General features: G+C 70.3%; 100 protein-coding genes and 1 riboswitch. Of the genes, 40 read left to right on the top strand and 60 right to left on the bottom strand.

Annotation, left to right across the window (positions count from 1 at the left end):
* Window positions 1-132: 132 nt before the first annotated feature.
* Both AC5YDV_RS12205 and istA read right to left on the bottom strand, forming a co-directional pair.
* On the bottom strand, window positions 133-876 hold the full coding sequence (locus AC5YDV_RS12205; RefSeq protein ID WP_496181551.1) for an ATP-binding protein: 744 nt from the start codon (window positions 874-876) through the stop codon (window positions 133-135).
* Entirely contained in the window at window positions 873-2,411 is a 1,539-nt protein-coding gene (istA, locus tag AC5YDV_RS12200) for an IS21 family transposase (protein WP_496181550.1), read from the bottom strand. The genes AC5YDV_RS12205 and istA overlap by 4 nt, the downstream gene beginning before the upstream one ends.
* A 221-nt stretch (window positions 2,412-2,632) precedes the next feature.
* On the opposite strand from istA, the gene AC5YDV_RS12195 reads away from it, so the two are divergent.
* Together AC5YDV_RS12195 and AC5YDV_RS12190 are read left to right on the top strand one after the other, a co-directional pair.
* The gene (locus AC5YDV_RS12195) at window positions 2,633-3,115 is read left to right on the top strand and encodes an RNA polymerase sigma factor (RefSeq protein WP_496183605.1); all 483 of its coding nucleotides are present in this window, start codon (window positions 2,633-2,635) and stop codon (window positions 3,113-3,115) included.
* 260 nt (window positions 3,116-3,375) lie between these two features.
* Entirely contained in the window at window positions 3,376-4,263 is an 888-nt protein-coding gene (locus AC5YDV_RS12190) for a hypothetical protein (protein WP_496183603.1), read from the top strand.
* Between the two features lie 15 nt (window positions 4,264-4,278).
* Here the strand turns inward: AC5YDV_RS12190 and AC5YDV_RS12185 are convergent, their stop codons facing one another.
* Together AC5YDV_RS12185 and AC5YDV_RS12180 are read right to left on the bottom strand one after the other, a co-directional pair.
* On the bottom strand, window positions 4,279-7,377 hold the full coding sequence (locus AC5YDV_RS12185; RefSeq protein ID WP_496183602.1) for a DEAD/DEAH box helicase: 3,099 nt from the start codon (window positions 7,375-7,377) through the stop codon (window positions 4,279-4,281).
* 117 nt (window positions 7,378-7,494) lie between these two features.
* Window positions 7,495-8,073, bottom strand: coding sequence for a nuclease-related domain-containing protein (locus tag AC5YDV_RS12180; RefSeq protein ID WP_496192496.1), 579 nt, complete (start codon window positions 8,071-8,073; stop codon window positions 7,495-7,497).
* Window positions 8,074-8,538: 465 nt separating this feature from the next.
* On the opposite strand from AC5YDV_RS12180, the gene AC5YDV_RS12175 reads away from it, so the two are divergent.
* Complete coding sequence (locus AC5YDV_RS12175) at window positions 8,539-9,486, top strand: GNAT family N-acetyltransferase (protein ID WP_496183600.1); 948 nt, start codon at window positions 8,539-8,541, stop codon at window positions 9,484-9,486.
* A 71-nt stretch (window positions 9,487-9,557) separates the two neighbouring features.
* On the opposite strand, the gene AC5YDV_RS12170 is transcribed toward AC5YDV_RS12175, so the two are convergent.
* The 4 genes from AC5YDV_RS12170 to AC5YDV_RS12155 all read right to left on the bottom strand — a co-directional run bounded on the left by AC5YDV_RS12170 (window position 9,558) and on the right by AC5YDV_RS12155 (window position 14,411).
* Complete coding sequence (locus AC5YDV_RS12170) at window positions 9,558-11,636, bottom strand: ATP-binding cassette domain-containing protein (RefSeq protein ID WP_496183599.1); 2,079 nt, start codon at window positions 11,634-11,636, stop codon at window positions 9,558-9,560.
* Entirely contained in the window at window positions 11,629-12,255 is a 627-nt protein-coding gene (locus AC5YDV_RS12165; protein WP_496183598.1) for an ECF transporter S component, read from the bottom strand. The genes AC5YDV_RS12170 and AC5YDV_RS12165 overlap by 8 nt, the downstream gene beginning before the upstream one ends.
* Window positions 12,252-12,872: a YkoF family thiamine/hydroxymethylpyrimidine-binding protein gene (locus AC5YDV_RS12160; RefSeq protein ID WP_496183597.1), complete on the bottom strand. Its 621-nt coding sequence runs from the start codon at window positions 12,870-12,872 to the stop codon at window positions 12,252-12,254. The genes AC5YDV_RS12165 and AC5YDV_RS12160 overlap by 4 nt, the downstream gene beginning before the upstream one ends.
* 84 nt (window positions 12,873-12,956) lie before the next feature.
* A riboswitch (TPP riboswitch) is annotated at window positions 12,957-13,060 on the bottom strand.
* Between the two features lie 88 nt (window positions 13,061-13,148).
* The gene (locus tag AC5YDV_RS12155) at window positions 13,149-14,411 is read right to left on the bottom strand and encodes an alpha/beta fold hydrolase (protein WP_496183596.1); all 1,263 of its coding nucleotides are present in this window, start codon (window positions 14,409-14,411) and stop codon (window positions 13,149-13,151) included.
* A gap of 97 nt (window positions 14,412-14,508) precedes the next feature.
* Here AC5YDV_RS12155 and AC5YDV_RS12150 point away from each other — a divergent pair, with 97 nt between their 5' ends.
* Entirely contained in the window at window positions 14,509-14,967 is a 459-nt protein-coding gene (locus tag AC5YDV_RS12150) for an SRPBCC family protein (RefSeq protein WP_496183595.1), read from the top strand.
* A 1-nt stretch (window position 14,968) separates the two neighbouring features.
* Complete coding sequence (locus tag AC5YDV_RS12145; RefSeq protein WP_496183594.1) at window positions 14,969-15,874, top strand: NAD(P)-dependent oxidoreductase; 906 nt, start codon at window positions 14,969-14,971, stop codon at window positions 15,872-15,874.
* A 9-nt stretch (window positions 15,875-15,883) separates the two neighbouring features.
* Here the strand turns inward: AC5YDV_RS12145 and AC5YDV_RS12140 are convergent, their stop codons facing one another.
* Genes AC5YDV_RS12140 through AC5YDV_RS12130 form a run of 3 tightly spaced genes read right to left on the bottom strand, consistent with a single transcriptional unit; the run spans window position 15,884 to window position 17,705 of the window.
* A complete protein-coding gene (locus tag AC5YDV_RS12140) occupies window positions 15,884-16,381 on the bottom strand; it encodes a phage tail protein (RefSeq protein WP_496183593.1) in 498 nt (165 codons plus the stop codon).
* A 9-nt stretch (window positions 16,382-16,390) separates the two neighbouring features.
* Window positions 16,391-16,801: a DUF6916 family protein gene (locus tag AC5YDV_RS12135; RefSeq protein ID WP_496183592.1), complete on the bottom strand. Its 411-nt coding sequence runs from the start codon at window positions 16,799-16,801 to the stop codon at window positions 16,391-16,393.
* 1 nt (window position 16,802) lies between these two features.
* The gene (locus AC5YDV_RS12130; protein WP_496183591.1) at window positions 16,803-17,705 is read right to left on the bottom strand and encodes a hypothetical protein; all 903 of its coding nucleotides are present in this window, start codon (window positions 17,703-17,705) and stop codon (window positions 16,803-16,805) included.
* Window positions 17,706-17,941: 236 nt separating this feature from the next.
* Between AC5YDV_RS12130 and AC5YDV_RS12125 the strand changes: the two genes are divergently transcribed.
* Together AC5YDV_RS12125 and AC5YDV_RS12120 are read left to right on the top strand one after the other, a co-directional pair.
* Window positions 17,942-18,313, top strand: coding sequence for a PadR family transcriptional regulator (locus AC5YDV_RS12125; protein ID WP_496183590.1), 372 nt, complete (start codon window positions 17,942-17,944; stop codon window positions 18,311-18,313).
* A 1-nt stretch (window position 18,314) separates the two neighbouring features.
* On the top strand, window positions 18,315-19,685 hold the full coding sequence (locus AC5YDV_RS12120; protein ID WP_496183589.1) for a permease prefix domain 1-containing protein: 1,371 nt from the start codon (window positions 18,315-18,317) through the stop codon (window positions 19,683-19,685).
* A gap of 49 nt (window positions 19,686-19,734) precedes the next feature.
* On the opposite strand, the gene AC5YDV_RS12115 is transcribed toward AC5YDV_RS12120, so the two are convergent.
* Genes AC5YDV_RS12115 through AC5YDV_RS12105 form a run of 3 tightly spaced genes read right to left on the bottom strand, consistent with a single transcriptional unit; the run spans window position 19,735 to window position 22,053 of the window.
* A complete protein-coding gene (locus AC5YDV_RS12115) occupies window positions 19,735-20,763 on the bottom strand; it encodes an NAD(P)H-dependent flavin oxidoreductase (protein WP_496183588.1) in 1,029 nt (342 codons plus the stop codon).
* A 1-nt stretch (window position 20,764) separates the two neighbouring features.
* On the bottom strand, window positions 20,765-21,862 hold the full coding sequence (gene ald / locus AC5YDV_RS12110; protein WP_496183587.1) for an alanine dehydrogenase: 1,098 nt from the start codon (window positions 21,860-21,862) through the stop codon (window positions 20,765-20,767).
* A gap of 5 nt (window positions 21,863-21,867) precedes the next feature.
* Window positions 21,868-22,053 carry a DUF5302 domain-containing protein gene (locus AC5YDV_RS12105; protein ID WP_496183586.1) on the bottom strand — a complete coding sequence of 62 codons (186 nt, stop codon included), beginning with the start codon at window positions 22,051-22,053 and terminating at the stop codon, window positions 21,868-21,870.
* Window positions 22,054-22,170: 117 nt separating this feature from the next.
* On the opposite strand from AC5YDV_RS12105, the gene AC5YDV_RS12100 reads away from it, so the two are divergent.
* From AC5YDV_RS12100 to AC5YDV_RS12085, 4 genes are all read left to right on the top strand, one after another.
* Window positions 22,171-22,635: an NUDIX hydrolase gene (locus tag AC5YDV_RS12100; RefSeq protein ID WP_496183585.1), complete on the top strand. Its 465-nt coding sequence runs from the start codon at window positions 22,171-22,173 to the stop codon at window positions 22,633-22,635.
* Between the two features lie 127 nt (window positions 22,636-22,762).
* Entirely contained in the window at window positions 22,763-24,535 is a 1,773-nt protein-coding gene (locus tag AC5YDV_RS12095) for a DEAD/DEAH box helicase (RefSeq protein WP_496183584.1), read from the top strand.
* Between the two features lie 132 nt (window positions 24,536-24,667).
* Window positions 24,668-25,090: an SRPBCC domain-containing protein gene (locus AC5YDV_RS12090; protein WP_496183583.1), complete on the top strand. Its 423-nt coding sequence runs from the start codon at window positions 24,668-24,670 to the stop codon at window positions 25,088-25,090.
* A 151-nt stretch (window positions 25,091-25,241) separates the two neighbouring features.
* Window positions 25,242-25,847: a hypothetical protein gene (locus tag AC5YDV_RS12085; protein ID WP_496183582.1), complete on the top strand. Its 606-nt coding sequence runs from the start codon at window positions 25,242-25,244 to the stop codon at window positions 25,845-25,847.
* Window positions 25,848-25,913: 66 nt separating this feature from the next.
* Here AC5YDV_RS12085 and AC5YDV_RS12080 read toward each other — a convergent pair whose 3' ends face one another.
* The 3 genes from AC5YDV_RS12080 to AC5YDV_RS12070 all read right to left on the bottom strand — a co-directional run bounded on the left by AC5YDV_RS12080 (window position 25,914) and on the right by AC5YDV_RS12070 (window position 32,184).
* Window positions 25,914-30,227 (bottom strand): multicopper oxidase domain-containing protein, encoded by a 4,314-nt coding sequence (locus AC5YDV_RS12080; RefSeq protein WP_496183581.1) that lies wholly within the window; start codon window positions 30,225-30,227, stop codon window positions 25,914-25,916.
* Window positions 30,228-30,466: 239 nt separating this feature from the next.
* Complete coding sequence (locus AC5YDV_RS12075; protein ID WP_496183580.1) at window positions 30,467-31,759, bottom strand: MFS transporter; 1,293 nt, start codon at window positions 31,757-31,759, stop codon at window positions 30,467-30,469.
* Window positions 31,756-32,184, bottom strand: coding sequence for a MarR family winged helix-turn-helix transcriptional regulator (locus AC5YDV_RS12070; protein WP_496183579.1), 429 nt, complete (start codon window positions 32,182-32,184; stop codon window positions 31,756-31,758). The genes AC5YDV_RS12075 and AC5YDV_RS12070 overlap by 4 nt, the downstream gene beginning before the upstream one ends.
* 169 nt (window positions 32,185-32,353) lie before the next feature.
* On the opposite strand from AC5YDV_RS12070, the gene AC5YDV_RS12065 reads away from it, so the two are divergent.
* From AC5YDV_RS12065 to AC5YDV_RS12055, 3 genes are all read left to right on the top strand, one after another.
* Window positions 32,354-33,763, top strand: coding sequence for a TIGR01777 family oxidoreductase (locus AC5YDV_RS12065; RefSeq protein WP_496183578.1), 1,410 nt, complete (start codon window positions 32,354-32,356; stop codon window positions 33,761-33,763).
* A 7-nt stretch (window positions 33,764-33,770) separates the two neighbouring features.
* Window positions 33,771-34,574, top strand: coding sequence for an IclR family transcriptional regulator (locus AC5YDV_RS12060; protein ID WP_496183577.1), 804 nt, complete (start codon window positions 33,771-33,773; stop codon window positions 34,572-34,574).
* Between the two features lie 187 nt (window positions 34,575-34,761).
* The gene (locus AC5YDV_RS12055) at window positions 34,762-35,718 is read left to right on the top strand and encodes a type IV toxin-antitoxin system AbiEi family antitoxin domain-containing protein (protein ID WP_496183576.1); all 957 of its coding nucleotides are present in this window, start codon (window positions 34,762-34,764) and stop codon (window positions 35,716-35,718) included.
* Between the two features lie 23 nt (window positions 35,719-35,741).
* On the opposite strand, the gene hutH is transcribed toward AC5YDV_RS12055, so the two are convergent.
* The gene (gene hutH / locus AC5YDV_RS12050; RefSeq protein ID WP_496183575.1) at window positions 35,742-37,283 is read right to left on the bottom strand and encodes a histidine ammonia-lyase; all 1,542 of its coding nucleotides are present in this window, start codon (window positions 37,281-37,283) and stop codon (window positions 35,742-35,744) included.
* Window positions 37,284-37,403: 120 nt separating this feature from the next.
* Between hutH and hutU the strand changes: the two genes are divergently transcribed.
* From hutU to hutG, 3 genes are all read left to right on the top strand, one after another.
* Complete coding sequence (hutU, locus tag AC5YDV_RS12045) at window positions 37,404-39,083, top strand: urocanate hydratase (RefSeq protein WP_496183574.1); 1,680 nt, start codon at window positions 37,404-37,406, stop codon at window positions 39,081-39,083.
* 70 nt (window positions 39,084-39,153) lie between these two features.
* Window positions 39,154-40,320, top strand: a complete 1,167-nt coding sequence (gene hutI / locus AC5YDV_RS12040; protein ID WP_496183573.1) for an imidazolonepropionase — start codon at window positions 39,154-39,156, stop codon at window positions 40,318-40,320.
* Window positions 40,313-41,239, top strand: coding sequence for a formimidoylglutamase (gene hutG / locus AC5YDV_RS12035; protein WP_496183572.1), 927 nt, complete (start codon window positions 40,313-40,315; stop codon window positions 41,237-41,239). Before hutI ends, hutG begins: the two co-directional genes overlap by 8 nt.
* A 31-nt stretch (window positions 41,240-41,270) precedes the next feature.
* Here hutG and AC5YDV_RS12030 read toward each other — a convergent pair whose 3' ends face one another.
* Window positions 41,271-41,666 carry a VOC family protein gene (locus AC5YDV_RS12030; RefSeq protein ID WP_496183571.1) on the bottom strand — a complete coding sequence of 132 codons (396 nt, stop codon included), beginning with the start codon at window positions 41,664-41,666 and terminating at the stop codon, window positions 41,271-41,273.
* A 175-nt stretch (window positions 41,667-41,841) separates the two neighbouring features.
* Window positions 41,842-42,765, bottom strand: coding sequence for a citrulline utilization hydrolase CtlX (ctlX, locus tag AC5YDV_RS12025; protein ID WP_496183570.1), 924 nt, complete (start codon window positions 42,763-42,765; stop codon window positions 41,842-41,844).
* Between the two features lie 72 nt (window positions 42,766-42,837).
* On the opposite strand from ctlX, the gene AC5YDV_RS12020 reads away from it, so the two are divergent.
* Window positions 42,838-44,820 carry an ABC1 kinase family protein gene (locus AC5YDV_RS12020; protein WP_496183569.1) on the top strand — a complete coding sequence of 661 codons (1,983 nt, stop codon included), beginning with the start codon at window positions 42,838-42,840 and terminating at the stop codon, window positions 44,818-44,820.
* Between the two features lie 54 nt (window positions 44,821-44,874).
* Complete coding sequence (locus tag AC5YDV_RS12015; protein WP_496183568.1) at window positions 44,875-45,330, top strand: cupin domain-containing protein; 456 nt, start codon at window positions 44,875-44,877, stop codon at window positions 45,328-45,330.
* A gap of 37 nt (window positions 45,331-45,367) precedes the next feature.
* Here the strand turns inward: AC5YDV_RS12015 and AC5YDV_RS12010 are convergent, their stop codons facing one another.
* The 5 genes from AC5YDV_RS12010 to AC5YDV_RS11990 all read right to left on the bottom strand — a co-directional run bounded on the left by AC5YDV_RS12010 (window position 45,368) and on the right by AC5YDV_RS11990 (window position 49,105).
* A complete protein-coding gene (locus AC5YDV_RS12010; protein WP_496183567.1) occupies window positions 45,368-46,153 on the bottom strand; it encodes an IclR family transcriptional regulator domain-containing protein in 786 nt (261 codons plus the stop codon).
* On the bottom strand, window positions 46,150-46,428 hold the full coding sequence (gene catC / locus AC5YDV_RS12005; RefSeq protein ID WP_496183566.1) for a muconolactone Delta-isomerase: 279 nt from the start codon (window positions 46,426-46,428) through the stop codon (window positions 46,150-46,152). Before catC ends, AC5YDV_RS12010 begins: the two co-directional genes overlap by 4 nt.
* A 54-nt stretch (window positions 46,429-46,482) precedes the next feature.
* A complete protein-coding gene (pcaD, locus tag AC5YDV_RS12000; RefSeq protein ID WP_496183565.1) occupies window positions 46,483-47,262 on the bottom strand; it encodes a 3-oxoadipate enol-lactonase in 780 nt (259 codons plus the stop codon).
* Window positions 47,263-47,290: 28 nt separating this feature from the next.
* On the bottom strand, window positions 47,291-48,682 hold the full coding sequence (locus AC5YDV_RS11995; RefSeq protein ID WP_496183564.1) for a short-chain fatty acid transporter: 1,392 nt from the start codon (window positions 48,680-48,682) through the stop codon (window positions 47,291-47,293).
* A gap of 126 nt (window positions 48,683-48,808) precedes the next feature.
* A complete protein-coding gene (locus AC5YDV_RS11990) occupies window positions 48,809-49,105 on the bottom strand; it encodes a YciI family protein (RefSeq protein ID WP_496183563.1) in 297 nt (98 codons plus the stop codon).
* Between the two features lie 67 nt (window positions 49,106-49,172).
* On the opposite strand from AC5YDV_RS11990, the gene AC5YDV_RS11985 reads away from it, so the two are divergent.
* The 4 genes from AC5YDV_RS11985 (at window position 49,173) to AC5YDV_RS11970 (ending at window position 51,201) form a co-directional block, all read left to right on the top strand.
* Complete coding sequence (locus AC5YDV_RS11985) at window positions 49,173-49,832, top strand: cation efflux transmembrane domain-containing protein (RefSeq protein ID WP_496183562.1); 660 nt, start codon at window positions 49,173-49,175, stop codon at window positions 49,830-49,832.
* Window positions 49,833-49,898: 66 nt separating this feature from the next.
* A complete protein-coding gene (locus AC5YDV_RS11980) occupies window positions 49,899-50,450 on the top strand; it encodes a hypothetical protein (protein ID WP_496183561.1) in 552 nt (183 codons plus the stop codon).
* A gap of 5 nt (window positions 50,451-50,455) precedes the next feature.
* Window positions 50,456-50,776: a type II toxin-antitoxin system Phd/YefM family antitoxin gene (locus tag AC5YDV_RS11975; protein WP_496183560.1), complete on the top strand. Its 321-nt coding sequence runs from the start codon at window positions 50,456-50,458 to the stop codon at window positions 50,774-50,776.
* On the top strand, window positions 50,773-51,201 hold the full coding sequence (locus tag AC5YDV_RS11970; protein ID WP_496183559.1) for a type II toxin-antitoxin system VapC family toxin: 429 nt from the start codon (window positions 50,773-50,775) through the stop codon (window positions 51,199-51,201). The genes AC5YDV_RS11975 and AC5YDV_RS11970 overlap by 4 nt, the downstream gene beginning before the upstream one ends.
* Before the next feature lie 24 nt (window positions 51,202-51,225).
* Here the strand turns inward: AC5YDV_RS11970 and AC5YDV_RS11965 are convergent, their stop codons facing one another.
* The 6 genes from AC5YDV_RS11965 to AC5YDV_RS11940 form a co-directional block, all read right to left on the bottom strand.
* On the bottom strand, window positions 51,226-53,829 hold the full coding sequence (locus AC5YDV_RS11965; protein ID WP_496183558.1) for an ABC transporter permease: 2,604 nt from the start codon (window positions 53,827-53,829) through the stop codon (window positions 51,226-51,228).
* Entirely contained in the window at window positions 53,829-54,575 is a 747-nt protein-coding gene (locus AC5YDV_RS11960) for an ABC transporter ATP-binding protein (RefSeq protein WP_496183557.1), read from the bottom strand. The genes AC5YDV_RS11965 and AC5YDV_RS11960 overlap by 1 nt, the downstream gene beginning before the upstream one ends.
* Window positions 54,562-55,602, bottom strand: coding sequence for an efflux RND transporter periplasmic adaptor subunit (locus tag AC5YDV_RS11955; protein ID WP_496183556.1), 1,041 nt, complete (start codon window positions 55,600-55,602; stop codon window positions 54,562-54,564). Before AC5YDV_RS11955 ends, AC5YDV_RS11960 begins: the two co-directional genes overlap by 14 nt.
* Window positions 55,599-56,342: a TetR/AcrR family transcriptional regulator gene (locus AC5YDV_RS11950; RefSeq protein ID WP_496183555.1), complete on the bottom strand. Its 744-nt coding sequence runs from the start codon at window positions 56,340-56,342 to the stop codon at window positions 55,599-55,601. The genes AC5YDV_RS11955 and AC5YDV_RS11950 overlap by 4 nt, the downstream gene beginning before the upstream one ends.
* 62 nt (window positions 56,343-56,404) lie before the next feature.
* Window positions 56,405-57,217, bottom strand: coding sequence for a pyrroline-5-carboxylate reductase family protein (locus AC5YDV_RS11945; protein WP_496183554.1), 813 nt, complete (start codon window positions 57,215-57,217; stop codon window positions 56,405-56,407).
* Window positions 57,218-57,316: 99 nt separating this feature from the next.
* Window positions 57,317-57,826, bottom strand: a complete 510-nt coding sequence (locus tag AC5YDV_RS11940) for a GNAT family N-acetyltransferase (protein ID WP_496183553.1) — start codon at window positions 57,824-57,826, stop codon at window positions 57,317-57,319.
* A 101-nt stretch (window positions 57,827-57,927) separates the two neighbouring features.
* Between AC5YDV_RS11940 and AC5YDV_RS11935 the strand changes: the two genes are divergently transcribed.
* Window positions 57,928-58,458 carry a hypothetical protein gene (locus AC5YDV_RS11935; RefSeq protein WP_496183552.1) on the top strand — a complete coding sequence of 177 codons (531 nt, stop codon included), beginning with the start codon at window positions 57,928-57,930 and terminating at the stop codon, window positions 58,456-58,458.
* A gap of 46 nt (window positions 58,459-58,504) precedes the next feature.
* Here AC5YDV_RS11935 and AC5YDV_RS11930 read toward each other — a convergent pair whose 3' ends face one another.
* From AC5YDV_RS11930 to AC5YDV_RS11920, 3 genes are all read right to left on the bottom strand, one after another.
* The gene (locus tag AC5YDV_RS11930) at window positions 58,505-59,683 is read right to left on the bottom strand and encodes an aminotransferase-like domain-containing protein (protein ID WP_496183551.1); all 1,179 of its coding nucleotides are present in this window, start codon (window positions 59,681-59,683) and stop codon (window positions 58,505-58,507) included.
* 146 nt (window positions 59,684-59,829) lie between these two features.
* Window positions 59,830-60,621 (bottom strand): sugar phosphate isomerase/epimerase family protein, encoded by a 792-nt coding sequence (locus AC5YDV_RS11925; protein ID WP_496183550.1) that lies wholly within the window; start codon window positions 60,619-60,621, stop codon window positions 59,830-59,832.
* 47 nt (window positions 60,622-60,668) lie between these two features.
* Window positions 60,669-60,884 (bottom strand): hypothetical protein, encoded by a 216-nt coding sequence (locus tag AC5YDV_RS11920; RefSeq protein ID WP_496183549.1) that lies wholly within the window; start codon window positions 60,882-60,884, stop codon window positions 60,669-60,671.
* Between the two features lie 92 nt (window positions 60,885-60,976).
* On the opposite strand from AC5YDV_RS11920, the gene AC5YDV_RS11915 reads away from it, so the two are divergent.
* Window positions 60,977-61,411 carry a winged helix DNA-binding protein gene (locus AC5YDV_RS11915; RefSeq protein ID WP_496183548.1) on the top strand — a complete coding sequence of 145 codons (435 nt, stop codon included), beginning with the start codon at window positions 60,977-60,979 and terminating at the stop codon, window positions 61,409-61,411.
* Here the strand turns inward: AC5YDV_RS11915 and AC5YDV_RS11910 are convergent.
* Genes AC5YDV_RS11910 through AC5YDV_RS11900 form a run of 3 tightly spaced genes read right to left on the bottom strand, consistent with a single transcriptional unit; the run spans window position 61,394 to window position 64,924 of the window.
* Window positions 61,394-62,614 carry a glycerophosphoryl diester phosphodiesterase membrane domain-containing protein gene (locus AC5YDV_RS11910; RefSeq protein ID WP_496183547.1) on the bottom strand — a complete coding sequence of 407 codons (1,221 nt, stop codon included), beginning with the start codon at window positions 62,612-62,614 and terminating at the stop codon, window positions 61,394-61,396. The genes AC5YDV_RS11915 and AC5YDV_RS11910 overlap by 18 nt on opposite strands.
* Window positions 62,611-64,479: an MBL fold metallo-hydrolase RNA specificity domain-containing protein gene (locus AC5YDV_RS11905; protein ID WP_496183546.1), complete on the bottom strand. Its 1,869-nt coding sequence runs from the start codon at window positions 64,477-64,479 to the stop codon at window positions 62,611-62,613. Before AC5YDV_RS11905 ends, AC5YDV_RS11910 begins: the two co-directional genes overlap by 4 nt.
* Window positions 64,480-64,525: 46 nt before the next feature.
* Window positions 64,526-64,924 (bottom strand): MmcQ/YjbR family DNA-binding protein, encoded by a 399-nt coding sequence (locus AC5YDV_RS11900; RefSeq protein WP_496183545.1) that lies wholly within the window; start codon window positions 64,922-64,924, stop codon window positions 64,526-64,528.
* A gap of 48 nt (window positions 64,925-64,972) precedes the next feature.
* Here AC5YDV_RS11900 and AC5YDV_RS11895 point away from each other — a divergent pair, with 48 nt between their 5' ends.
* Together AC5YDV_RS11895 and AC5YDV_RS11890 are read left to right on the top strand one after the other, a co-directional pair.
* Window positions 64,973-65,440, top strand: coding sequence for an aminoacyl-tRNA deacylase (locus tag AC5YDV_RS11895; RefSeq protein ID WP_496183544.1), 468 nt, complete (start codon window positions 64,973-64,975; stop codon window positions 65,438-65,440).
* Window positions 65,437-65,814, top strand: a complete 378-nt coding sequence (locus AC5YDV_RS11890; RefSeq protein WP_496183543.1) for a DUF8738 domain-containing protein — start codon at window positions 65,437-65,439, stop codon at window positions 65,812-65,814. The genes AC5YDV_RS11895 and AC5YDV_RS11890 overlap by 4 nt, the downstream gene beginning before the upstream one ends.
* Window positions 65,815-65,871: 57 nt before the next feature.
* Here AC5YDV_RS11890 and AC5YDV_RS11885 read toward each other — a convergent pair whose 3' ends face one another.
* From AC5YDV_RS11885 to AC5YDV_RS11865, 5 genes are all read right to left on the bottom strand, one after another.
* Window positions 65,872-69,063, bottom strand: a complete 3,192-nt coding sequence (locus AC5YDV_RS11885; protein ID WP_496183542.1) for a S8 family peptidase — start codon at window positions 69,061-69,063, stop codon at window positions 65,872-65,874.
* 161 nt (window positions 69,064-69,224) lie between these two features.
* The gene (locus AC5YDV_RS11880) at window positions 69,225-70,406 is read right to left on the bottom strand and encodes an MFS transporter (protein ID WP_496183541.1); all 1,182 of its coding nucleotides are present in this window, start codon (window positions 70,404-70,406) and stop codon (window positions 69,225-69,227) included.
* A gap of 146 nt (window positions 70,407-70,552) precedes the next feature.
* Window positions 70,553-72,232 (bottom strand): glutamine--tRNA ligase/YqeY domain fusion protein, encoded by a 1,680-nt coding sequence (locus AC5YDV_RS11875; RefSeq protein ID WP_496183540.1) that lies wholly within the window; start codon window positions 72,230-72,232, stop codon window positions 70,553-70,555.
* 221 nt (window positions 72,233-72,453) lie between these two features.
* Window positions 72,454-73,179: a cytochrome b5 domain-containing protein gene (locus AC5YDV_RS11870; RefSeq protein WP_496183539.1), complete on the bottom strand. Its 726-nt coding sequence runs from the start codon at window positions 73,177-73,179 to the stop codon at window positions 72,454-72,456.
* Between the two features lie 21 nt (window positions 73,180-73,200).
* Complete coding sequence (locus tag AC5YDV_RS11865) at window positions 73,201-74,112, bottom strand: DUF4097 family beta strand repeat-containing protein (RefSeq protein ID WP_496183538.1); 912 nt, start codon at window positions 74,110-74,112, stop codon at window positions 73,201-73,203.
* Window positions 74,113-74,231: 119 nt separating this feature from the next.
* Here AC5YDV_RS11865 and AC5YDV_RS11860 point away from each other — a divergent pair, with 119 nt between their 5' ends.
* Both AC5YDV_RS11860 and AC5YDV_RS11855 read left to right on the top strand, forming a co-directional pair.
* Entirely contained in the window at window positions 74,232-74,606 is a 375-nt protein-coding gene (locus AC5YDV_RS11860; RefSeq protein ID WP_496183537.1) for a CidA/LrgA family protein, read from the top strand.
* On the top strand, window positions 74,603-75,307 hold the full coding sequence (locus tag AC5YDV_RS11855; RefSeq protein WP_496183536.1) for an LrgB family protein: 705 nt from the start codon (window positions 74,603-74,605) through the stop codon (window positions 75,305-75,307). The genes AC5YDV_RS11860 and AC5YDV_RS11855 overlap by 4 nt, the downstream gene beginning before the upstream one ends.
* 57 nt (window positions 75,308-75,364) lie before the next feature.
* On the opposite strand, the gene AC5YDV_RS11850 is transcribed toward AC5YDV_RS11855, so the two are convergent.
* On the bottom strand, window positions 75,365-76,213 hold the full coding sequence (locus AC5YDV_RS11850; protein WP_496183535.1) for an SDR family oxidoreductase: 849 nt from the start codon (window positions 76,211-76,213) through the stop codon (window positions 75,365-75,367).
* A gap of 112 nt (window positions 76,214-76,325) precedes the next feature.
* The gene (locus tag AC5YDV_RS11845) at window positions 76,326-76,706 is read right to left on the bottom strand and encodes an ankyrin repeat domain-containing protein (RefSeq protein WP_496183534.1); all 381 of its coding nucleotides are present in this window, start codon (window positions 76,704-76,706) and stop codon (window positions 76,326-76,328) included.
* Window positions 76,707-76,736: 30 nt separating this feature from the next.
* Here AC5YDV_RS11845 and AC5YDV_RS11840 point away from each other — a divergent pair, with 30 nt between their 5' ends.
* On the top strand, window positions 76,737-77,759 hold the full coding sequence (locus AC5YDV_RS11840) for a Gfo/Idh/MocA family protein (protein WP_496183533.1): 1,023 nt from the start codon (window positions 76,737-76,739) through the stop codon (window positions 77,757-77,759).
* On the opposite strand, the gene AC5YDV_RS11835 is transcribed toward AC5YDV_RS11840, so the two are convergent.
* Complete coding sequence (locus AC5YDV_RS11835) at window positions 77,760-78,785, bottom strand: ketopantoate reductase family protein (RefSeq protein ID WP_496183532.1); 1,026 nt, start codon at window positions 78,783-78,785, stop codon at window positions 77,760-77,762.
* Window positions 78,786-78,927: 142 nt separating this feature from the next.
* Between AC5YDV_RS11835 and AC5YDV_RS11830 the strand changes: the two genes are divergently transcribed.
* Both AC5YDV_RS11830 and yaaA read left to right on the top strand, forming a co-directional pair.
* Complete coding sequence (locus tag AC5YDV_RS11830) at window positions 78,928-79,686, top strand: DUF3152 domain-containing protein (RefSeq protein WP_496183531.1); 759 nt, start codon at window positions 78,928-78,930, stop codon at window positions 79,684-79,686.
* A 218-nt stretch (window positions 79,687-79,904) separates the two neighbouring features.
* Window positions 79,905-80,717 (top strand): peroxide stress protein YaaA, encoded by an 813-nt coding sequence (gene yaaA, locus AC5YDV_RS11825; RefSeq protein WP_496183530.1) that lies wholly within the window; start codon window positions 79,905-79,907, stop codon window positions 80,715-80,717.
* Here yaaA and AC5YDV_RS11820 read toward each other — a convergent pair.
* Window positions 80,624-81,274: a histidine phosphatase family protein gene (locus AC5YDV_RS11820; RefSeq protein ID WP_496183529.1), complete on the bottom strand. Its 651-nt coding sequence runs from the start codon at window positions 81,272-81,274 to the stop codon at window positions 80,624-80,626. The genes yaaA and AC5YDV_RS11820 overlap by 94 nt on opposite strands.
* A gap of 47 nt (window positions 81,275-81,321) precedes the next feature.
* On the opposite strand from AC5YDV_RS11820, the gene AC5YDV_RS11815 reads away from it, so the two are divergent.
* Complete coding sequence (locus tag AC5YDV_RS11815; protein ID WP_496183528.1) at window positions 81,322-81,858, top strand: bifunctional adenosylcobinamide kinase/adenosylcobinamide-phosphate guanylyltransferase; 537 nt, start codon at window positions 81,322-81,324, stop codon at window positions 81,856-81,858.
* A 137-nt stretch (window positions 81,859-81,995) separates the two neighbouring features.
* On the opposite strand, the gene AC5YDV_RS11810 is transcribed toward AC5YDV_RS11815, so the two are convergent.
* The 3 genes from AC5YDV_RS11810 to cobT form a co-directional block, all read right to left on the bottom strand.
* A complete protein-coding gene (locus AC5YDV_RS11810) occupies window positions 81,996-82,349 on the bottom strand; it encodes an iron chaperone (protein ID WP_496183527.1) in 354 nt (117 codons plus the stop codon).
* A gap of 264 nt (window positions 82,350-82,613) precedes the next feature.
* Window positions 82,614-83,402: an adenosylcobinamide-GDP ribazoletransferase gene (locus AC5YDV_RS11805; RefSeq protein ID WP_496183526.1), complete on the bottom strand. Its 789-nt coding sequence runs from the start codon at window positions 83,400-83,402 to the stop codon at window positions 82,614-82,616.
* Window positions 83,402-84,418 carry a nicotinate-nucleotide--dimethylbenzimidazole phosphoribosyltransferase gene (cobT, locus tag AC5YDV_RS11800; protein WP_496183525.1) on the bottom strand — a complete coding sequence of 339 codons (1,017 nt, stop codon included), beginning with the start codon at window positions 84,416-84,418 and terminating at the stop codon, window positions 83,402-83,404. Before cobT ends, AC5YDV_RS11805 begins: the two co-directional genes overlap by 1 nt.
* A gap of 44 nt (window positions 84,419-84,462) precedes the next feature.
* Between cobT and AC5YDV_RS11795 the strand changes: the two genes are divergently transcribed.
* Window positions 84,463-85,092, top strand: a complete 630-nt coding sequence (locus tag AC5YDV_RS11795; RefSeq protein WP_496183524.1) for an IMPACT family protein — start codon at window positions 84,463-84,465, stop codon at window positions 85,090-85,092.
* A gap of 33 nt (window positions 85,093-85,125) precedes the next feature.
* Here AC5YDV_RS11795 and AC5YDV_RS11790 read toward each other — a convergent pair whose 3' ends face one another.
* From AC5YDV_RS11790 to AC5YDV_RS11775, 4 genes are all read right to left on the bottom strand, one after another.
* Window positions 85,126-85,503: a VOC family protein gene (locus AC5YDV_RS11790; protein ID WP_496183523.1), complete on the bottom strand. Its 378-nt coding sequence runs from the start codon at window positions 85,501-85,503 to the stop codon at window positions 85,126-85,128.
* A 115-nt stretch (window positions 85,504-85,618) separates the two neighbouring features.
* On the bottom strand, window positions 85,619-87,130 hold the full coding sequence (locus AC5YDV_RS11785; RefSeq protein WP_496183522.1) for an MDR family MFS transporter: 1,512 nt from the start codon (window positions 87,128-87,130) through the stop codon (window positions 85,619-85,621).
* 128 nt (window positions 87,131-87,258) lie between these two features.
* Window positions 87,259-88,050: a VOC family protein gene (locus AC5YDV_RS11780; protein WP_496183521.1), complete on the bottom strand. Its 792-nt coding sequence runs from the start codon at window positions 88,048-88,050 to the stop codon at window positions 87,259-87,261.
* Between the two features lie 160 nt (window positions 88,051-88,210).
* Window positions 88,211-88,960 (bottom strand): helix-turn-helix domain-containing protein, encoded by a 750-nt coding sequence (locus tag AC5YDV_RS11775; RefSeq protein ID WP_496183520.1) that lies wholly within the window; start codon window positions 88,958-88,960, stop codon window positions 88,211-88,213.
* 108 nt (window positions 88,961-89,068) lie between these two features.
* Between AC5YDV_RS11775 and AC5YDV_RS11770 the strand changes: the two genes are divergently transcribed.
* Window positions 89,069-90,142 (top strand): hypothetical protein, encoded by a 1,074-nt coding sequence (locus AC5YDV_RS11770; protein ID WP_496183519.1) that lies wholly within the window; start codon window positions 89,069-89,071, stop codon window positions 90,140-90,142.
* A 3-nt stretch (window positions 90,143-90,145) separates the two neighbouring features.
* On the opposite strand, the gene AC5YDV_RS11765 is transcribed toward AC5YDV_RS11770, so the two are convergent.
* The 3 genes from AC5YDV_RS11765 to AC5YDV_RS11755 all read right to left on the bottom strand — a co-directional run bounded on the left by AC5YDV_RS11765 (window position 90,146) and on the right by AC5YDV_RS11755 (window position 94,665).
* Window positions 90,146-91,864 (bottom strand): glycoside hydrolase family 13 protein, encoded by a 1,719-nt coding sequence (locus AC5YDV_RS11765; protein WP_496183518.1) that lies wholly within the window; start codon window positions 91,862-91,864, stop codon window positions 90,146-90,148.
* A gap of 75 nt (window positions 91,865-91,939) precedes the next feature.
* Window positions 91,940-93,709, bottom strand: coding sequence for a glycoside hydrolase family 2 protein (locus AC5YDV_RS11760; protein ID WP_496183517.1), 1,770 nt, complete (start codon window positions 93,707-93,709; stop codon window positions 91,940-91,942).
* A 29-nt stretch (window positions 93,710-93,738) separates the two neighbouring features.
* Window positions 93,739-94,665 carry a DMT family transporter gene (locus AC5YDV_RS11755; protein ID WP_496183516.1) on the bottom strand — a complete coding sequence of 309 codons (927 nt, stop codon included), beginning with the start codon at window positions 94,663-94,665 and terminating at the stop codon, window positions 93,739-93,741.
* A 65-nt stretch (window positions 94,666-94,730) separates the two neighbouring features.
* Here AC5YDV_RS11755 and AC5YDV_RS11750 point away from each other — a divergent pair, with 65 nt between their 5' ends.
* From AC5YDV_RS11750 to AC5YDV_RS11730, 5 genes are all read left to right on the top strand, one after another.
* Window positions 94,731-95,072, top strand: coding sequence for a DUF2218 domain-containing protein (locus AC5YDV_RS11750; protein WP_496183515.1), 342 nt, complete (start codon window positions 94,731-94,733; stop codon window positions 95,070-95,072).
* 1 nt (window position 95,073) lies between these two features.
* The gene (locus AC5YDV_RS11745) at window positions 95,074-95,478 is read left to right on the top strand and encodes a VOC family protein (RefSeq protein ID WP_496183514.1); all 405 of its coding nucleotides are present in this window, start codon (window positions 95,074-95,076) and stop codon (window positions 95,476-95,478) included.
* A gap of 89 nt (window positions 95,479-95,567) precedes the next feature.
* Window positions 95,568-95,894 carry a 4a-hydroxytetrahydrobiopterin dehydratase gene (locus AC5YDV_RS11740; RefSeq protein WP_496183513.1) on the top strand — a complete coding sequence of 109 codons (327 nt, stop codon included), beginning with the start codon at window positions 95,568-95,570 and terminating at the stop codon, window positions 95,892-95,894.
* Window positions 95,894-97,288: a class II fumarate hydratase gene (gene fumC, locus AC5YDV_RS11735; protein ID WP_496183512.1), complete on the top strand. Its 1,395-nt coding sequence runs from the start codon at window positions 95,894-95,896 to the stop codon at window positions 97,286-97,288. Before AC5YDV_RS11740 ends, fumC begins: the two co-directional genes overlap by 1 nt.
* Window positions 97,289-97,369: 81 nt before the next feature.
* Window positions 97,370-97,750 carry an antitoxin gene (locus tag AC5YDV_RS11730; RefSeq protein ID WP_496183511.1) on the top strand — a complete coding sequence of 127 codons (381 nt, stop codon included), beginning with the start codon at window positions 97,370-97,372 and terminating at the stop codon, window positions 97,748-97,750.
* Between the two features lie 120 nt (window positions 97,751-97,870).
* Here the strand turns inward: AC5YDV_RS11730 and AC5YDV_RS11725 are convergent, their stop codons facing one another.
* The 4 genes from AC5YDV_RS11725 to AC5YDV_RS11710 form a co-directional block, all read right to left on the bottom strand.
* Entirely contained in the window at window positions 97,871-97,996 is a 126-nt protein-coding gene (locus AC5YDV_RS11725) for a hypothetical protein (protein WP_496183510.1), read from the bottom strand.
* An 879-nt stretch (window positions 97,997-98,875) separates the two neighbouring features.
* Entirely contained in the window at window positions 98,876-99,760 is an 885-nt protein-coding gene (locus tag AC5YDV_RS11720) for an IS3 family transposase (protein ID WP_496183509.1), read from the bottom strand.
* Window positions 99,757-100,137, bottom strand: coding sequence for a transposase (locus AC5YDV_RS11715; RefSeq protein WP_496192495.1), 381 nt, complete (start codon window positions 100,135-100,137; stop codon window positions 99,757-99,759). Before AC5YDV_RS11715 ends, AC5YDV_RS11720 begins: the two co-directional genes overlap by 4 nt.
* 49 nt (window positions 100,138-100,186) lie before the next feature.
* Window positions 100,187-101,842 carry an HNH endonuclease signature motif containing protein gene (locus AC5YDV_RS11710; protein WP_496192494.1) on the bottom strand — a complete coding sequence of 552 codons (1,656 nt, stop codon included), beginning with the start codon at window positions 101,840-101,842 and terminating at the stop codon, window positions 100,187-100,189.
* Window positions 101,843-101,924 lie beyond the last annotated feature (82 nt).

The following is a 101,924-nucleotide window of genomic DNA, read 5'->3' as shown; positions in this document are numbered from 1 at the left end:
TGGATATTGCGCTTGCTGAGGGCCGGTGTTCCGCTGGGGGGTGAGCCAGTGTTCCGGGGATCGGTGGGCCACGTCGACGGGATGGGTTGCCATGGTGCTGGGGCGGCCGCTTGGGCCGCCCCAGCGCTGTGGTTACTGCAGGTGAGTGAAGTGTTTGCGCAGGGAGTCGTCACAGTCCAGGACGGTGGCGTGCGCGTTGGTGGTGATCCGGTCGACGATGGCGTCGGCGAGGATCTTCTCTTCCATCCGGTCGTGCCACTGGCCCGGTGGTAGCTGGGAGCAGTAGATCGTGGAGGCGGTCTTGTGTCGTCGGTCGATCAGGGTGTGCAACTGCTGGACCTGGACCCGGGTGGGCGGGGTGAGGAACCAGTCATCGATGATCAACAACTCGACGTTGACCAGGGTGTCGAGGCAGCGCTTCTTGTCCCCGGTCCGTTCGGCGATGGTGATCCGGTCGAACAGTTCCCCGGCGGGCAGGTAGAGCACCTTGCGGTACTGCTGGCAGGCCTTGTTCCCCAGCGCGCAGGCGACGTAGGTCTTCCCCGCGCCGGTGGGTCCTTGCAGGATGACGTCTTGGTGCTTGACCAGGTAGGCGCCGACCGCGAGCCGGTGGATCAGCTCGAGGTCCATGCTGCGGCCGGGCATGGCTTTCAGGTCGGTCAGGTCGGCGGCGGGTTGGGCGAGGCAGGCTTGGCGGCGGAGCCGGTGCAGCTTGCTGTCGCGGCGTCTCTCGTATTCCCAGTCGACGGCCTGTTTGACCAACTCTGGACCGGTCAGGGTGGCGGCGGTCGTGGTGTCGGCGAGGTTCTCGAAGTACTCGGCCATCCCGGACAATCGCATCGTCTTCAAGCGGGTGAGGGTTTCCACATCGATCATGCTCGGCTCCCGTAGTAGTCGCTGCCGCGGACATAGCCGGCGTCGCCCAGGGAGGGGGCCGGCGGGGCTTGGGTGGGTGGGGTCCAGCCGGTCCACAGCTTCTTGATGAGCGTGTAGGAGGGGGCGGGGGTGGCCGCCAACGCCCGCGTGCAGGTGTCCTCCAGGCGGGCCATGCCGCCGGGCTTGGTGGCCAGCGACATCACCCCCAGACAGGACCGGTAGGACTGCTCGACGATCTGGCGGGACGCCAGGATCGCCCCGATCGCCGCTTGGGTGTTCGGGCCCACCGTGGCGGCCCACTGCTCGAATCGTTCCGGCGTCCAGTCGACCAGTCGGCTGCGGTGGGTGGCGGGCATGTGGGCCGGCAGGGTCGCATACCGGCCCGACACCCCTTGGAAGCGGGGGTGGGACGCGACCCGCTCGATCCCGTCGAAGACCTCCACGATGCTCGTGGTGAGGCGCACATCCAGGGATTGGCCGATCAACCGGGAAGGGACGGAGTAGAAGTTCTTGTCGACCTGGACGTGGTAGTTCGGGCCGACCTTGGCCTTGCGGAGCTCGGCCAACTCGAACCGGACCGGCGGCAGCGGTTGCAACAGTGGCTTCTCGTCGCGTTCGAACACGATCTGCCGGGAGTCCTCCCGCTTCTGGAACGGACGCGCGTTGATGGCAGCGACTTCGGCGAAGATGGCCTCGTTCAACTCGGCCAACCCGACGAACTGCCGATTGCGGAGCACCGCCGCGACCTGCCCCGCGACGAACCGGACGCTCCCTTCGACCACTGCCTTGTCGCGGGGACGTTTCACCCTGGCCGGGATGACCGCGGTGCCGTAATGCTCGGCCAACCGGGCATAGGCGGGGTTCAACGCCGGCTCGTAGCGGTCCGACCGGGACACCCCGGTCCGCAGGTTGTCCGGCACCAGGAGCCGGGCAGCACCCCCGAAATCCTCCAGGGCGTGCACGTGCGCGTCGATCCACGACCCGAGCGTCATGTCCGGGAACGCCTCCACATACGTGTAGGCCGAATACGACAGTGCGGCCACGAACACCCACCCCTGTCGTGGTTCGCCGGTCAGCGGGTCGGCGTAGGCCATCGGGTCCCCGGCCCAGTCGACCTCGATCGACTCGCCCGGGTTGCGCTGGATCCGCATCGACGCGCCGGTGGCCTTCGCCCACCGCCGGTACTGTTCGTTGAAGAACGAGTACTGGTAGGGCACCTCGCCGGTGGCGCGGCAGTTGGCCACGTACTCGTTCCACAACACCAGCAGCGTCACCGACGGCCGTCCCAGCTCCCGGTGCACGTGCTCGAAGTCTGGTGTGGCCCGGTCCGAGTCCGGCTTGGCCGGTTCGGGCAGCAACAGCCGGCGGACCTCGTCAGCCCCGAGGTCCGTCACCTGCTCGAACCCGACCCCCGCCGAGTCCGCCGCAGTGAACACCGCCGCCACCGTGTTACGGGAACACCCCAACACGTCCGCGATCCCACGCTGACTGACCCCCTCAGCTCGCAGCCGAAGGATCTGTTTGTAGTCGACCATGAAGGCGACTTCCTCTCGTCACGCCGTACCCCAACGGCACGGCGCGACGAACGTCCCACACGAAAACCCGAGCGCCGCCACGGTCCACCGCGCCCCGTCGCCGTGGCTCACCGCCCACCGGACCACTGGCTCACCCCACAACGGAACACCGGCCCTCACCGAGCGCAATATGCATCGGCATCACGGGACGTTGGGTGGGGGACGACCGACGAGAGGACCCCATGGACGCCGACGCATTCGACGAGTACTTCTCAACGAAGTACCGCGTCCTCGTCGGCCACGTGACGGCCATGTGGGGCAACCGAGACGAGGGGTCGGACGCCGTGCAGGAGGCGTTCGTCCGGGCGTGGTCGAGGCGACGTGAGTTCGGACGCCACCCCCACCCGGACGCCTGGATCCGCACGGTCGCCCGCAACTTGCTGACCGACGGCTGGCGCAAGAAGCGTCGTCACACGACGCTGGAGTTCGAGCCGGCCGCCAAGGCCATCGACTCGGACGCCCGGGTCAGCCTGCAGCGCGCCATCCGCGAGCTGCCGCCCAACCAGCGGGACGCCATCGTCCTCCACTACCTCGCCGACCTGCCGGTCGACCGCGTGGCCGAGGAGCTGGGTGCCCAGCCGGGCACCGTGCGCGTGTGGCTCTCCCGCGGACGCGTCCGCCTCGGCGTCCTGCTCGAAGACGACAAGGAGCACCACCATGCGTGAAGAGGAACTCCGCGATCTGCTCACCGGCTACACCGCAGAACCGCTCCCCATCCCGTCGCCCAGCCAGATCCGCGGACGCGCTACGCGCCGGCGGCCACTCCAGCTGCCGCACCCACCCCCTCGTTGACGCCTCCACCCACCCCCGCGCTGTCCTGCCAGGAGATCCGGACGGCTTGGCGTGACGCCTTGACCACCCGGGTCACGCTGCCGAAGATTCTGGGCTCCGACCCGTCTGTGATGCGCCTGCGGACGACGGGACGGTGGCCCGGGGGACCGTCGACGGACGCGTGGTGCTGCGGGTCTTCCCGGACGGTCTGGGTGGCGACTCCTATGCCCTGCCGAAGCTCAGCCAGGGGGCGAACCCCATCGTCTTCGACCTGACAGGCGAGAGGGTCATCTACGGCGAGTACTCGCACTCGAAGGGCAAACTCGGCTCGGTCAAGGTGTTCGTCAAGGACGGTCGCAAGGCCCAACCACGGACGGTGCTGGACTGGTCCTACGCGGGGGACGGCGACTACATGCGGTTGCCGATCTGGTTCCAGGGCGACACGTTGCGGTGGCCGCAGGCTCAAGGCGCCCACGACGCACCACCCCAACATCAGCGCGTCTCGATCATGGAGCTTCCCTTGGACGCGCCCGGCGCCAAGCCGCGTCAGGTGTTGGATGCAGGGACCGGAGCCTTCGTCGCGGGACCGTCCAACGACCAGGTGCACATCTTCCACAGGCCGGGCGAATACGAGACCTACGACTCCCGGACGAAGGAGCCGGAACCCATTCCCGACGCGGTGCGGGACCTTGACCGACTTGATCGCAGTGGTCAGTGGGTCCTCTACAGGCCGAAGCCGGATTCTGAGGAGGTCGGGGTGTACGACCTGGAGACCAATGAGTCCCGCGCTCTCTTGAAGGGCGACTACCAAGCGATTTCCTTCAGTGGGAACCTCGCGCTCGTCACCCAGGCGCGGCGCGTGTTGTTGGCCGACCTCCGAACGGGCAACACAGTCGAGCTCATGGACGACAACCCCGTGGGCGTGCCGGGGTACGCGATCGCAGGTCCGTTCGCTTCGCGGGTGCGAGGCCATATCCCAGGCGATCCCGGCGTTGTGGTTCGCGCGGACGCGCTGCCTAGGTCGATTCCGGATGGGTGCTGAGTCTCGCTGTTCTGATCATCCGGCCTCGACGGTGGCCTGGATGAACTGATCTTCCGGCATGGGCCGATCGAGTCGCCATACGAACTCGATGGGCTTCTCGTTGCGGTGAGAGAGGTACTCGGCGGTTCCCAAGAGCAGGTATGGGGCTCCCTTACCAAAGGCGTTCGTCCCGCTGTTACGAACGCAGAGCAGGATCTGTGTTCCGGCCTCGCGGTGGTTGATGTAGCGGCGACCCGTGGGCGAGTCTGCGCTCGTCGTTGACTGGCTCTCCCAGTGGAACTGGGTCGGACTGAGCGCATAGTCGCGGTACATCGTGGTCGGGCTGAAGGAGCTGGCGTCCTTGTTGAGCGTGACCAAGAAGGCATCCGTGGCGCGACTCCGTGAGTAGAGGACGCCTTCTCGCATCGCGGAAGGCCTACGCGTCAGGGTTGCCTCTCCGAGGGCAGCCATGAGCTCCTCACGGTTGTAATGAGCATGACTTCGCAACGGGGTGAGCGCGAGGCTTCCCTTCAGAGGGCGCGCGATATGTCGCGCTTGGGCGAAGGCAATGGCCAGGACCTGAACGAGTTCGTCGCGGACAGCTGGCTCCTGCCGCAAAGCCGATGCCGCCCCGGACAGGGACTCGAACGGCATCGACGGCCAGAGCGAGAAGAGCAACATGTCGGCGTACTGCCGCACCGGCGCGTCGAGATCTTCATAGCGCGGTGCGTCATCATCCAGGAGTGTCAGGTACGCCTCATACCGGTCACGGTCATCAACGTGCGCCAGCACTTTGGCCCGCTTGAGCAGCGAAGTCTCGTTCGGGCCGCCGACCCGTGTGGGAAGGCCAGCACCCCTGCGGGCTTCGGTCCAACTGTGGCCTTTCAAGATGTCACTCAAGTCAAGGCCCTCGGCCTCGAGGAACGTAGCGAGCGTGACATCCCCCGTGTCGCGCAGTCGGGTGGTGAGGGTCCTCCAGTTCGAGAACACCTGGCGCGCAATGTTCTCCAGCACCAGTTCCTCAGACTGTCGATCCAAGATGATCTGAGTGCCGGCAGGGAGGAAGGGGAACTTCTGCTGAATCGCAGTCTTCAAGTGACCGCGGGGGATGCCCGTCATGGCGGTGAAGCGCTGGTCGAACCGGTAGTTGACGTTGTGGTTCCCCACGAAGTCGAGCGCTGTGAGCACGGCCTTGTCCTTGGCTCGGCGGAGACCGCGCCCGAGTTGCTGCAAGAAGATGGTGGGGCTCTCCGTCGGGCGGAGGAAGAGCACGGTGTCGACGTCAGGGAGGTCCACTCCCTCGTTGTAGAGGTCGGCAGTGAAGATGATGTTGATCTCCCGACGGGCGAGTTGGCCTAGGGCTTCTTTTCGCACGTTCTTGGGGGAGCTGCCGCTGAGTGCCAGTGCCGGAATGCCTGCATCCCTGAACGCCCGGGCCATGTACTCTGCGTGTCCGACCCCGACGCAAAAGCCCAGCGCGCGCATCCGGTGCACGTCGGTGAGCTTGTCGTCCAGTTCTCTGAGGACGATTCTCGTCCGTGCATCATTCCCTGTGAAGATCCCCTCCAGGGTGCTGGGGTCGTACCTGCCACGGGTCCAGGCCACGTGTGAAAGATCCGTACCATCGGCGATGGCGAAGTAGTGAAACGGCACGAGAAGGTCGGCAGCAAGTGCATCCCAGAGTCGCAACTCGGAGGCGACGTGGTAGTCGAAGAACTTGCGCACATCCACGCCGTCCGCCCGTTCGGGCGTTGCTGTCAGTCCCAGCAGCTCCAACGGTTCGAAATGTTCCATGATCCGCTGATAGCTCGCCGCTTCCGCGTGGTGGAACTCGTCGATGACGACGACCTCGAACTGCTGTGGAGCGAACTGTCCGAGCGCCTGCGGCGAGAAGGACTGCACCGACGAGAAGATGTGTCGCCACTGACTGGGTTGTTCGCCGCCGACGTAGAGCTCGCCGAAGTTGGCATCACCAAGCACTTCCCGGTAGGTACGCAGAGCTTGGTGCAGGATTTCTGCGCGATGAGCTACGAAGAGGAGGGTCGGTCTTCTGCCTGCGGCGTCCGCAAGGCGCTTGTAATCCAACGCCGCGATGACGGTCTTGCCTGTCCCCGTGGCTGCCACGAGCAGATTGCGATGTCTTCCGTGCACTTCGCGCTCTACTGAGAGTTCCTCCAGCATCTGGACTTGATGGGGGTAGGGGCGAACCTCCAGCCCCGACAAAGTAATCGTCGCGCGGTCACTGCCACTTCCCCCTGCCTGACGCAGGGCCAGGTCAAGTTGCCCGGCATCGCGAGCAGGGTCATAGGACTGAAAGGCCGGATCCTGCCAATAGGTATCAAAGGTGGCTTTGAACTTTCGCAGGAGGTGTGGTGTCGCGACTGTCGTGAGCCGGACATTCCATTCGACTCCGTCCAGCAGCGCTGACTTGGATAGGTTCGACGAGCCCACGTAGGCGGTGTCGTAGTTGGTGTTGCGTTCAAACAGCCAGGCCTTCGCGTGAAGTCGAGTGCGCTCGACCTCATAGTTGACCTTGACCTCGGCTCCAAAGTCACGGACGAGACGGTCCAGGGCGCGCCTATCAGTCGCACCCATGTACGTGGTCGTGATGACACGCAGCGGCACGCCCCGGCGGCGTACTGCGTCCAGTTCCTTCTCCAGAGTGCGTAGACCGTGCCACTTGATGAACGCACACAACAGATCAACGCGATCGGCGCTACCGAGTTCGGTGCGGATCTCAGTGCCGAGTGCCGGCTCGCCGATGGTGTTGGTCAGCAGGGCCGGTTGGCCCAGTGGAGTTACCGGCGCATCCGAGTAGCGAGCCTCAGTGCCCAACTGATCGGGGCGGCGAAGGGCCACGAGTCTTTGAGGTGAAGTAACGCGCTGCTCGGGCAGTCCTAGGTGATCGAGAACCTCGTTGACAACATCAACGCGCTGGTCCGGCTTGGTCTGAGCTAGCCGACCTGTGAGGGACGACATCACATGTCGAGACAGCACGTCGATCTCTTCGTCAACCCCCAACTTCCTCAAGGTGGCTCGAAAGGTGCTTTCGGCTACCGCCTCATCCAGGGCTTGCGTCTCGACCGCGTCGTAGAGACCTTCAACCAACGAGTCGGGGGCGACTTCACTGTCCACCGGGCCAGGATGTCAGACAGGAGTGAACAGCGTGGGGGTGGCGCCGTACAGGCCCTTAGCAAGCAGAGAGGCGTGGTGCGTTCCCCCAGGGCTCTGGAGGGTCCAGGTCTTGGTACTTCACATCGGGCGGGAGGGCCGCTGACGTCGAGTGCGAGCCTCCGGTCCCGCCCACGTCCAGCTGATCCTTGCGCGCGCGTACAGGCGGTCCACTTGGGCACGAGTCAGGGTCTCGGGGAATGATTCCAAGAGGCCGACCAGGCGCTTTCGGTTGATGACCAGCACGTCCTCCGGGTATTCCCGTATCGTCATTGAGTTCGCATCGACAGGCACGACGATGCCCGTCACAACGACGTCCTCGTTGATGGCAGCTGAGAGGAGACGGCCGGCCCGACGGGCCTCATGACGGCTGTTGCGGACATACGGGCAGCGTGTTCCGTTGACCATGAACGTGTCGCCGGCGACCCAGATCTTCGCCTTGGGGTGGTGCTTGGCGTTGAGCGTGAACACACCGGCCGGGCCAATAACCAGGTGATCGATGTCTGCCCCATGCTCACCGACAGGGATGGAGTTCAGAAAGACCCAACGCTGATCCCGGGCGACGAGCTTCTCAAGTTCGGCCGCCACCTTTCGCTCTCCGATGGCGCCGCGTTCCCACGTCGAGTAAGCGTGCTTGCCAAGGAAGATTCGTCGCAGCAATGTAGGCCGTTGACCCTCAGCATGAGCTTGCGCGATCTGACCCTGCAGCTGAAGCCCGGGCGAATTTCTCGCCAAGTCCACCAGGGGTTTCCCGGCCGGGGGTGGGAAGTGGGCGCTCGACGCGCCTCTCAGGGGAGGCGGAGCGGAAGGCTCGGGCGCAGCAGGGGCCTGGATGGGCGTCGGATCCGCCTCCGGCCCTTGGTCTGAGTACCACTGCTGCAAGGCCACGTGAAGGAGCAGTTCACTGCCCTCATAGTCCGGATGGACCTGCTGGCTCAGGAGATCGCACCAGCCGGCGTTGATGCCTCGGTCGTCCTTGACGTACAGCCTGTCCTGGCCGCCCCCACGCCACCGAACCACCATCATGGCCGGACAGTACCGGAATTGCCTCGTCCCGAATGGGTTTCGCAATTTCGGGGAAAATGGGAGGGATTAGCTGACGCATCCGTGCCTTACCATCTCCCCATGGCCGCGCTGCTGCAGAGGCTGCGCACGATCTGCGAGTCGTTCCCCGAAGTGAGCGAACGACCCAGCCATGGCGCGCCGACGTGGTTCGTGCGCGACAAGACCTCCTTCGCCACCGCCTGGCTCGACGGCCACCACGACATCGACTACCCGCACCTCTGGATTGCGGCGGCCCCCGGCGTCCAGGAAGTCCTCGTGGGGAGCCGTCCAGACACGTTCTTCCGTCCGCCGTACGTCGGCCACCGCGGCTGGGTCGGCGTCCGGCTCGACCGCGAGCCTGACTGGGACGAACTGGCCGACCTGCTCACCGACGCCTACCGCCAGGTCGCACCGAAGCGCCTCGTCGCTCAGATGCCCGACCGCGAGCCCGAGACCATGGGCAAGCCCATCCAAGTCGTCCCCGTCTCAGCCGAGCGCTGGCCGGACGTGGAGGTCGTCTTCGGCACCCGTGGTGACCCATCCTGGTGCTTCTGCCAGTTCTTCCTCACCACGGGCCGCTCGTACGAGGAGTCTGCCGAACGCAACCGCGAGGCGCTGTGCGCTCAAGTGACCCACCAACCGCCGCCCGGCCTGCTCGCGTACCGGGGCCCGGAGCCGGTGGGCTGGGTCCAGGTTGGGCCGCGGGCGTCCTTCCCCCGCATCACCACCAGCCGGACCACGGCGAGCCTCGATTCGGACGGTATCTGGCGCTGCACCTGCTTCGTGGTCCGTGTGGGTCATCGTCGCCAGGGCGTCTCACGCGCGCTGCTGGCCGGAGCGATCGAATACGCCAAGAACCAAGGCGCCACCCAGTTGGAGGCCCACCCGGTCGACGTCGCAGCCAAGGGCGGGAAGGTCCCCAGCTCGAACCTCTACCACGGTGCACTCTCGATGTTCACCGACGAGGGCTTCGTCGAGGTGTTGCGGACGCGTACGGACCGCCCCGTCGTCCGGCTGTCCCTCCTCTGACGACCACGTCCAGGAGCGGGCAAGCGTTGGGACGTGGTCGGCTGAGGCCATGTTGAAAGACCCCTTCGTGGTCAGCGGGCGCCGATACCAACCGCCGCGATCGCCACCACGACCGCCCCGGCCCCGGCCAACGCGGCGAGCAGGATGTCGCGCCAGCCCCAGCGCACCGGGCGCCACACGGTGCGAGGCGTCCGTCCCAGGCCCCGTGCCTCCAGGGCTTCGGCGAGTTGCTGGCCGCGGCGCAGGGCCACGACGACCAACCCGAACGCCGACCGTCCGAAGGCCGACAGCCACGCGCGGCGTCCGACCCCTACGCGGCGCGAGCGCACGGCGTGGGCCGCGCGGATGGTGCGCCACTCGTCGGGGAGCAGCTCGAGCAGTCGGTAACCCGCCAGGAGCGCGTACGCGTACCTGGCCGGGAGCCGCGCCTGCACATGTGCGGCGTTGACGAAGCGCACGGCGTCCGTGCTGAGCACAAACATCGAAGCCAGGCCGCCGATCGCCAGCGTTCGTGCGGCCAGCGCCAACCCCAGTTCCAGCCCCGGCGCCGTGACCACGATGCCGCCCCAGCCGGCCAGCGGCTCGCCGGGGCGGCTGACGAGGTTGACCATGAAGGTCGACAGCGCGAACCAGAGAACCGGCACCTGGAACCTCAGCGCCCGGCGCAGCCGCACGCGGGCGAGCGCCGGGAGTGCAGCCGCGGCCGCGAGCCAGACCCCCAGCACCGGCCAGAAGGCGGTGGTGGCCAGGAGCCCGACGCTGGCCCAGAACGTGACCAGGAACTTCAGCACCGGGGAACAGCGGGCCAGGAACGAGTCCGGTACCCGGTCCGGGGCCGGCGGCCGGTCGTCCGTGGTGCGGGCGGCGAGCTCAAGCCGCGCATCGGCGAGCCGGTCGGCCAGCTCCCTATCGTGCGTGGCCAGCAGGATCGCCCGCCCCTCGTCGCGCAGCGACCGGACCAGCGATTCCACCGCCGCCACACCGGCGTCGTCGAGGCCGAAGGTCGGCTCGTCGAGCAGCAGCACGGGGTGGTCTTGGACCGCCATCGCCACCACGGAGAGCCGGCGCTGCTGGCCCAGCGACAGCGTGTGGGGGCTGCGGTCCTCGAGCCCGGCAAGCCCCACGCGCCGCAACAGCGCCTCCGCCCGCTCGACCGACGCCCCGTACGCTGCCTCGGCCAGAACGGTCGTGGCGATGAACTGGTTCTCCGGACGCTGGAACACCATCCCCACCTCGCCGGCCCCGGCCGCGGGGACGCCGGGCAGCACCCCCGCCAGCGCCATCAGCAGCGTGGTCTTGCCCGACCCGTTCGGACCCATGAGCACCGTCACTGAACCGGCGCGCAGCCTGACATGCGCGCCGTCGACGACGACTGGGCCCTCAGGCTCGCGGCGCACGCCGGTCAGGGTGCGGTCGAGCACGACCTCTCCCGGACGCCCAGCGCTGCGGTCCCGCTCCACCGCTGCAGGCGTGCCGAGGCGGACCACAGCGTCCGGGAGCAGCCCCGCCCGCTGGAGCTCACGCGCCCGGTGCTCGACGATGATGGCGGCGGGTCCGCCCCGACCCAGTTCGCGACGCAACAGCGCGGCGACCGACGCAGCAGCGTCCGGATCGAGCATGCTCAGGGGCTCGTCGAGCAGCACGACCTCCGGCTCGGCGACGAGCGTCGCGGCGAGCGCCACGCGCTGCTGCTCACCGCCCGACAGCTGGTTCGTGCGGCGGTCGAGCAGGTGCGTGATGCCGAGGCGTCCGGCGACCGCCTGCACCCGCGGGCCGATGGCCTCGCGGGGCAGGCCGGCGTTCTCGAGGGGCAGCGCCAGCTCGTCGCGCACGTGGGCCAGGCACAACGACGACGCCGGGTCCTGGGCCAGGAAGCCCAGCCACGCGGCGCGCTCCCACGGTGGGTCGAGGGTGACATCCCGGTCGCCGTGCCGGACGCCGCCCCACAGGTCGCCGGCGCGGGCGTGCGGCACCAGCCCCGCCGCCACCGCGAGCAGCGTCGACTTGCCCGAACCCGACGGGCCGGTCAGCGCCACGATGCCGCCGGCGGGCACCTCGACGCTGACCCCGTCCACCACGGTGTTCCCGTCATGGGCGACCGTGATGCCCTCCAGCGCCAGCGGTGCGGCCAAGGCGATCTGTTCAGCCACGGCGCGGCGACGCCGCACGTCCGGCCGGCAGGTCGCGCAGGACACCCGTGCGCAGGAGCGCCCGCGCGACCAGCCAGCCCAGGACGCCGCACAACACCAGCCCGGAGGCGAGGTGCAGCACCAGCCGGGTTTCGAACAGCGCCTGCCCCAGCCAGCCGAACCGGATCGTCGCGTAGACGAAGCTGAACACGGCCGTGGTCAAGCCCGACACCAGGAACGCGAGGAGGTCGTACCGGCGGTAGCGGAACAGGGCGAAGCCCACCTCGGAGCCCAGCCCCTGGATCGTCGCCGACAGCAGCAGGATCGGCCCGACCGGACTGCCGAGGAACACGACCTCGATGACGGACGCCATGACCTCGGCGACCAGGCCCGCGCCGGGCTTGCGCACCACGAAGAGGGCCAGTGGCGCGACGACGAACCAGCCCCCGATGAGGACGTTCTGGGCGAGGTCGCCGAGGGGCCCGAGCGCGATCGCGAGGGCGTTCCAGCCCTGGACGAGCAGGTAGTACAGGAAGCCGAACACCACGCCCAGCGTGACGAGGGCGAGAATCTCCTTGAGCCCGAAGCCGGCGGTCTTCGGCGCGCGGACGGGCTGGGTGTGGTCTGTCTGGTGGGTCATCGCTGCTCCTGGGGTGAGTTGATCGACAGGGACACATGGCTCGTGACGTGCTGCACGTCCGCGCCCACGGCGCGCCAGGCACTCATGACGAGGGTGAGGACCTCGGCGACGTCCCCGCGCAGGCGGGTGACGTAGTGGTCCGACCCGTCGTAGAGGCCGGCGTCCTTGGCCTGCTGGATCGCGGCCATTATCGGGCCCATGTGGTCGGTGGTTGCGCCATCGACCAGCGGGTACAGCGACCACTCGGCGACCGCGGTGACGCCCACGGCGTCCACGGCCAGAGGCTCGTCGGACGCCCAGGCCCCACCGCGCAGGTCGCAGGAGACCTCGCCCGGACAGCCGCGGGAGAGGAGCACGGACGCCGCAAGGTGCTCCCCGCCGGTACGGCGCGCCGCGGCGCCCACGAGCGCGGTGAGGTAGCGCAGCAGGCCGGACTCGTCACCGCCCACGAAGGTGCTGACCTCGCCGGTGCTGGTCTGGAGGTCTCCCCTGGCGGGTTCGGCATCCGCGAGGGCGCCCAGGATGATGTCGACGAAGCGGGCGGACATCGGGTGCAGCGACACACGCGCCCCGACGCCGTAGGTGGTGGGGGTCGGTGCCCCCGAGGCGGGTTCCATCTCTTCCTTTCCCGCCCCCGGATGTGGGTCGGGACACCCCGCGCACGCGCTGCTGGCGCGAGCGTCGGGGTACGGACGCCGCGGTCGCGGCACCCTGCCCAACTCCCTCCGCTGGTGTTACCCAGTTCAGGTTCCACGGGTCTGCCGGATGGCACTCTCAGCGCTGGCGCGCTCCCCGGGGGCAATGCGATGGCCACGTTAGCCGATTGCGGCCGCGATTCTTGCGAGGCACGTCCGGCCGTGAGAGGTCCGAGCCGATCCGCTAGCGCAGACCGGTCACAACCAACGGCGTCCGGACAACAACCCGATCAGGTGGTCGAGGACGGCCGGATCCATGCGCAGGCCGTTGTGCTCGTACTCGCTGGTCACCCAGGTCCGGCAGTCGGGGAGCATGGTCGCGGTCTCGAGCGAGTACACCAACGGGACGAACACGTCGTGGGCGTACACCGCCGCGACGACCGGGACGTCCGCCTGGGCCAACTTCTCCGGGAAGTACAGCTGGTTCCACTCGTGCTCGGCGAGGAGGTCGGCCACCTCGGCGTACGGGCTGAACTCCGAACTCTGCGCGAACAGCGACCGGTGGAGGTGCTCGCCGCCGAACAGGGTCGGGTCGTCGCGCACGGCGTCCGGCATGGTGCGGTCGGCCGACCACTGGGTGCGGACGCCGTCGGCGTAGCTCGACTCGTGCAGCACCGCATAGATCGGGTTGCGGCCGTGGAAGGGCAGTGCCGCGGCCAGGTCGTGGGCGAACCCGGGCGAGGTGTGGTCGAGCTCCAGCAGGTAGTGGATCTGCTCGAAGCCGCCCTGCATGCCCAGGCGTCCGCCGATGGTGCGGAACCAGTCCGGGCCGACCCGGTCACCGTTGGGCAGGCGCAGGGCACCGTCGGACGCCAACCCGACCAGCTCGCGCACCCGGTCGCGGTCGCCCGGAAACCGTCGGTAGTACTCCTCGGATCGACCCATCATCAGCTTCCACGTCGCCGAGTAGACGTCGTCGATGGGGTGCTGCACGGCGGTCAGGCCCCCGGTGATGATGGCGCCGGCGAGGCTCTCGGGGTGCACCGACAGGTAGTGCACCGAGGTGAATCCGCCGAATGACTGCCCGAGCAGCGTCCATTGCTCGGCGCCGAGCGCCTCACGGACCAGTTCGCAGTCGTTCACGATCTCGTCCGCGCGGAAGTGGGTGAGGTACTCCGCCGCCGCTTCCGGCCGGTCCAGCCCGGCCGGGCCCACGGCGTCCGGCCCGACCGGGGTCGAACGCCCGGTGCCACGCTGGTCGAGCATGACGACCTGGTAGTCCTCGAGCGCGCGGGGGAGCCAGGCGGGATTCGTGGGGAGCGACAGGGTGGGACGCGGCGCCTCGTTGCCGGGGCCACCCTGGAGGAAGACGAGGTACGGCTTGTTCTGCCCACCCTCGCCGGTGACGACGCGTGCGAACACCTCGATGGTTCCCCGGCTGGGATCGTCGTGGACGAGTGGCGCGTCGACGATGAGGTTCGTGCACGTCAGTCCGGGTAGATGGTCAACCGTGGTTCGCATGCGTTCAGGCTAGGGCGCAGACACTGTTCTGGACTCGGTTGGCAATGGCCACGGTTTCGTGGAAACAATGGAAGGGTTCTGCACGAGGGAGTTTCACATGGGTGTCCACAGCCGAAGCATCACGGCAGCGGTTGATCCGACGGTCGTCTGGCAGCGCTGGACCGACGTCGAGAACTGGCCCGCCGACGACCCCGACGTGGCCAAGGCGCAGTTGAACGGTCCCCTCACGAAGGGCGCGATCGGATGGATCCAGCCCAAGGGCGGGCGCAAGGCCCAGTTCAAACTGGTCGAGGTCGACAGCCACAAGCGGCGCTTCACCCTCGAGACCACGCTGCCGTTCGCGGTCCTGACGTTCGAGCACCGCCTCGACCGCCCCGAGCACCGCGAGGACGAGCACGAACCCCTCGCCGAGCTCGACCCGGACGCCTGGGTCCTCACCCACTCCCTCACCATCACCGGCCCCCTGACCCGTGTGTGGGACTTCATCGTGGGACGCTCCTTCGTCAAGGGCCTCCCCACGGTGCTGTACAACATCGTCCGCGCCGCCGCCGTCTGACATGACCCGCGTCGTCGTGTCCGGACGCGACGGCGACCGCGGACTCGGGGACCTCCTGCGGGCGTCCGGGTTGGACGTCCGCGTCGTGCCCCACCCCACGGACGCCGACCTCGCGTGGGCCGACTGCATGGCCGGCTTCCGCTGGCCCGAGGGCGCCACGCAGCGCGTCCGGTGGATCCACGTGACCGGGCTCGGCATCGATCGCATGTCCGACGCACCGCGTCCGGACCTGATGACCCGCACCGTCGGCACCATGCCCCTCCAGATGGGCCGCTACGTCGCCGCGGCGGTGGCGTCCTTCGCCGAGCGCCACGACGACCTCGTCCGCGCGCAGGCGGCGGGGGAGTGGCTGGAGCTCGGCGTCCGCGAGTGGCCCACCTCTGCCCTCGTGCTGGGGACCGGGCTCGCCGCCCAGGGCGTCGCCCGGTCCCTGCGTGGGTTGGGGCTGGCCGTGGTGGGCGTGAACCGGTCCGGACGCGCTGCGCCCGACTTCGACCGCTGCGTGGGGTGGGCCGGCCTGGACGACGTGCTCGCGTCACGCCCGGGCGTCGTGGTGAACCTGTTGCCCCTGACCGACGCCACGCGCGACATGGTGGGGTCGGGCTTGTTCGAGCGTCTCGACGGCGCGCTGTTCGTCAATCCCGGACGCGGTGCGACCGTGGACGAATCCGCGTTGCAGGCGGCCCTGGCCTCGGGTCGGGTGGCGAAGGCCTGGCTGGACGTCCATCGCATCGAGCCGCTCCCGCGCGACCACTGGGCGTGGTGGCACCCGGGCGTCCGGGTCACCCCGCACCTGGCCGCCATGACCCGCGCCGAGGACGCAGCCGCCGACCTGCTCGCGGCGCTGGACGCCCTCGAGCGCGGCGAGACGCCGCCGACAGCGGTGGATCCGGGCGCCTATCGCTGACGGAGTGCCTCAGTCCCGCGCCGGGTAGATGCCCACCAGCGCGATGCAGTAGTTCATCCCCAGGTAGGGCTGGATGTTGGTGTGGGGCGCCGATCCGCCCGCGGGGCTGGTCGCGGTCATCGACGTGTCCGCAACGGTGGCGTACTGGCCACCGAGGGCGGGCACGGCGTTGGTGGCCCGGTTGGTGGTCTGCAACTGGTTGGAGCCCGGCTGGCCGTGCACGTGTGCCGGCATCTCGGAGACGGTCAGCGTGACCGTCTCGACGCCGGCACTCTCACCCAGCTGGCGGTCGGAGAGCCCGGGGCCCTGGCCGAAGCCCATCGCCACCCTGCCCCGGAGGTCGGGCAGTGCGAACGTGGTTTGACCGTTGCCGCCGTAGGTGGTGCCCAGGAGGGAGAACAGCGCCGTGTTCTGGGCGATGGACAGGAGCTGCCCGTGGCAGAAGGCCCAGCCCCGCGGGGCGAAGTTGAAGCCGAACAGGCAGATCTGGCCGATGAAGGGTTCCATGGGGGCTCCTCAGAGAGTGGTGGGGTGGGACGGGGTCCAGCGGTTGATGATGGCCAGCAGGTGCTGATCGTGGGCCGAGCTGAACATCAGGTCCACGGGGGCGGTGGACGCGCTGGTGACGGCGTAGGTCCCGACCTCGGCCGGTGCCCGGCCGTGGACGCGGAACCGAAGGGAGAACACCTCGCCTGTGCCGGTCATGGGCTGGCGCCGCGCGACGTCAGTGACGGCGACCAGGGTGGCCGTGTACGTGCCCGCCGTGTTGCGGAGCGTGAAGCGATGACCGACCAACGCTTCGTGGTCGCGGCGGGTCACGAGGAAGCCGGCGCCCGATGACGTCCCGGCCCAGGCCTTGGGGGCCCAGGCCAAGCCGGCCGCTCCCGCGGTTGCGGCCACGACGAGGGTCCGGCGACTGAGCGGCATGTCAGCTGCCCAGGTTCGCCGAGAACGCGACGTCGCGCAGGAAGACGCCCGGCCCATGGACGACGCTCACACTCAGGGACGCACCCGCAGCGAACGTGGCGGTCCCGCTCGTGGAGCAACTGGTGGAGCCCACCGGAATCGTGCAGGTCACGGTCGTGGGCGTCGCACCATCCATGAGCGTGAACGTCACCTGGCTGCCGGAGGCATCGGCTCGGGCTGAGAACGCCGACACGGTCCCCCCGTTGGGGAGCACCGTCGCGACATCCGCAGCGGTGGTGCCGACGACCGTCTGACCGCCGAGGCCCAGATAGCCGGTGGTCTCCAGTGCGTCGACGAACGCCACTGAGCCGAAGAGGACGGGTGACCCGCCGGGCGGGCCCTGCGGTCCTGCCGGACCTTGGGGGCCGGTCGCTCCGGTCGCTCCGGTGGGGCCTGTGGGTCCTGCGGGGCCGGCTGGTCCTGCCGGGCCGGTCTCACCCGCCGGTCCCGTGGCGCCGGTGGGTCCCATGGGTCCTGCGGGGCCGGCCGGTCCTGCCGGGCCGATCTCACCTGCTGGACCGGTGGCGCCGGTGAGGCCCATGGGTCCTGCGGGGCCTGCTGGGCCTGCTGGGCCGGTCTCACCCGCCGGGCCGGTGGCGCCGGCGGGACCCGCCGGACCCTGCGGCCCGGGCTCCCCGATCTGGTTCCAGGTGAGTGTGTGCTCGTTCGATTTGCACTGCTGGCCGGCCTCCGCGTCGATGATCCGGAGGGCGCCGGAGGGCGCGTAGCAGGCGGTGATGACCCCCTGTGCACTGGGGACGGTGGCGGACGCCACCCCCACGGTCGTCACCCCGGCGAGCAGCACCAGCCCGCCGATCAGTACCCGGTGCCGACGATTGACCTGAGAACGAGACGGGTGGTCCATGGCACAACTCCTTGATCCCGGAAGAAGACACAAGTCGCGGGTGGCCCCGTCCCCAGGCACATGCTTGCAGGACAGAAATGCGCGCGTCGAGACCTCCAACGGGGAGATTTGGACAGATTTGATGGCTTTGTTGCCACCGTTGTGTTCGTGGGGGAACGGACGGGGGGCGGTCCTTTTGCCTGCCGGGGAAGCGCCACCTATCCTCATACCTAGAACTGTTAGGTATGGGAGGCGGCATGGGCACACCTGTCGGCAAGGACCTCGTCGCGGCATCCGCTGCGCCGCTCGTCCTCGGCATCCTGGCCGAGGGCGAGAACTACGGGTACGCCATCCTCCAGCGCATCGCGTCCCTCTCGGGCGGACAGCTCGACTGGAGCGAGGGGATGCTCTACCCACTCCTCCACCGCCTCGAGCGCCTCGGGCAGATCGAGGCCCAGTGGGGCGCCAGTGAATCCGGCCGGCGCCGCAAGTACTACCGCATCACCGCGCGCGGACACACCGCCCTGGCCGAGCAACGCCAGGCGTGGCAGGCCGTCGACTCCACCCTCCGCGCCCTGTGGGGCGACCTGCAGCGGGTGTCCCTCCCCGCACTCCCCGAAGGAATCTGACATGACAGACGCTCCCACCACCCCGGAAGGCCGGATCGCCGCCTGGCGCGAGGCCATGCTCGCCCGACCCGGCGTTGCGGCGTCCGATGTCGACGAGCTCGAGGACCACCTCCGCGGTCACGTGGACGCGCTGACCGCCGCGGGACTCTCCGACGACGAGGCCTTCCTCGTCGCCGTCCAACGCGTCGGCCGGCAGGACGCCATCGCCGCCGGCCTCGCCCGCGAGCACACCGGACGTCTCTGGCGCCAGTACGTGCAGGAAGAGGAGCCTGCTCGGACGGCTCCGCGCGCCGACTTCTGGATCATGCTGCTGTTCGCCGTGCTGGCAGGCCTGGCCGTGCGGATCCCCTTCGCGCCGCTGCTCGCGGGCGTGGAGGAGGGGGCCTCCGCGGCGGACGTCCCGCACGTGGTCGCGGCGCTCGTGGCGTTGGCGTCCGTCATGACCGGTTACCTCGCGTGGCGTCGGCGTCCGCCGGTGGTGGGGGTGCTGGTGGGGATGGCCGCGCTGCTGGGGGTGATCGCGGCGGCGCTGCTGGGCTACCCGTTCATCGAGCCTCGGCAGACGCAGGTGCTGGGCCTGGTGCACGCGCCCATCGCGATCGCCGTCGCGCTCGGGGCGGTGTACCTGGGCCGGGACTGGCGGAGCGTCGAGCGCCTGATGGACTACGTCCGGTTCCTCGGCGAACTGGCCATCTACTACGTGCTCATCGCCGTGGGTGGCGGTGTGCTGATGGGCTTGGCGGCCGGCGTCTTCTCGATGGTCGGCGTGGAGCCGGACGTCCTGGCCTCGTGGGTCTGGCCCTTGGGCGTTGGCGGCGCCGTGATCGTGGCGGCCTGGCTGGTGGAGGGGAAGCAGTCCGTCGTGGAGAACATGGCGCCGGTGCTGTCGCTGGTGTTCACGCCCCTGTTCACGCTGCTGCTGGTGGTGTTCCTGGGAGTCATGGCCGTGGGCGGCCCGCCCTCGACGGCGAACCGCGAGGTGCTGATCATCATCGATCTCGTGCTCGTGGTCGTGCTCGCGCTGCACGTCTTCTCGGTGTCGGCCCGTCCCGGCGGCGCGCGGGTCGGATGGTTCGACCGCCTGCAGTTCGTGCTCCTGGTGGCCGCCGTGGTCGTCGACGTCGTGCTGCTCGGTGCCATGGCGGGGCGCATCGCCGAGTTCGGGGCGAGCCCCAACAAGGTCGCGGCCCTGGGCGAGAACATCGTGCTGCTGGTGAACCTCTCCGTGGCGGCCTGGTTGTCGTTCGGGTTCCTCCGCGGGCGACGTCCGTTCGCGGACCTGGAGAACTGGCAGTCCCGCTACCTGCCGGTGATCGGCGTGTGGGCGCTCGTCGTGGTGCTGGTGTTCCCGCTGGTGTTCGGGTTCCGCTGAGGTGTGGCGCTACGTCGCGGGCCTCGGGCCGAAGAGCCCGGAGAACGCCCTAGGAACCAACCAACCGACGCACCACATCCGCGGCCGGGTCGGCACGCGCCCGTCGCCATCCCGTTCCAGCCCACAGGTGCGCGCGCTGGGTGTCACCGGCCTTGAGGGCCGCCGCCCGCAGCGGTGACGTGACCTGGTGGACCGCCGGATAGAACGCCGGGGCATCCGGGAACTCGGCCGTCCACCGGTTGGCCAGGGAACGGGCGGGACGTCCGGTGAAGGAACGGGTCACGACGGTCTCGGTGAACGCCGGGTCGACCAGGGCTCCCCGAACCGCAGGAGACGTCCCGGCCTCCGGGGTCAGCAGGAACGCTGTCCCGCACTGGACCGCTGACGCCCCACCCAGGAAGGCGTCGTCGACGTCCGTGGCGTCCATGATGCCGCCGGCAGCGATCACGGGTAGGTCCACCACCCACCGCACCGCGGCCACCAGGGCGACGGTGCCGTGTTGGTTGGGCGGGTCGATGCAGTGCGTGGTCGCGCGGTGGCCCCCGGCGTCCGTGCTCTGGACCACCAGCGCGTCCACCCCTCGCGAGGCCGCGACCACGGCGTCCGCGACGGAGGTGACGGAGGCCCAGACGGCCGTCCCCACCCTGCGCAGGCGCTGGACGTCCTCGAGCGGCGGGATCCCGAATGTGAAGGACACCACCGGCACGGGATCAGCCTCGAGGTACTCCACCTTCGCGCCCCACCCGTCATCGTCGGGGTGGGGGAGGGGCAACTCCACGCCGAACTCGGCGGCCCAGCCGGCCAGCGACTCCCGATAGGCCGTCACCTGCCGGATCTCCTCGCGGCTCGCGTCGTCCTCGCGCCACTCGGGCATGAACAGGTTCACGCCGAAGGGTCCCGAGGTGAGGGCACGGGTCTCGGCGACCTGTGCGGCCAGCGCGTCCAGCGACCGGTAGCCGGCGGCGAGGAAGCCCAGGCCGCCGGCGTCCGTCACCGCCCCCGCCAGCGCCGGGGTCGAGGGGCCGCCCGCCATGGGCGCGGCCACGACCGGGCTGGCGAGGTCGGTGAGCCGGAACATGTCAGTCGCCGAGCGCCGGGAGGTCCGGGAACGCCGCGGCCACGCCCGGGTGGGCCAGCCGTCCGCCGATCACGTTCAAGCCTTCGGCCAGGGCGGGGTCCGCCTCGGCGGCGGCCGCCCAGCCGAGGTTCGCGATCGACCGCACGTACGCCAGCGTCGCGTTGGTCAGGGCCACCGTGGAGGTGTTCGGCACCGCGCCCGGCATGTTGGCGACGCAGTAGAACACCGACTGGTGGACGCGGTACGTCGGGTCGTCGTGGGTGGTCGGGTGGGAATCCTCGAAGCAGCCGCCCTGGTCGACGGCGACGTCGACGAGCACCGATCCGGGCTTCATCGCGGCGACCATCTCGTTGGTGACCAACTTGGGCGTCCGCGCGCCCGGTACGAGGACGGTGCCGATCACCAGGTCGGCCCCCAGCACCTGCTCCCGCAGCGTCAACGGCGAGGACACGAGCGCGTCCACTCGGTCGTCGAACTTCCACATGATCTCGCGGAGCTTGTTCAGGTCGGTGTCGAGGATCGTGACGTCCCCACCCATTCCGAGCGCCACACTCGCGGCGTTCTGGCCCGCGATGCCGCCGCCCAGGACGACGACCTTGGCGCTCGGCACGCCGGCGACCCCACCCAGCAGGACGCCGCGGCCACCCTGGGCCGTCATCAGCGCGTGCGCGCCGACCTGGGGCGCCAGGCAGCCGGCGACCTCCGACATCGGGTACAGCAGGGGCAGTTGGCCGTTGGGCAGCCGGACCGTCTCGTAGGCGACGGCGGTCGTCCCGGCCTTGAGGAGCGCCTCGGTCTGCTCGCGGTCGGGGGCCAGGTGCAGGTAGGTGAACAGCACCATGTCCTCGCGGAGGAACCCGTACTCGGCGCGGGTCGGCTCCTTCACCTTGAGGACGAGGTCCCCGGACCAGGCACCCGCGGTGTCGACGATCCGCGCGCCGACCCGGGCGTAGTCGTCGTCGGTGATGGACGAGCCGACGCCCGCCCCGGCCTCCACGAGCACCTCGTGTCCCGCGACCACCAGGTCGTGCACGCCCACGGGCGTGATCGCGACCCGGTACTCGCGGACCTTCGTCTCCTTGGGGATCGAGACACGCATCCGGCCTAGCCCCCCGCCTTCCTCCGGAACGTTCGCTTGCCGCCCTGCTGGCCGTGGGGGCCACCGCTCGCCTTCGACCCACCCTGCACGCCTCCGGCGTTGCCATGGCTGGCGTTCTTCTTGGCCTCGAGGGCGGCCCGCATCTGTTCCTTGGGGTCCACCGCCTTGTCGGCATCCTTGGGTTCGCTCATGGGCCTACCTTTCCATCCCGGTGGTTCGGCGTCCATCGAACCGCCGTAATGTCGTGAGCCCAGCGATCTGCCGGGGTCTTGGAGCCTCCCCTCCTCGACCCATGGCAACATGGGTCCATGCCCCTCTACAGTGCCGGCCTCCTGCCATACACCCATGTGGATGGCGAGTTGACGGTGTTCATCGTGCACATGGGTGGGCCGTTCTGGGGTCACCGTGACAACGGCGGGTGGTCGCTGGCCAAGGGCATGTACATCCCGGGCGAGGAGGCTCCCGAGGTCGCGGCGCGCCGCGAGTTCGAGGAGGAGGTCGGTGTCCCGGCCCCCTTGGGTGACCTGGTCGACCTCGGCGAGGTGCGCCTGAGCTCGGGCAAGCGGGTGCGCGGGTACGGCGTCGAGGCGTCCCCTGAGCTGGCGTTCGTGGAGAGCAACTTCTTCGAGGTCGAATGGCCCCGCAAGTCGGGCAAGTTCCAGCTCTACCCCGAGGTGGACCGCGCCGGCTGGTTCACCCTTCCCGAGGCGCGGACCCGGCTCACCATCGGTCAGGTCCCGTTCCTGGACAGGCTGCAGGAGTTGCTGGGCTGATCGTCCGGCGACACGCTCGACACCCCGGCTTGCTTGTTTGACCGCTCGACGGTGCCGGGGGCTAAGGTCGAGGCCCTATGCGCTTCCCCGCCCCCCTGCCTCGCCGTGCCCTGGGTGAGGTGCGCGCGTGAGCCACTCCGCGTTCGACCGGCTCGGCCCGGCGTTCCCGCAGCGCGCGCCGTGGGGCACGGCGACGAAGCTGCGCGCCTGGCAGCAGGAGGCCCTCGACCTCTACCTCGAGCGTTCCCCGCAGGACTTCCTGGCCGTCGCGACCCCGGGCGCCGGCAAGACGACGTTCGCGCTCCGCATCGCGGCGGAGTTGTTGCACACGCGGGTTGTCCGTCGGGTGACGGTGGTGGCCCCGACCGAGCACCTGAAGGTGCAGTGGGCGGACGCCGCGGCCAAGGTCGGCATCCAGCTCGACCCCGGCACGGCGGGACGCAAGCGCGGCCGGTCCCGGCAGTACGACGGGGTGGCCGTCACGTACGCCGGCGTCGCGGCGGCGATGCTCCACCACCAGACCATGACCGCGAACATGGACACCCTGGTGATCCTCGACGAGGTCCACCACGCGGGTGACGCGCTCGCCTGGGGCGAGTCGGTGCGCGAGGCGTTCCAGTACGCGAAGCGGCGACTGGCGCTCACCGGTACACCGTTCCGGTCGGACGACAACCCGATCCCGTTCGTGACCTACGTGCCCGCCGGGGCCGCCACGGAGGCCGGGGCGATGGTCTCGAAGGCCGACTACACCTACGGCTACGCCGAGGCGCTGCGCGACCAGGTCGTCCGGCCCGTGCTCTTCATGAACTACGGCGGGCCGATGCGGTGGCGGACGAAGTCCGGCGACGAGGTGGCCGTCAACCTCGGCGAGGTCACGACGAAGGACATCACCTCTCAGGCCTGGCGCACCGCGCTGGACCCGAAGGGCGAGTGGATCCAAGCGGTCCTGCGGGCCGCCGACAAGCGCCTCACCGAGGTGCGCCGCCACATCCCGGACGCCGGTGGCCTCGTCATCGCCACCAACCAGACCAACGCCCGCGCGTACGCCCGCACGCTGGAGTCGGTGACCGGCACCAAGCCGACGGTCGTGCTGTCGGACGACGCGGGCGCCTCGTCACGCATCGAGGAGTTCGCGAACTCGGAGGACCGTTGGATGGTCGCCGTCCGCATGGTGTCCGAGGGGGTGGACGTCCCGCGCCTGGCGGTGGGCGTGTACGCGACCGCGACCCAGACGCCTCTGTTCTTCGCCCAGGCCGTCGGACGCTTCGTGCGCGCCCGGCGCCGCGGCGAGGTCGCGACGGTGTTCCTGCCGACGGTGCCGATCATCCTGGCCCACGCGTCCTCGCTGGAGCGCCAGCGCGACCACGTGCTCGGCCGGAGGAAGGCGTCCGAGGAGGTGGACGTGTGGGCCGAGGCCGAGGCGATCCTCGAGCGGGCCAACCGCGCGGAGGCGGCGTCCGACGACCTGCTGGGCTCGTTCGAGGCGATCGACTCGGCGGCGACCTTCGACCACGTGCTGTTCGACTCGCAGCAGTTCGGCATGCACGCCGTCCCGACGTCGGACGACGAGGCCGAGTACCTGGGCCTGCCCGGGCTCCTCGAACCCGAGCAGATCACCCACCTGCTGCGCGAGCGGCAGCAGCGCCAGATCAACCGCCACGCTCGTCAGGAGCGCCGGGAGAAGGTCGAGCCGGAGGTGGCCCTGCACCGGGCGCTGGCGACCCGGCGCAAGGAACTCAACATGCTCGTGGCGCAGTACGCGCGGGTGAAGGGGATCCCGCACTCGCACGTGCACGCCGAACTGCGCCGGCAGTGCGGCGGTCCGCCCCTGGCCGCCGCGACGTCGGACCAGGTCGAGGCGCGCATCACGATGATCCGGGCCTGGCACGGACGCCTGTGAGGCATTTCCGGGTGGAGGAACCCCAAGAATTCTTGGGGTTCTTCCACCCGGAAATGCAGCACGGCCCTGAGCAGGCGGGCGGACCTGAGGCGTTCCCCTGTCGGGTGCGGGGAATCCGGGCCATGATGAGGTATGCAGATTCACGACGACGTGCACGAGTTCGACGTGCCCTGCGCGGCCCAGCCCGCGTTCGAGGCCTTCACGCTGCGGACCGCGGAGTGGTGGTCCCCCGAGGCGGTCGGAAGTCCCGACGTGTTCAGCCATGTGTTCTTCGAGCCGGTCACCGGCGGCCGGGTCCAGGAGGTCGCGTCCGACGGAACCCAGACCTACCGCGGCGAGATCAAGGAGTGGCGGCCGGGCAAGCGCCTGGTGTTCACCTTCAGCAAGGCTGAGGATGCCTCCGACCCCTCGACCATCTCGGTCGACTTCATCCACACCGGAGACGACGCCGCGACGATCCGCATCCACCACCTGACCGGCGATGAGGACCGCTTCAACAACTGGGACGGGTTCATCCGGCCGTACGCCGAGTTGCTGGGGGTGTACACCCACTGACGCTTTGTGTGGCATTTCCGGGTGGAGGAACCCCGAGAATCCTTGGGGTTCCTCCACCCGGAAATGCACTCGGGGCGCAATCCCTCCGTGCCCCCGGGCCGTATCCGGAGTAGCGGGCCAGCCGGGCCCGGCCACTCACAGGAGGTCCATCATGCGGAGAACCACCACCGTCACGCTCGCGTCCTTGGCTGCGCTCGTCGCCGCGGCCACCCCCTCGATGGCGATGGACACCGTGCCGTCAGCGAAGGTCGAGAGCCACTCGTACGCCCTGGGCCCGGTGCAGGCCGCGGCGGTCCCGGGCAGTCAGGCTCATGGCTCCGCACGCGTGAAGGCCCTGCCCAACGGCAAGCTCCAGGTCACGGTCGTCGCGCACGGGCTGACCCCGGGCGTCCACCACATGATGCACCTGCACACCTTCCCCATGGCCCCGGACATGGGCTGCCCCGGCCCGGCGGCCGACACCAGCGGGGACGGCCTGGTGAGCGTCGGTGAGGGTGCCCCGTGGTACGGCCCCGTCCAGGTCTCCCTCACGACGTTCGGAGCCACGACGGGCAGCGTCGACATGACGGCCTTCCCGATGGCGGACGCCGCGGGTCACCTCGAGTACCAGCGCACGTTCGCGGCGTCCGAGGCGAACCTCGACCTCGCGAGGCGGTTCCAGGTCGTCGTCCATGGCCTGGACCTCGACGCCAACGGCACGCTCGCGGCGGGCATGGAGACGTCGATCCCGATCCTGTGCGGGGGCGTCGCGAACTGACGACACGGCCGGACGCCGCGGGCTCGAGCCCGCGGCGTCCGGTTGTGAGGGGAGTGGATCGCTCAGCTACGGCAGCCTGATGGTGTTGGACCACCCGGATTGTGTCGTGTCGCTGAACGCGAGCACCCGGTAGTTGTACGCCACGCCGGAGGTGACCGCCTGGGTGAACGTCGTGGTGTTCGGCCCCACCGTCGTGTTCACGACGTTGGTTCCGTCGACGTTGGTGCGCTGGATGAGGAACCCGGTCTCGTTGGCCGAGTTGTCCGTCCAGGTGAGGGAGACCGTCGAGGTCTTCCTGTTCTTCACGGTCATCGTTCCCGCCAAGTTGGTCGGTGCTGCGACTGGGTCGCCCACCGCCTGGGTGCCCGTCCGGCTGTCGACCGTGATGGTCGGGAAGCCGCCACCCGGCGGGATCTCGTTGAACGCGGGGTTCGAGTAGTCCCACGTGTCTCCGACCGTGTTGATCGCGTACACCTGGTACACGTAGTCCCGGTCCGGGTTGCCGATCCTGTCGACGTACGGGGCGACCGTACCGGTGGTCGAGCCGGTGCCGGTGGTGGCGTCCGGGTCGGCCGTGCGGTTCACCCGCTGCTCGGTCTGCACCACGGCGACCTGCTGCCAAGCGTCCGCGGAGCCCGCGAGGCGTCGCTCGATGACGAACGCCGTCTCGTTCTTCGAGTTGTCGGTCCACGTGATGCTGTACGCCCGGGCGGGGCCGTTGCCGGACTTGGTCGCCACCACTCCCGTTGGAGCGACCGGGTTCACGGCGATGGCCTGGGTGCGCATCATGTCCATCTCCTCATGGCTGAGGATGTGGCAGTGGAGCACGTACTCCCAGCCGAAGTTGACGTAGTGGTTGATCACGTCGATCGGCTCGCCGTCTGGGTTGAACGCCATCAGCGGGAGGCCCAGCGCCTCCTGCTGGGTGGTGTCCGCGATGTACGCCCCGGCCCGCATGGACGGGTCGAGCAGGCGGACGCTGTTCGGCAGACCGCCCCACGCGTCCGGGATCGGCGGGATGATCGGCCGGATCGCCACAATGGTGTCCTCGAGCGGACTGATCCGGACGGTGTCCTTCCAGCCGAGCTCGGTGGCTTCCGGCTTGCGGATGATCCCGTCCCAGCCGACCCGGTTGAGCAACTGGACGTCGTAGAGGTGGAAGTGGATCGGGTGCGTGTCGACCCCGTTGTGCGTGAACTTCCAGATCTGCGTGCCGTCATCGGCGGACGCGATGGGCGTTGCCTCCATGCCCGGCGGCAGTTCGAGGCCGTCGAGGATCTCGGTCGGTGGCATCGAGAACCCGTACAGGATCATGTTCTGCAGGCCCGCCTGGGCGTTCGGTGTCTCCACCCCCAGGAAGCCGCTCATGCGCCCGTACTCGGCCTCGAACGCCTCACCCATCTCGTCCTGGATCATCTTCGGCTTGAGGTTCATGGTGAGGGTCTGGTCGGACGTGGTGGTGAACGGTGCGCCGGGCGTCGCGTCGTCGACCAGCCGGTTGAACGTCAGCGACGTGTCGAAGATCTGGACGGTGCCGTTGAGCGCGCCGTTCGTGGGGAACGTCGTGCCGTAAGCGGCGTTGTACTCGCCCTGGCCGACGATGATCGGCTTCTGGCCCGACTCGAAGACGCCCGTGCCGGCGACGGTGTGCGCGAACGCCTGGTTGAGCTTGGCCATGTCGAACGCCGCGGACGGCGTCCCCTCCACCTTGATCTGCATCATGGTTCGGGTGTTGGGCCCGTAGCCGGGCAGCGTGGAGGCCACGCCCCCGGACTCGCGGTAGTCGCCGTTGCCGGTGTAGTAGTCGTACCGCGGGTCGCGGGCCGGGAAGGCCGCCGGTGCGTCGTTGTAGACGATCAGCGTCTGGCCGGCGTACTGCGACAGGTCGACGACCACGTCGAAGCGCTCCGCGGGTGCGACGAGCAGCGAGTGCTGGTCGACGTTGCCGGCGTTGAACACGGTCGGGTCGTTGACCCACGTGGTCGGGTGCGCGGGCACCTCGACCGGGGTGGGCAGGAAGCCGCCCTCGGTTCCGACGACGATCCAGTCCGGTCCCTCGGTGCCGGCGACCGGCGTCGGGAACACGGTCGGATCATCGAGCGCCGCCGCCACCTCGGTCGGGTTGAGCTTGACCTCGGTGCAGGCGACCCCGGTGGATTCGGGGGCCGGCTGGGGGTTGTTGGCGTCACAGATCACGCCGTTGGCGTCCATCGCCTGGTACAGCGACAGGTTCATGAACCGGTCGTTGGCCGCGTTCAGGATGCGGAAGCGGTACGGCTTCGGCTCCAACGTCGTGGTCGGGTAGGCCTTGCCGTTGACGACCGGGGTGTCCATGAACGCCTCCATGCCCATGGAGTTGTAGGGCACGCCCGGCATGAGCGGCGGCTCGCACCAGATGCCCGGCGTGGCCGGGTCGTCCGGGTTGCACGCGGGGTCGTGGTACGGGTTGGCGATCGGCCCGAACTCGACGTTGTTCGTCGGCGGCCAGAACCACGGGCCGTAGGCCCAGCGTCCGTAGGCGTTCACGCCGGAGGGGTCACCGGGGTTCTGAGCGGGGGAGTAGACGTGCGGCAGCCACAGGTTGCCCTCGCCGCCCCACAGCTCCGTGTTCCAGGTCTCGTCCTGCAGGGCGAGCTGGGCGGCATTCGGCACGAAGGTCTTGTCCTGGAAGACGAGGGGGATCGTGCTGTTGGCGTCCGGCAGGGTGCCGGAGCCGACCAGCGCCTTCTCGGTGTCGTCGGTGATGATGTACGGCGCGGCCTCGCCGGCGTACACGTTCAGGCGGGTGATGCCCCAGCTGTGGTCGTGGTAGAACATCAGCCGCGCGCTCTGGGCGTTGGTGTAGTACAGGGTCTGGACGCCGTCGGTCGGGCTGTCGACGTTGGCCATGTCGGGGCTGTTCTGGACACTGACGCCCTGCGGGAACGGGGTGTTCTCGTTGGCCGGGGTGATCCACTGGTGCGGTGTGCCGTCAGAGATCCACGGGGTGATGCCGCCGTGCAGGTGGACGATCGCGCGGTTCTCGGTGTAGCAGTGCCCGCCTGCCACCATGGCGGCGTGCATGGCCTCGCCGTCAGTGGTCGTGTAGCTGCACATGGGGTTGACGGGGTCAACCATCCCCGGGTTCTGCTCCATGTACGTGTGGCCGTCCGGCGTCATGCCCGAACCCATGACCGTCGAGTCCACGGGCAGGAAGAGGTTGCCGCCCAGACCGGTCGGGAGCAGGTTGTGGAACTCGATCCGGACGGGGGTGCCCTTCGTGGCGACGATGGCCGGGCCGAGGTAACTGGGCTGGCTCGCGTATGAGCCATCCGCGTTCAGCTGGACGTAGCCGCGCAACTGGGTGGTGGCCGGCAGGTCGGCGTGCATCTGGGCCGTGTACTCGACCAGGCCGATGCGGTAGAAATCGGCACCGGGGAAGCTCGTCGTGTCCGGCGTCGCGGCGCCGATCATCGGCAGCTCGTCCTTGAACTTCCGGAGGCCGCCGCTGATGGTGGTCTGGTCGGGCCCGACGACGGTGGCGCCGAAGGCGTACGTCCGCTGCTGGGCGAGGGTGGGGTAGTCGGTGCTGCCGAGCATGATGGTGCCGCCCTCGATCGGCTGGACGGCCGGGTACTGCAGCACCTCGCTCCCCGTGCCGACGTCGAGCGGAACCCCTTGGCCGTAGAACGCCAGCCGGTCGCCGGCCTGCACGGGCAAGTTGATGACGCCGTAGTCTGCCGGGGCGCTGGTGGCCGGGTCGGCGAGGGCGGGCAAGGTGAGCAGGCCCGAGTCGAACACGACGGAGAACTCGTTGGGAGTGCCGGTCGGACGCAGCACGTACGCATGGAGGACGTTCCCGGCTGAGGGGAACGGGCTCAGGCCGCTGGTGGCCTGGTTCCAGGAGTGGAAGCTGGTCAGGAAGCCGCCCGGGAGCGCCTGCGGCATCACGACGAACGCCGAGGCCAGTTGACCGACTGCGACGGGGTAGTCAGTGGCGTACGCGCGGTCCTGCAGCAGCTCGCCGACGTATCCGGCGGAGCCCGGGACCGTCGTGATCTGCGGCAGTGGGCTGTTCGCGTAGTTGGGGTGGCTGAAGTAGCGCGGCGCGTCTCCTGGCGCCACTGCTGCCGCGGCTTGGATGTTCATGAGCGGGTTCAGCTCGCCGGCCTTGATGGCCCGGGCGGCCGCTTCGTCGCGCTGCTGCTGGGTGATCCTCTTCTCCCTGGCCTCTTTGGCCTTTTCCACCTTGTCCTTGTACTTCTGCGGGATCTTGTCCGCTGCGGGGGCCTGGGCGGTGGGCGGTTCGGCGGGTGGTGCGGCAGTGGCGAGTGTCCCGCTCCACATCAGGGGGAGCGCAATGAGGGCAGCAACGAGTGCTGCCCGCGGTTGGTTGGGCATGGCAGATTCTCCTGGGAGCGACGTGTCGGGGGGTGAAGCGGGCTGCAGGTGGGTCCTCGTCACTGAGCCCATCATGGTCGACCGGCGCGGCGTGGGTCCGGTCGCGTCTACGGCCCAGAGGGTGTCGCGTGGGTGAACCGGGCACTCCCCAAGTTGGCTGGAAAATACACGCCGAACTGCGGGCAGCACAGGGGGAGGGATACCCCCCGGGGGGTTCTGGGAGTGGGGGAAGAGGCTTGTCAGGCCGCCTCGGGGTCCAACTGGCCGGGGTCCGGGTAGCCGCGCAACTCGCGCCAGGACGGCACGTGCCAGCCGTTGTTGCGCAGCGCGTAGAGCATGCCGATCACGAAGGCGATGCCGGTGGCGATCGCACCGATGAGGAGCGTCCAGCGGGCGCCCCAGGCGTCCCCGATCCAGCCGATGATGGGGCTGCCCAGCGGCGTCCCGCCCATGAAGATCGTCATGTAGAGCGCCATGACGCGTCCGCGGACGGCCGGCTCTGTCGTGAGCTGGACCGACGCGTTCGCCGTGGTCATCACGGTGAGCGCCGTCAGGCCGACCGGGACGAGCATGATCGCGAACGTCAGGTAGGTCGGGGCGAGCGCCAGCAGGGCGGTCGAGATCGCGAACCCGCCGAGCGCACCCAGCATGATGCTCAGCCGCGGGCGCGGACGCCGTGCGGCCATGATGGCCGCCGACAGCGACCCGATCGCCATGATCGAGCCCAGGACGCCGTACGCGTCGGCCCCCACCCGGTAGACCTCGGTGGCCATCAGCGCGTTGGTGATCTGGAAGTTCATGCCGAAGGTCCCGAGCATGAACACGATGAACATGACCAGCTGGATGTCAGGGCGTCCGGCCACGTAACGGATGCCCTCGCGGATCGCACCGCGTCCGCGGCGCAGCGGGGCGGGCATCAGCTCGGAGGGGTTCATCGCCCAGAGCGCGACCACGACCGGCAGGAAGCTGACCGCGTTGATCAGCAGCGCCGGACCGACGCCCCACCAGGCGATCAGGAGGCCGGCGACGGCCGGTCCGACGAGGCGGGCCGCGTTGAACGACGAGCTGTTCAGGCCGACCGCGTTCGGGAGCAGTTCGGGGCCGACCATCTCGGACGCGAATGCCTGCCGGGTGGGGTTGTCGACCGCCGAGATCGCGCCGAGCATGAGGGCGAGGACGTAGACGTGCCACAGCTGGACGGTGTTGGTGAGCACCAGGGCGGCGAGGAGGACGCCGTTGAGGGAGAGGAGGATCTGGGTCCAGATGAGGATCGTCCGCTTGGGGAAGCGGTCGGCGACGGCGCCGCCCCACGGACCCAGCAGCGCCATGGGCAGGAACTGCAGCGCCGCCAAGTAGCCGACGGCCGTCGCGGAGTTGTCCGTGAGGATGGTCAGCACCAGCCAGGTCTGGGCGACGCGGCCCATCCACGTGCCGGTGTTGGAGAGGAGGCCGCCGTAGAAGAACAGCTTGTAGTTGCGGACGCCGAGGCTCGCGAACAACGGGGTCCGCGCGGGGGCGGTCAAGGTGCTCACGCCTGGATCACTTTCTGCAGGATGTCGGTCGCCGCGCGCAGGGTCTTCAGCTCGGCGGGGGAGAGGTTCTGGAGACGGCGGACCATCCAGTCGTCCCGGGAGGCCCTGGTGCGCTCGACCATGGCCTCGCCCGCAGGGGTGAGGGACAGCAGGTGACGGCGTCCGTCGCCGGGATCGGTGGTGCGGGCGACGAGGCCGGCGTCGACCAGGGCGTTGAGGGTGCGGGTCATGCTCGGGGCGCTGACCTCCTCGATGCGGGCCAGCTCGCCGGCGGTGTCCGCCATGCCGGTCGCCAACTTCGCCAGCACGCTGAAGTGGTGCGGGGGGATCTCGTGGCAGTTGTCGTACCGGACCCGACGGCTCACGTGCTGGCAGGCGATGCGCACATCGCTGGCAAGGCTGAGGAGAGGGTCACGTTCGGGCACGATTGCTTAGTCTAGCTCATTATCTGTGCTAACCAAATGCCGAGGGCTCGGGTTCGGGCCGCCGAGGGCTCGGGTTCCCGCCGTCGAGGGCTCCGACCGGAGCCCTCGGCGGTGCAGAGGGGAGCCCTCGGCGGCCCGAACCCGAGCCCTCGGCGATTAGGCTGTCCGCATGCCCGTCTTCGAGCGAGTCACCCGGTACCCGTACCCCCGCGCGACCGTGTTCGCCTGGCACACCCGACCCGGCGCTTTCGCCCGGCTCTCGCCCCCGGGGATGGTCACCGCCCTGAGCCACCACACCGACGGCATCGAGGTCGGGTCCGAGGCGGAACTCGTCATCAGCCACCCGCTCATCGCGGGCCTGCTCCCCTCGGTCCGCCACCGGCACGGCAAGGGACCCCTCGGCGTCCGGTGGGTGGTCCGGCACGTCGAGTACGTCGCCGGCGAGCGGTTCGTCGACGAGCAGGTCTCCGGGCCGTTCAAGCGCTGGCACCACGAGCACCTGTTCACCGACGGGCCGGGCGGTTCCACGATCATCACCGACCGCATCACCTGGGAGCTGCCGGTCCGCCTCCCCGTCGGCATCGACCAGGCCCTCGTCGAGATGCAACTCGACGGACTCTTCGCCTTCCGTGAGCGCCAACTGCGCGACGACCTCGACCTGCACACGCGGCTCGCCGCGGCCCCCCGCCGCATCGTGGTCGCCGGGGCGTCCGGCCTCATCGGGACCCAGGTGGTCGCCGCCCTCGCCTCCGGCGGGCACGACGTCGTGCGCCTCGTCCGCCGTGCGTCGAAGCGTGCGGACGAGGTCCGCTGGGATCCCGCCCACCGACGCATCGACACCAATGCCCTCGAGGGCGCGGACGCCGTCGTCAACCTGTCCGGGCACTCCATCGGGGGGCGCTTCTCGCGGCTCAACAAGGCCAAGATCCTGGCCTCGCGGCTCGACGCCACGACCACGCTGGTCGAAGCGGTCCGCGCGGCGAAGGTCCCGACGCTGGTGCAGGCGTCCGGGATCGGCTACTACGGCGCACGGCGTCCGGACGAGTTGCTGACCGAGGGGTCCGAACCCGGTGACGGCTTCCTCGCGAGCGTCGTCCAGGCCTGGGAGGCCGCCGCGCGGCCGGCCGTGGACGCCGGCGTCCGGGTCGCGCAGTTGCGGACGGGCATCGTCCTGAGTGAGGGCGGGGGAGCGCTGGCGCCGCAGGTGCCGCTGTACTCGGTGGGGTTGGGCGGACGTCTCGCCGCACCGGACGCGTGGATGAGCTGGATCAGCCTCGACGACACCGTCCGCGCCTACGTGCACGCCCTGTTCACCGACTCCGTCGAGGGCCCGACGAACCTGGTCGCCCCGCGACCGGTCACCAACGCGGAGTTCGCGACCACCCTCGGCCGGGTCCTGCACCGGCCGTCCGCGGTTCCGACGCCGGCGATCGGGCCCAAGGTGCTGCTCGGCGGCGAGGGCTACGACCAGCTCATCAACACCGACCAGCGGGTGTCGTCGCAGAAGTTGTCCGAATCGGGGTTCTGGTTCGCGCACGGTGTGCTGGGGGACGCGCTGCGCCACGTCCTCATGCGCTGACGAGGCCATGGCGGGCGCCTCGAGCACGTCTCCCGCGGTGGGGCGGGCGCTGGACATCCTGACCCATCTCGGCCGTCAGGCGGGGCCCGTCGGTGCCGCGGCGATCGCCCGCGACCTGGGATTGCCGCGGTCATCGACCTACCACATCCTGACGGTGCTGGCCGAGCGCGGCTTCGCGCTGCGGGTGCCCGAAACCCGCGGCTGGGCGTTGGGCGGTGCCGCCTATGGCCTGACCAGCGCCTACTCCGTGCACGACGGGCTGGAGCGGCTGTCCCGGCCGGTGATGCGTGCCCTCGCGGATGAGCAGGGGGTGACGGTGCACCTCGGGATCCTGCGCGGGCCGCTGACCCTGTATCTGGCGAAGGAGACACCCGCGTCTGCGTCGGGGGACGACCCGAGCCTGGTGACCGCGGTGGGCGTGTTGCTGCCGGCGCACCTCACCGCGAACGGGCGCGCGATCCTGGCGCGACTGCCCGAGGCGACGGTGCGGGCGCTGTACACGCGTCCGGGCGACTTCGTGTCGCGGACGGGACGCGGCCCGCGCGGGCTCGCGGACCTGCTCGGGGAGCTCGCGCCCGAGCGGGAACAGGGCTGGTCGGAGGAGGTCGAGCTGGTCACGCCGGGGTTCCGGTCGACCGGGGCCGCGATCCTGGACGTCCACGGCCTGCCCATCGCGGCGTTGAGCTGCACGTGGCGGGCGCGGGTCCCGGTGCGTGAGGTCGCGCCGATCGTTGCGGCGGTGCGGGCGGCCGCGGGTGAGGTCTCGCGGCGTCTGGGTGGGCCGGTGGGGTGGTCCGTCAAGACAGGGTGAACTTGTCTCCCGACTGGGGGTGAGGATTTCACCGTGTCCAAGCGGGCCCCGGAGCGGGCCCCGGTGCAGGCCCCCCGAGCAGGCCCACCGAGCCGGCCCCCGAACCGGCCCCCCGAGCAGGCCCACCGAGCCGGCCCCCGAACCGGCCCCCCGAGCTCTGTTGCTGGACGCCGCCTACTGTCCCGCCGTGCACGCGACCCAACACCCGGGCGATGACGTCCAGCGATTGCTCGACGCCCAGTCGGGGACCATCTCCCGCCAGCAGGCGCTCGGCTGCGGGCTGAGCCCCAAGGCAATCGACCGGTTCCTCCGTGACGAGCGCTGGTCGCGCAACGGGCGCGGCATCTTCATCCGGGGAGTCGCGGAGCCGACCTTCGCCCAGAACGTGTGGACCGGGCTCCTGCTGGCCGGAGAGCCCTCCGCCGTGGGCGGGCACGCGGCGCTCCACCTGCTCGGGGTGGGGGAGGTGCCGGAGACCATCACCATCGTGGTCCCGGCGTCGGTGCAGCGCCGATTGCCCCTGGAGTTCCAGGTCCTGCGGGACGGGGAGGGGAGGTTGGCGGAGGCCAAGGGCGCTACGCCCGCCATCCGAGCGGCCGATGCCCTCCTCGACGCGACACGTGGTGGCACGCTGTCCGACTTCGTCGCGACCTGCTCGGAGTTGGTCCGCCTGACGCGCACGACGCTGAAGGAGGTGGAGAAGGTGCTGCGGCTCCGTGGCCGGCACCCACGCCGAGCGGAACTCCTCGAGGTGCTGGCCGACCTGCAGGGCATCGAGAGCAACCTGGAGCAGGTGTTCCGCGACGACGTCCTGCGCGCCCACGGGCTGCCGGAAGGGAAGCGCCAGGCGTGGACCAAGAAGGGGAAGCGCATCGACGTGGCGTACGAGGAGTACGGGGTGCTGGTCGAGCTCGACGGGCGTCGCGGCCACCTCGCGGGGCGGTTCCGTGACTATGCCCGCGACAACGAGCACACCGCCCGGCTGCTGTTGACCTTCCGCTACGGCAGCGAGGATGTGCGGGATTCGCCCTGCGAGGTGGCCCAGCAGTTGGGCCTGGCACTCATCGGCCGCGGATGGCCGGGTGGACTGGCGAGGTGCCCGAAGTGCCCGCCGGATCTTGGAGTGAACCTGTCCCCCGTCTGAGGGGGACAAGGTCACCCTGTCCCTTATCCCCGCAAGGGGTCGACGACCGACTCCGCCGCACTGACCAGCGCGCCCGCCTTCACCAGCCGGACCACCGCCTCGATCTCGGGGGCAAGGAAGCGGTCCGGGCCCGGACCCTCGACAACCTCCCGCACGGCACGCACCACTGCGGCCGTCGCCGGCGACGAGCCGATCCCGCGCAGGTCCAACGCTCGGGCTGCGGTCAACGCCTCGCCCGCGAGCACCCGCGCCAGCCCGTCCAGCGACCGACGCAGCTTGCGGGCGGCGTGCCAGCCGAGGGAGACGTGGTCCTCCTGCATCGCCGAACTCGGGATGGAATCCACCGAAGCCGGCACGGCCAGGCGCTTCAGTTCGGCGACCACACCCGCCTGCATGTACTGCAGGATCATGTGGCCCGAGTCCACACCCGGGTCATCGGCCAGGAACGGCGGCAGCCCGTGGTTGCGCTTCACGTCGAGGAACCGGTCCGTCCGGCGCTCCGACATCGACGCCACGTCCGCGACCGCGATCGCCAGGAAGTCCAGCACGTACGCCACCGGGGCCCCGTGGAAGTTCCCGTTGCTCTCGACCCGTCCATCCGGCGTCACGACCGGGTTGTCGATCACCGATGCCAGCTCGCGCTCCGCCACGTCGCGGGCGTGGGCGAGCGTGTCGCGGGCGGCGCCCGTCACCTGCGGGGCGCAGCGCAGGGAGTACGCGTCCTGGACGATCGGACAGTCCGGGTCGTCGCGGTGCCGCGCGACGATCGGCGAGCCCTCCAGCACCGCGCGCATGGTGGCCGCCGACTCGGCCTGACCGGGGTGCGGCCTCATCGCGTGGAGGTCGGCCGCGAACACGCGGTCGGTGCCCATCAGCCCCTCGACCGACATCGCCGCGACCACGTCCACCGTCGTCAGCAACGAGGACAGGTCGTGGCACGCGAGCACCAACTGGCCGAGCATGCCGTCGGTCCCGTTGATGAGGGCCAGGCCTTCCTTCTCGGCGAGCACGAGGGGCTCGATCCCGGCGGCGGCCAGCGCCTCGGCAGCCGGCCGACGGACGCCCGCGGCGTCCATCACGTCGCCCTCGCCCATCGCCGCCAGCGCGCAGTGCGCGAGCGGCGCCAGGTCGCCGGAGCACCCCAGGGACCCGTACTCGTGGACCACCGGCGTGATCCCCGCGTTCAGCAGCGCCGCGTACGTCTCGACCACCACCGTTCGAACCCCCGTGCGCCCGCTCGCCATCGTCGACAGCCGCAGCAACATCATCGCCCGGACGGCCTCACGCTCGACCACCTCGCCCGACCCCGCCGCGTGCGACCGGATCAACGACACCTGCAGCTGCGCGCGCTTCTCCCGCGGGATGTGCTTCGTCGCCAACGCCCCGAACCCCGTCGAGACCCCGTAGACCGGACGGTCCAGGGCCGCCAACGCCTCGATGTGGCGCCGCGTCGCCGCGACCTCGGCCAGCGCCTCGCCGGTCACCACCACGCGGGCGTCCTCCCGAGCGACCGCGACGACGTCCGGGATCCTGACCGGTCCGCTCCCCACCCTCACCTCACGCATGGGGTCGAGTCTCACGCACGGACGCCGTGGGCGCGGCCCGCGCCGCCGCCTCTGTCTGAGATCCGAGACACCCGCTCGTCCGCCCAACCGGGACGCCGTCGCGGCGACGAAGCTGGCCCCATGGCTGACGTGATCCGCGCCCACCGGGGCCTCGACCTGAACGCCCGCAGCTGGCAGACCGAGGGCGCCCTGCGCATGCTGATGAACAACCTCGACCCCGAGGTCGCCGAGCACCCCGAACAGCTCGTGGTGTACGGCGGCTCCGGCAAGGCGGCTCGTGACTGGCCGAGCTTCCACGCCATCGTCTCGACACTTCGGGACCTCGCCGACGACGAAACCCTCCTCGTGCAGTCGGGCAAGCCGGTCGGCGTGTTCCGCACCCACGCGTGGGCCCCGCGCGTGTTGATCGCCAACTCCAACCTGGTCGGCGACTGGGCGACCTGGGAGCACTTCCGCGAACTCGAGCGCGCCGGACTCATGATGTACGGCCAGATGACCGCCGGCTCGTGGATCTACATCGGTACCCAGGGCATCCTGCAGGGCACGTACGAGACGTTCGGGGCGGTCGCGCGCAAGCGGTTCGCCCCTTCGTCGGGCTCAGGTGCCGCCTCCCTCGGCGGCACCATCACCCTCACCGCCGGACTCGGCGGCATGGGCGGCGCCCAGCCCTTGGCCGTGACGATGAACGAGGGCGTGGCGATCTGCGTCGAGTGCGACCCGAGCCGCATCGCCCGGCGCCTCGAACACCGCTACCTGGACGTCGCTGCCGATGACCTCGACCACGCCATCGCCCTCGCCACCGAGGCCAAGCGGGAGAGCCGCCCCCTCAGCATCGCGCTCCTGGGCAACGCCGCCGACGTGGTTCCGGCCCTGCTCGAACGCCACCGCGCCGGCGACATCACCATCGATGTCGTCACCGACCAGACCTCGGCCCACGACCCCTTGCAGTACCTGCCCCTCGGCGTCCCGTTCGAGGAGATGAAGGAGCGTGCCGCCCAAGATCCCGCCGGGTTCACCGCGGCCGCGCAGGCGTCCATGGCCCGGCACGTCGAGGCGATGGTCGGCTTCCTGGACGCGGGCGCCGAGGTCTTCGACTACGGCAACTCGATCCGCGACGAGGCGCGCAAAGGGGGCTTCGACCGGGCGTTCTCGTTCCCGGGGTTCGTGCCGGCGTACATCCGGCCCCTGTTCGAGGAGGGCAAGGGCCCTTTCCGCTGGGCGGCCCTCTCCGGTGACCCGGCGGACATCGCCAGGACGGATGCCGCGATCCTCGAGCTGTTCCCCGACGACGAGCACCTCCGCCGCTGGATCACCCTGGCCCAGGAGAAGGTGCACTTCCAGGGCCTGCCCGCCCGCATCTGCTGGCTCGGCTACGGCGAGCGCGCGCGGGCGGGCGTCCGCTTCAACGAGATGGTGGCCGCCGGTGAGATCGGCCCGATCGCGATCGGACGCGACCACCTCGACTCCGGCTCGGTCGCCTCGCCCTACCGCGAGACCGAGGCGATGGCCGACGGGTCTGACGCCGTGGCCGACTGGCCCCTGCTGAATGCCATGCTCAATACGGCATCCGGGGCGACGTGGGTGAGCATCCACCACGGGGGAGGGGTGGGCATCGGCCGCTCGATCCACGCCGGACAGGTCTGCGTCGCCGACGGCACCGACCTCGCCGCCCAGAAGCTCGAGCGCGTCCTCACCAACGACCCCGGCACCGGTGTCATTCGCCACGTCGACGCCGGGTACGAGCACGCCCGCGACGTCGCCCGCGAGCGCGGCGTCCGGATCCCCATGATGGGGTCCTGAGGACTGTACGAGTGATGCAGCTGTGCATCACTCGTACAGTCCCCGGAGAACACCACGAGAGGCTGACGCCATGTCCCTGCTGATCGACCACATCGGCGAGCTCGTCACCCACGCACCCGGGCTGGGGGAGGGCGACTTCGGCACGCTCCACGACGCCGCGCTCGTCGTCGAGGACGGCCGCGTCGCCTGGGTCGGCCCACGCTCCCACGCCGACCGCGGCACCGACGCCGTGCTGGACGCCGCGGGCGCGGCCGTGGTGCCCGGGTTCGTCGAGTCGCACAGCCACCTGGTCTTCGCGGGGGACCGGTCGGCGGAGTTCGCCGCCCGCATGGCCGGGACGCCGTACGCCGCGGGCGGCATCCGGGCCACGCTGGCGGCGACGCGCTCCGCGTCGGACGAGGCGCTCGAGGCGAACCTGCTGCGGCTGGCGGCGGAGTACCGCCGACAGGGCACCACGACGCTGGAGGTGAAGTCGGGCTACGGCCAGACGGTCATCGACGAGGAGAGGTCGGTGCGCCTCGCCTCCGCCCACGCCGACGAGGTCACCTTGCTGGCCGCGCACGTCCCCCCGCCGGAGTTCGCCGGACGCGTCGACGACTACGTCCGGCTCGTGGTCGACGAGATGATCCCGGCGGCAGCGCCGCACGCGCGGTGGATCGACGTGTTCTGCGAGGACGGCGCGTTCGACGTGGAGCAGTCCCGGGCGGTGCTGAAGGCCGGCAGGGCAGCGGGCCTCGGCGTCCGGGTGCACGCCAACCAGCTGACCGCCGGCGGGGGCGTCCGGCTGGGGGTGGAGTTGGGGGCGGCCTCGGTCGACCACTGCGTCCACCTCACGGAGGCCGACGTGGACGCACTCGCGAACTCCGACACGGTCGCGACCCTGCTGGCCGGCGCGGACTTCTCCACGCGTGGGCCCTACCCCGACGCGCGCCGCTTGCTCGATGCGGGCGTCACCGTGGCGTTGGGGGCCGACTGCAACCCGGGCACCTCGTACACGACGTCGATGCCGCTGATGGTGGCCCTGGCGGTCCGGGAACTGCGGATGACTCCGGCCGAGGCGCTCTGGGCGGCGACCGCCGGCGGGGCCCGGGCGCTGAGTCGCACCGACGTGGGCCACCTCGGCCCAGGTGCCCGGGCCGACCTGCTCGTGCTGGACGCCCCCTCGTACATCCACCTCGCGTACCGTCCGGGCGTGCCGCTCGTGCGAACCGTGCTGAAGGAGGGACGCCGTGGCTGACCGAGCCCCCCAGCCCTGGATCGGACGCGACGATGGGCCCGGACCCGAACACGCCCGCTGGCACACAGCGGTGACTCGTGCCCCGCAGTCGGGGCACCAGTTCACTCCATCGTCCGCCGTGCTCATCGGGTTCGCCTCCGACGAGGGCGTGCGGCGCAATGAGGGCCGTGTCGGGGCCGCCCAAGGCCCGCGCGTCCTGCGCGAGGCCCTCGCCAACCTCAGCGACCCCGGACGTCCGGTGTTCGACGCCGGCGACGTGGTCGTCGACGACGACGACCTCGAGGCGGGCCAGGCGCGGCTCGGGGCGCTGGTCGCCGCCGTGCTCGAGGCCGGGGCGCTCCCGGTCGTCCTGGGTGGCGGGCACGAGGTGGCGTACGGCTCCCACCTCGGCTGGGCGCCGTACGCGGCCCAGGAGAGGTGGGGCGTCCTCAACGTCGACGCCCACTTCGACCTGCGCACGGCGGACCGCGCCACCTCCGGGACCCCGTTCGCCCAGATCGCTGCCGACGAGGCCGCCGCGGGACGCGGGTTCGCCTACGCGGTGGCGGGCATCAGCGAGGCCAACAACACCCGCGCGCTCTTCGACGCCGCCGACCGCCTGGGCGCGCGAGTGCTCCTCGACGAGCACTGCACCATCGAGTCCGCCGGCGAGTTCGTGGAGGGGTTCGTCACCGGACTCGACCGCGTCCACCTGAGCATCGACCTCGACGTGCTGCCCGCATCCGTGGCGCCCGGGGTGAGCGCGCCCGCCGGGTACGGCATCGGTCTGGACGTCGTGCGCGCGCTGGTGGACAGGGTCGTAGGATCCGGCAAGCTCGGACTCCTCGAGGTCGCCGAACTCAACCCCCGCTTCGACATCGACGGGCGGACCGCCCGGACCGCGGCGCGCCTGGTCGACCAGGTCGTGCGACATCTCTGAGTGACACGTGCCACGCCAGGGCGGCCCAGAATCAGGCGGCCTCGGGATCGGCCTGGTGGACGCCGAACGTGTTGCCCTCGGTGTCGAGGTAGTAGCCCTGCCAGGCCATGCCGGGGAGGACCTGCTTCTCGAGCGCGACCGTCCCACCGGCGGTCAGGATCCTGTCGTGGGTCGTGTCATAGTCGTCCACGCCGATGGTGACGACCCAGCCGTTCATCTGCTGTCCATGCGGTGGGTTGTCGCCGAAGCGCTTCATGATCGCGCCGTTGATGCCCGGCTCGCCCTCCTCGCCGGTGATCACGCCGAAGTAGGGGATGCCCGCGACGCGGGACCAGTCCTCGAAGGCCCAGCCGAACACGGCTGCGTAGAAGTTCTTGGCGCGCTCCACGTCCGCGGCGTGGATCTCGAAGTGGATGGGACGTCCCATGGTTCCTCCTCGGTCGGTGGTTCCAGCCTGAGGCACGGGGGCCACGAAGTCGAGGGTCACAGATGCTCGGTGACGGCAATCGTCCACTCGGCAAAGGCCCGGTTCGCCCGCTGAGCGGTGCGAACTGTCCAGGTCCGATTCGAGTGGACGATCACCGTCGCCGGCGCGAGGACACCTACCGCCGAGACAGGTGGATCCCCGCCAACATGCAGCGCACCGAACCGCCGGCCAACTCGATCGTGGGCACGTCGATCGCCACGATCGGCGCGGACGCCTCGATGCGCTCGCGCTGTTCCGGCGTGTAGGACGCCGCGGCGCGCGCCGAGCAGGCGTAGAGCCGTCCGGACGAGCCGGTCAGCTCCATGCCGTTGCCGGCGAACTCGGTGACCTGCCGCCACGAGATGTCGATGACGTCGCGCCCGGACGCCGTGAGCCGCTCCACGATCTCGTCGCGACGGCGGGCGTCCGTCATCACCTCGGTGCACAGCAGGGCGAAGTCGGTGCCGATGCTCATGATCACGTTGGTGTGGTAGATCGGCTGGCCGGCGGGGTCGCGGCTCTCGAAGACCATCGGCTCGTAGCCCACGTGGGTGCAGAAGCGCTCCAGGATGACCTGGTTCGCACGCTGGGACGCCCCCACGTAGGCCACGCGCTCGAGGTGGTCGAGGATCATCGCGCCGGTCCCCTCCAGGAACAGCCCGTCCGGTTCCAGCCCCGAGTAGTCGACGACCTCCTGGACGCGGTACTCGCGCTTGAGCATCTCGATCACGTCCACGCGCCGCTCGCCACGCCGGCTCGGGGCCGCCATCGGGTACAGGACCACACGGCCGCCGTGGTGCGTGGAGAACCAGTTGTTCGGGAACACCGAGTCGGGCGTCTCGCGCCCCAGGTCGTCGAAGACGTGCACCCGGACGCCGTGCTCCATGAGGATGCGCGCCACGGAATCCACCTCGCGGAGCGCCCTGGCCTCGAACGTCTCGGCGTTGATCTCCGGACGCGGCAGCTGGAAGACGTTGTCGGCCGCCGTCTCGGGGTTCGGCGTGAAGTGGTGCGGCCGCACCATCACGACGGCCGCCGGAGCCTGGATCTGGTTGCTCACGCGACCATGGTGCTGCATAAGGTGTCACGCGTGGACCCGAACGGGTGCACGCCCCTCGCCCGACGGAGGACCATGGCTTGGTTGGACATGCTCGGCGGCGCCGCCGCCAGCTTCCTGTGGTTGGTGACCCTGGCCGTCCAGGCCTTCATCGTGGGGCAGACCGCTCGCCGCGTGCTGGGGGTGCGGGTCGGCTGGCCCCGGACGATCGTTGTCTGCGGCCTCGCCATCCTGAGCCTGTTCACCGTCACCGGCTCGATGGTCGAAACCGGCGCGCTGCCGATCGACCCCCAGTGGTACGGGGGACTGGCCTTCTCCTTCGTCGTCCTCACCCTGTGGACCTTCGCCTTCTCCGCCGCCGCGCTGGTCGTGCTCGAGATCGTCGTCCCGACGGGCTCGCTGCCGACGTTCCGCCAACTGTTCCTCGGCTGGGACCGCCGCTGGGCCCGCGGACGCCGCTACCTCCAGATCATGGGCATCGCCGCGCGGCACGGGCTGAGTGCCCCGCTGCGGGGGTTCCGCCCGTCCGAGCGGGACCTCAACCGGTTGGCCGCCTCGATGCGGCAGGCCCTGCAGGACGGAGGCGTCACGTTCATCAAGCTCGGCCAGATGCTCTCCACGCGTCAGGACGTCCTGCCCGCCCCGTTCATCCGGGAGCTCTCCAAGCTCACCAACCGCGCCGAGCCCGTGCCCTGGACGCACGTGCGGATGGTGCTCGAGCAGGAGGCGGGGCGTCCGGTCACCGCGGCGTTCGCCCACGTCGACGAGGTGCCGCTGGCCTCGGCGTCCGTGGCCCAGGTGCACGCGGCAACGCTGAGCGACGGGCGCGAGGTGGTCGTGAAGGTGCAGCGCCCGGGGGCGCTGCGGCAGGTCGAACTGGACCTGGAGATCCTCACCCGCCTGACGAACTCGCTGGACCGCAAGGCGCCGTGGGCGCGTTCCATCGGGGTCAAGGGCATGGCCGAGGGCTTCGCAGACTCCCTCCGCGAGGAACTCGACTACCGGATCGAGATCGACAACATGGCCGCCGTGCGGGCGTCGCTGGCGGGCCGGGGCGTGCGGGTCCCCTGGGTGGCGGACGACCTGTCCTCGGCCCGCGTGATCGTCATGGAGCGCTTCGACGGGACGCCGGTGGCGCAGGCGTCCGCCCTGATCGCCGCGCTGGATCCGCAGGTGCGGGCCGACTCCGCCCGCATGCTGTTGTCGACGGTGCTCGCCCAAATCGTCGGAGAGGGGGTCTTCCACGCCGACCTGCACCCGGGCAACGTGGTGCTGTGGCCCGACGGCACGATGGGCCTGCTCGACTTCGGCTCCGTCGGCCGCTTGGACGCCGTGTCCCGGCGCACGCTGGGGCTCCTGCTGTGGGCGATCGACGCGGACGACCCGGTCACCGCCACGGACGCCGTCCTGGACCTGCTGGACCGCCCGGACGACCTGGACGAGCGGGGCCTGCAGCGCTCCATCGGCCAGCTGCTCACGCGGTTCCGGGGCGGGGTCGGCTCGGGCGGGTCGATGGCGGTGTTCACCGAACTGTTCGCCCTCGTGGTCGACCACGGGTTCCGCATTCCGCCCCAGATCGCGGCCGCCCTGCGATCCCTCGGTGCCCTCGAGGGGACGCTCAAGCTGCTGGACCCCTCCCTCGACCTCGTGGCCGCCGCCCGCACCGTCGGCAAGGAGGCGGTGGGGGCCGTCACGCCCGAGCGGGTGAAGGCGGAGTTGAGCCAGCGCGTCCTGCACCTGGTGCCGCTGCTGGAGCAGTTGCCGCGGCGGATCAACAAGATCACCGCGGACCTGGAGTCCGGGCGCCTGACGGCGAACGTCCGCATCGCCTCCCATCCGGACGACCGCGCGTTCCTGACCGGGTTGGTGCAGCAGTTGGTGGTGGCGGTCCTCTCGGCGGCGGGGGTGCTCGCCGGGGTCGTGCTGACCGTGGCCCCGGGCGGCCCGGAGGTGTTCCCGGGCGTGTCGACGTTCGCGCTGGTGGGCGCCATCGTGGCGTTCGCCGGGTTCGTGCTCGGGCTGCGCGCCGTGGCGCTGATCTTCGCGGCCGTCCGATGAATGTCGGGGGGCTCGGCTAGGTTGTAGATGAATCCAACACGGAGGGAGCGACACGTGAAGATCGAGGACATCGGCCCCAAGCCCAACTCGTTCGACCTCGAGAAGGCGACCGTCGAGAACGAGGTCTACCGCCAGGTGGCCTGGACCGGCAAGTACCTGCAGGTGACACTCATGTCCATCGAGCCGGGGCAGTCGATCGGTCTCGAGGTGCACCCCGAGACCGACCAGTTCCTGCGGTTGGACGCCGGCCAGGGTCACGTCCGGATGGGGCCGGACGCCGAGGAGATCACCTTCACAGAAGAGGTCTCCGACGGCTGGTGCATCGTCGTGCCTGCGGGCATGTGGCACGACGTGATCAACACCGGTGACGAGCCCATGCGCCTCTACGCGATCTACGCACCCGTCCACCACGCGCAGGGCAAGGTTCACGAGACCCGCGCCGACTCCGAGTCGGATGAGGAGTCCGGCAACGACGAGCCCCCGTCCTGGACGGTGCAGCCCTCGGAGTGAGGCCCAAGCCCCTTCACGTGCGCAAGGCCTGATGGCATCAGGGGGTGAGCGCGGCGCGGTTGCGCACCTCGTTGCTGATCGCCGCGGCACAGGCCAGCACGTGGGGGGTCGCCGCCTGGATGCGTTCGCGGGCTCCCGCGCCGCTGGCCATGGAGACGTTGATGGCGGCGATGACCCGGTCGTCCCGATCCAGGACGGGCGCCGCCACCGAGCAGATCCCGGGTTCGAGTTCGTCCACGATGGACGCGAACCCGTCCTCGCGGGCCTGGCGGATGACCGAGCGCAGCGCGTCCGCCCCGGTCAGCGTGTTGGGCGTGAGGGCCGGGCGGTCCGTGCGGGCGAGGTAGTCGTCGAGTTCGCCCTCGGTCAGCCCGGCGAGCAGGACTCGACCCATGCTGGTGGCGTAGGCGGGGAACCGGGTGCCCACGGCGATGGGGGTGCGCATGATCCGCCGCACGGCGAACCGGGTGATGTAGACGATCTCGTCGCCGTCGAGCACAGCCAACGACGTCGACTCGTTCAACGCCTCCGACAAGGCGCGCAGGGCTGAGTTGGCGAGTTCGGCGAGGCCTTGGGAGGAGAGGTAGGAGTAGCCCAGCGAGAGGATGCGCGGCGTCAGCCAGAAGAGAGTGCTGTCGGTGGCCGCGTAGCCGAGGTCGACCAAGGTGTGCAGGACGCGCCGGGCCGTGGCCCGGCTGAGGTCCACCCTCCGGGCGACCTCGCTGAGCGTCATGCGGGGGTGTTCGGCCCCGAACGCCGTGATGACCGAGAGTCCTCGGACGAGCGACTGGATCGGCTCAGGGCGTTCGGGGACGGAGGTCATCGGATCGAGTTCGGGTGCTTGCACAGGGCGGTGGTCTCGATGTCCATGTAGGGGAACATCGGGAAGCCGGCCAGGATTTCGTGCAGGCGGTCGCTGGATTCGACCTCGAAGATCGACACGTTGGCGTAGCGTCCGACGACGCGGTAGATCGCCTCGAACTCACCGGAGCGCTGCAGGGACTGCGAGTACTCCTTCTCCTGAGCCTGCTTCTCGGCGATCTCCTCCTTCGACATGGACTCGGGGAACGTGACCTGCATGCGGCACAGGAACTTCATCGTCCTGGCTCCTTTCGTGTTGGTGTTGCGGTCGTGGTGTTGTGTTGCGGTGGTTCAGGACAGGTGGGCGAGGACGGCCCCGGCGTAGGCCTCGGGCGCCTCCTGGACGCTGAGGTGAGCGCCCGGGATCTCGACGCGGGTCGCGCCGGGGATGCCCTCGGCGATCTGGAAGGTCAGGGCCGGCGGGGTGGGGACGTCCCCGGTGGCGCCGATCACCAGCGTCGGTGCGGTGATCTCGCCCAGGCGGTCGGTCAGGTCGGTGTGGCCCAGCGCGATGCAGGTCGCTGCGTAACCCTTGGGGTCGTTGGCGAGGAACCACTCCTTCATGGTGGCGAGCTGCCGGGGGTTCTCGGCCGCGTGCGCGGGAGTGAGCCAACCGGCGGTCACGGGATCGACGATCGCCTCGAGCCCCTCGGTGCGCACCTTGGCGGCCCGGTCGGCCCAGGACCGCTCGGTCCCGATCTTCGCGCCCGTGTTGGAAACGACCAGGCGGTCGAGCCGCTCGGGGTGCTCCAGGGCGAACGTGAGGGCCGTCTGGCCGCCCACCGAGAGGCCGACGACGTGGGCACGCTCCACGCCGAGGTCGTCGAGGATCGCGACGATGTCGCCGGCGAGCTGGGACATCGTGTAGTCACCGGCGGGAGTGGTCGACCCGCCGTGGCCGCGGCTGTCGTAGCGGACGACGCGGAACCTCTCGGCGAGCTGCGGCACGATGGGCGCCCACAGGTCGACGTTGGTGCCGATCGAGTTGGACAGGACGACGACGGGAGCGGTGTCCGGGCCATCCACGACGTAGTGGAGGGTGAGGTCCTCGGACGGTGTTGCGTGGGGCATGACGTTTTCTCCTAGTGGGTTGAGGGTCTCAGAAGAGGAAGCCGACCATGAGCATGGCGCCGCAGTACAGGATCCCGACGTAGAACATGTCCACCACGGTGTAGCCCATGATGTCCTTGAGCTTCAGGCCGGACAGGGCGAGCGCGGGCAGGATCCAGAAGGGCTGGACGAGGTCGTTCCAGGCATTGCCGAGCTGGACGGCCATGGCGTTCCAGCCGTGGTCGGAGCCGAGCGCGGTGGCGGCCTCCATCATGAACGGGCCCTGGATGACCCAGTGGCCGCCGCCGGACGGGGCAAAGAAGTTGATGAAGAACGAGGACACGATGCCCCAGAAGGGGAGGGTCTCCGCTGTGGAGATCTGGACGAACAGGTCCGAGATCGTTCCGACCAGCCCGGACGCAGCCATGATGCCGAGGATGCCCGCGTAGAACGGGAACTGCAGGATGATGCCGGACGCGGTCTTGGTGCCCTCACTGAACGCGGCGACGTAGCGGGCCGGGGTCTTCATCAGCAGCATGCCGGCGAAGATGATGATGAAGTTGATGATGTTGATGTTGAGCTGCTTGCCGGCGGCGAAGTAGGCGACCACGAGCACGATCGCCATGGCGGCGATGAGCCACACCACGATCTTGGAGTCGTTCATGGTGGCGGCGAGGGTCTTCTTGCCCTTCTCCACGACGGCGGCGACCGTTGCTGTGGCCTTCGTGCCCTCGACGGACGGGTCGTACTCCACGACCGGCTGTCCGGGCTTCGGGTGCATGGCCGCGTTGAGGAGCGGGAGCGTCACGATGGTGATCGCCGAGAGGATCAGCATGGGCGGGGAGAAGATGGTCTGCACCAGCGGGATGACGCCCATGGCCTTCTCGAGCGGGTGGCCGGCGGCCGAGATCACGACCGGGACGGTGGCCGACAGGCCGAGGCCGTACAGCGTGAAGCCGGAGTAGGCCGCCGCGATGATGGCGGGGTAGTGGATGCCCCTGATCTGGGTCGCCAGCTTCTTGGCGACCACGCCGCCGATCATCAGGCCGAAGCCCCAGTTGATGTAGGAGCCGATCGCGCCGACCAGGGTGGCGAGGATCACCGCGCCGCGCGGGGTGCTGACCATGGCGCAGAGCTTGTCCAGCAGGCGGTCAGTGGCGGGGGCCTTCGCAAGGACGTAGCCGGCGATGAGGATCACGCACATCTGCATGGCGAACGCCAAGATGTCCCAGAAGCCGTTGCCCCAAGCCGTGACCATGGCCAGCGGGCTGGCGCCCTCGACCGTGATGGCCAGCAGGAAGACCAGAAGGGTGAGGCCGATCGCGAACACGATCGGATCGGGGATGAAGCGTCGCATCAACTGGGTGAAGAAGCCGGTGATGCCCTGCAGGACGCCGGCCTTGGCCGGCGTCCTGGGCGATGCCTGTGTTGTGTGGCTCATGACCTGTCTTCCTTGACATGTTCGCTAGGCGAACGTGGTGTTCATCTCGTGAACACACACCACGACGTGTAGGAGGCCTGGTCCAGAGTTTCGAGAATCACCTGACCGTGACTTCGGTCCCTTGGGTCAGAGGAAGCTGCGGCCGTCCAAGTAGGCCTTGCGCCAGTTGGTCACCACGATGTCGCGGAACAAGTCGGCCCGCGTGAAGGGGTCCTGCGCGATGAAGGCCTCCGCCTCCTCGCGGGAGTCGACGTCCAGTAGGTAGATGCCCCCGGAGGCCACCTCCCCGTCGTCGCTGAGCTTGGCCCCGCAGGCCAGCAGCAGGGGAGCGTTCGCCTCGAGGAACTCCAGGTGGGCGGGGCGAGTCGCCAGGCGAACGTGGTGGTGGTCCGGCTTGTCGTAGGTCTCGACCAAGTAGGGCATGTGCCTCTTCGTCTCACGCGCACTGGCTCGAGCACTGTATCCCTTCGGTCACCGCCACAATGATCCCGTGGATGAACGCGACGCCGATGACAGGGAGCTGACCGAGGACGAGGTGGCCGAACGGAAACCCCGGCTGCGCCGCACGGTGCTCACCGTGGCCGGGCTGAACTTCGCCTACTTCTGGGTGGAGATCGCCGTGGCCCTGGCCATCGGGTCGGTGTCGCTGTTCGCCGATTCGGTCGACTTCCTCGAGGACACCGCGGTCAACCTGCTGATCTTCGTCGCGCTGGGCTGGTCGCTGCGCTCGCGTGCCCGGGTGGGCAAGGTGATGGCCGGCATCATCCTGGTCCCCGCGCTGGCGGCGGCGTGGCAGGCGTTCGAGAAGTTCGGCAACCCCGAGGCGCCGGAGGTCACCTCCCTCGTGGTCACCGCCGGTGGCGCGATCGTCGTGAACGCCGTCTGCGCCTGGCTCCTGTCCAGTTATAGGGAGCACGGGGGCTCGATGACCACGGCCGCCTTCCTGGCGGCCCGCAACGACGTCATCGTGAACGCCCTGATCATCGCGATGGGCATCATCACCTGGTTCACGATGTCCGGCTGGCCGGACGTCATCCTCGGCATCGTGATCATCCTCATCAATGTCCGGGCCGCCAAAGAGGTCTGGGAGGCGGCCACCGAGGAGCACCTGGCGGCGCATGCCCTGGCGGGGGAGTTCGACGACGACTGAGGTTGCTCGGCCGCCCGCGAAGCCACTCCAAAGCAAAATGTCGGACCCGTCCCCGATGCTCGTGTCATGGACACCCCCAGCGACAACGACGACAACGACAGCCTGAAGTTCACCATCGCCTTCTCGCCCTATGCCCCCGTCCATGCTCGAAGCGAATCACTGTGGGGGCGTTGGCTCGACCGCAAGAGGGGCCTGGTGTTGGCGGCGAACAACGCGTTCGAGGTGCCCCTCGTCGTCAACGACGTCCTCCGCGTCCGGCTCGATTCAGGCGGGTTCTGGAAGGCGATCGAACTCGTGCGCGTGACGGAGTCGGTCGCCACTTTCACCTCGTGGCAACACCCAGTGACGACCGAGGCGGCGTTGGCGACCTACGATCGCTGGAGGGACGACGGGTTCGCCATCCACACCGAGGGCGCCGGGCATGGGGTGATGGCAACCGCCTGGACGGAATTCCTGGAGGTGGAGGATGTGCTGTGGGCCGCCACCAGCGACCTCGCTCAACCGGGCTGGCAACTGTTGGGCTTGTTCCGCCCCGCGGAGCGGCGGGCCCTGATCGAACGGTGCGTACGGTTCACGCGTGGCGGCCGGAGTGTGGGTCGAACCGGTCGTACCCGGTGACCGGCATGGCCACCGCGGGTAGCATGGCGACAATCGGACTGATGGAAAGCGCCACATCCGGAAGGGTCGCCATGGAAATTGGAATACGGGAACTTCGTGATCACTTGAGCCGGCACTTGCTGTCCGTGCGCGAGGGGTCCACGATCACGGTCACCGATCATGGCCGGCCCGTGGCCCGCCTCGTTCCGATCGAACAGCCCACGTCCCTGGAGCGGCTGGTTTCGGAGGGGCGTGTGACCGTCGCGGTGGCTCGGAAGGGCACCCGACGTCCCCCAGTGGCGACATCGGAGGCTGCGAGTGACCTGGTGCACGACCAGCGGAGATGATCCTCTACTTGGACACGTCCGCCTTCGTGCCCGTCCTGATCGACGAACCCAGTTCTGAGGCATGCGGTCGCCTTTGGGATGCCGCCGACCGTGTGGTCAGCGTCCGGCTGACGTATGTCGAAGCCGCAGCCGCCCTCGCCATGGCTGTACGGCTCGGGCGCATCACGCCCGCCGAACACGAGGCGGCCCTCAAACGACTCGACGAATTGTGGGTCGAGATGGATGTCCTTGAGTTGGACGCCGAACTGGCGATGGCTGCCGCGCTGGCCGCTCGGGAGCTGGGGCTCCGCGGGTATGACGCGGTCCACCATGCTGCCGCTGTGGCGTTGGCCGACCCGACGCTGGTCGCCGCCGCAGGGGATGCGGCACTCCTGGCGTCATGGCGTGAGGCGTCCTTGGCAGTGGCGGACACGACGGCCGGCTGAGGGCGAGCGGACAAGGGGCCCCCGCTACTCCTGGTGCAGCGCCTCGACGACGTCCAGCTTGGCCGCAGACCTGGCCGGCGCCACCGACGCGAGCACGCCGAACACCAACCCCACGATGATCGTCGCCACCACGCCGTCGAACGGGAACGACCACGGCATCTCCCAGCCGACGTTCGACATGGCCACCACCAGCGCGTAGCCGAGCCAGAGTCCGGCGATCACGCCGAAGGCGATGCCGATCAGCGTCAGCAGGAGCGACTCGGCCATCACCATCCGCCGGACCTGCCGGCGCGTCGCGCCGACCGCCCGGAGCATGCCGATCTCGCGACGTCTGGCCAGCACCGAGATGGCCAGGGTGTTCGCGAGCGCCAGCAGGCTCGGCAGGGCGAGCACGGCGATCAGGCCGTAGAAGATGCCTAGCGTCGCGTTGAAGGTCGTCTGCTGCTCGGCCCGCCACTCACTCGTGGAGTGGGCCTTGAACGCCGGGTAGTCGTCCACGACCTCGTGCACCGCCCGATCCACCGCGCCGACATCGGCCCCCGGCGTCCGGTTCAGCAGGAACATCAGGTCGTTCGTCGTGGCGAAGTCCTTCGCCAGCAGTTCCTGGGAGACGTAGATCGTCGACAGCTTGGCGTTCAGGTAGTCGTTGCCGATGCCCGCGACGAAGTACGTCCGGCGTCCGTTCGGGGTCTGGAGTTCGACGGCATCACCGGGAGTCAGCCCCACCTGGGAGGCGAAGATGCCGTTGGCGATGAGCCAGCGCCCGGACGCCAGCTGCCCGAAGGCGCCGTCCCCCGAGGTGCCGTTCCACTCCAGGGACGCCACCTTCGGGTACTCGACCGGGTCGATGCCGATCACCTGCACGTCCTGGCCGTCCAGCTTGCCGTTCGCGACACGCAGGGACGCCACCGACGCCACGCCCGGGACCGACCTCAGTTCGGCACCCAGCCGGGGGCCCGCTGCGACGTTGCCCTCCTGCAGCACGATCGACCCGGGGATCACGAGGTAGTCCGACCCCATGGACCGGTCGATGTAGTTCATGAACCCGGCGAAGATCGACGCCACCACCGTCAGCATCGCCACGATGGACGCCAGTCCCAGCATCACCGCGCTCACCGTCGTCGCCGACCGCGCGGGGTTGCGCTGCAGGTTCGAGCGCGCGATCGCGCCCTCGCGCGCGAACAGCAGCTCGACGACCGACCCGAACGCGGACGCCAGCGGGTTCACGATGGCGGGCGTCACCAGCGCGATCGCGACGAGGAACACCACCGACCCCGACGCGACCCACGTCGGGACGCGCGAGGCCAGCATGAACACGGACACCGCGACCAGGGCGACGCCGAACCAGGCGCGCTTCCCGGCGACCGCCCGGTGCACCTCGGCGATGGGAGGCCGCATGGCCTCCAGCGGGGTGATCCGGGCGGCGTTGCGCGCCGGCACCACGGCCGCGATGACGGTCACGAGCAGGCCGAGCCCGATGGCCAGCGCCCATGTGGTGGGCCGGAAGATCGGCGGGCCGATCTCCAGGCGCAGGTACTGGGCCGTCAGCGAGCGCATCACGGCGAACGCCCCGGAAGCGAGCAGCCAGCCGAGCACGAGGCCCACGCCGGTTCCGACGATGCCCTGCAACAGCGACTCGGCCAGGAACATGCGCCGGATCACCCGCCTGGGCGTCCCGATTGCGCGCAGCATGCCGATGTCGCGGCGCCGCTCCGAGATGACCGTCCGGAACGAGTTGGCGATGATGAACCCCGCCGTGGCCAGCGCGAACACCCCGAACAGCATGAACGCGAACTCGGAGACCTGCATGCTCGCCAGCAGCGACCCGTTCGACGAGAGGCCGCCGACCGAGTACTGGTCGCCCAAGCTGCGGCGCAGCGCGTCCTCGACGGCCGTACGGTCGGCGCCCGGGGTGAGGGACGCCTCGACCACGGTCAGCCGGTTCCCCAGGGAGAAGAGGTCCTGGGCCGTGGCGAGCGGCACGTACACCTGCTCCTGACCCGGCGTGGACGGCGTCGACAGGAGCCCGACGACGGTCAGCCGCGTCGTCCCGGACGCGCTGGGCAGCACCAACTCGTCGCCCAGTCGCACCTCGAGGCGTCCGGCGAGGTCCTCGGCCAGGACCGCCACGTTGCCGTCCCCGGCCGCCAGCGCTCGGCCGGACGCCAGCGGGAAGTCCCGCACCTGGGCCGCCATCGCGGGGTCGATCCCCACGACGTTGAGCATGCTGGGGGCGTCCGGCAGGCCGTCCTGTGACGTCAGGGGAGCGGGCCTCTGCACCTCGCCCGAGGCCGCCGCGATGCCCGGCGTCCGGGTGACGACGTCGAGCACGTCGAGGTCGATCGGCTGCCGGAAGGTGCTGGACACGGTCACGTCGATCCGTCCGGCGGCGGACATCATCGACCTCGTGAAGGCCTCCATCAGGGCCGGTGAGATGCCGTTCAGGCCGAACACGAGCATGACGCCGAGCGACACCGCGAGCGTGGTCAGCAGCGAGCGCAGGCCTCGTCCGCGCAGGTAGCGCCAGGCGAGGGCGAGCGAGACGGGCCGGGCGACGGTCCTGCGGACGGGTGGGTCCGGTCGCCGGGAGACGGAAGGGGCTCGGGGAGCCTCAGCCAGCCTGGTCATCACAACATCCCTGCGCGGTCCATGGCGTCCCGGGCGGCTTCGCGGCGCCCGTCGAGGCTGATGTCGTCGATCACCCGTCCGTCACGCATGAGGACCAACCGGCGCGCGTAGCTCGCGATCCGGGGGTCGTGGGTGACCATCAGGACCGCGCGTCCCCAGTCGGACGCCACCGTCGCCAGCAGTTCGGCGATCTCGGTCGCGGACGCCGAGTCCAGGTTGCCCGTGGGTTCGTCCGCCAGCACGAGGGCGGGATCGGTCGACAGGGCGCGGGCGACGGCCACGCGCTGCTGCTGGCCGCCGGACAACTGGTCCGGCCGGTACCGGAGCCGGTCGCCGAGGCCCACCTGGCGCAACCACTGCTCGGCCCTCGCGTTGGCGTCCGCCGCGCCGTCGAGCGTGAGGGGGAGCGCGGCGTTCTCGGTGGCGTTCAGCACCGGGATCAGGTTGAAGAACTGGAACACGAACCCGAGTCGGCGGCGCCGCAGCGTCGTCAGTTGCTCGTCGGGCAGGGTGGCGATGTCGGTGCCGTCGATGCGGATGCTTCCCTCGGTGGGCGTGTCGAGCCCTCCGATGAGGTTGAGCAGGGTCGACTTCCCGCACCCGGAGGGGCCCATGACGGCCACGAACTCGCCCGGCATGACGGTCAGGTCGACCCCCGCCAGCGCGTGCACGGCGTTCTCGTCGGCGCCGTAGGTCTTGACCAGGCCGGACGTCTCGACGATCGGTGCGATGTCAGCCCTGGACATTGACCCGGGTCCCATCCTTCAGTCCGGTCAGGTTGGTCGTGGCGACCCGCGCGCCGGCGTCCAACCCGGACGTGACCTGGGTGAGCGTGTCGGTGGAGGGGCCCACCTCGACCTCGACGCGGCGCACCGTGTCACCGTCCACGACCCAGACGTGGCGCGTCGAGCCGTCCGAGACCACCGCCTGGACCGGCACCACGAGCGCATCCGCGATGGACGCCGTGGCGATGTCGACGTCGCCGGTCATGCCGTTCATGAGTGTCTGGCCGCCGGTGTCGAGCTTGATGGTGGTGGTGAACGCCACCCCGCCGGTCGCCGTGCTCACCGCGACCGGGCGGATCGACTCGACCGTGCCACTGAAGGGCTGGCCTGCGAAGGCGTCGAGGTGGGCGGACGCCGTCTGTCCCGGCTTGATGCCGGCGATGTCGGACTCGTCCACCTGGGCCTCGAACCGCAGCGACGCGGGGTCGACGATGGTGAAGAGCGTCATGCCCTGGGTGACGGCGACGCCGGGCGCGGTCGTGAAGAGGGTGGGCAGCCCGGGCGCCAGCGAGATGCTCGTGAACTGGACGGTGCCGCCGACGGGAGCCTTGAGCTCGGCCTTCCCCCGGTCGGACCGGGCCTGGTCGAGGGCGAGTTGGGCGGCGTGGGTGGCGGCCTCCCGCGAGCGGTTCAGCCGATCGGTCCCCGTCGGCATGGCGCGGGCGGCGGCGTACTGCGCCTGGGCCTGGGCGACGGCCCGGTCGAGCGGGGCGGCGTCCATGGTGCCCAGGAGTTGCCCGGCCGTGACCGCCTGCCCATCGGTCACGGCGACGGACGCGAGGGTTCCCGCCGAGGGGGCGGTGACCGACGCGCTGGCGTCCGGGGTGGCGGTGCCCTTCGCGTTCACGGTCACCTCGAGCGTCTGACGCGACGCCGTGGCGGTGGACACCGTGGTCTGCGCGGCGCGGGCGGAGACCCACCAGCCGGCGGCGAGGGCGATCAGGAGCGCGACGACGACCGTGATGGTGATGACGCGGCGCTTGGTCATGAGGATTCCTTCGGGTCGGTGGTGGGACTGGACGCGCGGCCGAGCGCGGTCAGGAAGGGGCCGCGCAGGGCGCGGTAGGTCTCGGTGAAGTCGCCGGGGACGGCGAAGGTTCCCGGCGCGGCGCCGAGCACCCGCTCGACAGCGGACATGAGCGCGGGGAGCCCGGTGGTGAAGATGTGGAGGTACTCGTCCTCGGTGTCGGCTGCGAAGGCGCGGTCGGTGAGGCGGGCAGAGCCGTCCACCATCATCGCGAGGACGACGTCGACCGTGGCCTCGGGGTCGTCCACCGCGAGGCTGCCGTCGGCGTGGCCGACCTCGACCAGCGGCAGGAAGAGGTGCCGCATCCGCGTGGTCCAGGAGTCGAAGAGACGGTGGCGGAGCTCGAGGTTCTCGGGTTTGTAGAGCAGCGGGACGGACGCCAACGCGGAGTCGATGCGGTTGAGCTTCCACTGGGTGCTGAGCTGCATGAGCCGGCGGAACCGCGCGGCGCCGGTGCCGGTCAGGCCGGGCGCCTGGGTCTCGAGGTCGTCGAACAGGTCGTCCGCCCAGCGCTCGACCAGCGCGACGAGCAGCGCCGTCTTGGACGGGAAGTGGTAGTAGAAGGTGCCCTTCGCGACGCCCACCGCTTGCGTCACCTGGTCGATGGACAGCTTCTCGTAGCCGATGTCCACGCAGAGGCGCAGGGCGGCGTCCATGAACTCATCCCGCCGGACGTCCGGGTCCTTGGCGACCCTCGCCATGCTGCCGACACCCCCTGACTGACCGTCGGTCAGTGATCATCATAGAACTGACCGACCGTCAGTCAAAGTGTGTTTCCATGGTTCCCTGACGCGTGCTCCGGGCGCAGATCGGGCCTCCACTTGTTCATCGCGCGCAGCATCGCCTCGGCCAGGCGAGGCAGCTCGTTGTCAAGGACGCGGAGGCCCTTCTCGGTCGTACCGCCCGGGTGCGCGACCCGCCGGACGACCTCGTCAGCGCCGATGGCGTCCTGCTCCTGGAGTGCAAGCGTCCCGGCCATCGTCTGGCGCACCATGCCGCGGCAGACCTCGCGGTCGAGCCCGTGGCGTCCGGCCAGGGTGTCGGCCCAGGTTTCCATCGCGCTGGCGTAGAGGGCCGGTCCGCTGCTGGTGAGGGCGGCGTAGAGGCTCAGGTGCTCGGCGTCGACCTCGTGCACGGCGCCACAGGCGGCGAGGGGCGCGCGGACGGAATCTTTGTCGGCCTCGGTGAGCCCGGGGGTCCACGTGATGAGCGTCGACCCTTGTCCGGTGGAGAGATTCACATTCGGGAGCGTCGTGGCCCAGCGGGGGGTGTGGGCGCTCGGATCCCAACCGGTGGCGCAGGTGACGATCAACGGACGGCGCTCGGCGATCACCTCGGCGTGCGCGCGGGCGAGGGTGTCCGAGTCGGGCGGGGCGGTCCACAGGAAGACGGGATCGCAGGTCTCGAACACCTCAGCGGCGGAGGTCGCCACCGTGACCGTGGCGTGGTCTGACGCCAGCGCGTCCGCCTTGGTGGTGGTGCGGTTGAAGACCACCACGTCCGGTACGCCGGCCCGCGCCAAGCCTCGCGCCAGTGCTGTGCCGAGCCTGCCGAGACCGATGATGCCGATGCTCATGGCCGCAGCCTAGAGTGCTGCACTGACACCGGGGCGGCGAGCCCTCGGCGGCGTGGAGCCGAGCCCTCGGCGGGGTGGAGCCGAGCCCTCGGCGGGGGGTCAGAGCGGCAGGACCATTCCCTCGTGGCTCGCCCGGAACCCCATCGTGGTGTAGAAGCCGTGGATGTGGGCGCGGTTCTTGTCCGTGACGATGATCAGGACGCGGGCGCCCTTGTTGCGGGCGTAGCCGGTCAGCCATTCGAAGACGCGACGCGAGATGCTGATCGAGTCGGCGCCGGCGCGAACGCGCGCACCGGTCACGAACGCGCGGATGCCGCCGCCCCGGGCCATCGTCGGGAGCAGGCTCAACTGGAGGGTGCCGATGGCGCGCTGCCCTTCGTCCAGGATGACGAACAGCGTCTGGTTGGGGTCGGCGTCGATGCGGGAGAAGGTCTCCTCCAGGTCGGCACCGGCTGGCCCGTCGCCCAACAGGTCGTCGCTCACGAGGTTCGTCGTGGCGACGTGCTGGGGGGATGTCGGGTCGTCAGCGAGCAGGCGCTCGATCGCCGAGATGTGGTCGCGGGTCGCCCGCGCCACACTCACATCACCGAGGTCGGCCAAGATCTCCATGTCTTGATTGCACACCCCCGCGGGGCGGGCGTCCAATCCTGAGGGGCAATACTCATACCCCCTGGGGTATGGTTCGGGGAACGTCGACCTGGAGGTTCCCCATGGACGCCCCGATCCGTGACCCGCAGTTGCGCCTCGCCGCGCCCCAAGCCCTGGACGCCCTCGTCCAACGCCGAAACCCCAGCCCATTGCGGACACTCGCGAGCTGGTCCATCCGCCGTTGGGTGAGCGCTGCCGTTGCGGCCGTCGCGACGGTGCTCGTGATCGCGATCCCGACCGCCATGATTCCCAACCCGGTGTTCGGCCGGGAGATCCCGACGACGTGGTGGGCCTGGCCGGTCCTCGCGGTGACGGCCGTCCTCGGTGGCCTTGTGATGGCCACGTACGTACGCGGGGGATCGGACGCCCCGCAGGGCACCCGGGCGGGGACGGCGGGAGGGCTCCTCGCCTACTTCGCCGTGGGCTGTCCGGTCTGCAACAAGATCGCCCTGCTCGCCCTGGGCTACACCGGCGCCCTGCAGTGGTTCGGCCCCGTCCAGCCGTTCCTGGGCGTGCTGGGGGTCGTCCTGCTCGCGTGGGCGCTGTGGCGCCGCCTGCAGGGCGAGGTCTCCTGCTCGGTCCGTCCGGCCTGAGCCACGCGAGCGGGGCACCCGGACGGGGCACGCCAGGCGGTCTGGGTCAGCGACGCAGCGCGTCCGCCAGGCGCCGCAGGCCCTCGGCGATCGTGTCCGGGGAGTTGGTCGCGTAGCTGAGTCGCATGGTGCTGCGGTCGGGGTCGGCGGCGAAGAAGCTCCACCCGGGCACGAAAGCCACCCCCTCCTCGACCGCGATCGGCAGGAGCTCCGCGGTGTCCGTGCCGTCGCCGAGGGTCACCCAGCAGAACATCCCGCCATCGGGCCGGGTCACGGCGGCCGTGTCGGGAAGCATGGCCAGCAGTCCGGCGTGCATGGCGTCGCGTCGCTCCCGGTACGGGCCCACCGCGGCGGCGATGTGGGCGTCCAGGTCGTGGTGGGTCAGGTAGTGGGCGATCGCCAGCTGGTTCAGGGCGGGCGACTGCAGCGTGACGGCCGACTTCGCGATGCCGAGGATCTTCTTCAACGGACCCTCGACGCGCATCCACCCGATCCGCAGGCCGGGCGCCATCACCTTCGACATCGAGTTGAGCAGGATCGTCTGCGCGGACATCCCCGGCAGGGCGGCGATCGGCGGGACGGGCTCGCCCGAGAACCGCAGCCGGCTGTAGGGGTCGTCCTCGACGAGGGCCACGCCGGTCCGGAGCAGGACCTCGGCCACCTGCTCGCGCCGACGGCGTCCCATCGCCTTGCCGGACGGGTTGGCGAACGTCGGGATGAGGTAGACGAACTTCGGGTCGTGCGCCGCGATGGCGTCGGCCAGGGCGTCCGGGAGCATGCCCTCGGCATCGGCCACCACGCCGACGAGCCGCGCACCGTTCAGCAGGAACGCCTGGACCGCCGCGAGGTAGGTGGGCTCCTCGACGAGGACGACGTCGCCGGGCGAGAGCAGCGACTGGGCCGCCAGGAAGATGCCCTCCTGCGATCCCGAGGTGACGAGGATGTCGTCCGCGGTGGTGGGCAGGTCGCGGGCGACGAGCGCGGCGGCCGCGGCGCGGAGTTCCGGTTCCCCCGGCGTCGCGCCGTACTGCAAGGCCCGACGCGCATGGTTGGTCAGAATGTGGTCGAAGCTGTCCCGGATCGGGTCGATGTCGAACAGGGCACCATCGGGGATGCCGCCGGCGAAGCTGATGATGTCCCCGCGGCTGAGCACCGAGAAGAGGTCGCCCACCGGATCAGCGGGCTCGTCGCCGAACCGGGAGCTGATCGGGAACGTGAACGCCATTCCATGATTCTCCCACCGGCTGCGCTGAGGTAGCGCCATCTGGACCACATCTGGGAAAGACCCTCGCGCAAAGTCCCCTTGTCAGCGCGATTCGTCTCGGCGAGTGTGGACCAAATGCGGTCCAGATGGCGCTACGTCGGACTCACTCAGGCCGCGAGGACCCCGCGCAGGTTGTCCAGGGCCCGGATCCAGCGGCGCGGGGTGATGGGCCCACCGCGTCCGCCGAGGCCGAGGTGGGGCTCGAGCGACACGAACCCCGACCAGCCGGACGCCCTGAGCGCGGCGACCAATTCCGGCCACTGCCCGTCTCCGGCCCCCACGAGAACGACCCGGTGGGTGCGGGCCCGGGCGTCCTTGGCGTGGACATATTCGACGTGCTCGGCCAGCAGCGGCCACGCCTCGTCGAACGGCCGCACGCCGCACTGCACGAAGTTCGCCGGGTCGAAGATCAGCCGGACGCCGCACCGCGCGACCTCGAGCGAACGCCGGGCATCGTCACCGAACACGCCCTTCTCGTTCTCGTGGAGGAGCGTGACGCCCTCGGCCTCGGCCGTCCGGGTCAGCAGGGTCATCTGGCGCAGCACGCGGGGACGGTCGGCGTCCGGGGTGGTGGTGTGCCAGGAGAAGGTGCGGACGTAGGGCGTCCCGAAGCGGTGGGCCAGGGACGCCGCACGCTTGACGGCGTCGACCTGGGGCGCGAACGGGGCGTCCACGGCGGTCTTGCCGATGCCGGTCGCGATGCAGGAGGCCCGCAGCCCGTTCTCGGACAATGCCGCCTCGGCGGCCGCGACGGCGCGCTCGGACGCCCTGAGCACCGGGGTGGGGCGGGTGCCGATGCGCCGGAGCTCCACGTGGGTCAGACCGACGGCGGACGCCATGCGGGCCTGGGCGGGGAAGGTGGCGAGGGCCTCGTCGGTGAATCCGGTGAGGGTGAGCACGGCCTCAGCCTAGGGGTGCGCACCCCCGCCGCGGGATGCGCCGAGGGTCAGAGGCTCTCCAACTCGGCGCGCACCTCGGCGACCTCGGCCTCGCTGACGTAGTCGGACGCCAGCCGCAACGCCTTCTGCGCGATCATGCCCTTGAACATGCCAACCATCGGCTTGCTGGTGATGCCGGGGTAGTGGCGCTCGATGACGGCGACGGCGGCCGGGTCATCCAGCAGTTGGCCGACCTTGGTGGCGGTCAGGTCGTAGCGGGCCATGGCGGCGGGTCTCCTCGGGTAGGACACGGTTTGGTGCCTCCCCACTTTACATCGCTGGCGATGAATCGGCAACGATGGATAGGATGTCCGCCATGAGAGCCGCCACCCTTCACCAACTTGGTCGTCGCCTCTCCGGCCTCGCTGGGGAGATGACCCATGCGCAGGTCGCGAAGGGCACCACTCCGGGCGAGATGGCGATCCTCGACGACCTGCTGCTGAACGGTCGCAGCGCGGTTCGCGACATCACGGAGCGGACGGGCTTCGCCCAGTCGCACGTGTCCGCATCGTTGGCGAAGCTCACCGAGCGCGGGCAGGTGCAATGGGAGAAGAACCCCAAGGACGCGCGCTCACGGTGGGCCGACCTGGCCCCGAAGGAGCGCATGCGCCTCGAAGAGGCCGCAGCCACCCGCGTGGAGGACGCGCTGGCCGAGCAACTCGGCACCCGGGACGCCGAGAAGCTCGTCAAGTTGCTGTCGCGCGCCGCGAAGATCCTCGACGTGCGGAAGCCGTCAGCGCTGCGGGGCTGAACCGCTGCCCGGAGCCGCCGGCGGCGGCCCCCAGGGGTTCTGCGGATACTGCGGCCGCTGCGGCTGGCCGGGGTACTGCGGCTGGCCGGGGTACTGACCGTCCTGTGATGGGTATTGGTACGGCCCGTCCTGCGGCGGGTACTGGTACCTCCCCGGCCCGTACGGATCGGTCGGCGGCGTCTGTTGCGGCCCGGCGTACGGCTGGTTCGGATCGTAGGGCGTGTAGCCGGGACCGCCCGGGAGCGGACCCCCGAGGACGCTCCCGGCAGGTGTGGCCAACTCGCGGGTGCGGCTGAGGTACATCATCGCCACGTAGAGGTGCTGGTAGGGCACGAAGAGCAGCAACGCCGCGTAGAACACCACGACGCCGAGGGTCATGCCGACGGCGGTACCGGGCGAGAACTCCCCGGAGCCGAAGGCCGTGCTGCTCACCGTCGTGGCCACCAGGATGAGGTAGGGCACGAGCATGAGGGCCATCGCGATGAGGGCCAGCACGACCTGGTAGCCGAAGGTCCTCCAGAAGGCACCGCGGGTCAGGGCGAAGGATCGCTTGATGGCGTCCACGGCCGTCAGGCGCTCCTCGGCCATCGCGGGGATCACGTAGGTGAGCTTGATGGCCAGCCAGAAGGCCCCCACGTACACGATCGGTATCAGCAGGAGCATCACCAAGCCCGTACCTCCGGCATCGCCGGACGACGTGCTGGAGGCCATCACCGGGATGAACATGGCGATGGCCAGCAACCCGACCACCAGACTGACCGCGAGCACCAGGAGCATGAGGACGACCAGGCGCCCCAGCATGCCCTGCGTGCGCGCAGCCAAGTTGCTGCTGGTGGGGTTCTCCCGGCCGGTGGCCACGTCGATGCCCCCGATGACGATGCGGCCCTGGTAGACGTAGGCCAGGAGCGCGATCACCATCATGACGACGTAGAACGCCAGGATGAGGGCGATCGCGGTGCCCGGGAGGGCGTCCGTCCGGGGGTACATCGCCGCGAGGGTGCCCACCATGAGCAACGCGAACGCCACGGTGGCGCCGAACATCAGCAGGTACGGCGTCAGCAGCAGCTTCACGAACAGGCCGAAGCGGGCGCGGTAGACGCGCCAGGCCCCGCCGGCGACCTCACCCAGGGTGAGCGGTCGCGGCGGCAGCAGTGCGGGGTGGGAACCCCACGGGGAGGGTTGGGGGGAGGGCGTCCAAGTCATGACCCCAACCTAGGGCTCTCGGCGACTCCCGTGTCGAAACTGCCTCCCCGCCCGTGCGTCGGCGCTGCGCCTCGGACGCCCGGATCGGGTCGCGGCCATACGACCGCCTGGCCCGCGGTGACCTGCTCGCCATCGAAGGTGAGCGCGGGCGGTCCGGCGAGCTCATAGCCGGCGTCGAGCGCCTCGCTCACGCGGCGGTCGAACTCCGGGTCGGCGTGGCCGGTCAGGAGTCGGTAGCGCAGGGGCGTCCGCGGTGACACGGCCGAGGGAACCGGAGCAGGAGCGGGAACCGGAGCAGGAGCGGGAACCGGACCGGGAGTGCGAACCGAAGCCGGAGCGGGAACCGCCGTGCCGGACGGTCCGGCCGCGGGAACCGGCGGTGCCGCGGGGAGCACGACCTCGGGACGGGCCCCCTGGTGGGACGTCGCCCGGTCGTTGTGGAGCAGGACGACCTCCCCGTGCTTCGGGGCCACAGCGTCGATGCCGAGTTCGTGCTTGACCCGACGCGCCAGGGCCGCCGCCGAACCCACCTCGCCGTGGACGCAGAACACCTGCTGCGGCCGGGGATGGAGCGCCGCCAGCCAGTCGATCAGGTCCGACGCGTCGGCGTGCACGCTGAATTCACGGTCGTGGAAGATCTCCGCCTTCACCGGGATGTAGCGACCATGGATCTTCACCAACTCGGCACCCTCGGCCAGCTGGCGTCCGCGTGTGCCGGCGGCTTGGTAGCCGGTCAGCACGACCGCGTTGCGGGGGTCGGGGAGCATCGTCTCGAGGTGGTGGAGGACACGCCCGCCCGTCGCCATGCCCGAGCTCGAGATGATGACCGCCGGACCGTGGCCCTCCTGCCCCGTCAACCTCTTGGAATCCTCGACCGACTCCACGGCCGTGAGGTCGGGGATCGCGACGAAGTCCTGCGGACGGATGTCCTCCCGGATCTCGTCCGTCAGCGTCTGGTAGACCCTGAGCGCCCGGACGCCCATCGGCGAGTTCACGTACACCGGCACGTCGGGGATGCGTCCCGTTCGCTCCAGGTCGGAGATCGTCTTCAGGATGACCTCGGTGCGGTCGATCGCGAAGGCGGGCACCACGACGGACCCGCCGCGGGCGATGGTGCGCCGGATGACATCGGCGAACCCCTCGTGCGGCAGGTTCTCGGGCTCGGGGTGCTCGCGGTCGCCATAGGTCGACTCGACCAGGACGAAGGGGGCGCTCTCGGAGGGGACCTCGCGGGCCTTGATGACCGGGTGCTCCTCGCGCCCCAGGTCGCCCGAGAACAACACGGACGCCGTGGGCGTCCACACGTTCACCGAGGCGGAGCCGAGGATGTGACCCGCCCGGGTGAGGCGGATGGTGACGGTCTCGTGCTTCTCGGCCTTGAAACCGGGGCGCTCGTTGCCCGTGAGCTCGAAGTCGGCGTCGTACTCCAGCGCGACGAACTGGTCGAGCATCGCCTCGACGTCGTCGGTGGTGTAGAGCGGCAGGGCCGGCTGGTGCTTGGAGTAGGCGCCCTCGTTGGCCTCCTGGGCCTCCTGCTCCTGGAGCTTGGCGGCGTCGCGCAGGACGATCTCGGCGAGTTGCCGGGTGCCCTCGGTGCACCAGATCGGACCGGTGTAGCCGCGACTGGTCAGGGCGGGGAGGTAGCCGATGTGATCCATGTGCGCGTGGGTCAGCACGATGTCGGAGAGGGACGCCGGGTCGACCGGGAACTCCTCCCAGTTCTTCAGGCGCCACTCCTTCTCGCCCTGGAACATACCCGATTCGATGAGGACTCGTCGCGTGCCGACGGTGAGGAGGAACTTCGAGCCCGTGACCGTGCCGGCCGCGCCGAGGAACGTGAGGGTCGTGCGGGGTGCCTTCGCCATGGCCACACTCTGGCACGCAGCTCGGACAGTTGTGCGTTTTCGGTTGTCAGAGACGGGCGTCCAGCTCCCGCACCAACCGCGGGGGTGCCGTCATGCGGAAGGACTCCTCGAGCAGGTCGGCGACCTCGTCCCAGCTCGGTTCCCACGTGTCGAGGGCGATGGCGAGCCACCCGTACGCCCCCTCGTAGGCCGGCACGACGAACCGCTCGTCGCCCAGCAGGAGGTCACGGTGGTCGGCGTCCGGCTTGAACAGCAGTGCATGGGCCAGCGAGGTGTCGTCGTGGCTGCCCTTCACGTGGCCGCCCCAGCTGGCGAACTGGTTCCTCGTGAACCACACCGGACGCCCGTGGCTCACCTTCTCCTGCGCGTCCGGCAGCCCCAGGGCCAGGCGTCTCACCTCGCCCAGGAGCGGGTCGTCCGCGTCGAACATCAGGGGGTGGTTCATGCTCCGAAACCCTAAGGTCTTTCGGCCGGCTCGCCTACCGTTGGTGTCATGAACGACCATGCGACCACGCCGGCGATCGAGGCCGTCACCGCGCTCGGGCTGGAGCACACCGTCACCCGCCACGGCCGGGTGAACTCGCTGGAGGAGGCCGCCGCTGCCCGCGGCATCGAGCCGCGCGACCTGGTCAAGACGATCGTCGTCCGCCGAGGGGAGGACGACTACGTGTTCGTCCTTGTCCCCGGTGACCGGGAGTTCTCCTGGCCGAAGCTGCGCGCGCTGCTGGGCGTCAACCGCCTCTCCATGCCGGACGCCGCCACCGCCCGGGAGGTGACCGGCTACGAGCGGGGGACGATCACGCCGTTCGGGTCCACGCGGCCGTGGCCCGTGATCGCGGACGCCGCCGTCACGGGCCGACGCATCTCGATGGGCGGCGGCGCCCACGGGGTCGGCATCACGGTGGACGCCGACGCGGCCCTCGCGGCGCTCGACGCGCAGATCGCGGACGTCTCCGAGTGACCACGGAGAACGCACCTTTCGCGGAGCGGCCCGCGGGGCGGCACCCGTTCCGAAAAGCGCCCCCGCTGGAGCAGCCGAGCGGGCGTCCGGTCGACCTGCCTGCCGGCCGGGTGGACGCGTTGCGCGCCGACCTCGCCGGACGAGGTGTCGACGTGACCGCTTTCCGCGTGGTGGGCGCCGAGGCGGTCACCTGGCGCGACGGGTCGTGGGGGTGCCCGGAGCCCGGCCGGTCCTACACCCACGCCCTCGAGGACGGTCTCCGCGTGCTCGTCGAGGCCGACGGCCGCACCTGGGACTACCGCTTCGGCGCCCGCGGCGCCTTTCGGCTGTGCACGCGTCCGCGGGGCCCCCGCCCGCCCAACCCCCACGCCTGACCGGCACGGCGAAGGGCCCCGCTCCAGCAGGAGCGGGGCCCTTCGTGATCACACCCGTCAGGGCTTGGCGGGCACGCTCGGCTTGACCGGCTTGCCCTGACCCACCGCGGGCTCGAGGATGAGTGCCTCGTCCTCTCCCGCCGCGTTGTCGAACACGACTGCCATGAGGCCACCGGACTTGTTGTTGCCCATGCCGGCACCCGTCACCTGGATGGTCACGGTCTCGGACGTGTTCGGCGCGATCTCCGCGTACGGGAACTCCACGTAGGACGGCTTCCACGGGTTGTAGGAAGCCATCTCGTCCATGGCGTCGTGGGCCGCGGAGTCGATGAGCGAGGACACGTACGCGGTGTACTGGAACTCGCCCTTCTTGGCGCTGAGTCCGAGGTCTCCTGCCATCACCGGCAGCAGCACGGTGCTGTTGTCGGTCGGTGAGATGGCGAGGAAGCCAGCCGCGTACAGGCCGCCCGCGTGGATGTCGTAGAGGAAGACCTCGTTGACGCCGTTGGCGGAGCCGGAGCGGACAAGTCCGGAGTCGGTCGCGAACACGCTCCAGTCGGCCTTGCCGTCCTTGTTGCTGTCGACCAGGACCTCGAGCTGGTTGCGCGCGGCGTTCGAGTAGCGGTCCCACGAGTTCACGGCGAACACGAGCAGCTGGTCGCCGTCCTCCATCGACCACGACTGGACGCCTGCGGCGCGCAGGTCGGTTCCCGGGTGGCCGCCCAGGCTCACGTCACCCTCGGCGTCCTTCACGCCGAACGCATAGAAGTCGGCCGTGCCGGTGACGGCGCCACCCTTGTTCGTGAGCGTCAACGGCACCTCGCCCAGGCCCGGGTTGATCTGTGTCGGAGCGTTCTCGAACGCGACGTTGGACGCTGCCCGAGGCACTGCGAGGTACGGCACGCGGATCTCCGTGTCGCCGGTGAAGACGAGGTGACCGGACGACTCGTAGAACGAGAACAGGTCGTTCGCGTTGTCGACAGCGGGCACCTTGGTGAAGTCGACTGTCATCGTCACGTCGACGGACGCCGTGCCGCCGGCCGGGATCGTCACCGACGCGCTGCTGACCGTGATGTTCGCGCCGACCGACTCGTCGGTCGCCACGGCCGATGCCTTCAGCGTCACCGCGGAGTCACCGTGGTTGGTGACCTGGACCGCCTTGGTGTCGGACCAGGTGGACGTGCCCTCCACGAAGCCGAAGCTCAGCGATGCTTCGCGCAGCGTCTCGCCGTTCTCGGTCGTGTACTCGTCGCCCACGGCCGTGACCTGGTTGGTCACCGACTGCATGACGTCGACGAGACCGCCGCCACCCACGTGCATGGTGTAGTTGCCCACCTTGTCCGGGTCAGCCGTGTTGACGAGGTTCGCGGCGATCGTCGCGGCGTCCCAGTCGGGGTGTGCCTCCACGTTCAGCGCCGCCACTCCGGTGACCTGTGGGGCCGCCATCGACGTGCCGGAGTTGAAGTAACCGCCGTTGCCGGTGCCCACCTCAGCCGAGAAGATCGAGACACCCGGGGCGGTGACGTTGGGGCTGAGCCCGGAGTCGCCCGTGCGAGGGCCGCCCGAGCTGAACGACGCGAAGTTGGTGAACGCGGGGTTCTGCAGATCGGCACGGGCCAAGGTGACCGTCTTGCCGTCGTTGGCCACGAGCTTGTCCCCGTCATCGGTGGGGTTGGGGCCGAGCACGCCACGCACGCCGAGGAAGGGGATGGTGACGGTGTAGTCCTCACCCGTGTCGGGGTTGCCGGTGATCGGTCCCTCGTACGGCGGGAAGTCGGCGGTGGAGTTCACCATCGCCGCGGCGGCCGCCCCGGCCTTCTGGGCGAAGACGGCGCGCGCCACGCGGGCGCAGGTCCCACGCACAGAGACGGCCAGCTGGTTGCCGTCCCGCTTGATGCCGTTGGCCGTGTAGGCATTGACCGAGCAGCCCAAGGCCTCGTTCTCGGGGGTACCCGCAATGTCCTTGAGGTGGACGACGGTGAACGGTCCGGCCGGGACGGGGTCGACGCCGTTGGCGTTGATCGCGGGGATCTTGGTGCCGTCCGGCAGCGTGATCTCGACACCGGGGAAGGTGGCGGTGCTGTCGTTGGCGGCGACGGCGACGACGCCCTTGCCCGCGCCCGGCGAGCCGGTCAGGTAGGGGTTGGGTCCGGAGTTGCCCGCCGAGGCGACGACCACGACGCCTGCGCCGACGGCGTTGGTGGCCGCGACGGAGGAGGGATCCTCGGCGGTGCCGTACGGCGAACCGAGGGACATGTTGATGACGTCCATCTCGTCCTTGACGGCCATGTCAATGGCCTCGACGGTGACGTCGGTGGAGCCACTGCAGCCGAAGACGCGGTAGGCATAGAGGTCCGCGTCGGGCGCGATGCCGGGGCCGATCTTCCATGCGGTCCCGCCTGCGGCGGGGTAGTCGCCCGTGTAGGCGCTGCCATCAGCGACGACGCCACTGCCGGCGGCCGTGCCCGCGACGTGCGAGCCGTGGCCGTTGCAATCGAGCGGGTTGGGGTCGGGCTGCGGGGTCAGAGCGGGGTCGCCGGGGTCGGCGCTGGCGTCGTAGGCGTCGCCGACGAGGTCGTAGCCGCCCTTGACGCGCGGGGCTTCCGGGCCGAACAGGGCCGGGTCGGCCGGCTTGGTGTCCTTGGCGTCCGCCTTCTCGAAGGCCTCCACGGTGCCGGGGCCCTCGAACATGGCGTGGGTGTAGTCGATGCCGGTGTCGATGATGCCGACCTTGACGCCCTTGCCGGTGAAGCCGGTGTCCTTCCAGACCTGCGGGACGCCGAGGTAGGCGCCCGAGGTGGCGTTGGTGCGGGTGTGGATCTCGACGGCGTGGATCGCCTTGACGTTCGGGGCCTTCGCGAGGTCGGCGAGGGCGGAGCCCGCAACCTCGACCTTGACGCCGTTGTAGGCGTCCTGCATCTCGGCGAGGACCTTGCCGCCGAGCGCCTTGGCCATGTCCTTGGCGGCCTTCTGCTTGTTCTTGAGGTCCTCGCGGATTGCGGCCTTCTGCTGGGCCGTCAGCTCCTTGTCGGTCTTCGCCTGGACGACTGCGACCGGGTCGCCGGTCACCTCGACGATGACGCGGACGAGGGCCTTGCTCTGCGAGTTCGGCACCAGCTTGCTGTCGATCTGGCCGGACGGGGCCGTCTCGAAGCGATCGAGCGCGGTGGGCTGCGCCGCGTGGGCGACACCGAACGGGGTGGCCAGAGCCATCACCGCCGCTCCCGCGAGCCACTTCCTTGATTTCATGTGGGTCCCTTCGGGGTTGCGCGGACGCGACAGTGCGTCCGGAGCTTGCCGGGGACGCTACGTCGGTTCCGTCGCCCTTGTCTCCCCCTCAGGACCAGAATCGGATGTTCACTTGTTCACTTTGCAGGCGAGGGCCTCGTGGTCGGAAACGCAGCGTTCGATCACGCGGCGTGGTCCACGGGCCGCAGCACCTTCGCCAGATGCGCCACCGCGAGCCCACCGATCATCAGCAGGAACAGGCCGACCCGCAGGTTCGTGAGGTCGGCGATCGAGCCGACGATCGGGGACGTGACGACGAAGCCGACCCGCAGCAGCCAACTCACGTACGTGATGCCCGCCCCCTCCGGCAACCCCCGGAGGCGCCCGGCCGCGGCGTACGCCGCAGGGACGATGGTGGCGCAGCCGTAGCCGGCGAGCACGTAGCCGATGAGCACCGTCGGCAGCATGGGGAAGAAGACGATCAGGACGCCGCCGGCCGCGATCATCGCACCACCCACGCGGGCGACGTTGACGCGCCCCCACCGGTCCGTCGCGGGATCGCCGAGCACGCGGCCCACGAACTGGGCGGCCAGCATGACCGCGTAGCCGAGGCCACCGACGCCGGCGGTGACGCCGACCACCTGGACGAGGTAGAGGGCGGACCAGTTGGCGGCGATGTCCTCGGTGAGGACCCCCGCGATCGCCAGGAACGCCAGCGGCAGGATGAGCCGCCAGGCCCCCTTGGGCAGCTTGGTCGGGAGCGGTTCGGCGTGCTCGTCGGTGACCACCGGGCGTCCGCCGTTGGGCAGGCGTCCGAGCCGGGTCGCCAGGGCAGCCAGCAGCACGAGCGCGATCGCGACGCCCGTCAGGTGGATGGACAGGGGGATCCGCTGCGATGCCGCCCACGCGCCGACGAGGCCGCCGGTCGTGGCGCCCAGGCTCCACAGCGCGTGGAGGGAGTTGATGATGGTCTTGCCGTAGGCGTCCTCGACCCGGACGCCGTGGACGTTCTGCGCCGCGTCCACGATCGCGTCGGAGAAACCGGCCAAGGCCAGGGCGAACGCGAACACGAGGAAGTGCGGGGCGAAGCCCGCCAGCACCATGGCGGCGGCCATCGCGATGGTCCACAGCAGTGCCGTGCGGGACGCCCCGAAGCGGCGGATCAGCGGCGCCGGAAGGGAGGAGGCCAGCATGGACGCCAACGGTCCGATCGCGACCATGAACCCGAACGCGGTGTTCGACAGCTCGAACATCGCCTTCACCTCGGGATAGCGAGGCAGCAGGCCCGCCATCATGGCGCCGTTGGTGAAGAAGAACAGCGAGATGCCGATCCGGGCGCGCACCGGGTTGAGGGTCTGGGTCACGAAGCACCACGGTACGGCTTCGCGGCGCCTCTTCGCGACCCCTTTTTTCCGTCAAGAAGAGTACTGCCCGCTCGGTGTGGCATTTCCGGGTGGAAGACCCCCAAGAATCCTTGGGGATCTTCCACCCGGAAATGCAGCACGCAGGATCAGCCGCGCTTCTGGATCGAGGCCCACTCGTCGCGCAGGCCCACCGTCCGGTGGAAGAGCAGCGGCGTCCGGGGATCGGCGGCGAAGTAGCCCAGGCGCTCGAACTGAACGACCTCGCCCGGCTTCGCCTCGGCCAGGGCGGCCTCGACCTTGGCGTCCAGCAGCTCGCGACTGTTCGGGTTGACGTCGTCCAGTGCCTCGCCGGTCGCGGCACCGGGCACCTCGGCGGTGAACAGGCGCTCGTAGAGGGCGACCCGGGCGTCCCCCGCATGGCGGGCGGAGACCCAGTGCATCGTCGACTTCACCTTGCGGCCGTCCGGGGCGTTGCCACCGCGGGATTCCAGGTCGGCTACGGCGTTGACCTGCACGACCTCGCCCGCGGCGTCCTTCACCACGTCGGTCGCGGTGACGAGGTAGGCGCCGCGCAGCCGGACCTCGCGCCCCGGCGAGAGGCGGAAGAACTTCGGCGGCGGGACCTCGGCGAAGTCGTCCGACTCGATCCACAGCTCACCGCTGAACGCGACCGAGCGGACGCCGTCCTCCGGGTTCTCCGGGTTGTTGACGACCTCGAAGTGCTCGACGACCGGCTCGCCCGCGGCGTCCGTCGGCCAGTTCGTGATGACGAGCTTCAGCGGACGCAGCACCGCCATGCGGCGCTGGGCCGTGGTGTTCAGGTCACGGCGGACGAACGACTCGAGCTCCTCGATCGCCTTGCGCGTGTTCGTGCGGGTGATGCCGACCGCCTCGCAGAACGCCCGGATCGCCGACGCCGGGTACCCCCGCCGGCGCAGGCCGGACAGGGTCGGCATGCGGGGGTCGTCCCAGCCGTCGACGATGCCCTCCTCGACGAGCGTCCGCAGGCGGCGCTTCGAGGTGACGGTGTGGGTCAACTCCAGGCGCGCGAATTCCTGCTGCTTCGGGGCGGCCTGCTCCAGGGGCAGGTTCGCGAGGAACCAGTCGTACAGGGGGCGGTGCGACTCGAACTCCAAAGAGCACAGCGAGTGGGTGACACCCTCGATCGCGTCGCTCTGCCCGTGCGCCCAGTCGTAGGTGGGGTAGAGGACCCAGTCCTTGCCCGTGTTGTGGTGCTCCACGTGGCGGATCCGGTACATCACCGGGTCGCGCAGCCACATCTCGTCGCTGGCCATGTCGATCTTCGCCCGGAGTACCCGCTCGCCGTCGGCGAACTCACCCGCGCGCATGCGGCGCAGCAGGTCGAGGTTCTCCTCCGGCGTGCGATCGCGGAACGGCGAGTTGGTGCCCGGCTTGCCGAAGCCGCCCTTCTGCGCGGAGATCGTCTCCGCGTCCTGGTCGTCGACGTACGCCTTGCCCTCACTGACGAGGTACTCGGCCCAGGCGTAGAGCTGTTCGAAGTAGTCCGAGGCGTGCACGGTGATGCCGGGCGTGTAGCCCAGCCACGCGATGTCGGCCTTGATCTCCTCGACGTACTCGGTGTCCTCGGCCTCGGGGTTCGTGTCGTCCAGGCGCAGGTTGCAGACGCCGTCGAAGTCCTCGGCGATGCCGAAGTCGGTGACGATGGCCTTCGCGTGCCCGATGTGCAGGTAGCCGTTGGGTTCCGGGGGGAACCGCGTCTGGACCCGCCCGCCATAGGTGCCAGCCTCGTTGTCGCGACGGATCTGGTCGCGGATGAAGTCGGATCCCACGGGCGCTTCGGTCATGGGGGAGAGCCTATCCACCCTGCGCGACGGTTCGCTCCAGGGTGCCCGCCGTCCCATGACCGGCGGATTCTCCGGCACGGCGTGCTCGCGCGGCGACGGGACACTCAGGATCTGTGATGGTTCGGCAGGATCCGTGATGGTCCGCGCCCACTCGATGGCACCCCGGGCGGCGAGTATCGCTCAGCCCCGTGTCGGTGCCGTTGTCGAGTGGACGATCACCCTCACCCGCCGAGTTCGCCGACCTTCAGCCCGGCCAGCTGCGCGTTCGGGCGAGCCGCATCGCGGTGCTGCGCGCGGAACTGCTCGGTGGCGTCGGTGCCGCACAGGGCCAGGATGCGCGAACGCCCACCCGGGTGCGCGTCCGCCCAGCGGGTCAGGTCGTAGACGCCACCGTCGACGATCGCCCAGCAGTCCGCGGGGTAGTTGTGGGTGGTGACGTCCGCGACCGAGTACGAGACCGTGGCCGGCGCAGACGCCGCCCCGGCCCCGAGCGGCGCCTGCAGCCGAGCGGACCAGGTCGCCTGGGCACCCGCGTGGCCGGTGAGGGCGGTCAGCACGGCGAGCGCCAACCCGGCCGAGGCCAGCAGCCCGCCGGCGAGCATCGCACCGAAACCGCCCGTGCCGACGGGCGCCTTCGCCCGACCCCGCTCCAGGTACCACCACAACCAGCCCAGCGCGGTGGTGCCGAGAGCCGTGAGCACGGTCGCGTTGCCCAGCGCCTCGTGCCGTTCGGGCAGGGTGACCGCCTCGGCCAGTGCCTCGCCGGTGATCTTCGCGGCCACCGCCCCGAGGGTGCCGAGCGTGAGCGTGCCGAGGGCGAGCATCGCCCAGCGCGTCCGGAAGGCCGGGGAGACGACGGAGGCCACCACCGCCAGGGCGCCAAGAGGCAGGGCCACCACGACGAGGTGCACGACGAGGGGGTGCAGTGGCAGGCCCAGGATGTCCATGGGCGAAAGCCTAGGTGAGCCTCAATCGTCGATGTCGATGGATCCCGTCGCGGTCTCGGCGACGATTCGGTGGGGGGAGGTGGAGTCGTGGTCCACGCCCACGTCGGTGCCGCCCGTCCCGGTCTTCGTCTCGACGTCGTACCGGCCCGACGGCACCCGGATGTCCACCGACCCGGTCCCGGTGCGGGCGTTCACCTCGCGCGGCTGGGTGTCGCCCTCGAGCCGGATGTCGACGGACCCGGTCTGGGCCTCCGCTCGCACCTCGGCCACGGTGCCCCGGACGTCGATGCTGCCGGTTCCCGTGGTCGCGACCACCTTGTCGAACTCGCCGTTCGCGTCGATGGAACCGACCCCGTTCCGGACGTCGACCGTCCCGTACCGACCCTCCAGGTCCACGGAGGCGGTCCCCGCCCGGACGGTGACGTCGGGAGTGCCCGCCGCCATGGAGCGCGGGAGCACGACGGTGAGGCCTTCCCGGGAGAACCACCGCCACATCGAGGACTGGGCCCGGTGGTCGACCACGAGCCGGCCGTCCTCGACCCGGTACGCCATCTGGCCCGTCGGCAGGTCCTCCTCGACGAGGCGGGCGTTGGGGACGTCGTCGTAGCGCACCCGGACGGCCACGTCCCGGCTGTCCAGCTCCAGCGACGTGAACGGTTCCGCCACCTCCGTCGTCCGCTCCCCTGTGGAGCCGAGGCCCCAGAGCGTCCGGACGCCGCCCAACGCCCCGAACCCGAGGGGTGCGCTGCTCACGGCCACGGCTCCGGCGGCCGCCCAGGCCAGCCCGGTGATCACCTTGGTGCTGGCGGGCTTGCGGCGCTCGACGGAGCTGTGCGCATAGGGATCGCGGTGAGCTTCGCGCCAAGTACCCTCCCACGGCTCCCGGGAGCCGTTCGGGTCGGGGAACCCCGCGGGACGGTTCGGGTCGGTCATGCTGTCGGTCCTCCTGGATGGGTTCCCCCCGAGCCCATCACACTCGGCGCCGCGCGGCCAGCGTCCGCGAGGGGACTGGGGGAGCGTTCAGGGTGGGCTCGGGTGCCACATTGACGTCCATGCTCGGTGGACTCGCGATCATCCTCGCCTGCCAGCTGGTCGGCGAGGTGTTGGTACGGCTGACGGGGGTGCCCATCCCGGGCCCCGTCGTCGGCATGGTGCTCTTCCTGGGTTGGCTGGCGTGGCGACGTCCGAAGGAGGACAGCTCGACCGTGCGGGCGGCCGACCGCTTGGTCCACTACCTCCCCATCATGTTCCTGCCGAGCACCGTGGGCTTCATCGTCGTGGCACCGCAGATCGCCTCTCAGTGGGTGCCCGCCCTGGTCGGCTCCGTGGTGTCGTGGGTGGCCACGTTCCTGCTCGTCGCCTGGCTGGCGACGCTGCTACGCCCCCGCCGCCGCGTCGACCGGGCCCCCGAGGGGGGCGCGGCATGAGGTTCGCCGAGACCTGGGCCTGGCTGTCGACCTCCCCGTTGTTCGCTCTCACGCTCACCGTCGGGATCTACTGGGCGGCCGACAAGCTGTGGGAGCGGTCCGGTCGCAACCCGCTGCTGACCCCGCTGCTGGTGTCCGCCGCCGTGATCGGTGGCCTGTTGGTCGTGCTGCGGATCGACTACTCCGCTTACGCGAGCGGGGCCGGGATCCTGACCTTCCTGCTCGGGCCCGCCACCGTGGCGCTGGCGCTGCCCCTGTACCGGCAGGGTTCCCATGTGCGCGAGGCCGCCGGGATGGTCATCGGCGCCGTCGTCTTCGGCGCCGTGTTCTCCATCCTCTCGGGGTACTGGCTGACGATCCTGCTGGGCGGCTCCGAGCAGCTGGCGATCTCGATGGCGCCGAAGTCGTCCACCACTCCGATCGCCATGGCCCTGTCCGAGTCGCTGGGTGGCTGGCCGGCCATCACCGTCCTGTTCGTGATGGTGGCGGGCCTCGGCGGTGCCGTGTTCGGGCCGTGGCTGCTGACGGTGGCGCGGGTGAGCGACCCGCGCGCGCGAGGGCTCGCCATGGGGGTGGCCTCGCACGGCATCGGGACGTCCCGCGCGTTCCAGGAGGGCCAGACCCAGGGCGCCTTCTCGGGCCTGGCCACGGGCCTGACGGGCCTGACCATCTCGCTGGTCATCCCCTTCCTGGTGCCCTGAGCGCGCCGACCCCGCGGGCGGGCGCCCGGTTCGGACGCCCACCCGCGAGGCCACGCGTCACGGTTCGGGCACGTGGATCGCCGCGAACGCCCGGCCCATGTACTCCTGCACGGCCGGGTCGGCCCAGGTCCAGACGTCCTCGCCGCGCAGGACCACGTCCGACCCGCCGTCGCAGTAGATGGTCTGGCCGGCGCAATGGGTGTTCTCCACCGACGTGAGCCAGATCAGCAGGTGGGCGATCGACTCGGGCGACTGGTGGTAGTTGAGCGGCATCGGGACGACGGCGTCCACGCCCTTGGTGCTCTCCGGGGTGGCCAGCAGGTCGGCCGTCATCGGCGTGAGGACGATGCCGGGCCCCACCGCGTTCAGGGGGATCCCCGCGCCGGCCCAGTCCGGCGTGATCGAGACGCGACGGACCCACCGGGAGATCGCCCGCTTGGTGGACCCGTAGATCAGGTTGCTGGTCTGCGGGTCGGCCTCGAGCTCCTCCGCGATCGCGACGGCGGCGTCCTCGTCGTCGGCCAGGAGGGCGTCGACGAGCCCGGGGTGGTTCGGCTGCAGCGACGCCATCGAGGAGATGAGCGCCGCGCGCGGGGCGTCCGAACGGGCCAGGGTGGGTCGGATTCCGGTCAGGAACTCCGTCATCCCGAAGTAGTTCACCCGGGCGGTGATCGCCCTCCCGAGCGCCAGGCCTGCGCAGGTGATGACGGCGTCGACGACCCCGTCCGCGGCGGCGACCGAGTCCCGGACACCTGCCTCACGGCCCTCACGGGTCGACAGGTCAGCGACGACGTCGGCCCCCCTCAGGTCGACGCCGATGACACGGTGGCCCCGCTCCCGCAGGATCTCCGTCGTCTTCTTCCCGATGCCGGAGCCAGCCCCGGTCACCACGTACGTCCTGGACACCTCCCCTCCTCAGGACGGTGGCGCCACTCGGCCACCACCTCCTCCTCCATGATGCCGCCGGCGCGCCCGCGCCGCAGGCCATCGGAGGGAGTCGAGGGGGGCTCCTTGACGCTCAGCCGAACAGGTCGGGGCGTCCGAACATCTGCGCGGTCGCCCGAGCCGAGGGGACGCCGGCGTCCGGGTCGGCGCCGGCCTCGAGCAGGGCCGTGAGGACGGCGTCCGCCTGCTTGAAGACCGCGCCCGACAACGGGGACTGGCCGCGGTGGTTGAGGGCGTTGACGTCCGCGCCGCGGGCGACCAGGGCCCGGACGGTGTCGGCGTGCTCGTGGTAGGCGGCGAGCATCAGGAGGGTGTTGCCCGCGGCGTCGGTCAGGTCGACCGGGGCCCCGGCGTCCACGTAGGCGGCGAGGCGTGCGGTCTCGCCCTGCCGGGCCAGGTCGAACAGCCAGTTCGCGAGCGCGTGCGGGTCGGATCCGTCGGGAACCTCGCTCATGGCGACACCCTAGCCGTGGTTGGATGGGCCATGGTCACTCTTCCCTCGCCCCGCACGCCCGATCCCGCCGAGGCGCCGCCCCTGCGCTGGGGGATCCTCGCCCCCGGCTGGATCGCATCCTCGTTCGTGGACGCGCTGGCTCGCCACACGCGCCAACGCGTGGTGGCGGTCGGCTCACGTTCGCAGGAGCGGGCCCGGGCCTTCGCCGATCAGTGGGGCATCGAGCGTGTGCACGACTCGTACGAGGCGCTGGTGTCCGACCCGGACGTCGACGCCGTCTACGTCGCGTCGCCCCACTCGCACCACCGCGAGCAGGCCCTGCTCGCCATCGCCGCCGGCAAGCACGTGCTGGTCGAGAAGGCGTTCACGCGGACGGCCGCCGAGGCGCGCGATGTGGTGGACGCCGCCCGTGCGGCCGGCGTCGCCTGCCTGGAGGCCATGTGGACCCGGTTCCTGCCCCGCACGGACATCGTCCGGCAGGTGCTGGCGGACGGCGTCCTGGGCGAGGTCGAGACCTTCACGGTCGACCATGGGCAGTGGTTCGCGTTCGACCCCGCCTCGCGGCTGTTCGCGCCCGAGCTCGCGGGCGGAGCGTTGCTCGACCTGGGCGTCTACCCCGTCTCGTACGCCTCCTTCGTTCTGGGGACGCCGTCGCGGGTCACCGCGCGGGGCACCCTGGCCCCGACGGGCGTCGACCGCCAGGTGGCGGCGGTGTTCGAGTACGCCTCGGGCGCGATCGGGCTGGTCGACACCACGCTGGCGGCGAGGACGCCGACGACGGCGTCCATCAGTGGGAGCGAGGCACGGCTGGAACTCGACGCCGACTTCTACATGCCGGGCACGGTTCGGCTCGTGACCCGGGACGGCACGGTGGTGGAGTCGGATCGTCCCGCGATCGAGGGCCACCACGGACTCTGCTTCGAGGCGGCCCACCTGGCCCAACTCGTCGCGGACGGCGCCACTGAGTCGCCGCTGCTCCCGCTGGACGAGACCGTCTCGATCCTGGAGACGATGGACGAGATGCGGGCCCAGCTTCAAGCGAGCGTCGGCTGACTAGGGCATCCGTGCCAGCAGAGCCTCGGGGTGGTGGCGGAAGGCCTCCATGTCCTCGGTGCCGTCGGTCAGGCCCTGCAGCACAGAGGTGAGCACCGCGTTCACCGGGGTCGGGACCCCGACCGACGCGCCGTGCCGGACGACCGCCCCGTGCAGGTACCCGACCTCGGAACGCCCCCGCCCGCTGTGGAGGTCGATGTGCAGGGAGGGCATCTTGTGTCCGCGCGAGCCGCCGAGCGCGCGGGTGAAGATCGGCCCGGTGAGCCAGCGGGGGAGCTTCTCGACGGCCCAGGCGAGGGCGCGGACCGGGGTGCCGGGGAGGTCGACGGGCTCGAATCCGAGCGCCCGCATGACGGCGACGCACTCGCGCATCGACGCGGTCTCCAGGGTGAGGAGGCGACCGTCGGAGAAGACGTCACCCACCGACAGGTCGAGGATCGCCGACGTGGCGCTGCCCTGCAGGTTCGTGAGCAGCTTCGACCACTTCATCGGACCGGCCGAGGGGAAGATCCGGGCGCCGAGCCGGGCCTCGTTGAGCGCGTCGACGAGCGGCCCGGAGAGCGGGTGGCCCACGGCGATGCCGACGCCGCGGTGCTTCTCCTCAACCACGTGGCCGATTCCCGGCTTGCCGATCGCCGTCGTGACCGTGCCGGCGATGACCTGGTCCTCGCCCAGCCGCGCGGCGATCGCGGGCTCGTTGTCGACCCCGTTCTGCAGGGACAGAATCGGGGGCACGGGGCGTCCGGTGGCGATGAGTTGCTCCACGGCCTCGACCGTGTCGAAGGACTTCAGGGCGAACACGGTCACGTCCCAGGGGCCGGCGTCCAGGGCCGTGCCGGCATCGGTGAAGAGCGTCACGTCGCGCACCTCGCGACGCCCGGAGGTCGTCTCCACCACCAAGCCGTCGCGGGCGATCTGCTCGGCCGGCGTGGGCTGTTCGAGGAAGGCCACCTGGTGTCCGGCACTGGCGAGCGACCCGCCGACGTACGTGCCGATCGCACCGGCGCCCAGGAAGAGGAACTTCACGCCCAACAACCTAGCCTGCGACCCCTCCTCCCCGGGCCGGGTTGGCGGGACGTGCGCCTGGGGCTCGGTGGAGCCCTCCGCGGGTGGGCGGGGTGGGTGCGCCCTTCGCGGAATCCTCGAAGCGGTCGCCTAGGGTGGTGGCGTGACCCAGACGGAGGACCCCGAGACACGGACGGGCGATGCGTCGTCGCGCTCGTCGCGCTCGTCGCGGCTCTGGTGGCTCACGTTCGTCGTGATCCTGACGGTGCTCGGCGTGCTCTGGGGCTGGATGAGCCAGCGCCCACCCGAGGCGTACGCCCCGGTGCAGGTCCCGGCCCCCTCGCCGACGCCGACCATCCCCGAGATCGCGCGGCAGCAGGTGTGGACGTCCGACACCAAGGCGTCCGGGGTGTACCTGTCCAACACCGTCACGGCCGAGCCGGCCGTCGCGGCGCCCGAGGTCGTCCCGTACCGCGTCCAGGTCGAGGACACGACCGAGTTGGACGCCGACGAGGTCGCCCGCACGATCCAGGCCACCTTCGACGACCTGCGGGGCTGGGTCGGCTACGGCAAGCGAACGTTCCGGCTGGTGGCTGACGCCGAGGCGGCCAAGCTCACCATCTACGTGACCTCGCCGGACACCACCAACGAGCTGTGCAAGCCCGCCGACGTGGAGTCGAAGTGGAACTGCCGCGTGGGGGACCGGGTCGTCCTCAACTCGGACCGCTGGAAGTACATGACCCCGACCTACGACGACCTCGCGGAGTACCGCTCCTACCTCGTCAACCACGAGGTGGGGCACTTCCTCGGCCAGGGCCACGTCGGCTGCCCGAAGGTCGGCGACCCGGCGCCGGTCATGATGCAGCAGAGCCTGGACCTCGGCGGGTGCACGCCGAACGCCTGGCCGCGTGAGGCGGACTGAGGCCTCTTTTTCCACCCGTTTCCCACCCGTGTGCTCGGGTGGCGGACGACGTAGCGCCATCTGGACCACAGGGCGGGTGACCTGTGTTTCGCTGAATCGCATTGACAAGGGGGAACGCGAACGCGCTCATGCCGCCGCAGCACCACATGTGGTCCAGATGGCGCTACCTCCGGTCGAACAACCCCGGAAGGCGCCCTCACACCGGCTAGCCTCGGGGGGTGATCACGCTGCTGTCCCCGGCGAAGTCGCTGGACTACGAGACGAAGCCCGCCACCCGCAAGCACACCGAGCCCCGGCTGCTCGATGAGTCCGAGGCGCTCATCGAGGTGCTGCGCACCAAGTCGATCTCCGACATCGCCGCGCTCATGCACATCTCCGACGAGCTCGCCGCGCTCAACGCCCAGAGGTACGCCGAGTTCTCGCTGCCCTTCACCCCGAAGAATGCCAAGCAGGCCGTCCTGGCCTTCGACGGCGACGTGTACCGGGGCATGGCGGCGTCCGAGCGCTTCGACGAGCGTGACTTCACCGAGGCGCAGAAGACCGTCCGGATCCTGTCGGGGCTGTACGGCGTGCTGCGTCCGCTGGATCTGGTCCAGCCCTACCGGCTGGAGATGGGCACCCGGCTGCGGACGTCCCGAGGGGCCTCGCTCTACGACTGGTGGGGCGACCGCATCACACAGGTGCTCAAGAACGATTTGGCCGAGTCGCCCGGGGCGGGCGTGGTGGTGAACCTCGCCTCGGACGAGTACTTCAAGTCGGTGCGCCCGGACGTCCTGGGCGCCCGCATCATCTCGCCCCGCTTCGAGGACACCGACGCTCGGGGCTCCCGCAAGGTCGTGTCGTTCTTCGCGAAGCGGGCCCGCGGTGCGATGGCGGGTTGGCTGGTGCGCCACCGCGTCCGGACGGTCGGGGCGCTGTCGGGCTTCGACGAGGCCGGTTACCGCTTCGACCCGGCGACCTCGACGCCGGACGTCCCGGTGTTCGTGCGCTCGTTCGAGGACCGACCCGCCCCGGCCGCCTCGCCCGCCTGAGCAGGCGGGACGGGGACGGGACCGTTGACGACGCCCCCATTGGGTAGGTCGAACCACTCGATGTCGCGGGCGCCGCGACCCCGGAGCAGGGACATGGCGATCTGGATCACGTGGCTGTGGGTCACCAGCACCACGGGCCCCGGGTGGGCCGCCTCGATGCGGGCGAAGGTCTCGATGAGGCGGGCGTGGACATCCGCCACGGACTCGCCGTTGCCCCAGCGCACCTCGTTGATGTGGGCGGCGCCGGTGCTGGACGCCGTCAGCTCGGAGAACAGTTGCCCCTCCATCGACCCGAAGGTCTGCTCACGCAGGCCGGGTTCGCGGAACAGGGGCAGGTCGAGGACCCCGGCGATGATCCGGGCGGTCGCCAGCGTGCGCTGCAGGTCGGAGGTGATGACGGCCGTGAGGTCGCGGCGTCCGGCGAGCAGGACGGCTGCGCCCTCGGCTTGGGTGTGCCCCAAGGGGGTGAGGGGGCTGTCGAGCTGACCCACGACGCGCCCCTGTGCATTGGCCACGCACTGGCCATGGCGGACGAAGGTGAAACGGGGGCTGGCCATCACGGCGACAACCATAGTCCGCGGTCCCATTGGCTAGGGTGAGCTCCGTGGGTCGAGTCCTGGTCACCGGCGGCGTGCGGTCCGGCAAGTCGGGTCACGCGGAAGGCCTGTTGCGCGTCCTGGCGGCGGTGACCTACATCACGCCGGGGTATCCGGCGGACCCGGCCGTGGACGCCGAGTGGGCCGCCCGGGTGGCACGGCACCGGCTGGCCCGTCCGGCTGCGTGGACGACGGTCGAGACGGTGGACGTCGCGGCCGCGATCCGTGCGGAGTCCGGCCCCGTGCTCATCGACTGCGTGGGCACGTGGCTGACGCGACAACTGGACGCCCTGGGCTGGGACACCCCGGGCTCCGAGCTGGCCGCCGCGGTCCGGGACCTCAGCGCCGAGTTGGCGGACGCCGTGGCCCACCATCCCGGACCCATCGTGCTCGTCACCAACGAGGTGGGCTGGGGTGTCGTTCCGGAGCACGCCTCGGGCCGGGTCTTCGCGGACCTGCTGGGCCGTACCAACCAGGCCTTGGGACGCGTGGTGGACGACGTCATCCTCATGGTCGCCGGCCGGCCGCTCCGCGTGGAGCCGTAGGCCGCGCACCCGCCGAGGGCTCCCCTTCCGCCCGCCGAGGGCTCCCCCTCAACCCGCCGAGGGCTCCCCCTCAACCCGCCGAGGGCTCCCCTTCCGCCCGCCGAGGGCTCCCCTTCCGCCCGCCGAGGGCTCCCCGCTCAGCCCAGTTCGGCCAAGCGCGTCCGCACTACCAGGCGCACCAGGTCATCGGGGAGGGGCTGTTCCGGGGTGAAGTGCAGGGCGCTCTTGGTGTGACCGAACCCGGCGATGTCCTGGGCCAGCGTGCCGAGGGTGGAGCCCGAGTGCGGGTACAGCGAGAGGTGCTTCTTCGTCACCATGAGGCTGCCCACGCCCTTGCTGTCCACCTTGAAAGCAGGCATGCCGTACGACATGGTCTCCGTCGCTCCCGGCAACTCCTCGCGCATGATGGCCAGCACGTGGGCGTACAGGTTTCGCTCGGGTCCCTGCGGGAGGCCGTCGAGGTAGGTGTCGAACGGGCTCGGTGTGCTCATGGGACGAGGGTAGGCCCAGCAGCGATGCTGAGGATGGAAGGGGGATCTGGTTGTCCGCTGGGCAGGCCCTCGGCGGGCGGAAGGGGAGCCCTCGGCGGGCGGAAGGGGAGCCCTCGGCGGGCGGAAGCGGAGCCCTCGACGGGTTGAAGGCGACCCCTCGGCGGACGGAAGCGGAGCCCTCGACGGGTTGAAGGCGAGCCCTCGGCGGGCGGAAGGGGAGCCCTCGGCGGGCCGAAGGGGAGCCCTCGGCGGGGACGGGGGTACTCAGCGGATGGCCAGCCCCAGCAGCACGCCGACGGCCATGACTTCCACCATGGCCCCGAGGACGTCCCCGGTGATGCCGCCGAGTTTGCGGATCGCCAGCGCCAGGACTCCACCCGACAACAGGGTGCCCAGGACGAGGCCCCATGCCCAGGCGTTGCGGTCGAGCCCGGTTCCGTACCAGCCCGTGAGGGCGTCGGTGAGCACCATCCCGGCGAGGAACAGCGCGACGGTCAGGGCGGGGCCCAGCCAGACGGGCACGGACCCGGCGACGCCGAGCCCCAACCCCTCCGACCGCGCGGCCGGGACCGCGCGCGAGCACCCGTGGGTGAGGGCGAGGCGTCCGACCGCGAGGCCGAGCCCGGCCAGCACCCAGCCGCCCGGGCGAACCAGCAGGTCGCCGAGCAGCGCGCCCTGGAGCCCGTACACCAGCACGACGGCCAGCACACCCATGGGGCCCACGTCACCGCGTCGCATGATCTCCAGCGCCGCGTCGCGTGGACGTCCGGAGCCCAGGCCGTCCGTCGTGTCGGCCAGCCCGTCCGCATGGATGGCCCTTGTCGCCAGCGCCAGCAGTGCCACCACCACGAGCCCCGCAGCCGTCTCGGGAACGCCAACCCGAACCAGCCCCCAGCCGATCGCCGCGCACGCCAGCGTCACCGGCAGCACGACCAGCCACCCGAGTGCCATGGCGACCCCGGCCACACGCCGGTCGACCCGCCGCGGTGCCGGGCCGGGGATCGCCGTCAGCGTCCCCCAGGCCAGGCGCAGCCCGTCGAGCAGGACCTCCATCAGAGGTCCGACAGCAGCGCCACCTCGCGGAGGGAGGCGATGGCCGCGTTGAGCACCCCCACCGCCAGCACGGCGCCGGAGCCCTCGCCCAACCGCATGCCCAACTCCAAGATGGGGGCGAGCCCCAGGTGGTGCTGGGCCAGTTCGCACCCGGGTTCGGTCGACCGGTGGCCGGCGACCATCCACTGGCGCGCTCCGGGGAACACCTCGTCCGCCACCAGGGCCTCCGCGCTGGCGACCAGGCCGTCCACGACGACCGGCACACCACGCCGGACAGCCCCGCCGATGAAGCCCGTGGCCGCGGCGATGTCGGCCGACCCGAGCGCGGCCAGGCGCTGCCAGGGGTCGACGGCGCGATCGCCGATGCGGTCCAGGGCCCGGTCGATGAGGGCGACCTTGCGGGTCAACCCCGCGTCGTCCAAACCGGTGCCGCGCCCGGCGACGTCCGCGCCGCGCAGGTCCAGGGACGCCGCCACGAGGGCGGCCGCGGGTGTCGTGTTGCCGATGCCCAGGTCACCGGCGATCAGCACCTGGGCCCCCTCGGCGATCGCCTCGGCGGCGATGGTGTCGCCCGCCGTCAGGGCAGCGCTGAGTTCGGCCTGCGTCAGGGCGTCCTTGAGGTGGATGGGACGCGCCGGGCCGATGCGGAACCGGCTCACCTCGTCCGGCACCCCCTGCAGGTCACGGACGCCGAGGTCGTACACCGACACGGTCGCGCCGACCGAGCGGGCCAGCGCGTTGACCCCGGCCCGACCGGCGAGGATGCCGTGCACCATCGCGGGGGTCACCTCGGCCGGGTAGGCCGAGACGCCTTCGTCCGCGATGCCGTGGTCGCCCGCGAAGACGACCACCCGGACGTCCGTCAGCGGGACCGGCGGGCACTCGCCCTGGCAGGCGGCCATCCAGACGGCCAGGTCCTCCAGACGGCCGAGGGCACCCTTGGGCTTGGCCTGGGCGTCGCTCAGGGCGCGGGCCTCGGCACGGATGGACGGGTTGGGGGCTGGGATCGCGTTCATCAGCGTCATCCTCCCATGGGGGCCCGCGTGGAAGGATGACGTCCATGACCCTCTGGCTCCCACGCGGCTTCTCGGCCGAGTCCGAGCTCGAGGTCAAGAGGTCGCGGTTCATCACGCGCCTCGCCCGCGTCGACGACGAGGACGCCGCCCGCGCGGTCATCGCGTCGGTCCGCTCCACCTATCCGGACGCGCGCCACCACTGCACCGCGTTCATCGTCGACGTTCCGGACGCCCAGCCGATCGAGCGGTCCTCCGACGACGGCGAACCTGCCGGCACGGCGGGTATGCCGATGCTCGAGGTGCTGCGGGGCGCGGGCGTCTCGAACGTCGTCGCCGTCGTCACGCGCTACTTCGGCGGGATCCTGCTCGGCACGGGCGGCCTCGTGCGGGCCTATTCCGACGCGGTCTCCGACGCGTTGGCCGGGACGCCGCGGGTGCGGCCGGTCGTCCGTCGGCTCGTCGGGCTCGAGGTGGACGCCGCCGATGCCGGCCGCGTCCACGGCGCCCTGATGAACCGCGGCGTGGACGTCGTGGACGCCGACTGGGGGGCGTCCGTCCTGTTGACCTTGTCGGTCGACGACCCGGACGCCGCGCTGCCGCTGGTGCGCGAGGTCACCCAAGCCGACGTGGACCTGGTCCCACTGGGGGACCAGGTCCACGAAGAGGCCGTCTGACCCGGCCGTCCTCCCGGCCGACGTCGGGAAGGGTCAGGCCTCGCCGCCGTCGACGTCGGCGCGGCCCTCGTAGAGGCCCATCGCGTTGCCGTCGGGGTCGGTGAACGCGGCGAACCAACTGTTCTCGTCGATGGACGTCTTGGGCAGCGTGACGGTTCCGCCGTGTGCCTCGACCTTGGCGAGGACGTCGTCGATCGAGTCGACCTCGACGTAGGAGCGGGGCTGGGTGAAGTCGTCCTCGCGAGGGGCGAGGCCGCCGCCGCTGATCTGGTTCGGGGCCCGCCACATGGGGTAGTCCTCGTAGCCGGGGATCTCCTCGATCCGCCAGCCGAAGAGGTCCTGGTAGAACTCGGCCGCCTTTCGCATGTCCGAGACCGGGATGTCGATGTGGGTGATGTCGCCGTGCGCCATGGTCCTCCTCCTCGGTGGAAGTGTTGATCTCGACGCTAGACGGATCCTGCTGCCACGTACAGGGGAACGGAGGGGATTCGAGCACGGCCCGGTTGGCCGCCCGTGCGCCGCCCTGCTACGCGCCCTCTTCCTCGACCGGACGCCGCAGGAACAGGCCCGCCACGACGGCGGCGGTCCAGACCGCACCGGCGCCGAGGAACGCCCAGTGCGAGCCGGCCAGCATGGCCGGACCGGGGGCGGCACCCGCGGCGGCCGCGGCGTCCGCCTGCATGGCGAACACGGTGACGAACAGGGCGGTCCCGGCCGCGCCGGCGACCTGTTGGACCGTGCCGATCACCGCCGACCCGTGCGAGTACAGCCGCTTCGGCAGCGACCCCAGGGCGACGGTGAACAGCGGCGTGAAGATGAATGCGAACGACGTGCTCATGACCATGTGCGCGAGCATCACCTGCCACCACGGGGTGGCCGGTGACAGCAACGCGAAGAAGACGAACGCGCCCAGCACCACGAGGGACGCCGGCACCACGAGCGGGCGGGGGCCGATCCGGTCGTAGAGGCGTCCGATGAGGGGACCCATCACGCCCATCGCGATGCCGCCGGGCAGCATCATCAGGCCGACCTGGATGGGTTCGAGCCCGTAGGCGCGCTGGAGCAGCAGGGGCAGCATGATGATCGTCCCGAACAGGGCCATCATGCCGATGGCCATCATCATCAGCGCGACCGTGAAGGGGCCGTGCGTGAAGGTGCGGAGGTCGAGGAACGCGCGGTCCGCGGCCTGCAGGACGAACTGGCGCGCCGCGAACCCGACCAGGCCGGCGATGCCGATGCCGATGGCGAGCATGGGCTGCCAGAAGGGGACGGTCGCGTCGCCGATCAGCGACAGTCCGTAGACCAGCGGCCCGAACGCGATGATCGTCAGCGGGATCGACCAGCCGTCGAGCGGCACGCGGCGCGGTTCGTTGGCGTTGCGCAGCTTGAGGCGTCCCAGCACGAGCATCAGGAGCGCGATCGGCAGGACGAAGGCGAAGATGGAACGCCAGGACCCGATCTGCAGGAGCACGCCCGAGAGGGTGGGCCCGACGGCGGGCGCGACCGAGATCACCATCGAGATGGTGCCCATCATCGCTCCTCGGCCCTGCGGCGGGACGAGGAGCATGATCGTCGTCATCAGCAGGGGCATCATCACCGCGGTGCCGGAGGCCTGCACGACGCGTCCGACCAGCAGCAGCGGGAACGACGGGGCGAGGGCCGCGAGCAGGGTGCCGAGGCTGAACAGGCCCATGGCCACGGTGAACACCGTGCGCGTGGTCAGGCGCTCCAGCATCCAGCCGGTGACCGGGATGACGACGGCCATCGTCAACATGAAGGCCGTCGTCAGCCACTGCGCGGCGCGTTCGGTGACGCCGAAGCCGGTCATGATCGAGGACAGGGCCACGTTCATCGTGGTCTCGTTGAGGATCACCACGAAGGCGGCAACCAGCAGGATCGTGATGATCGAGCGGTGGCCGGTCGAGGCGGACGCGGTGGGCGCGGTGGGCGCGGCGGATGCCGTGGGCATGGCGGACGCCGTGGGCGCGTCCTGACCGGACGCCGGGGTGGCGGATTCGGAGGCGGCGGTGGCGGACATGGGGCTCCCGGGTGGTGTGGGGCGGAGGGATCCGGTCGGCACTGACCGCGGTGGAGGACGTTCCATCGTAGGCGCGCCCCCACGCGCACAGCAATGGCCAGGACCGGGCCGAGGTGCTTTCGTGCCGACTACTCCGGCACGGACTCGCTCGGCGAGACGACCTGGAAGTGCGCGCCCGCCGGGTCGGCGACTGTCGCGATGCGGCCGAAGGGGGAGTCGGTCGGACCGTCCAGCACCGAGCCGCCGAGATCCTTGACCTTCGCCACGGCCGCGTCGCAGCCGTCGACGACGAAGTAGACCCGCCAGAACGAACCCATCTCGGCGGGAACGAGTGCGCTCGCGTCACAGATCCCGTAGGACGCCCTGTCCTGGGGGCCGTGGGTGACGTAACGGAAGCTGTCCTCCATCGACTCGGACATCGGGTGGGGGTCGAGACCGAACGCCTCGGAGTAGAAGGCCACCGACGCGTCGAAGTCCTGCGTCATCAACTCGAACCAGGCCGGGGTCCCTGGACGCCCGGAGAACACGAACGACGTGATGTCCCCGGCCTGCCACACCCCGATCCCGGCCCCGGTGGGGTCGATCAGGTTCGCATGGACGCCGGCGTCCCCGGCCGCCTGCGCCGGTGCGAGCACCGTGGCCCCCGCGGCCGTCGCCTTCTCGACCGCGGCCGCGGCGTCGGCGGCGCCGAGGTAGACGCCCCACGCGCTGGGCAACTGCCGGCCATCGGGGTCGGTAAAGCCCGCGGCGTCCATGCCGCCGCCGATCAGGTCTCCCTCGGAGTGGATCATGTTGTAGTGGCCCATGTCGGGCCCGGAGTCCTCGAAGGTCCAGCCGAAGAGGCCCTCGTAGAAGGCCTTGCTGGCCGCGAAGTCGGTCGACCCGAAGTCGATCCAGACGGGATTGCCGTGGGTGGTCATCGCTTCTCCTCATCGTGGCTGTGGCGGGGGGTGGTGCGGTGTGCAGTGGTGCGGTGTGCAGTGGGGCGGCATCTGCCGCGATGAGCACGACGTTACGTCAGCCCACCGCGGCGGCGTTTGTCCGATCCTGCGGTCTCAGCCCGACGGCGTCAGCAGGCGGTCAGTCGGGGCGGCGCAGGCTCGGCAACGCGGTCAGGATCGGCACGGTCGAGTTGGCCGGGGAGAAGTGGAGCGTCACCGTGCACGGGGACGTGATGGGTGCAGGGTGCACCGCCACGATCGGCTGCAGGGGCGCGATCTGCTCGTCGGGGTCGGCGGACGCCGGCAACACATTCGCCAGCAGCCAAGGATGCCCCGGTGACAAGGGGATCTCCACCTCGTCCGCCCGGTCGGCGAGGACGCCCCCGGCCGGCAACCCGAAAGGCGCCGGCTGGGCGAACCACCCCGCCCAGATGCGGACCCGGGGTGCAGGACGCACCGCGTCCGGCACGTCGAGGCGGACGCGGACCGCCGGCTGGCGGGGATCGCCCAAGCGGAAGGGGGTGAGCGGGGAATCCCCGACCTCGTCGGCCAGTCGACGCAACCGCGCGGGCGGCACGGCGACGAGTTCCTTGAACCGCCGAGCGAAGCTGGACAGCGAATCGAAACCCACCGCGGTCGCGACGTCGATCACGGGGTCGTCCCCGGCGAGCAACAGCCGCTTCGCGGCGTCGATGCGCAGCGCGGTGAGGAACGCGCCCGGCGACATCCGGATCGAGTTGCCGAACAACCGCGTGAAGTGGAAGGGGCTGTACCCGACGTGGTCCGCCAGATCGGCCACCGTGATGCCCTCGTTGGCTCGCTCGCGCGCGAGCGCCAGCACCGAGGCCAGTGCCGTGGCGTCCAGCGTGGGGCCGCGCCGTGGGGTCACCCCGGGGAGTCTAGTCCGGCCCTCCGACATCGCTCATGGGCTTGTCGCGGCACTCAGCGCAGACGTAGCGTGCCCTGCGACGACATCGCCCGCGACCGAGGAGGCCCCGTGGACGTCACCATCACGACCCTCCCCCTGCCGGAGCGTGCCGACGAACCCGGCGCGGTCGGCGAGGCCTTCCGCGCGTACGACGCCCACTGCAACCGCTCGAACGACGCCCGCTTCGGTCCCGGCATCATCACCCGGACGACGGCGGAGCGGCTCGCGGCCCTGCGCAGCGGCGAGTCCGAGCACAGCGTCACCTTCGTCGCGCACGAGGGCGGACGGCTGGTCGGGTCCGTGCAGGTCTTCCTGCCCCTGAAGGAGTCCACGCGGACGGCCGATTCGTCCCTCACGATCGAACCCGGCCTGCCGGACGCCCACGCGCGCGACCTGGTGGAGCGCCTGGTCGCCCGGTTCGAGGTGTACGCCCGCGAGCAGGGACGCACGATCTTCTGTGCCGAATCGGTCGGCGCGGCGTCCGGACCCGTGATGGCTCGGACCGGCTTCGGCGGGGCCGACCCGACTCATCCCGAGGCGGCACCCCTCGTGGCGCGCGGCTATCACCTCGAGCAGGTCTACCGCGTCAGCGTCGCCGACCTGACGACGCTGCCCGACCTCGAGGAGCGCCTGGCCGCGGCGCGGGAGCGCTCGGCCGGCTACGAGGTGCTCGCGTGGGTGGGCTCCACCCCCGCCGCGCACCGAGCCGCCATGCGGGCCCTGCACGAAGGGATGTCGCGGGACGTGCCCCTGGGCGAACTGGTCCTGGAGCCGGAAGTCTGGGAGGACGCCCGTCTCACCGAGTTCGAGGAGCGGCGCGAAGCCGCGGGGCTGACCATCCGCACCGTCGTCGCCCGCGAGGTGGCCACGGACGAGCTGGCGGGTTTCAGCACCCTGTTCGTCGGCGCCGGCGACGTGGCCAACCAGCACGACACCTACGTGGCCGGCGGCCACCGCGGTCACGCGCTGGGCATGCTGCTCAAGCTCGCCAACCTCGCCGACCTGCGGCGTCACCACCCGGACGTGACCCGGGTGGTGACGTTGAACGCCGAGGAGAACCGGCCCATGCTCGCGGTGAACGAGGCGATGGGTTTCGTTCCGGTGTTCCACGACGCCGTCTGGCAGCGTCGCACCGACGGCTGAGGGTCAGACCGCCAACCAAGCCGTCGCGTCGGACGGCAGGCGTCCGTCGACCAGGCCCACCGAACTCAGCAGCACCTCGCCGGCCGGCAGGTCGACGGGCTCGGAGCCGAAGTTGACCACCACGAGCGTCGAGGCTCCGCGCGTGAACGCGAGAACGTCGCCGCGGTCCGCCTCGTGGGGGGTGAGGTCCTCCGTCCGGAAGTCGGCACGCTCGCGGCGCAACCGCAGCGCCGCCCGGTAGAGCGACAGCATGGACTCCGGGTCCTGGGCCTGCTTCTCGGCCGTGAGGTCACCCCACGCGGCCGGCTGCGGGAGCCAGGGGGCGGCGTCCACGCCGAAGCCGAAGGGGGCGACCCCGCCCGACCAGGGCAGCGGGACGCGGCAGCCGTCCCGGCCCCGGACCGTGTGCCCGGAGCGCTCCCACGCGGGGTCCTGGAGCAGCGACTCGGGCAGGTCCTCCACCTCCTCCAGGCCGAGTTCCTCCCCCTGGTAGATGTAGGCCGAGCCCGGCAGCCCCAGCTCGAGCAGCGCGGCAGCGCGGGCGCGGCGGCGTCCGAGGTCGAGGTCGGTCGGCATGGCGTGCAGCTGGGCCCCGAGTTCGATCGGGTCGCCCGCGGCCTCGAGGGGGTCCTCCGCCGAGTAGTCGACACCGGTGACGGGCTTCCCGTACCGGGTGGCCACGCGGACGTTGTCGTGGTTGCCGAGCACCCACGTCGCGGGGGCCCCCACGGACTCGTGGGCCGGGATCGTCTTGGCGATCACGGCGCGCTGGGACGCGGCCGACCACTCCGACAGCAGGGCGTCGAAGTTGAACGTGGTGTGCAGGCGATCCTGCCGGACGTACTCCACGAGCCGCTCGATCGGGTCGAGGTACGCCTCGGCCACGAAGATGCGCCCACCCAGGTCCGAGCCCGCGTAGGAGTCGGCGATGGCACGCCAGCGGCGGTGGATGGTGCCGAGGTCGGGGTGGTCCCAGTGCGGGGCACCGACCTCCTTGAGGTTGCTGCCCAGCCCGGTGTGGGGGTTGACGATGTGGTCGGGGAGGAGGGGATCCTTGGCCATCGAGTCGGCCACGTCGATGCGGAAGCCGTCGATGCCGCGGTCGAACCAGAACCGCAGCACGTCGTCGAACATCGCCGGCACGTCGGCGTTGGCCCAGTTCCAGTCCGGCTGCGAGACGTCGAACAGGTGGAGGTACCACTGCCCGGGCGTCCCGTCCGGGTCGGTGGTGCGCGTCCAGGCCGGGCCGCCGAAGACGGACGCCCAGTTGTTGGGGGGCAGCTCGCCGTGCTCGCCGCGTCCGTCACGGAAGATGTACCGCTCGCGCTCCGGCGAGCCCGGGGCGGCGGCCAGCGCCTCCTTGAACCAGGGATGTTCCCAGCTCGAGTGGTTCGGCACGAGGTCGATCAGCACGCGGATCCCCTGGTCGTGGGCGCGCGCGATGAACTCGTCGGCGTCCGCGAGCGTGCCGAAGTCGGGGTTGATGTCGCAGTAGTCGGCGACGTCATAGCCGCCGTCCAGCAGGGGCGAGGGGTACCACGGGCTCACCCAGACGGCGTCCACGCCGAGGTCGGCGAGGTGGGGGAGCTTCTCGGTGATGCCCCGGACGTCGCCCGTCCCGTTGTTGTCGGCGTCCGCGAAGGACCGCGGATACACCTGGTAGACGACCGCGTGGCGCCACCAGTCGGAGTCGTGGAAGTGCGGGTTCGGCGTAGGGCTCATGGAGCACAAGCCAACCGCTCCCCAGGGGTGTGGTCAAGAGGCGACGACCGCTTTTTGTCGAAGTAGAGAAAACTGTTACCCGGAGGCCGTCAGGGCCGCCTTCAGGTCCTCGATCGGAGCCTTCGGCGTCCGGTCCGGCCAGGCCAGGCCGTTCTGTTCCTGGCGGCAGTCGGTGAGCTGGGTCCAGCAGAATCCGGCCACGCCCGACCGCGAACCGAGGGGCGCCACCAGCGCGCGCACGCGCTCCAGCAACGCGTCGGCGTCCGCAACCTCCCCGTAGCCCCACGACTCGCCCTCGCGCAGCAGCGAGACGCCGCCGAACTCGCTCACCACGACGGGCGCCCCCGCGAGGACGGGGTCGACCAGCACCACCTTGCCGCCCGGACGCCCACCCGCGAGGGTGGCGCGCGCGGCGTCCGGCGTGCCGTACCGGGAGGCGAGCAGGTCGGGTTCGTGCGTGTAGTCGTGGACGCCGACGATGTCGCCGGCCACGTTCTCCCAGCCGTCGTTGCCGATCGCGAGGCGCGTCGGATCCAAGGTCTTGGCCAGCCAGTACGCCGCGCGCACCGCCGCCTGCTGGGACGCCGCGGTCGCGACCTCACCCACACCCCAGCTCTCGTTGTAGGGCACCCACGCCACCACGCTCGGGTGGTTGCGGTCGCGCTCGATGAGGTCGGTGAGCGTCGCCATCACCCCGGCGGTCGTCCGCGCCGAGTGCACGAACGCCGCCGGGACGTCCGCCCACACCATCAACCCCATCTCGTCGCACGCGCGCAGGAAGCGCGGGTCGGCGCTGACCTGGTGCAGGCGCAGTCCGTTGAAGCCCATCCCCTTGATCAGGGCGGCCTCGGCGACCAGCGCGTCCAGCGACGGGGCGGTGAAGAGGGTGTCGGGCCAGAAGGCCTGCTCCAGCACGAGCCGGGAGAAGACCGGGACGCCGTTCAGTTCGACGGCCCCGTCGCGGACGCCCACCGTGCGCAGCCCGGTGTAGCCGGACGCCTCGTCCAGCACCGTGTCGGCGCGCAGCAGCCGCAGGCGGACGTCGATGAGCACCGGCGAGTCCGGGGACCAGTACAGCCAGGGCGTGTCGGCGGACGCCGCGCGACCGATCCGGGCGAACAGCTCCACCGCCGACGAGGTGGCCTCCGCCCGCACGGTGCCGAGGTCGAGGCCGTTGCACGCGAACGAGGTCTCCACCGCGAGGTCGTCCGTCTCGTCCCAGCCGACCAGCCGGACGACGCCGTGCAGGTGGCCGGCGAGGTCCAGGGTGGTCCACGCCACCGCGTCCAGCCGGACGGCCGGGACCACCTCGAGCCACACCGACCGCCAGATCCCCGAGGACCGGTCGTACCAGATGATGTGGGGCTCGTCGTGCCAGCCCTGCTTGCCGCGCAGCTGCTCCACGTCGCGGGTCAGGTCGGTCGCCGCGACGACGAGTTCGTGCTCGGGGCCATGCTCGGGGCCCTCGGCGAGGGCGTCCGTGATGTCGAAGGTGAACGGGGTGTAGCCGCCGGTGTGCTCGCCGACGAGCTGTCCGTCGACCCAGACCCGGGCGTGGTGGTCCACCGCCTCGAAGTGCAGCAGGACGCGCTCGCCCGCGGCATGGTCGACGGCGAACGTCCGGCGGTAGCGCGGGTGGTCGCAACGGGACTCCCCGATGCCCGAGGCGGACGACTCGGGCGGGAACGGCACCTCGATCGTGCGGTCCCAGGGTTGGTCGGCGGGCGTGTCGCCGGCCGTTCCGCTGCTGAACTGCCACGGGCCGTCCAAGGACTGCCAGGTGGCGCGGGCGAACGTGGGGCGGGGGTGGTCCGCAGCGGGGCGGACGGGGACATCAGTGTTCATCGGGACCCACTCTCGGTCGGGGTTCAACCTCAGGGATGCAGCTCCGGCTCCATCGTGTCACGGGGGAGTGGCGCCCCGCTGCCGAACGTCGTCACGACCACCGCCGCGAGCAGCAGGCCGGCCCCCATGCCGGCGGGCACCGTGAGCCACTCGCCGAAGACCGCCGCAGCGAGGACGGTGGCCGTCAGGGGCTCCAGCAGGGCGATGAGGGAACCGGTCGTGCCGCTCTGGGTGCGCAGCCCGCGCAGGTAGGAGAGGTAGGCGATCGCCGACGGGACCAGGCCGAGCGCCAGCACGAGCAGGAGGGCCAGCGGCGTGGGGGTGAAGCCGATCGGGCCCAGGGTGGACGCGGTGGCCAGGACGGCGACCCCACCCAGGACGAACGCCAGGCCCGTCCCGGTCGCGTCGTCGAAATCGGGGTCCGGGTTCGCGCCCATGATGCTGATGCCGGCGAACGACGCGCCCGCGACGCAGGCGAGGCCCGCGCCGATGAGCGCATCGGTGAGGGGGATCCCCTCCGGCGGCGATCCGGCCAGCAGCACCAGCCCGACCAGCGCCGCGCCCAGCGCGAGCCCGAGGCGTCCGGTCGGACGGGTGCGCCCGGTCAGGGCCTCGACCACCAGCACGAGGAGGGGTGCCGAGCCGATGGTGACGAGGGTCGCGACGGCGATGCCCACGAAGCCGATCGCCGAGAAGAAGGCCATCTGGTAGATGCTCGTCGCGAGGGCGAGCCCGGCGACGCGGAGCCAACCCGACCGCTGCCGCGGGAGGCGCAAGCGGCGGGTGAGCAGGGTGAACGAGAGGATCAACAGCCCGCCGACGAGGATGCGATGGCCGCCCGCCGCCAGCAGGGGGAGACCGGACTCCTCGCGCAGCAGGACGCCGAGCGTGCCCGACGTGCCCCAGGCCAGCCCGGCCAGCACGAGCCACCCGAGTCCTGTCCGATGCGCGGTCACGCGTCGCATCCTCGCACGACGGGCGCCCCTGTTCCGTGGCGACCACGATGCGTAGGGTGGCGTCCGTGACCGACTTCACCAGCACCTCCGCTGTCGCGACCGGACGCCCCGGGCGCTACGCGAAGCAGCTCGCCGCTCACTTCGGGAAGAAGATCCCCACCGGGTGGGCCGACGACTCGGGCGAGGGCTTCCTCGAGTTCCCCGGGGGACGCGTGACGCTCGCCGCCGGTGACGACGTCCTGCTGCTCGCCCTGGCGTGTGCCGACGCCGAGTCCCGCGACCAGCTCGAGGGCATCGTCGGACGCCACCTCGTCCGGTTCGGCACCAAGGACGAACTGGTCTGCGCCTGGGACCGCACCGACGGCACCCCGGGCTCCGTGGAGCGCAACACCGGCGAGGGGGAGTGACATGGCGCTGAGCTGGTACACCGTGGTGGTCGACTGCCGGGACCCGCAGGCCCAGGCCCACTGGTGGGCGGAGGCGCTCGACTGGCAGGTCGTCTACGACACGCCCGACGAGGCGGTCGTCATCCCGCAGGGCATGACCGAGGAGCCGGTGGCCGACCTCGAGACGTGGATGTCCCGCGGTCAGGGGCTCGTCTTCGTGCCGGTCCCCGAACCCAAGACGGTGAAGAACCGCCTGCACCTCGACCTGGCCCCGCACATCAGCCAGGACCGCGACGCGGAGATCGAGCGCCTGCTCGCCCTGGGGGCCACCTTGGTGGATGTGGGCCAGCCCGACGACGTCACCTGGACCGTCCTGGCCGACCCCGAGGGCAACGAGTTCTGCGTGCTCAGCAGTCGGGATCGCTGACGCCGGGGTCCGTGGCGGTTCTTGGGTGCGCTGTTCCTGGGCGGGGGCGGCCGCTTGGTTCTCCCCGCCCCGGGGACGAGGATGGGGGCATGAGCGATTCCATCACTGACGAGGAATTCACCGCCGCCCCCGGCCTCCGGGACTGGCGTGTCGCTGACCACGTGGCGAGCGCCCGCTTCCACACCGGCTCCTTCGCCACCGGCGTCGAGTTCGTGGTCGCGATCGGACGGGACGCGGATGCCGCCAACCACCACCCCGACGTCGACCTGCGTTTCGACCACGTGGACGTCTCCCTGACCTCCCACGACGTGGGGGGCCTCAGCCGGCGCGACATCGCGCTGGCCCGCAAGATCAGTGCCGCGGCGAGGAAGCTCGACGCGGCCGCCAACCCCGACCGTGAAGGAGAGGACGCCTGATGCGTACCGAACGAGACAGCATGGGGGCCATCGAGGTCCCGGACGACGCCTACTGGGGGGCCCAGACCCAACGCTCCCTCGGCAACTTCGACATCGGACGCGACACCTTCGTCTGGGGGCGCGCCATGGTGCGAGCCCTCGGCGTCCTGAAGAAGGCGGCCGCCCAGGCCAACGGCGAGCTCGGGGAGCTTCCGCCTGAGGTGGCCGACCTCATCGTCCGGGCCGCGGACGAAGTGATCGCCGGCGAGCTCGACGACCAGTTCCCCCTGGTGGTGTTCCAGACCGGCTCGGGCACCCAGTCGAACATGAACGCCAACGAGGTCATCTCCAACCGTGCCATCGAGTTGGCCGGCGGGGTGCGCGGCTCCAAGGAGCCGGTCCACCCGAACGACCACGTCAACCGCGGGCAGTCGAGCAACGACACGTTCCCGACCGCCATGCACATCGCGGTGGTCAGCGAGCTGAACGGACGCCTCTGGGCTCCGGTCGAGCGGCTGCGCGACGTGCTGGCGGCCAAGGCGTCCGAGTTCGCCGACGTCGTGATGGTGGGGCGTACCCACCTGCAGGACGCCACGCCGGTGACCTTGGGCCAGGTCGTCGGCGGCTGGGTCGCGCAGATCGACTTCGCGCTCGACGGCGTCCGTGCGGCCGACAAGCGCGCCCGCGACCTGGCCATCGGCGGGACGGCGGTCGGTACCGGGCTCAACGCCCACCCCGACTTCGGGCGCCTGGCCGCCGAGAAGATCAGCGCCGAGACGGGCCTGGAGTTCCGGCAGGCGGACAACCTGTTCGCGGCGCTCTCGGCGCACGACTCGCTGGTGGAGGTCTCGGCGTCCCTGCGGACCTTGGCCGGCGCGCTGATGAAGATCGCCAACGACGTGCGGTGGTACGCCTCGGGTCCGCGCAACGGCATCGGCGAGCTGACGATCCCGGAGAACGAGCCGGGCAGCTCGATCATGCCGGGCAAGGTGAACCCGACGCAGTCCGAGGCGGTGACCATGGTCGTCGCCCGTGTGTTCGGCAACGACGCGACCGTCGCCTTCGCGGGCTCGCAGGGCAACTTCCAGCTCAACGTGTTCAAGCCCGTGATGGCCCACGCGGTGCTGGAGTCGATCCGGTTGCTGGCGGACGCATCGGCGTCCTTCACCGACCACTGCATCGTGGGCCTGGAGCCCAACCGGGAGCGGATCGACGCCAACCTGTCCTCGAACCTGATGCTGGTGACGGCCCTCAACCGGCACATCGGCTACGACTCGGCGGCCGCGATCGCCAAGGACGCCCACAAGACCGGCTCGACGCTCCGCGAGGCGGCGATCCGGTCCGGCAAGCTGACCGGTGAGCAGTTCGACGCGTGGGTCGTCCCGGTGGACATGACACATCCGTCGGCGAGCTGACCCCGGGGGTTCGCCCCATTCCCACCAGGGACGGTCGTCGCTAGCGTGAACCGGTACGAACTTTGACTCAGGAGGTAAGTCATGACCGACCAACCGCAGGGGTTCAACCCCGGTGAGTACATCGACAAGGCCAAAGGCTACGCCCAGCAGAACCCCGAGCATGCGCGCAGCTTCATCGACAAGGTCGAGGACTTCGTCGACGAGAGGACCGGAGGCAAATACTCGGGCCAGGTCGACCAGGCGGGCGATTGGATCGAGGGCCAACTGGGCCTACCGAACAACACCAACAACCCGGCGCCGACCGAGCCGCACGTCGACCCGGAGGCGCCGACTGACCCGATGATCCCGACGCAGCAGCCGACGGTTCCCACCACGGATCCGGAGGCGCCGAACGACCCGATGATCCCGACGCAGCAGCCGACGGTTCCCACCACGGATCCGGAGGCGCCGCCGACGGCTTGATCGCCGACCGACATGAACTCGCCCGCACTCCTCGAGGAGTGCGGGCGAGTTCTGTGTGGCGGCACCGTACCGGCAGTCCTGGCGGGTGACAGGCCATCCGGGTTGGGCAGATCGGCGAGCTCAGCGCGTCCACGTGTGGCGGAGCGCATCCATGTCGATCCGGTCGTACAGGTGGGTGGACCTCCCGGGACGGTCGATGGCCAACAGTTGACGCAGGGTGCGCAACAGGGGGCTGTGCTTGGGCATGCTGAAACCTCCCTTCGAGGTTTCGAAAATGGCAGGAGAGGATGGGTGCGTGAATGCACGTCGGGGCGCGATAAGAAGGGCTCACATGCATTCGTGAGATGGGCATACGTGTGCCGGAGAATGTGTCATGGGGAGCCGGATCGTGACCGACGAAGGCCTCGTCGAATGGCACGGAGGAAGGCAAGGACGAGCCGCGATCCGCGTGGCGCTGTCGTCGGCGAGCACCGGCCGTGTCAACGTGCGCCTAGTGCGCCTATCACCTCAGGGGTGTGATGGCGTATGTGACAACGGGGTGCGACCCCAGTGCGAGGAGAACTCAGCTGGTGGGGCGGCGTCGAGCCGGCGTGGCGGTGGGCGTGATGACCCCGGCGAAACCGGCGCCCCTGCCTGCGGCAAAGTTCAACATGGCAACCACCACCTTCCTGACTCGTGCGATCGGGCTGGAAAATGCCCGCGCCTGAAATCTAGGCCATCGCTCCATTTGATGTCAACCCTCAAATGGGAGCAAAGTTTGGTCGATCCTCCGCAGTGAATCGACCGCGTGTTCTGCGAGGTCTCGGACGTCGGCCGGGTGGGAGTGGGCATGACCAAACGCATACCGACGGTCCAGTCGTGGGGGCCCAGGCGCCGAGTTGGGTGCTCTTCGAGGAGGGTTGTGGTTCTTCGTGTCGGTCACGTCCGGGTTCCCGGCGGGCGAGGACCAGCCGACCCGCGTGCCCGTCGAAGGGCGACCGGTCCGTCACCTCGATCCGGCCGTCGGGCCCTCGCGGCCCGTCTTGGATGGTCGTGGCTGTTCGCTCGTCGCGAGCGTCACGTGACGACGTGTCACTTGTGGTGCCGTGTCACTTGGAGTGTTCCCGAAAAAGTGGAGGCGGTGATTTATGCCGCGAGTTCGTGGATGTGTCGATATCCTAGCTCGTATTCGTGTGGTGTCAAATAGCTTAGTGTTGAATGCCTGCGGGTGCGGTTGTAGTACATCTCGATCCACTCGAAGGTGGCCTTCTTCACTGATGTGAGGTCCGGCCACGGCCGGGTGTGGATGAGTTCCTTCTTGTAGGTCGCGAAGAAGCTTTCCGCGACAGCGTTGTCGTAGCAGATCCCGGTCCGGCCCAAGGATCGGCGGACCTTGTTCTTCGCACAGAATGCCGCGAACTCGTGGGACGTATATTGTGTCCCGCGGTCGGAATGGAATATGACGCGGCCTTTCGGGCGGCGTTGTGCGATCGCCATCCTCAGGGCGTCGGTGACCAGGTCGGTGCGCATGTGGTCGGCGACCGCCCAGCCGACCACCCGCCGCGAGTGCAGGTCGATCACGGTGGCCAGGTACACCCAGCCGTCCCAACTCTTGACGTAGGTGATGTCGCCGCACCAACGCTGGTCCCGCTTCTTGGCGGTGAAGTCCCGGCCGATCAGGTCCGGCGCCGGCACCGGCCGCTCGCCCTGGATCGTGGTCTTCTTCCACGCCTTGGGGTAGCGTCCCTGCAAGCCAGCGGCCTTCATCAGCCGCCACACCCGCTTCCGCGACACCCGCTGGCCCTGGGCGGCGAGCTCGGCGTGGATCCGCCGCACGCCCGGGTTGCCCTTCAACCGGTCGAAGAGCTCCCCGATGAGGCGCAGCAGCGCCTCATCGGCCCGAGCCCGTGGCGAGGCCGGCCGGGTCCGCCACGCGTAGTAGCCCGAGGTCGACACGCCCAGCTCGGTGCACATGAACTCGACCGGGTATTCCTTGGCGTCGGCCCAGTCTGCGATCGCAGCAAAGATCACTGCTGGTCTTTCGCGAACCAGGCCGCCACTTTTTTTGCGAACTCGGCCTCCATCTTCAGCCGGCGATTCTCGGCGCGGAGCCGTTCCAGTTCGGCTCGTTCGTCCTCGTTCAACGGCCGGACCGGTTCACCCTCTTGCGCGTCTCGTGCCTTCTTCACCCATTTCCCCAAAGTCATCTCATGCACGCCGATACTGCGTGCCACGTCCGCGATCGTGCGCCCGTCATTGATCACGAACTCTACCGCGGCCGCTTTGTACTCCTCCGTGAACGCCTCCGTGTCGATCCCATCGTCGGTTCCTCCCTTGCTCAGGAACCCGCGAAATATGCCCCACCCTCCACCAAACTGGGAACGGTCCAACTCGTGGTGAGGTGTCACTCGTGACGACGTGTCACTCGTGGCGTCGTGGTTCGGGTGTGCCGGCTTCTCAGGGTTGTCTGGGGCGTGTGGGTGGTAGGAATTCGGGGTGTCCGTCGGTCTTCATGTGGACGCTCCACCGTCTGGGCGGAGTGCTCCCTTGCCAGAAGCGGAGGGGTTCGACCACTCCGTGGTGGTGCGGGCAGAGGAGGACAAGGTTGTCGAGTGAGGTAGCTCCGCCTGCCCACCAGGGGGTGATGTGGTGGGCTTCGCATTCGGAAGAAGCCTTCTGGCAGCTCGGGAACGCACAGCCACGGTCGCGGGCTTCGAGGGCCCGGCGGATGCCAGGAGTGACGAGGCGTTGTTGGCGGCCGACGTCGAGGGGTTGGCTGGCTCCGCCGAGGACGATGGGGAGGATGTTGGCGTCGCACAGGAGTTGGCGGAGTTGGCCGGCGGTGAGGTCGCGGCCGGAGGCGAGGTGTCCGGCTTGTTCTTGGTGCTGGGTGAGGAGGTCCAGGCTCATGGTGACGACCACGGTGGGTCGGTTGGGGGAGAGGCTGGGGCCGGGGGTGGGAGAGGGGGTCCGTGCCGTCTTCGCGGGGGTGGCCGGGACCGCGTTCGCGGGGGTGGCCTGGGCCGCGCCGAGGGTCGTGTAAGGCTGCGACGAGGTCGTGGCCGGGTCACGTTCGACGGAGGCGGCAGTGACCGGGACCGCGCCCGCCGGGGTGGCTTGGATCGTGTTCGCCGGGGTGTCTTGGCCTGCTTCAACGGGCAGGCGGGGCGTGAGTTCCGTGCGGGAGTTAGGGGCCGCATGGTCAGTAGGGGCGTGGCCGGCGGTCGCATGGCCGGCGAGCGTGTGGTCTGCGGGCGTGTGGTCGGCGGGCGCGTTGCGTGTCGCCGCGAGGCCGGTACCGGTCGCGTGCACTGCGTGGATGAGAGCGATGAGGCCGTCGGCGGTGCGTTGCTCGCGGGTGCGTAGGCCGGGGTCGTCGTGGCGGTCGGCGGCTTGTTCGATCGCGCGTCGGTTGGACAGGGTGTGGGCGTTGACGAGGTTGACCAGCATCTCGCCCTCCAGGACCGGCAGTTGGCCCCTCAGGAGGATGGAGCCCTGACCGTCGGGGATCATGCTCAACGAGCGTGCCGCGACGGCTTGTTTGCGCTGGACGTCGAGGCGGGACAGCTCGTCCTCGACCCCGTCGACCTCGGGAGCCACCTCGGCCAACACCGACCGCGACTGCTTGGCGAGCTCCTTGGCGTCCATGCGTTGGGCGCGTTCCAGCAGCAGCTGTTCGGCCTGGTCGCGGCGTTCGTCGCCGAGGGTGGCGGGCAGGTTGCCGAGGACTTGGTCGATGGAGCGGGCTTGGCGTACGGAGACTTCCCCGGCGAGGGCGGCCGCCTTGACGCCGGGGCGTCCGCTGATGTCCTTGCCGGCGAACAGCCAACCGGCCGCTTCCGACGCGGTGACTTGGGCGGTCATTGCCAACAGGTCGGTGGTGCTGGTGCCGCGTGGCCCGCGGGTTCGGGCCTGGTCGGCTTCGGCGACCAGGACGGCGCGGAGGGCGTCCAGTTGGCGGCCCACCGCGACGACCTGTTCGGCCAGCTGGAAGCGGGCGTCGGCGTCCAAGCGTTGGCGGGCGTCGTGGTCGACGGCACCCAGCAGCGCGCGCACCTGGGCGAGCGCGTCGCTGGTGGCGACGAGCCGCGGGGTGGGGCTGGGAGTGCTCATGTCCACCACCCTAGGCATTCGAACACACATTCGAGCACCCATCAGGCGGCCCTGTGGACAACCACCGCCACCCCTCCAGCAC

The sequence above is a fragment of the Propioniciclava sp. LT432 genome, from assembly GCF_059515965.1.
The sequence above is the reverse complement of the archived record's forward strand: the minus strand, read 5'-3'. Positions and strand labels throughout refer to the sequence as shown.

Coding starts and splice junctions, on each gene's coding strand:
- AC5YDV_RS12205 (WP_496181551.1), bottom strand. CDS start 876: ATGATCGATGTGGAAACCCTCACCCGCTTGAAGACGATGCGATTGTCC.
- istA (WP_496181550.1), bottom strand. CDS start 2,411: ATGGTCGACTACAAACAGATCCTTCGGCTGCGAGCTGAGGGGGTCAGT.
- AC5YDV_RS12195 (WP_496183605.1), top strand. CDS start 2,633: ATGGACGCCGACGCATTCGACGAGTACTTCTCAACGAAGTACCGCGTC.
- AC5YDV_RS12175 (WP_496183600.1), top strand. CDS start 8,539: ATGGCCGCGCTGCTGCAGAGGCTGCGCACGATCTGCGAGTCGTTCCCC.
- AC5YDV_RS12165 (WP_496183598.1), bottom strand. CDS start 12,255: ATGACCCACCAGACAGACCACACCCAGCCCGTCCGCGCGCCGAAGACC.
- AC5YDV_RS12160 (WP_496183597.1), bottom strand. CDS start 12,872: ATGGAACCCGCCTCGGGGGCACCGACCCCCACCACCTACGGCGTCGGG.
- AC5YDV_RS12155 (WP_496183596.1), bottom strand. CDS start 14,411: ATGCGAACCACGGTTGACCATCTACCCGGACTGACGTGCACGAACCTC.
- AC5YDV_RS12150 (WP_496183595.1), top strand. CDS start 14,509: ATGGGTGTCCACAGCCGAAGCATCACGGCAGCGGTTGATCCGACGGTC.
- AC5YDV_RS12145 (WP_496183594.1), top strand. CDS start 14,969: ATGACCCGCGTCGTCGTGTCCGGACGCGACGGCGACCGCGGACTCGGG.
- AC5YDV_RS12140 (WP_496183593.1), bottom strand. CDS start 16,381: ATGGAACCCTTCATCGGCCAGATCTGCCTGTTCGGCTTCAACTTCGCC.
- AC5YDV_RS12135 (WP_496183592.1), bottom strand. CDS start 16,801: ATGCCGCTCAGTCGCCGGACCCTCGTCGTGGCCGCAACCGCGGGAGCG.
- AC5YDV_RS12130 (WP_496183591.1), bottom strand. CDS start 17,705: ATGGACCACCCGTCTCGTTCTCAGGTCAATCGTCGGCACCGGGTACTG.
- AC5YDV_RS12125 (WP_496183590.1), top strand. CDS start 17,942: ATGGGCACACCTGTCGGCAAGGACCTCGTCGCGGCATCCGCTGCGCCG.
- AC5YDV_RS12120 (WP_496183589.1), top strand. CDS start 18,315: ATGACAGACGCTCCCACCACCCCGGAAGGCCGGATCGCCGCCTGGCGC.
- AC5YDV_RS12115 (WP_496183588.1), bottom strand. CDS start 20,763: ATGTTCCGGCTCACCGACCTCGCCAGCCCGGTCGTGGCCGCGCCCATG.
- ald (WP_496183587.1), bottom strand. CDS start 21,862: ATGCGTGTCTCGATCCCCAAGGAGACGAAGGTCCGCGAGTACCGGGTC.
- AC5YDV_RS12105 (WP_496183586.1), bottom strand. CDS start 22,053: ATGAGCGAACCCAAGGATGCCGACAAGGCGGTGGACCCCAAGGAACAG.
- AC5YDV_RS12100 (WP_496183585.1), top strand. CDS start 22,171: ATGCCCCTCTACAGTGCCGGCCTCCTGCCATACACCCATGTGGATGGC.
- AC5YDV_RS12090 (WP_496183583.1), top strand. CDS start 24,668: ATGCAGATTCACGACGACGTGCACGAGTTCGACGTGCCCTGCGCGGCC.
- AC5YDV_RS12085 (WP_496183582.1), top strand. CDS start 25,242: ATGCGGAGAACCACCACCGTCACGCTCGCGTCCTTGGCTGCGCTCGTC.
- AC5YDV_RS12080 (WP_496183581.1), bottom strand. CDS start 30,227: ATGCCCAACCAACCGCGGGCAGCACTCGTTGCTGCCCTCATTGCGCTC.
- AC5YDV_RS12065 (WP_496183578.1), top strand. CDS start 32,354: ATGCCCGTCTTCGAGCGAGTCACCCGGTACCCGTACCCCCGCGCGACC.
- AC5YDV_RS12060 (WP_496183577.1), top strand. CDS start 33,771: ATGGCGGGCGCCTCGAGCACGTCTCCCGCGGTGGGGCGGGCGCTGGAC.
- hutH (WP_496183575.1), bottom strand. CDS start 37,283: ATGCGTGAGGTGAGGGTGGGGAGCGGACCGGTCAGGATCCCGGACGTC.
- hutU (WP_496183574.1), top strand. CDS start 37,404: ATGGCTGACGTGATCCGCGCCCACCGGGGCCTCGACCTGAACGCCCGC.
- hutI (WP_496183573.1), top strand. CDS start 39,154: ATGTCCCTGCTGATCGACCACATCGGCGAGCTCGTCACCCACGCACCC.
- AC5YDV_RS12030 (WP_496183571.1), bottom strand. CDS start 41,666: ATGGGACGTCCCATCCACTTCGAGATCCACGCCGCGGACGTGGAGCGC.
- AC5YDV_RS12020 (WP_496183569.1), top strand. CDS start 42,838: ATGGCTTGGTTGGACATGCTCGGCGGCGCCGCCGCCAGCTTCCTGTGG.
- AC5YDV_RS12010 (WP_496183567.1), bottom strand. CDS start 46,153: ATGACCTCCGTCCCCGAACGCCCTGAGCCGATCCAGTCGCTCGTCCGA.
- catC (WP_496183566.1), bottom strand. CDS start 46,428: ATGAAGTTCCTGTGCCGCATGCAGGTCACGTTCCCCGAGTCCATGTCG.
- pcaD (WP_496183565.1), bottom strand. CDS start 47,262: ATGCCCCACGCAACACCGTCCGAGGACCTCACCCTCCACTACGTCGTG.
- AC5YDV_RS11995 (WP_496183564.1), bottom strand. CDS start 48,682: ATGAGCCACACAACACAGGCATCGCCCAGGACGCCGGCCAAGGCCGGC.
- AC5YDV_RS11990 (WP_496183563.1), bottom strand. CDS start 49,105: ATGCCCTACTTGGTCGAGACCTACGACAAGCCGGACCACCACCACGTT.
- AC5YDV_RS11980 (WP_496183561.1), top strand. CDS start 49,899: ATGGACACCCCCAGCGACAACGACGACAACGACAGCCTGAAGTTCACC.
- AC5YDV_RS11975 (WP_496183560.1), top strand. CDS start 50,456: ATGGCCACCGCGGGTAGCATGGCGACAATCGGACTGATGGAAAGCGCC.
- AC5YDV_RS11970 (WP_496183559.1), top strand. CDS start 50,773: ATGATCCTCTACTTGGACACGTCCGCCTTCGTGCCCGTCCTGATCGAC.
- AC5YDV_RS11965 (WP_496183558.1), bottom strand. CDS start 53,829: ATGACCAGGCTGGCTGAGGCTCCCCGAGCCCCTTCCGTCTCCCGGCGA.
- AC5YDV_RS11960 (WP_496183557.1), bottom strand. CDS start 54,575: ATGTCCAGGGCTGACATCGCACCGATCGTCGAGACGTCCGGCCTGGTC.
- AC5YDV_RS11955 (WP_496183556.1), bottom strand. CDS start 55,602: ATGACCAAGCGCCGCGTCATCACCATCACGGTCGTCGTCGCGCTCCTG.
- AC5YDV_RS11950 (WP_496183555.1), bottom strand. CDS start 56,342: ATGGCGAGGGTCGCCAAGGACCCGGACGTCCGGCGGGATGAGTTCATG.
- AC5YDV_RS11945 (WP_496183554.1), bottom strand. CDS start 57,217: ATGAGCATCGGCATCATCGGTCTCGGCAGGCTCGGCACAGCACTGGCG.
- AC5YDV_RS11940 (WP_496183553.1), bottom strand. CDS start 57,826: ATGGAGATCTTGGCCGACCTCGGTGATGTGAGTGTGGCGCGGGCGACC.
- AC5YDV_RS11935 (WP_496183552.1), top strand. CDS start 57,928: ATGGACGCCCCGATCCGTGACCCGCAGTTGCGCCTCGCCGCGCCCCAA.
- AC5YDV_RS11930 (WP_496183551.1), bottom strand. CDS start 59,683: ATGGCGTTCACGTTCCCGATCAGCTCCCGGTTCGGCGACGAGCCCGCT.
- AC5YDV_RS11920 (WP_496183549.1), bottom strand. CDS start 60,884: ATGGCCCGCTACGACCTGACCGCCACCAAGGTCGGCCAACTGCTGGAT.
- AC5YDV_RS11915 (WP_496183548.1), top strand. CDS start 60,977: ATGAGAGCCGCCACCCTTCACCAACTTGGTCGTCGCCTCTCCGGCCTC.
- AC5YDV_RS11910 (WP_496183547.1), bottom strand. CDS start 62,614: ATGACTTGGACGCCCTCCCCCCAACCCTCCCCGTGGGGTTCCCACCCC.
- AC5YDV_RS11905 (WP_496183546.1), bottom strand. CDS start 64,479: ATGGCGAAGGCACCCCGCACGACCCTCACGTTCCTCGGCGCGGCCGGC.
- AC5YDV_RS11900 (WP_496183545.1), bottom strand. CDS start 64,924: ATGAACCACCCCCTGATGTTCGACGCGGACGACCCGCTCCTGGGCGAG.
- AC5YDV_RS11895 (WP_496183544.1), top strand. CDS start 64,973: ATGAACGACCATGCGACCACGCCGGCGATCGAGGCCGTCACCGCGCTC.
- AC5YDV_RS11885 (WP_496183542.1), bottom strand. CDS start 69,063: ATGAAATCAAGGAAGTGGCTCGCGGGAGCGGCGGTGATGGCTCTGGCC.
- AC5YDV_RS11875 (WP_496183540.1), bottom strand. CDS start 72,232: ATGACCGAAGCGCCCGTGGGATCCGACTTCATCCGCGACCAGATCCGT.
- AC5YDV_RS11870 (WP_496183539.1), bottom strand. CDS start 73,179: ATGGACATCCTGGGCCTGCCACTGCACCCCCTCGTCGTGCACCTCGTC.
- AC5YDV_RS11865 (WP_496183538.1), bottom strand. CDS start 74,112: ATGACCGACCCGAACCGTCCCGCGGGGTTCCCCGACCCGAACGGCTCC.
- AC5YDV_RS11860 (WP_496183537.1), top strand. CDS start 74,232: ATGCTCGGTGGACTCGCGATCATCCTCGCCTGCCAGCTGGTCGGCGAG.
- AC5YDV_RS11855 (WP_496183536.1), top strand. CDS start 74,603: ATGAGGTTCGCCGAGACCTGGGCCTGGCTGTCGACCTCCCCGTTGTTC.
- AC5YDV_RS11845 (WP_496183534.1), bottom strand. CDS start 76,706: ATGAGCGAGGTTCCCGACGGATCCGACCCGCACGCGCTCGCGAACTGG.
- AC5YDV_RS11840 (WP_496183533.1), top strand. CDS start 76,737: ATGGTCACTCTTCCCTCGCCCCGCACGCCCGATCCCGCCGAGGCGCCG.
- AC5YDV_RS11820 (WP_496183529.1), bottom strand. CDS start 81,274: ATGGCCAGCCCCCGTTTCACCTTCGTCCGCCATGGCCAGTGCGTGGCC.
- AC5YDV_RS11810 (WP_496183527.1), bottom strand. CDS start 82,349: ATGAGCACACCGAGCCCGTTCGACACCTACCTCGACGGCCTCCCGCAG.
- AC5YDV_RS11805 (WP_496183526.1), bottom strand. CDS start 83,402: ATGGAGGTCCTGCTCGACGGGCTGCGCCTGGCCTGGGGGACGCTGACG.
- cobT (WP_496183525.1), bottom strand. CDS start 84,418: ATGAACGCGATCCCAGCCCCCAACCCGTCCATCCGTGCCGAGGCCCGC.
- AC5YDV_RS11795 (WP_496183524.1), top strand. CDS start 84,463: ATGACCCTCTGGCTCCCACGCGGCTTCTCGGCCGAGTCCGAGCTCGAG.
- AC5YDV_RS11790 (WP_496183523.1), bottom strand. CDS start 85,503: ATGGCGCACGGCGACATCACCCACATCGACATCCCGGTCTCGGACATG.
- AC5YDV_RS11785 (WP_496183522.1), bottom strand. CDS start 87,130: ATGTCCGCCACCGCCGCCTCCGAATCCGCCACCCCGGCGTCCGGTCAG.
- AC5YDV_RS11780 (WP_496183521.1), bottom strand. CDS start 88,050: ATGACCACCCACGGCAATCCCGTCTGGATCGACTTCGGGTCGACCGAC.
- AC5YDV_RS11765 (WP_496183518.1), bottom strand. CDS start 91,864: ATGAGCCCTACGCCGAACCCGCACTTCCACGACTCCGACTGGTGGCGC.
- AC5YDV_RS11760 (WP_496183517.1), bottom strand. CDS start 93,709: ATGAACACTGATGTCCCCGTCCGCCCCGCTGCGGACCACCCCCGCCCC.
- AC5YDV_RS11745 (WP_496183514.1), top strand. CDS start 95,074: ATGGCGCTGAGCTGGTACACCGTGGTGGTCGACTGCCGGGACCCGCAG.
- AC5YDV_RS11740 (WP_496183513.1), top strand. CDS start 95,568: ATGAGCGATTCCATCACTGACGAGGAATTCACCGCCGCCCCCGGCCTC.
- fumC (WP_496183512.1), top strand. CDS start 95,894: ATGCGTACCGAACGAGACAGCATGGGGGCCATCGAGGTCCCGGACGAC.
- AC5YDV_RS11730 (WP_496183511.1), top strand. CDS start 97,370: ATGACCGACCAACCGCAGGGGTTCAACCCCGGTGAGTACATCGACAAG.
- AC5YDV_RS11725 (WP_496183510.1), bottom strand. CDS start 97,996: ATGCCCAAGCACAGCCCCCTGTTGCGCACCCTGCGTCAACTGTTGGCC.
- AC5YDV_RS11710 (WP_496192494.1), bottom strand. CDS start 101,842: ATGAGCACTCCCAGCCCCACCCCGCGGCTCGTCGCCACCAGCGACGCG.